The organism is Mucilaginibacter phenanthrenivorans, assembly GCF_024721155.1.
In the GTDB taxonomy this organism is placed as follows: Bacteria; Bacteroidota; Bacteroidia; order Sphingobacteriales; family Sphingobacteriaceae; genus Mucilaginibacter; species Mucilaginibacter phenanthrenivorans.
This window is the reverse complement of the sequence record NZ_JAHVAP010000017.1, coordinates 1-82334: the sequence shown is the minus strand read 5'-3', so window position 1 is coordinate 82334 and position 82334 is coordinate 1. Positions and strand designations below refer to the sequence as shown.

The window sequence follows — 82334 nt, the reverse complement described above, 5'->3', positions numbered from 1 at the left end:
GTAAGGGCAGAGGATCGTACAAGAGAAACTGCAAGGGCTTATGACAAACTCGGCATGGCGGAATATGAAGCTATGGAGGCCTTTGTGAGGTATCATTTTTAGATTACACTGATTTTGGGGATGATTACACCGATTGAGAAAGCAATCGGCGTAATCATCCATTTTAATCGGTGAAATCATTACCAACAATTTGTAACTAAGACAACCGTTTTGCATCTTAGCGGATTATATCCCTGATTAAAAAAGATGAATTTAAACTATAAGATTTCTGTAGCGGCTTTAGCCCTGCTTGTTGCATCTGGCGGAGCCTTTGCGCAGGTTAAGAAAAAGCCGGCTGCATCGCCCCTAAAAAAACCTGCCGGTGTTGAGCAAAAACGTGTGGTTAGTTCAGGTGTTTTACCTGTTGATCCGGACGTTATTATCGGCAAGTTGCCAAATGGCCTAACCTATTATGTCCGTAAAAATGCCGAGCCTAAAAACCGGGCCGAACTTTACCTTGTAAATAAGGTTGGATCGGTGCTTGAGGCCGACAACCAACAGGGCCTCGCGCATTTTACAGAGCACATGGCTTTTAATGGAACGCGCGATTTCCCCAAAAACGACCTGGTAAGCTACCTGCAAAAATCAGGTGTAAAGTTCGGAGCTGACCTAAATGCTTATACCTCATTTGACGAAACCGTTTACCAGTTACCAATGCCGACTGACAGCGTAGCAGTTTTTGAAAAGGGTTTTAATATCCTCGCCAATTGGGCCGCTTACCAGGCTTTCGATCCAAAGGAAATTGAATCAGAGCGGGGTGTTGTGTTAGGAGAAAAGCTTGCAAATGGAAAAAATGCACAGGAACGCTTAAGTATGCAAACTTTCCCTGTGCTGCTTAATAACTCCCGCTATGCCCTGCGGATCCCAATCGGTAAGGAGGATATTTTAAAAACTTTCACCCCTGAAACCATTAAGAGTTTTTACCACGACTGGTATCGTCCCGACTTACAGGCAGTAATTGCAGTAGGTGATTTTGATCCTGCACGTGTAGTTGAGCTGATCAAAAGAAACTTCTCATCGTTACAAAACCCTGCCGTTGAAAAGCCACGTACCGTGTATTCCGTTCCGCCTACCCCGGGAACAGCGGTTAAAATAGCTACAGACAAAGAATTCCCATATACCCTGGCCGAAATTATTGTAAAGCACCCGCAAACCGTTGTAAAAAACACGGCCGACTTTATGCAAAGCATCCGCATCCAGCTATTTAACCAGATGCTAAATGACCGCATAAGCGAATTAACCCAAAAGCCAACGCCGCCATTTGTTTACGGACAAAGTAGCTATGGCGCGTTTATAGGCAGGCAGGATGCATTTACAACAATTGCCGTAGCTAAGCCGGGCGGTTTGGAAACAGCAGTTAAAGCTGCCGTTGCCGAAACAGAGCGTGTACGTCGTTTTGGCTTTACCTTAACCGAACTGGAAAGAGCCAAACAATCGGCTTTGGTTAATATTGATAACGCATACCGTGAACGCGATAAAACAAGATCATCTAATTTTGTTGGCGAATACCAGCAAAACTTCATTACCGGCGAAGCTATCCCGGGACTTTCTTATGAGTATAATTTTTATGTGAACAACATCAATAAGATTAGCCTGGATGAAATGAATGCCCTGGCCGGCAAATTTGTGAGCGACCAAAACCGTGTTGTAATTGTTGAAGCACCGGAAACTGAAAAGGATAAGCTGCCTAACGAAAAAACTATACTTGATTGGATAGCAACTGCAGGGAAGGACGTCACTCCTTATGTTGATAATACAGTAGACAAGCCTTTATTAGACAAGCTGCCAACACCTGGTAAAATAACCGAAACAAAAGTAGATAGTCTGATAGGTACAACTACATTTACCCTAAGTAACGGTGTTAAAGTCATTTTAAAACCAACACAATTCAAGAACGACCAGGTACTGATTAACGGTTATAGCTTTGGTGGTACTTCGCTTGCAAGTGACGAAGACTATACTTCGGCCGAACTTTCTGCCGGTATTGTAAGCCAAAGTGGGATAAAGGACATAACGCAGATCCAGCTTAATAAAATGATGAGCGGCAAAAACGTAAGTGTTTCGCCTTATGTAAGTGATGTTGCGCAGGGAATAACAGCCAATACCACGCCGAAGGATTTTGAAACGGCTATGCAGCTGATCTACCTTTATTTTACACAGCCGCGCAAGGATAATGATGTGTGGCAGGCAAACATCAGCCAAACCAATGCATTGCTTGCTAATCGTGGCCTGAACCCGGGGAGTGTTTTCCAGGATACCATTTCTGCCACACTTTACAATCACAATTTCAGGGAGATGGTAGCCACACCTGAAAGATTGAACAAAGCCACGCTTGATAAGGCTTACCAGTTTTACAAGGACCGCTTTTCAGATGCAAGTTCCTTTGTATTTACCTTTGTTGGTAATTTTGATGTAGACGTTTTAAAACCGTACATTGAAGCATATTTGGGCAGCTTGCCATCAACCAACCGTAAGGAAACCTATAAAAATTTAAATATTTACCCGCCGGCCGGGCAAATCAACAAAACAGTAACCAAGGGTATTGGCGATAAAGGGAGTGTGCAGATGGTGTTCAGTGGTGCATACGATTACAATGATCTCAATAACATCCAGATCGACGCGCTTGAAGAAGTACTGCAGATCAGGTTATTAGAGAGGCTTCGTGAAAAAGATGGCGGCACCTATGCACCTGGTGTAAGGGCAAACTATAAAAAAGTGCCTAACAGCAGGTATAGCTTTACCATTTCATTTACCTGCGCTCCTGCTGATATCGACAAGCTGGTTAGCGACACACAGGATGAAATTAACAAACTGAAACAAAACGGCGCTGCGCAGGCCGATATCGATAAGTTTGTTGCTGAGGAAGCACGTTCAACCCAGGTGCAATTAAAGGAAAATGTTTTCTGGGCTGGATACCTTGGCGCCGCATCGCAAAATCAGTTAAACCCTGATGCCATTTTGATGCATGTTAGCAACCTGGGAGGTATTACACCGGCAAGCACTAAGGATGCTGCAAATAAATACTTAAGCGGTGCCAACGTGATTAAATTTACCCTTGTACCGGAGAAAGCGGCTGACGACAAAAAATAAGCCCGATAATTACAACATAAAGCCTTACGAAGATCCTAAAATTCGTAAGGCTTTTTGTTTAATTCATGTTGATGTAAGTTGCTGACGTGTCATTAGGCTTATGTACAACAATCGCTATCCCGGTGTTCGAAACGGAATCAATCTCGAACGCTATTCCTTCCTCTTTTGCTTCATATACTTTTATCTTTCCACCTCCATTTGTTGTAAACCCGCCCGCCGGTGTCAGTTTAAAATGCCTGCTGTATTCGCTTAAGGGCATTCCCGGGTTCAACCCCTCTGCTGTTTTGAATGCGGGCGATGTTGTTAAAATTTTGCGGATGTGTGCCACAGCTTCGTTTTTGGCTCCAAAATTATGCGCGGCGAATATGCTGATTTTGTAACCGGAGGTGTCATGTTTATTATACCAGGTCATGAGCGCACTACCCATTGCGGCATCCGAAAAGTCAGGCTTGCCCAGTAATGATACCACGCTATCGGCACTGCCGCCGATTGAAATTTTGCCTATGCTTTTTCCCGGCACGATCAGCCGCTCCTGATCATTTGCTTTAGCACTTGATGGTTTCTGTTTATCCTGTATTGCCGATCCCTGGTGTTGTATACAGGCGTAAACAATGCAAATAAGGGTAAGTATCACCACAAATTCCGTAATTCTTTTTTTCATATGTTAAAATTCATTGCCGTTTTATTAACACCAATTAATCAGAAATCGTTTCAGGTAATTTTTTATTGCGCAAGAAACGGGTTTAACAGGCAGTCAAGAGCAGGTAGTTTTGCTATATCAAAAACATATAGTTATGCATATCACAAGCGAACCTTCCATCTTATATTTCGGTACACCGGTAGTTCTTATCGGCACAAAAAATGAAAACGATACGGATAATTTAGCACCCATGTCATCCATATTCTGGTTAGGCTGGCGTTGTGTTATTGGTTTATCGGCATTCTCCAAAACAACACAAAACCTGATGCGCACCCGGCAATGCGTTTTAAATTTACCCTCGGTAAATGAAGTCGCAGCTGTTAATCGCCTGGCAAAAACAACAGGCTCAAACCCGGTCCCCGATGGCAAATTACTGAAGGGATACAGGTATGAACAGGACAAATTCTCAATAGCAGGGCTAACCAAACAGGATGGCGAAACTGTAAATGCACAAAGGGTGTATGAATGCCCGGTACAAATGGAAGCCGTTGTTGAAACTGTACATGGATTAGCTGAAGGCGATCCTGATCAGCGCGGAAAAATAGTAACCTTTGAGTTGCGGATCCAACGGGTTTACCTTGAAGAATCCATTTTGATGGACGGGCAACCTAACCGGGTTGATCCTGGCAAATGGAAGCCCCTGATCATGAGTTTCCAGGAATTTTACACCCTGGGTGATAAGGTACATTCATCAACATTAGGCGAGATCCCGGAGCGGTTATACAATACCTTGGATAGGGAACGGGCGATAAAGAGTTATGAGGTAGCCAACCTTATCTGATGGTTATTTTGTCATTCTGAGCGAGAGCGAAGAATCCTCAGTAAACGACAATCACCCTGGAAAGGTAGGTCGGCTATCTGTTGAACGTATACTTATCGCGTGGAGAAGATTTTCGCTAAAGCTCAAGAGATAGTTCTTCGCTCTCGCTACCCATGACAAGTTTGTATTGAACATTCGGTGGGATGTCACCCTGAGCCTGTCGAAGGGCGACGTGCGCAGTGGCCTTTCCGCATGCTAAGCAGGGTGCAGAGGCCTTTGCCCGCGTCGTGGTTCGACAAGCTCACCATGACACCCAAATTGGTCATTTCCCTTTCAGAATCCATTAGATTTTATCACTCAGAATGACAAATTTTCTTAAATTATAGTTTTTAATTTTCGCCGCTCATCCTAACTAATTGCAATTTCCGTTGTATATTATTGGCATGATTACAAAGGGGCAGCAAGTCATCAGGGATTGGTACCGGCAAAAGAACTGGGAGCAGTTTCCGTTTCAACAGGAGATGGAGGCGGCCTATCTTGGCGGCTTTTCAGGTTTGCTGAATGCCCCCACAGGCAGCGGTAAAACGTTTGCGCTGTTCCTGCCCTTTTTAGCTGATTTTATAAACAAGCATCCGGATACCTATAAAACTCAAACCAACAACGGCCTGCTTATGCTTTGGATAACGCCGTTGCGGGCCTTAACCAACGACATTAAGAAAGCCATGCAGGAAGTATGCGACGAACTCGGCCTGCCCTGGCGCATCATGACCCGCACCGGGGATACATCCGCAGCTGACAAGGCATCCCTAAAAAGAAAATTACCAGAGGTTCTACTCACCACGCCCGAAAGCCTCCACCTGATGCTGGCCCAAAAGGAATACCCCAAAATCTTCAAAAGCCTGCGGGTTGTAGTAATTGACGAGTGGCATGAGTTGCTCGGGACTAAGCGAGGGGTACAGGTAGAGCTAGGATTATCCAGGTTAAAAGTCCTGAGTCTTGAGTCTCAAGTCTCAAGTCAGGCAAGTTTTTCAGACTCAGGACTAAAGACTCAAGACTTCGGACTCAAAATCTGGGGTATCTCCGCAACCATTGGCAACCTGGAGCAAGCCGCCGAGGTGCTTTTGGGAAACGATTTTCCGCCGGATCGGATAAAAATGGTGCGCGCCAACCTTGATAAAAAGCTGCTGATAAAATCTATCATTCCCGAAAATATTGAGAATTATTCGTGGGCGGGACATATCGGGTTAAAGCTGCTACCGCAAGTGATGGAGATCGTAGCGAGGAGCAAAACCACGCTGATCTTTACCAACACACGGTCGCAATCGGAGATTTGGTACCATGCTATTTTAGATAATTACCCCGAATATGCTGGCATAATGGCGATGCACCACGGATCATTGGACAATGAACTACGCAATTGGGTGGAGCAGGCACTGCATGCCGAAGCCTTAAAGGTGGTGGTATGTACGTCAAGCCTTGATCTTGGCGTCGATTTTCGGCCGGTAGATACGGTGGTGCAAGTGGGCAGCCCCAAGGGAGTTGCACGGTTTATGCAAAGGGCCGGACGAAGCGGACATGCCCCGGGCGAGGTTTCCCGGGCGTATTTCGTGCCAACACATTCCCTGGAGTTACTGGAAGGCGCAGCTTTGAAGCAGGCCATAAAGGACGGCATTTTTGAAAGCCGCGACCCCATGCTGCTTACCATGGATGTGCTGATCCAATATATGGTAACGCTGGCCGTGTCTGATGGCTTCCGGGCCGATGAATTGTTTAAGGAAGTTAAAGGCACGTTCGCCTTTGCTGATCTTACCCGCAATGAGTTTAACCAGCTGCTTGATTTTATCACCACCGGCGGCAAAACGCTTGCACAATATGATGAGTTTTTAAAGGTGGAAGTAGAAAATGGCCTGTTTAAGGTGAACAACCGCCGGGTAGCCATGCGGCACCGGCTCAGCATCGGCACCATTACAAGTGAGCTGAGTATCCGGGTGAAATGGCTCAGTGGCGGTAGCCTGGGCACTATTGAAGAGTCGTTTGTGTCTAAATTAAAACCGGGCAACACATTCTGGTTCGCGGGGCGCAGTTTGGAGTTTGTAAGGATCAAGGAGATGTCGGCCTACGTTAAAAAATCCAACGCCAAAAAGGGATTGATCCCCAGCTGGAACGGCGGACGAATGCCGCTATCGTCGCAATTAGCAGCCGTGTTTCGCGATAAGCTTGACGAGGTAGCCCATGGCATCGAAAAGGATGAGGAAGTAATTGCGCTGAAACCCTTGTTTGATTTACAATCCCAACTATCACATTTGCCACAAAGCCACGAGTTTTTAATAGAGTCTTTCAAATCCCGCGAGGGGCATCACCTGTTGTTTTATCCTTTTGAGGGCAGGTTGGTGCATGAGGGAATGGCTTCACTGCTGGCTTATCGCATCAGCAAAATAAAGCCTGCAAGCTTTTCAATAGCCATGAATGATTATGGTTTTGAACTGCTGGCAGACGAAGACATTCCGATCGAGCAAGCTTTGGAAGATGCGTCATTTTTTTCGATAGATAACCTGCTCGACGATATCCTGCATAGCTTAAATGCCAATGAGATGGCGCGCAGGCGCTTCAGGGACATAGCCCACATCGGCGGGTTGATATTTACCGGTTACCCCGGTCAGCAGGTGAAGAACAAGCACCTGCAAGCCTCAACCTCCCTGTTGTTCGAGGTGTTCAGCGAATATGAACCGGATAACCTGCTGGTAAGACAGGCCTATAACGAGGCGCTAGCATTCCAGTTGGAAGAGTTCAGGCTGCGGATGGCTTTGCAGCGCATCGTAAAACAAAACATCATCCTGAAAACCATAGAGCGGCCAACGCCATTTGCGTTCCCGATAATGGTTGACAGCCTGGGCCGTGAAAAACTAACCACCGAAACGCTGGAGGAAAGGATAGCAAAAATGGCAAGGCAATACGGTGCTGATGAAGTGTGGGAGAAGTCGGAAGGGTCCGGAAGCCGGAAAAGTCCGAAAGTCCGGAAGCCGGGGATTACGAGAAAAAAAGGATTTTAGAAGGAGCGGAAAGCCGAAGAAGAGCTGAAAGCTAAAAGCGGAAAGCATAAAGCTTTTCGCAGGGTGTTACTGACGACATTTTAGGCTTTCTCGCTTTCGGCTTACCGCGGTGTTTTTATAACAATAATCAGCAGCCAAATTATAGCAATCACCTGCACCATTATCATGCTGCCGGTTATCATTTGCCCGCCCGGCCAGTGCATCACCTTAAATGCCATGCCTATCATTAAGCCGGCAAGGCTCAGTATAAAAAGTATTATGGGGTATCTGAAATTGAAAAACATAAGGGATTATCTATTTGGCGCTTTTTTGTCTCCGGTTCTTTATCATCCTGTAAAATAAAAACCCAAACAAGGCGCCTATCAGCATGCTGCCCCAGGTTTCGGTTTTCGGGTCGTAGTTAAACACAATCAGCGTCATTATTATTATCGCAATTATGCCCAGTAACAGGTATAGATAAACTTTTTTCATTAAGACTCCCTTTAGTTCAATTCCGTTGCTAAATTACTTGAAAAACATGGTGATTTAACATTTTCACCCTGTAAAAACGTGTTGCAGGCCTCTTGTGGCTAATCGCCTTGAAAATTTAAAAGACAGAGCAGGATGGACATGAGGTAAACTACGCTAAATTAGCTTGCGATAAACCAATTATAAATGAGATCATTTTTTACTGCCGTATTGTTTATTTGCAGCGTGTTTTTGTTAAACCATGCAACAGCGCAGCCCTCTGCTGAAATCAACCTAAGTAAAACATGGAATGCCAATTGGATAAGCGCAAAAAATGAAACCGGCAGAGATTATGGTGTCTTTTATTTCAGGAAGAGCATCAGCCTTGCTGCAAAGCCCGCCACGTTTATCGTAAACGTATCAGCCGATAACAGGTATAAACTATACGTCAACGGCACATTGGTGTCGCTCGGCCCGGCGCGCGGAGACACCTATTACTGGAATTATGAGAAAGTAGACCTTGCGCCATACCTGGTAGCTGGTAAAAATACTGTGGCTGCCATTGTTTGGAACGAGGCGGAATTTCGGCCGGAGGCACAGATCAGTTTGCGGACTGCCTTTATTATCCAGGGCAATACCGCTGCCGAGGAGATTTTAAACACCAATGGTACCTGGAAATCCGTCCGCGATAAAGCTTATCAACCTATAAACGGTATCGGTTACCCGGCCTACTATGTTGCCGGCCCGGGGGAACTAATTGACGAGAGCAAAACGATTAAAGGATGGATGGCCAATGACTTTGACGATACCGCATGGCCGGGAGCCGGCACGATGGATCGTGGTAAGCCCAAAGGCATGGCCGACGCCTTTGGCTGGATGCTGGTACCATCGATATTGCCGCAAATGGAGCGCACTTACCAGCGGATCCCGGTTTTACGCAAGGCGGATGGTGTTACTGCGCCTGCTTCATTTCCGGCAACAAAAACAACGATAACTATTCCCGCAAATACCACCGCTACTTTGCTGTTAGATCAAACTTACTTGACAAACGCCTATGTTACGCTCAATTTCAGCAAGGGGAAAAATGCAGGGATCTCACTTTCCTATGCCGAAGCTTTATTTGATAATTTGAAAAAATACGGTCCCAGGAAAGGTAACCGTAACGATGTGGACGGAAAGGATTTTGCCGGACGGAAGGATAGCCTTATTGCAGATGGCAGCGATGGACAAACATTCACCTCCCTTTACTGGCGTACCTACCGCTATATCCGTTTAGTGATCCAGACAAGGGACGAGCCACTGGTAATTGATGACATATATGGAACAGCAACCGGCTTCCCGTTCCAACGCAATGCAAAATTGAAGACGGACAACCCCGAGATGCAGCAAATGCTGGATATCGGTTGGCGAACAGCACGAATGGACGCCATTGAAACCTATATGGACTGCCCTTATTATGAGCAGCTGCAATACATTGGTGACACCCGCATCCAGGCGCTGGTATCTTATTACAACAGCGGTGATGACCGGCTGATGCGCAATGCCATTAACCTGATGGATCACTCACGGATTGCCGAGGGGCTGGCGCTGAGCAGGCACCCGTCTTATAGTCCGCAGATAATTTCCACGTTTTCGTTATGGTATGTGAGCGTGCTGCACGATTACTGGATGTACCGGCCCGATAGCAATTTTGTAAAGGACAAGCTACAGGGAGAAAGGGCAGTACTCGATTTCTTCAGCAAATACCAGCAGGCCGATGGCTCGTTAAAAAATACGCCCTACTGGACCTTTGTTGATTGGGCTGGCGGCTGGGGCTACGGCATGGCGCCAACAGGTAGTAAGGGCGGTTCCGCTATCCTCGATTTGCAATTGCTGATCACCTATCAGCTGGCTGCCGAAATGGAGGCGAAAATAGGAATGCCCGTATTTGCTCAGCTCTACAGATCGAAGGCTGCACAGCTAAAACAAACCATCCAAAATAAATATTGGGACCCGGTTAAAAAACTGTATGCCGACACAGAGGACAAAAATGTTTTCTCGCAGCATGCCAATTCATTGGCCATATTAACCGGGATGATAAAAGGACCAGATGCCATTGCGTTGTGCAAAAACATGCAAACCGATACCACATTAACCCAATGCACCATCTACTTTAAATATTATATGCACCAGGCATTTATTAAAGCGGGCCTCGGTAACGATTATATGAAGTGGCTTGACGTTTGGCGCGAAAATATAAAAATGGGCCTCACCACCTGGGCCGAGTTTAGCGACCTGCCAAACAGCCGCTCTGATTGTCATGCATGGGGCGCCAGTCCGAATATTGAATTTTTCAGAACGATATTGGGGATCGATAGTTATGCGCCTGGTTTCGCCAAAGTGAAAATTGAGCCTCATTTGGGCGATTTAAAAACAGCAAGCGGTGAGATCCCTCATCCTAATGGAAAGGTAGCGGTTGATTATGTGTTAGATGGCGGCGTTTGGAGGATTAGGATCGATCTGCCACAGAAAACAACTGGTATTTTTGTTTGGAAGGGGAAAACGTACTTAATAAAAACCGGGGAGAATTTGTTTAAGATCTGATAAGTTTATTGACCTGTCATGGTGAGCCTGTCGCATACTAAGCAAAGTGCAGAGGCCTTTGCCCGCGTGCTTCGAGAGCCTCAGCATGACAGCCCTCTTTTAAAGATTAAACATTCAACGGCAATTTAAAATAGAAGGTAGATCCTTTTCCAAATTCACTTTTTATCCAGAACGTTCCGTTGTGGCGGGCCAGGATCTCTGCGGATACGTATAAGCCCAAACCCAGGCCCTCGTATTTCATGGCAGTGTTGTCAACGCGGTAAAATCTTTCAAACAACTTACCCAGGTTGTCCCGCTCAATACCTATCCCGAAATCCTGTACTGACACAACAATACTATCATCCTGAACTTCGGACCGGATAATCACTTCATCAGCATCAGGCGAGTATTTTACAGCATTTGTTAAGAAATTGGTAAGCACCTGTTCCAGTCGATAATGATCGCCATGAAGCATAACGGTCGGGTTGCCTTCAACTATAAGCCGATGACTGGTGTTTGCAAGCTGTACATTTTGTACCACCTCACCGATCAGTTCGTTCATGTTAAGGAGATCCATGTTATAGGTCATCTTTCCAGCAGAGATCTTGGAAACATCCAGCAGGTCGGCAATCAGCTTTTCAAGCCGCTTTAGCTGCTGCAGGCTTTTTGAAACAAATACGCCCGGAGACTCTGCATTGTTGACCGATCTATCCATCAGCTGCAAATAGGCCTTTAAACTGGTAAGGGGTGTTTTTAGCTCATGGCTGGCTATGCTTATAAACTCATCCTTTTGCTGTTCAATTTTTTTGTGCTCCTCTATATCGGTATTGGTTCCCAGCCACATTACTACAGCATCATCAATTTTAAATGGCAGTGCCCTGGCCAAATACCACCTGTATTGCCCGTCAAGCCTGCGCAGGCGAAACTCAACCTGGTACAGTTGTTTTGTTTCCAGCGCCTGCGCCCAGTTTTTCAGGCAGGCCTGCAAATCATCGGGGTGAATAAATTCCTGCCATCCTGCACCAATAATATGTTCTGCGGTTTTACCAAAATAGTCCTGGGTTCGTTCATTGACGTAATCAAGTGCCCCGTTAACATCGGCTGTCCACACTTGCTGTGGCATCGATTCGGCCATAAAGCGAAATTGGGCCTCACTGGCTTCCAGCCTTTGCTGGCCCTCTATCTTGTCGGTTATCTCAGTAGCTACGCATATTACACCTATAATGGTGCCATCATCATCGCGAAATGGTTCGTAAACAAAATCCACATACACAGTTTCCGGAACGCCATCCCTAAGTAACGGAATCGGTAAGCCATTACCATAAAACGGCTCGCCGGTTAACCTTACATTTTCAAGCAGTTCCTCAAATCCATGCCCCCTGGCCGACGGTAGTGCGTCAAAAACCCGCAGCCCCTTCATTTCGTCAAATGAGCGCCCGTATATTTTCTCCAGCGGCGGATTAATCAGGTCAACTATATATTCAGGCCCCTTAAAAATTCCTATTCCAACCGGAGCCTGCATAAAAATGGCGTACAACTGCTTGCGTTGATTTCTCAATGCCTCCATTGCCAGTTTTTCCCGTTCAGCAAGTTTGTATATTTCAGTTACGTTAGTTGGTGAGTGAATCAAGAACTTTACGCTGCCATCCTCATTCAGTACAGGGGTGTTGGTGGTGGTCCAGTAACGTTCCTCAAATTCATTGCTATCGCGAATCGGAATATCATACCTGTAATTGTGCATGGTATGCGGTTTTTTTGTGCGGATAGCTTCTTCGAAAGAGAAAATGGTACGTTCGATATTCTTCGACTCCTCGTCGGTGGGATTAGCCGGGAATGCTCCAAAAACAGATTTGCCTACAAGGGCCTCCCTGGTTGAATTTGTGGCATTCAGGTAAGCACAGTTTGCATCTAAGATGGTGTAAAGGGGAGCGTCAATAGCCAGCAATAGCTTGGTTGCCTCGCTTTTATTGAATACAGAATGATAATCTTCGGCACTTAGCTGAACTATTTCTCTCATTTATAATTGATTACCGGCTTGAATAATATTGCTTTGAGAAAGTAAACCTCTATTAAAACCATTTGTTTTAATAGAGGAATGAATTTTTACAGATGGCTAAAAATGCATTATTATTCACCATTTTAGTATAAAATCTATGGGGCCACCTGCTTTGCTAACTTGCTACCCTCTTTCATCATATGCAAACCGTAGCATGAGGTTGCAACGGCAAGTCCTATCCCGGTAAAAGCCATAACGCCCGGCTGTGTCAACACTTTATTCAGGCTAAGCAATATGGCGGCAATTGCTACCAATGTGCTCCATGTCGCCAGGTAATAATCAACGGTGCGCTTAAACACTTTAGCCAGGGGGTAAAAATGGAGTCCAACTATCAACGCTATTGCAGGGATTGTTAACTCCGGGTGACCAATATTGATAACGACATTTACGGCGATAAAAATAAACAAGCCCTCAAGGCCGAAGATGATGCCAAACCACATCCCCATCTTTTTCCCCTCTGCCTTATCCTCTTCCGATTCAACCATTGGAAATTGTTTTGCCAATTTGTATATCGAGATCCCACGGGTTACAAAAGTGATGGCCAGTACCGCAAATACAACCAGGGCAAACGCATAAGGCGAAGTATGTAAACCGCCAAAAGCAATCCCGGCCCATATTAGTGTAAAAGCAGCCATCATGAACAGGCCTGACGCAATGCCCTTGACCGCCTCGTCCGGAATTAATTGTGGTTCGGTTTCCATAGGTTATTATCTTATTGTGCCGATTTATCAAGTTTGGGTACGCGCTTCGGCGTATCTGTGCCGGCAACTATCCCGCGCGAGCTTAAGGCGATAGCCCTTATTGTAGATGTAATGTTTGCTACATCCAATGTGCTGAATTCATCGCCAACCGTGTGATACAGTTCGTCGATATCTATCTGGTCGGTTGATATGGTGTGAGCCGGTACGCCAACTGCCGCCAGTGAGGCATTATCGCTGCGGTAAAACAGGTTTTGCTGGGGGTAAGGGTCGGGATAGAATTTAAATGCAGTTCCCTCCAGGTTCTTCTGAAGAATAGTACCAAAGTCCGACCGCTCAAATCCGGTTATAAAAGCCGAATTTTCGCCGAATTTGGATGCCTTGCCGATCATCTCGATATTAAACATCGCAACAACCTTGTCAGGGTCCACTGTTGTGGCGAAATATTGCGAACCAAACTCACCGATCTCCTCGGCAGTAAAGGCCACAAAAATTAGCGTGCGGGCATTGCTATTTAACTTCTTATAATACTTAGCAAGTGTAATCACTGCGGTAGTTCCCGATGCATCATCATCCGCGCCATTGGCGATGCTGTCACCCTTTACAGGTTTAAGAATTCCCAGGTGATCATAATGCCCTGAAAATACTATTGATTCTTCCGGTTTGGTTTTACCCGGGATCATCCCCACAATGTTAAACAATGGCGATACAACTATCTTGCCTGTATAGGTTACTTCGAACGATTTTACATCATCGTGATTGCCCAGCACAAAAACCAATTGCTGGTCGTTATTCATTTTGTCGGCTATTACGCCGTTTTTAAGCCTGTCACGCAATCCTTCAAACGTTGTGGCAAAGCTTGGGTCTACAAAAATCAACATCTTTTTACCGCTTTTGGCATAACTGCGGTATTCGGTACGGAAGTTTTTGCCACTGCTTAATTTTACTATTTGAACATCATTGTTAGTACTCCAGCTTACGGCGGGGGCACTGGTGAAAGTAAATGCGCTGTCCTTCGGCAGTGCCTTGCCGTTAATGCTAACCGTAGTTTCCCCTGCAATTATCCTTGTTTTGGTAAAATTCTGGCGATAGCCGGTATTCCCTGTTAAAGGCACCAGGCCTGCTTCTTTGTACTGGCTCTCGATATATTGTGCCGCCTTTTCGATGCCGGGTGTAAACGTTGCCCTGCCCTCCATGTCATCAGCCGAGAGTGTCTTAATTACCTTCTCAACCTCATCCTGTTTAATGAGCTTGTTTACATCCTGGCTAAAGCTTTGGTATGATACTGCCAGCAAAGCCAGCGCTGCTATATATTTTTTCATATTTTTTTATTTGACCTTTGATGATAGCCAATTGTTACGGAATGTTTCCTGGTCTTTTGTTAGTTCCTTGCCTGCCTTTTCGTAAGCAACTACTTCAAAGTTTGGATTTTCAGTTAAGGTTACGATTGTTTCGTGCTCACCGGTGCGGTTTTTATAAGTAACGGACAGCTTATCGCCAACTTTTTTTGTAGCTACAACATCGAGGAATGATTTCCCGTCGGTGATATCTTTGCCATCAGCTTTTAAAATGATATCGCCGGCGTCAAGGCCCGCATCATATATCGGGGTGCCTTTTACGGTGCTTGCTGCTATTGGTAGCCCAACCGCTCCGGCTGTTCTTGCCGCGCCCGAACGTCCGCGATTTTGGGCTATCGACAAAGGCCCGGCCCAAGCCTTGCCTGCATCAACCTTGCGTAACAGCAAGCCTGCCTTTGCAAGTAACCCCTCGTAATCGTTTTTGTCGAGGCCATAAATGTATTTGCTGAAGAAGTCTGCCGCAAACTTTGGGTTTTTGGTTACCTGGGCTAAATCAGCCTGTAAATCAGGAATGGTGTATGGCTTCATCACTTTACCGCGGTTTAGCCAAACGGTGCGCATGTAATCATCCAGTGTCAAGTTAAAATCGGCGCGCAAACGCAGATCAAGTGCAAGCGCTATAGCGCCGCCATAAAAATAATAGCTGGTGAAAACGTTGTTGTTGTTATTTGGGTCGATAGAAACGCCTGCGTCGGCAAATACCGAATAACGGCTCATTTGCGGAGCAGAGTAAACTTTTGAGGCGGGTTTATTCAACACAGCATTAACCAACCCTGCAATGGTCCCCGAATATTGATCCAGCTTTTGGAAGCCTGAACGAACCAGCACCATTTCGCCATAGTATTGGGTAAAGCCTTCGGCAAACCAAAGCTCGCTGCTCATATTTGCATGCTCGAAGTTAAACGGCTCCAACGATTTTGGGCGGATCCGCTTTACGTTCCAGCTATGGAAGTATTCGTGCGAGAATGTACCCAGCAACCATACCTCGTTTCCCTCAATCTTCTCTGCCGGTTGAACTATGCACGTTGAGTTGCGGTGCTCCATGCCGTCGCCGGATACTGTTGGATGTACGTCATCTAAAAAGGTATACTCGCTATAATCGTAAGCCGGTAATTCGCCGAAGACAGCCTTTTCCTCCAATACCATTTTTTGCAGCATCGTGCCGAAATTGTCTATCACAGCCTGGCTGTCATCCGAATGCACAGTAAGGTTGATCTTCTCTTTTTTGCCATCGGTATTTACCACTTCCCAGCTGTTTATTTTATAAGCCGAAAGTTCGGTAGGGCTGTCCATCAAATATTGCAGATCGGGTGCGCTGTAGATCCTGCCTTCGTCATGCTTAAGCTGACTGGCAACCTGCCAGCCATATTTCTCCATATCGTTAAACTCAATCTGGATGGCCCGCTTTTCAAGGCCCGGGATCCACATAATAGTGGCGGGCATATTCAGGTGTGCATGGCTGGGGTCGATACTCGCATAGGTGCCGTCGGTCCAGTTGGCAAATAACGTATAAGATATTTTAACGGTTTCAGGGTGGCTACCCACCTCATAAACATCACCCTCTAATTGTTTTATTGGCAGGGCTTTTCCCTTGCCATCGGTGGCGGTAACATTGTAAACATTTTTGCCGAACTCGTGCGTAGCATAGCGACCTGCTGAGGAGCGGCTCATGCGTACCTTAAAGTTACCATCCGGCGCTTGTGGAATAAGTATGGCAATCTCCGCTTCGTGGTGAACCGCATTGGGAAACGAAATGGAATAAAATATAGGCCTTGTAGCCTGCTGAGCAATAGTTGCAGATGCAATAAAGCATGCAGCGGTAAGTAAAAGTAATTTCTTCATCTATATAAATTAACAGCGATGAAATTACTGAAAGTACTTGTAAAAAACCGCAAATGTTGTAAAAGTTACAGTTTTTAAAGTAGTTGGTTTAACATTGAATTTACACAATTGTAACCTCGTGATCGCTGCCTGTGTAAGTTTATTGAACAGCGGGCCATCCTTGTTTTGTTGGCCTGTCATGGTGAGCCTGTCGAACCACGACGTGCGCAGAGGCCATTCCGCGTGCTTAGCATGGTGCAGAGGCCTTTGCCCACATGGTTCGACTAAGCTCACCATGACATCCCACTTTTGTAAACATTTCAATCAGCCTAATCAAATCCTAAGCCTAAATGCACGATCAATTTTAGCCGGCAAAAGTGATCAGCGCGTGCTGGCTTGCCGTATGCAGATCGCGCCAGGCGCGGTTAATTTCAGTTTCGGTGCTTGCCGCTGTTAAACCGCATAAAGGGTAAAGTCTGTCTACTATTTCACGGCTAAAATGTGCAAGCTTCCTGCTGGTGATACTCACCTGCTGGAGGATATCCTGCGGTACAATATTATTGGATTGAATAGCATTCCAGGATTGATCTACGGTTTCAAAAAAATCTTCCCTAACCAAATCAAGCTCACTTTTTGAATGGTTCAATTCATCCGTTAAAAATTCCTTTTGCTCATCGGTAAGTCTTGGTTGTTTTAACTTTTCGCGAAAGATGCCTTCGCACAGATCAATAAAATGTATTGCGATGCCCGATAAATTGACAGCGATCGTTGCTTCTGCCATCTGTAAAAATGGATATTGGTATAACGGCGAATTGATAACCGCAGCGGCTGGATCAATCTTAAACTGCCGGTTAAATGGGACGGTTAGCTCTTTAACCTCAAACGAATCGCTGCCGGTTGCTACCATCCCGATATATTTCCAGGCGGGAAGAATGGTCACATCTTTTTTATCGAATATAAAAGGTAATACTAGCGGTTCCCCGTCATCGTTTAAAACAGGCTTACCGTCTTTTATAATGCTACAGTTAGCGGTAATGTGCGTGGCGTGATGTGCACCACTGGCATATTTCCACGTGCCGTTGATGATGTATCCGTTTGAAGTTATTTCTGCCGTACCGCAAACCGCGCCACTACCGGCGAGGGAAACGGTATCCTCAACAAAGATTCGTTGTGCTATTTCCGGATTAATGAATCCACCAAACCAGCCTGCGCCGCTACAAAGGGTAACCACCCAGCCTGTGCTGCCATCAGCCCAGCTAATAGCTTCCTGCAGGCGTACCAATTGCGATAGGCTAACTTGCCTGCCGGTATAAACCTCCGGTACCAGCAGCTTAAACCATTTTTGCCGGTAAATTATTTTTAATTGTTCGGGATGAAGCATGCCCAGTTGTTCGGCTTCGGCTGCTTTTGTGCGGATTATATGGACATCCCCGGCGTCAATAAGTGCAGAGGGATGTTGTAAGATGTTTTCCATTTTTTATTGGGTTGATAAAGAATTTTCAGCAGCCTTTTCTTTTCTCCAGATGGCAAGCCAGTCGAAGAAGCCAAAAAAGGCCACCACAAATAAGAACAGGGTAAGTGCCGCAAACAGGATGAGCTTTTTATAGCACAGCAGCGGGATGGCAAACAAGTTGGAAATGTTAAGCCAGATCCAGTTTTCCAGCTTACGCTTTGCCAGAAGCCACATCCCCGCCCACGCGGTCGACGATACCCATGCGTCCCAAATGGGCACGTTTGAAGTAGTAAAGTTTTTGAGCAGCAGATACAATATCGGCCAGCCTGCAAATACAATCAGCAAGGTAATTATCCATTCCCTGCGCGTTGCCCAGGTAATTTTTACCGGTGGTTCGTCGCGTTTTTTAAGCCAGAAATACCAGCCATAAACGCTCATCACCAAATAATAAACATTCAGCGCAGACTCAGCATACAAGCCAGCCATCAGCAAAATATAAATGCCGATAAATGTACCGGCAATACCTGTAGGATAAAGCCAGATATTATTCACCTTAGCTAACAGCACCTCGGCCACGCCTAAAAGTACAGCTGCCCATTCCCACAAGGTGGTTGCGCGCATTTGGTCAAGAAATAATTGGATCCAGTTGTGGAAATTCATTACTTAATATTTTATCTTTTAAAAAAGATGATGCCATTGGTTAGTTTCCTTCCCCTCTGTGCGCAGCAGAGAGGGTGACGAGCGAAGCGATGTCGGGGTGAGTCAACCCGCCGTGCATTAGCCAATGCATTGGCGTTAACGCCGCTTGCAGATTTACCCACCCGGTCGACGCTTCGCTGGACCTGCCCTCCCTGTGCGCAGCAAAGGGAGGGCAAAAGCTTAACTAAATGACATCCTGTTTTTTAGAACTTTAAATTCAACGATGCCAAAAAGTTAACCGGTGCCTGCGGGAAGAAGTAGTTGTAATTAACCACTTTGCCGCCCTCGATGTCTGGATAAGTTGCCCCGTCGGACTGGTACTTTTTGCTGAATACGTTGTTCACCAGCAAACCGATACCAACATTTTTAACTCCCTTTAATTTGAAGTTGTAATTAAGGCGGATATCGTTCACGAAATAGCCATCCAGCGAACGGCTTAAAGTTGAGGTGTTATCCAAATATTGGCGACCAACATATTTGCTGATAAAGGCAATTTCGCCATTTTTTATAGGGTGATAACTTATAGTGCTTGCTCCAACAAAACCTGGCGAATAAGCAATATCAGTTGATTTGTATTGCGTATTTACCGGGTTGTAATCTTCATCAAACAATACCTGGTTGAAGTTCTTGACTTTATTTTCGCTTAACGATGCATTGGCAGACCATGTTAGTTGCTCAGCAAGTTTAACCCAGCCGCTTACCTCGATGCCTGCACGGTAGCTGTCCTTAATATTGGTGCGGATCGCCTCACCTACATCATCCAACGCGCCGGTTAAAACCAGTTGGTTTTTATAAAGCATGTAAAAACCATTAATGCTGCCCCCAAAAGTTGGCTGGCTGATCCGGTAACCCAATTCAAAATCAGTTAAATGCTCTGATTTTGGTCGGCTTGCAGGCGATGAGTTTACAAAGTCGCTGCGGTTAGGTTCATGGTTGCCTACGGCCACCGATGCGTAGATATTAGATTGCTGGTTAAGCTCGTAGGTAAGCCCCGCCTTCGGATTAAAGAAGTTGAGCGAAACATCCTGCTGCACATTGTTCAAATTTTGATCGAACCCTAAAAACGAATAGTTGATGTGGCGATATTGCAGATCGCCATATAAGATCAGGTCACCAACACGGTATTCAGCACGACTGAAAATATTGAAATCAGTTTTCTTGGCTGTATTGCGCGAGTATTCATAATCCGGCGGAATGGTGGTGCTTTGCTGCGTCCACTCGATGTTATTGTAGTGATCGCCCTTGTATTCGTTATAGGCACCGCCTACTACCAGGTTAAAGTTTTTTTGCGGCTTGTAGGTGAAGTTATAGGTAGCGCCGTAAAAGTAATTACTTAACCATAAACGCCGCACCAAATCGGTATTGGCCAAAGTGTCAGTGCCGATAATAACAGGCTTTAATCCATAAGCCGAAACAGGCTCGTTGTTTTTATATTCCTCGTAATAACCATAACCGCGGGTATAATGCAGCGCACCGCTAAACGAGATCTTGTCACTGATCTGCTGGTTATACAGCAATTGGTAATAGTTTTGCGTATAGTTGTCCGTTTGGTTTTTATAATACGAATTGGTGGCATCGATATAGCCCAGTTCGTTATACCTGCGGTTGCCATATTTTACGCTGTCTTCAGGCACGCCATCCCATGCCTGGTGGGTTTTCTCGTACCCGCTGAAGACGTTTAAACGCAATACGCTCTTTTTACCATAATAAGCACCGCTTAAAAAGAACGATTTTAGGGTAGATGCCGAGCGGTCGATATAGCCATCGGAGGTTATTTCTGATGCCCTGCCGTCAAAACTAAATTTACCGCCTAATAAGCCTGTACCCAGGTTAAGGGTGTTTTTCACTGTCCCGTATGATCCTGCCGAACTGTTGATCTCTGTATAAGCAGTATCCCTGCGGGTGGTGGTTTGGATATTGATGCTGGCACCGAAAGCGCCTGCGCCATTGGTTGACGTACCAACACCGCGCTGTACCTGGATGTTGTCTACAGATGATGCCAGGTCGGGCAAGTCGACGAAATATACACCCTGGTCTTCCGCATCATTCATCGGGATGCCGTTGAGGGTAACGTTGATGCGGGTAGCGTCTGATCCCCGAATGCGGATGCTGGAATAACCCACGCCTGCACCGGCATTTGACGATACCACCGTTGATGGCGTTTGCTCCAGCAGATACTCAAAACCCCGGCCGGAGTTGTTTTTGTCGATATCCTTTTTGCTTAAATTGGTATAAGCAGTAGGTGAGGTGGCTGATGCCCGGGTAGCGCTCACGGTAACTTCTTCGGTAAGCATAGTACCGGGTTGCAGGGCGAAGTCGCTTACGACATCTGCATTTAATGTAATTGTTTTTGTAACCGGATGATAACCAATAAATGAAACTTTTAAGGTGTAAGTACCGCTCTTTAAATTGTCGAGGTGGTACTTGCCATCAACCCCGGCAATTGCATTAAGCGCCGAATTTGTCAGGGTGATGGTTGTCCCGGTCAGTGCTTCGCCGGTTTGCTGGTTGGTAATTTTTCCCGAAATAGAGAACTGGGCCGCTGCCAGGACAGGCAGCAGCAGGGCAATAAATGCCGCAAATGATTTTTTCAAAATGATTAATAAATAAAATTAGTTAAACCATCTCCGTATCAGGGCGACTACGCAGTACACTTAACTTGTTACCTCTCCCTACGCCGGCATTACCCGGATCAGGTGTATGTGGGGAGTCTGTAGTCGGAAGTCTTTAGTCCAAAGTCAGAAAAATCAGACTCAAGACTTAGTACTTTAGACTCAGGACTCCTCACAACGGGTTTGATCTCAGCCTGTCTTTCAGTTTGGTAAAATATGCTGCAGCATATTTTGCGACCAAAGCAAGGCACCCCTTGAGAATTATGGGGCAAATATAGTCCGAAAGTCGGGAAAGTCAGTAAAGTCTGTAAGTTTTATCAATTTTTCTACGGCTAATGTCACTTTCGGACTTCCGGACTTTCGGACTTTCCGACTAAAACCCTACTTTTGCAGACTTTTATAAAATACAATTATGCTCAGAACACACACTTGCGGCGAATTAAATCTAAGTCATTTAGGTGAAACGGTTACTTTATGCGGTTGGGTGCAAAAATCACGCGACCTTGGCGGAACAACTTTTATTGATGTTCGCGACCGTTATGGTTTAACCCAATTGGTTTTAAATACCGACAGTGATGATTCTTTGCGTGAGCTGAGCCGTAGTCTTGGTCGTGAGTTTGTGATCAAAGTTACCGGCAAGGTGTTGGAGCGTACCAGCAAGAACGCCAAAATGGTAACCGGCGATATCGAGATTGGTGTTACTGAAATAGAAGTATTGAATGCGGCTAAAATCCCGCCGTTCATGATTGAAGATGAAACTGATGGTGGTGAAGAGCTGCGTGCTAAATACCGTTACCTTGATTTGCGTCGTAACCCTATCCGTAACAACCTGATGCTGCGCCACAAAATGGCACAGGAAGTGCGTAAATATCTGGATGGTCGCGACTTTATCGAGGTAGAAACCCCGGTGCTGATCAAATCAACACCTGAAGGTGCACGCGACTTCGTGGTGCCAAGCCGCATGAACCCGGGAGAGTTTTATGCTTTGCCGCAATCGCCGCAAACCTTTAAGCAATTGCTGATGGTAAGTGGGTTTGACCGTTATTTCCAGATCGTAAAATGTTTCAGGGACGAGGACTTGCGTGCCGACCGTCAGCCTGAATTTACACAGATCGACTGCGAGATGGCGTTCATCACCCAGGAAGATATACTAAACATATTTGAGGGCTTAACCCACCACCTGTTTAAAACAGTGAAGGGAATTGAGCTGCCTGAAATTCCACGCATGCAATATGCAGATGCGATGCGTTTATATGGTTCCGACAAACCGGATATCCGTTTCGGAATGGAGTTTGTGGAACTGAACGACGTTGTAAAAGGCAAAGGCTTCAGCATTTTTGATAATGCCGAGCTGGTTGTCGGGATTAACGCAAAAGGCTGCGCCGATTACACCCGCAAGCAAATTGATGAATTAACCGAATGGTTAAAACGCCCGCAGATTGGCGTTACCGGCATGATCTATTGCCGTTACAATACCGACGGCACTTTAAAATCATCAGTAGATAAATTTTACAGCGAAGACGAACTGACCAATTGGGCCGCTGCTTTCAACGCAGAGCCTGGCGATTTGATCTTAGTATTAGCCGGGCAACAGGATAAAGTACGCAAGCAACTGAATGAACTTCGCCTGGAGATGGGCGGTCGTTTGGGTCTGCGCGATAAAAATACTTTCGCCGCACTTTGGGTGCTCGACTTTCCATTGCTAGAATGGGACGAAGAAAGCGGCCGTTACCACGCCATGCACCACCCGTTCACCTCGCCTAAACCCGAGGATATCGCCATGCTGGACACAGCTCCTGGTGATGTTAGGGCAAACGCGTACGATTTGGTAATTAACGGTACCGAAATTGGCGGTGGTTCTATTCGTATTCACGATAGGGCTTTACAATCGTTAATGTTTAAGCATTTAGGCTTTTCGCCGGAAGAAGCGCAAAAGCAATTTGGATTTTTGATGGATGCCTTTGAATATGGCGCACCTCCGCATGGTGGGATCGCATTCGGCTTCGACAGGCTTTGCTCAATTTTTGCCGGACTGGATTCCATCCGCGATGTAATAGCATTCCCTAAAAATAATTCAGGCCGCGACGTGATGATTGATACCCCTTCAACCATTGCCGATGCGCAAATGAATGAGTTGAAGATAAAGACGGTTTTATAATAGGGTTTCGATTTATTATATTTGTTATATGGAAGCTGCAATTATATCTGGAAAATCAAAAAAGGACATTCAGCTTTTGCTTACAATTGCTGAGAAGATGGGCATAAAAACCCAATTTCTAAGTAAGGACGATTTGGAAGATTTTGGGATGGCTAAAGCCATAACAGAAGGCAAGACTGGTGAGTTTGTTGATACTGACGAATTTTTGAAGTCATTAAAATGATCGTTAGGATCGATAAAAGCTTTCAAAAAGATGTAAGTAAAATCAATGATGCGAAAACTAAAGACGCGATAGTTGAGGCAATAACTGATATACGGTCCGCTGAAAATATCTTATCAATAAATAAACTCAAGAAATTAGTTGGCCATAAAAATATGTATAGAGTCCGTCTGGGCGACTTCAGAATGGGATTAGAACACACAACTGACAATGAAATAATTTTAATCCGCTTTCTGCATAGGAAGGAAATTTATAAAAGGTGGCCGTAGACGATATGGCCGCTTTATCCTTAGATCCTTTAATCATGCGAATCAAGGTTCCAAAAAAAGGATGGTTTTAAATAAGCCATCCTTTTTTTATATTAGAGGAAAATCCTCAATATGAAAAAGCTTTGCCTGTTCCTTCTTCTCGCTTCTGCCATTCATGCATTCGCACAAAAAAATACAACCGGAAATCGCGTTAGCAAAAAAGCCGATTCACTGCAAAACCAGATCGTAACCTGGCGTCGTGATTTTCATGAGCACCCGGAATTGGGCAACCATGAGGTACGCACGGCAGGCATTATCGCAAGGCATCTGCAGTCGCTGGGGCTTGAAGTACAAACAGGCATAGCAACTACCGGGGTGGTAGCCATATTGCGCGGTGGTAAGCCCGGTCCTGTTGTAGCGCTTCGCGCCGATATGGATGCATTGCCTGTAACTGAACGTACCGATGTTCCCTTCGCATCCAAAGTAAAAACGATGTATAACGGCCAGGAAGTTGGTGTGATGCATGCCTGCGGGCATGATTCGCACATGGCTATCCTGATGGCAACTGCGGAGGTACTAACCTCGATGAAAAAAGACCTGCATGGAACTGTGAAATTTATTTTTCAGCCTGCTGAGGAAGGGTTGCCTGCCGGCGAAAAAGGCGGAGCCGAAGAAATGGTTAAGCAGGGTGTAATGGAAAACCCTCATGTTGATGCTGTTTTTGGCTTGCATATTCAATCCTATCAGCCTGTTGGCACAATAGCCTATCGCCCGGGGCCAGATATGGCAGCCGTAAACCCGATGAAAATAGTGGTTAAAGGCCGGTCGGCACATGGTGCTTACCCGTGGTCGAGCGTTGACCCGATTGTGGTATCGGCACAGATTATCAACAGCCTGCAAACCATTGTGAGCCGTAATTTACAGGTTACCCGCAACGGAGCAGTAGTAACAATCGGCGCTATCAATGGCGGAAATCGCTCAAACATCATTCCTGAAACGGTGACAATGCTCGGAACAGTGCGCACTTTAAATGATGACGATGAGAAGATGATCCTTGAAAGAGTAAAGACCATTGTAACTAAAACTGCTGAAGCCGCCGGCGCTACAGCGGAAGTTATCATCCCTTTTGAACACCATTACCCGATAACCTATAACAATCCTGCGCTGGTTGCCCAAATGCTGCCCACTTTACAGGCTACCGCCGGAGCAGATAATGTTATTCTGCGCAACGCAGAAACCGGTGCCGAAGATTTTAGCTTTTACGAACAAAAGGCACCCGGTATATTTATTCACCTGGGTGGCTTACCCAAAGGTGGCGACCCGATTACTGCACCGGCGCATCATACGCCCGATTTTTTTATTGATGAAAGTGGGTTTGCTTTAGGCGTAAAAGCGTTATGTAACCTGACTATTGATTATATGACCATGCACAGCAAATAAAATAAGTACATGTGGCTCCATCGGAGCCCAATATCGGTAGAAAAAATCAAAAAGACGTTTTTCGCTCCATAGGAGCGTAACTCCCGCGTTCCATACACAATAAAGGATTTTTTCTGCAAAAAAGGCTGAATAACTGCCATTTTACTATATTGGCACCGGGATTGTTAAACATTACCTAATGAAACAAAAATTTTATGATACTGCTGTGAAGCAGGAGCGGGCCGTTCTGGTTGGTGTATTAACATCGCACGAAACAGACGAGCAGGGGAAGGAATATTTAGACGAGCTGGAGTTTTTAGTTGCTACCGCAGGAGCGGAGACGGTAAAGCGTTTTAATCAAAAACTGTCGCAGCCCGACAGGAAAACCTATGTAGGGTCTGGTAGGCTGGAAGACATCAAAGCCTTTGTTATTGAAGAAGAGATTGACATGGTGGTGTTCGATGATGAGCTAACGCCATCTCAACTCCGTAATATTGAAAATGAATTACAGGTAAAGATCCTCGACAGGAATAACCTGATCCTGGATATTTTTGCCGGGCGTGCTCAAACAGCGCAGGCAAAATCGCAGGTGGAGCTGGCACAATTACAATACTTATTGCCCCGACTAACCCGTTTATGGACCCACTTGGAACGTCAAAAGGGCGGTATTGGGATGCGTGGTCCGGGTGAGTCGCAGATAGAAACGGACAGGCGTTTGATCCTGAATAAAATTTCGCTGTTAAAGGATAAGCTGAAGCAAATAGACAAACAAAACGAAACCCAGCGCAAAAATCGGACAACCATGATCCGCGTGGCTTTGGTGGGTTATACCAACGTTGGTAAATCGACTATCATGAACATGATCTCCAAATCGGAGGTGTTTGCGGAGAACAAGTTGTTTGCAACGCTGGATACGACAGTGAGAAAGGTTGTGATTGAAAATGTGCCGTTCCTTTTGTCAGATACGGTAGGATTTATCCGCAAACTACCGCATGATTTGGTGGAGTGCTTTAAATCTACCCTTGATGAAGTTAGGGAAGCAGATATTCTTGTCCACGTGGTGGATATCTCACACCACAATTTTGAGGACCAGATCAGAACGGTAAATGAAACGTTGAAAGATATAGGCGCTATTGATAAAAGGGTTATTACCGTTTTTAACAAGATAGATGCCTTTCAGCCGGAACAGCACCAATTAGAAGATCAACAGGATCCGCTGACGTTACATGATTTCAAAAATAGCTGGATGGCCAAAAATAACGCCCCGGCGATTTTTATATCGGCCACAAAAAAGGAAAACATAGATGAGTTCCGGTCCTTACTTTATGAGGAAGTGAAGGCTATACACACGGCACGGTATCCTTATGATCATTTGTTGTATTAACAGGCCAGAAGTTTAATCTGTACTTGATTCGCTCTTCAGCGCTTCTCTTATCTTTTCCGTTGTGGCCTCCAGTTGCTCGGGCGTAAACGTAAGTTTAGGGCGTGAAAAGTTGAGGTCGCTTACATGGTTCAAGGGGATGAGATGGATATGCACATGAGGTACCTCAAGCCCTATAACAGCCACGCCAACCTTTATGCATGGGACGGCTTTTTTTATCCCGGTTGCAACAATCTTAGCGAAGATCTGCAGTCCGGCATAAAGATCGTCATCCATATCGAACAAATAATCTATCTCCTTCTTTGGGATCACCAGCACATGGCCCTCGGCAAGCGGGTTAATATCCAGGAACGCCAGGTAATCAATTGTTTCGGCTACCTTATAAGCCGGAATTTCGCCGGATACTATTTTTGAAAAGATGCTCATTTGTGTGGTTGATTAAGTGGTTGGGTATTCTCCCCGGTGCCTATCCCACAGGCACTTATTTTTTACGCAGGGTGGCTGTGAGGACACAGCCACCGGGTTTGTATTACCTGGAAATCTCCATTATTTCAAATTCCATTTTGCCCGCAGGCACGGTTATCTCAATTGTTTCGCCAACCTTTTTTCCTAACAGGCCTTTTGCAATTGGTGATGCTACCGAGATTTTGCCGGTCTTCATATCGGCTTCGCTTTCTGATACCAGCTGATAGCTCATAACAGCTCCGTTTTTAACGTTCTTTATCTTTACTATCGATAGCGCAAGCACCTTCGATGCATCTAATTTCGATTCATCAAGCAAACGTGCGTTTGCCAGCATTTCACCCATTTTGGAGATCTTTGCTTCATGAAGTCCTTGTGCTTCTTTCGCGGCGTCGTACTCCGCGTTTTCCGAAAGATCGCCTTTATCGCGAGCCTCGGCTATTGCTTTACTGATATTGGTGCGGCCTGTAGTTTTTAGCTCGTGTAATTCCTTCTTTAAATTTTCTAAACCTTCTTTGGTATAATATGCTACCTCTGCCATAATGCACAAATTAAAAATTAATAATATTCGGTTCCGTTCATTGCCAAAAAAAACCGCCCTCCCTTTTTAAGAAGGACGCAATGGCTTTCTTTTAAAAAACAAACAAGACTATATTGGCCACGCCTACATAGTCTTGCTTTTGTGTAAAACGAAGATAAGTGATTTAAGTTTTAATATCCAAATTTTTTTGTGGGTAGTGAATGGAGAGCTGCTTGAACGATAGCTAAATCCGGCTCACAATCCACTACTCATCTTATTACATCCGGCTCACAATTCACTGCGCATCACTCACTAAATTATTTCTACCTTTGCCCTATGATAATTGAAGTATTAAAATCCAAACTTCACCGGGTAAGGGTAACACAGGCTGAATTGAATTACGTTGGCAGTATTACCATTGATGAGGATTTGATAGATGCAGCTAATATTATACCGAACGAAAAGGTGCAGATTGTAAATAACAACAATGGCGCACGCTTTGAAACCTATGTAATAAAAGGTGAGCGTGGCACAGGGACTATTTGCCTTAATGGCGCAACAGCAAGGCTCGCGCAGGTGGGTGATATTGTGATCATCATGTCATACGCTTACATGGAAGTTGAAGAGGCCCGCAAATATGAGCCTATATTGGTGTTCCCTGATAATGACAATAAGCTGCTGAAATAATTTAATTGGCCGGGTAAGCGCCAAGGCCCAATACCAGGTGCAGGTTGACGTCGGTACCGATAGCATTACGCAGCTTATAAACCATCTTAATGCGCACCTGCGACTCGCGCATGCGCTGATCTAAAAAGGTTGAATTATCTATGTCGAGTACGATGCCGTTACCCACAGACGGTGTGATATCCGTGCGCGATGCTATTAATACTTCTTCAGTGCCATCTGCCTTAGCCATATATATTTTCACCGACGACATGCTGCCAATGTTAAAGTCCGACGGGTCTTTAGCCTCCAGCCTGGCTGAAACCATACGTACCTCGCTTATCTTTGACGCGTTGTTCCCGTCTTTCTTGAAATCCTGGTCAAAGCTGGTGGCCATGCCTGTAACCGAGAGATCCTCACCCGTTTTTGATGTTTTTGGAATAACCAGGGTTGTAGTGTATGGAAAGGTTGACTTTACGATAGACTGCATCATGGCGCAACGGCCAAATAACAAAGGCAAAATAATTGCAATAAATAAAACATTCCTTTTCATATAACGCTCCCTCGCCGGTTTATTTTGGTAAAGTAAATATCAGATATTTACATATGAAGATAAAGGCAATATTGTGTTAAAATTTGGATATTTCAACAAAAAGGCAATTAAAATTTCATAAATTTTTCATTTAAGGTCTTTTTGTAAGCGCACCGGTCTCTCTATGATATAAGTCCGCGAAATTTAGCCCCGATTTGAGCTTTCCAACAAAATAGATTGAGCTTCCTAACAAAACAGTCCGGTGCTTGCCGGGTTACCTTTGTATAAACAAAAATTTAAAGCAATGACAAAAATTTGGTTTATAACAGGCAGTTCCCGCGGACTTGGGCGCAGCCTTACAGAAGCAGTGCTTGCAAGCGGCGATAAAGTTGTGGCAACAGCAAGGGACATAAATACATTAATCGACCTGGTTGAAAGATACCCGGGTCAGATCCATCCCATAAAACTTGATGTAACCAATCATGATGAGGTTTATGATGCAGTTGCGGATGCCGTAGCACATTTCGGCAAAATTGATGTGTTGGTGAACAATGCTGGCTTTGGAATTATTGGTGCCGCCGAGGCGTTCACCGATGAGCAGGTGCGCAGTCAGCTGGAAACAAATTTGTATGCCCCAATTGAAATTACCCGTGCGGTATTGCCACATATGCGTAAACAACGTTCGGGCCGAATTTTGCAGATCAGTTCTGTTGGCGGCAGGGTAGGTAATGCCGGCTTAAGTATGTATCAGGCTGCTAAGTTTGGCTTAGGTGGCTTTACCGAGGCATTAGCAAAGGAAGTAGCGCCATTGGGTATATTTGTTACCAGCGTTGAGCCGGGCGGTTTTCGTACCGATTGGGCCGGTGCATCCATGAGTTACGCACCCACAATAGAGGGCTACGAACAAAGTGTGGGCATGCGCGCCGACTTTTTTGCGAGCGGCAAATTTGTGCCGATGGGCGATCCGGACAAGGCTGCAAAGGCGATGATTGAGCTTGTTAACAGCCCCGAGCCTCCCGTACATTTGGTATTGGGCAGTGAGGCAATAGGGATGTTAAAGCTGGCCGATGAGGCCCGCCGCGCCGAACTTGAAAAATGGCTGCCCGTGAGCCTTTCGACGGACCACGACGAGTCTGAAAATTTCCTGGAAACAGAGGCCGGAAAGGCGATTTTGAATATCAGGTAGTGATGTGCGGATTTCTGATGTGCGGATGTGCGGATATGTAAATCGGCGGTGGGTTTCTGCACCAAGCGTTAACGTCAATGTAACCCACTCGATAAACACAGATAAGCGTTTTTCATCCGCACATTTGCATATCCGCACATCCGCGCATAAATTCTTAAATTTGACCTATATGCCCAAAGCTGAAGAAAAAACATCACCCAAAATACTCTATACCTGTTATTCCGCAACCAGCAGGGAAGGCGAGCAGTTTATACCGGAAAATGTGTTTGGCTATATCCTGTCGGGCAGCTCGGAGATTTATGTAAACGGAAAGAACTACCTGTTTAACGAAGGCGATTTCCGCTTCATTCGAAAAAATCAGCTTGCCAAATTCGCCAAGCATCCCCCTAAAGGAGGCGAATTTAAAACCATCTCCGTGGTTATGGATAAGGATACTTTGCGCAGCGTAAGTGAAGAGTTGAATCTGCACATGGGGCAACCTTATACCGGCGAAAGTGCCGTGCTTTTACAACCCAACAATTTGTTCAGGAGTTTTGTAGATTCACTGTCGCCGTATATGGATGGCTCTGGCAATGTCAATAAAATGCTGACCACCTTAAAGGTAAAGGAGGCCATAATGATATTGCTGCAAACCAATCCTGAATTAAAGGATGTGCTGTTTGATTTTACCGAGCCCGGCAAAATTGACCTTGAAGCGTATATGAATGAACATTATAAATTCAATGTTGATATTAACCGCTTTGCCTATCTTACCGGTCGTAGCCTTGCAACGTTTAAGCGCGACTTTAAAAAAATCTTCCACACCTCGCCCAATCGCTGGCTGCAGCATAAACGGTTGAATGACGCCTATTTCCTGATAAAGGAAAAGGGCTGGAAAACCTCCGACGTTTACATGGAAGTTGGCTTCAAGGATTTCTCCCATTTTTCATTCGCCTTTAAAAAGGCTTATGGGGTTGCGCCATCGAGATTGGGTTGAATAAAAACCTTTCCGGTTCCCCTCGTAGAGGCGCGATACTTCGCGTCTTGAACCATCCACGGTCGAAAAAGGATATTGCGTAGAATTTGCATGTGGGAGACGCAAAATATTGCGTCTCTACGTAATTTAAAACAACTCACCATCCCGCTTATCATCCTCCGGACTTTACCGACTTTCCGACTTCCGGACTTTTTTGTAACAAAGTTATTATTAAGCTACCCTTGGTTATCGTATCCGGTAATGTTTAATATCTTAGTAACAACTAACTGACAAATAATTCAAATGAAAAAAATTTTACTTTTTGGCTGCGCTATGTTGTTTGTTCTGCTCTGTAGGGCACAGCAAACATTCCCAGTAAACGGCGCCTGGGATATCCGACCCGGCCAGTACGCATTCACCAATGCAAACATTGTGGTAAGTGCCGATCAAACCATTCCCAATGGTATCTTACTGGTTAAAGACAGGGTAATTGAAGCTGTTGGCGCTGATGTTAAGATTCCTAAAGGTTATGTTACCGTCGACCTGAAGGGCAAATACATTTACCCCGGCCTTATTGATGCTTATACCACCTACGGTATACCTGAAGCGCCGCGCGCCGCGTTTGCGCAAGGCGGATTTGGGCGTACTGCTGTTCCCGTTTCAACCAAGCCGGGCGCTTACGGCTGGAACGAAGCGATAAAACCCGAAATGAATGTAAAGGCAGTATTTCATGCTGATGCTTCAAAGGCAGAGGACTTTAAAAAGAATGGCTTTGGCGCAGTTCATGCCGTGATCCGTGATGGTATAGCCCGTGGCACATCTGCCGTAGTGACTTTAGGTGATGAACGCGACAATTTTGTAATGCTTAATGGCGAGGCTGCCGCAAACTATTCATTTAGCAAGGGTACAGCAGCAACCAACTACCCATCATCATTAATGGGCAGTATTGCTTTATTGCGCCAGACTTACTACGATGCACAATGGTATAAAAATCAAAAAGAAGAATATAACATCTCGCTTGATGAGTTTAACCGGGTTCAAAATATCCCCCAGATTTTTGAGGTAACCGATCAGTTGAGCGTTTTGCGTGCCAACAAAATAGGCAAAGAATTCGGCAAGCAATACATTTTTAAAACTGATGGGCAGGAATATCGCCGCATTGATGCCATGAAGGCAACAGGTGGCAGTTTCATTATTCCGCTTACTTTCCCGGAAGCTTTTGATGTAGAAGATCCGCTTGACGCGCGTAACGTAAGCTATGAGCAAATGAAGGATTGGGAGCTTGCGCCCACCAACCCCGCTGTTTTGGAAAAGGCGGGGATCAAATTTGCGATCACTTCATCCGGCTTAACAAATGCCCGCGACTTCTGGACAAACCTGCGTACGGCAATTGATAATGGCTTAAGCGAAAAACAAGCTTTAAATTCATTAACCGTTATCCCTGCCGAAATGCTGGGGGTTGCAGATAAAATAGGCTCACTTGCTAAAGGCAAAATGGCCAACTTTATTATTACTTCTGACAACTTGTTTAAAAAGGACAATATAATTTATGAGAATTGGGTTGAGGGCCGCCAGTATGTGGTGAGCCGTATGGACGTCACCGACCTGCGCGGGAACTATGCCTTTTCAAGCGATGCGCTGCCAGGTGTAGCTTTGAAAATCGGCGGCACGCCAGGCTCATATAACGTTAACCTTGAACGCACTGGTGCGGATAGCACTAAAGCTACTGGTACCATTACCCGTACCGGCGACATGGTAAGCATTTATTTCGATTTAAAAAGCAAGCCAAGCGGTAACATCAGGCTGAACGGTTATATCACCAAAACATCACCCTTGACTTTTGCCGGCAGCGGCATCCTGCCTGATGGATCGGAAATGAAATGGTCGGCTGCTTACACCAGCCCTGCCTCGCCGGAGCGTACGCGCCCCGAGCCGCCGAAGCAACCTGTTACTCTTGGCCCGGTAGTTTATCCGTTTATGGCCTACGGTAATACTGATTTGCCAAAAGCCGAAACCACCCTGTTTAAAAACGCCACCGTTTGGACAAGCGACAAGGACGGCATCCTGAAAAATACGGATGTACTAATTGAGAATGGAAAAATCAAGGCTATAGGCAAAGGGCTGGTAGCGGGTAACGCAAAAGTTATTGATGCAACCGGCAAGCACCTGTCGCCGGGTATTGTCGACGAGCACTCGCACATTGCGGGAAGTGGCAGCATCAATGAAGGCACACAGTCGGTAAGCGCCGAGGTGCGGATAGCCGATATCCTGAATTCTGAAGATATCAACCTTTACCGCCAGTTGGCGGGCGGCGTTACCACCTCACATATCCTCCATGGTTCGGCCAACTCAATAGGCGGCCAAACCCAGCTGATCAAACACCGCTGGGGAGTATTGCCGGACGAAATGAAATTTGAGGGTGCAGATGGCTTTATCAAATTTGCCCTTGGCGAAAACGTAAAAGGCAGTAACAATGGCCCGTCGAACGGAGCGCTTCGCTTCCCGCAAACCCGCATGGGTGTTGAGGAAGTTTACATTGATGAGTTCACCCGTGCAAAGGAATACAAAGCCGCACGCGCTGTAAAAGGCAGCAACGTACGCCGGGACATCGAGCTGGATGCCATAGTAGAAATATTGGATGGCAAACGTTTTATCACCTGTCACTCTTATGTACAATCTGAAATAGCCATGCTGATGCATGTTGCCGACTCGATGGGCTTCAAGATCAACACCTTTACCCATATTTTAGAGGGTTACAAAGTTGCCGATAAAATGAAGGCACACGGTATTGCAGGTTCAACGTTTAGCGATTGGTGGGCTTATAAAAGCGAGGTTATCGAGGCCATCCCATACAACGGCGCTTTGATGCACGATGTAGGCATCACAACAGCATTTAACTCTGATGATGAGGAAATGGCCCGCCGCCTTAACCAGGAGGCCGGTAAATCTGTAGCCTATGGCAAACTAAGCGAAGAGGAAGCATTGAAGTTGGTTACCATCAATCCGGCCACCATGCTGCACGTTGAGAAACGCGTAGGCAGCATTAAGGTAGGCAAGGATGCCGACCTGGTATTATGGTCTGCCGATCCGCTTTCTATCTATGCTGTCGCCGAAAAAACTTATGTAGACGGCATTCCATACTGGGACATCGATAAGGACGCTGCCAATCAAAAAGCGATGAAGACCGAGGAAGCAAGGCTGATCCAAAAAATGATTGCGGCCAAAAACAAGGGTGCAGTAACTCAACGGCCTGCAGGTCGTCGCCCGCGTAATAATGAAGCTGATGAAGACGATGAGTTTGTATCAGGCGATGGTGTTGGACAAACTAATTCAAACGGCAAATAATCCCTAATGAAAACTAAGATGAACAAGATATTTTTAATTTTTGGAGGATTATTGCTAAGCATAACCCTCTCATACGGACAGGCGACCATTTCGCCTGCCAAAGCACAATCAAAACCGATAGTGATAAAAGGCGGCACCATTCACGTAGGGAATGGCCAGGTAATCAACAACGGTTACATCGCTTTTGATAAAGGCAAAATAACCGCCATTGGCGAAGGCGCGGGAGCTAACGTTGCAGGCGCAGACGTTATCGACGCTACCGGCAAACAGATCTATCCGGGCTTTATTTGCCCGATAACCACGCTCGGCCTTATCGAGATAGAGGAAGGTGCACGGGGAACGGTAGACGATGAAGAAACAGGCGACCTTAACCCAAATGTTCGTTCAATTGTGGCGTATAACACCGACTCGAAGGTTATTCCAACGGTGCGCTCAAACGGGATCCTGCTGGCACAGCCTACACCGAACGGCGGAACTATTTCCGGTCAGTCATCAGTAGTGATGCTGGATGCCTGGAACTGGCAGGATGCGGCGTATAAAACGGATATCGGGATCCACTTAACCTGGCCGGTTGCCCGGGCGCAGGGGCGCAGAAGAGGTGTTCCAACACCGGGCGTTCCGCAGGAAAGCCCGGCAGAAAAAGCGCAGAAAGCAATTGATGCAATTGAGAAGTTATTTGAAGAAGCCAAAGCGTATTCAGACATTGCAAAACCCGAAGTGGCCAACATCCGCCTTGATGCGATGAAAGGTTTATTTAATGGCACCAAAAAATTATTTGTTAATGCCGATGGCGCCAAAGAAATTGTGCAGGCAGTAGCTTTTGGTAAAAAAATGGGTGTCCAGGTGGTAATTGTGGGCGGCGGCGAATCATACCTGGTAACCGAAACTCTGAGGGATAACAACGTGCCGGTGATTTTAAAGGAAACACAGCGCCTGCCTGAAAAGGATGAGGACGATGTTTACCTGCCTTACAAATTACCAAAAATGCTGCAGGATGCAGGTGTGTTATATGGCTTAACCGGTATTGGCTTCTGGCGCCAGCGTAACCTGCCCTTTGAGGCTGGTGAGGCAGCTGGCTACGGCTTGACCAAAGAACAGGCGGTATCAATGATTACCCTTAACAATGCAAAGATACTGGGAATAGACAAAACCACCGGAACACTTGAAGTGGGTAAGGATGCCAACCTATTCATCTCCAAAGGCGATGCGCTTGATATGATCACTATCGATGTGGATAATGCATTTATACAGGGAAGGAATATCAATTTAGATAACCTGCACAAACAGCTTTACCGCAAGTTTGCCGAGAAATACGGCGTGAAGGCAAATTTGTAAAACGCTTTTACCTCTTTTAAAAAATAGCGATGGGTTTTAAACCCATCGCTATTTTTTATGGCCCCATCGGGGCCAAATATTGGTAGAAAATAAATAGAGGAAAAGAGCGTGCCGTCAGGTACGTAACACCGCCGTGTATGTTTGCGGGGTGGCGCACCGATGGAGCGCAACTGCTTTTTGATTTATTTTTCTACCGATATTTTGCACCTACGGCGCATTGGATGGTGTAGTTAATCCTTTCACCGGTTGTGTTTCAATACCTCTAAATATTCAAAAAATAAACTCTTTTGAATTTCCAAATCCCTTTAGTTCCTTTACTGAATGTCCAATCAGCCCAAACATTTCAACAAAACCCGCATAGCACCTACCCCAAGCGGTTTTTTGCATGTGGGCAATGTGTTGTCGTTTATTATTACTGCTGCGCTAGCCCGTAAACATGGCTCCAAAATATTGCTTAGGATAGACGATCTTGACCGGGCAAGGGTGAATCAACAATACTTACAGGATATTTTTGATACGCTGAATTTTTTGGAGATCCCATGGGATGAAGGACCACGGGATGTTAAAGATTTTGAAGACAATTATTCCCAGCTGCACCGTATTCCGCTTTATACCCACGCGCTTAAACAATTACGCGATGAGCATAAAATTTATGCCTGCACCTGTTCGCGCAGCCAGCTAAATGCGGGAGACGAATGTTTGTGTATGAATAAGAATATTGCCTTATCAACAGAAAATGCAAGCTGGCGGCTTATAACAAAAGCGAGTACAGTGTTGCAGGTTAAAAATTATAATGGTGATATAATTAAATCGAAGCTACCTGGTGAGATGCACAATTTTGTTGTGCGTAAAAAGGATGGGTTCCCGGCATATCAGCTAACTTCGGTAGTTGATGACCTGTTTTACGGCGTAGATTTAATTGTGAGAGGCGAAGACCTTTGGCCATCAACCCTGGCGCAACAGGAACTGGCAATGCTTTTAGGGAAACCCCAATTTTCAGAGATCGTATTTTATCGTCATCCCTTGCTAACCGAAGAGGGTAATAAGCTTTCCAAATCCGCAGGCGCAACCTCCGTCCGCTACCTGCGCGAAAGCGGTAAAACACCTGCTGATATATTTATGCTGATTGCCGGCATGCTGGGCATTCATGAATCAATAACGAATTGGGAGCAGCTAGGAGAATTGGTGTCGTCTCAATCATAAATTGACGCTTAGTCTTGAGTCGGAAGTCTGGAGTCCTAAGTCGGAAAAAGACCTAATTTGACTAAAGACTTTCGACTAAAGACTTGATACTGACTACAACGGCAATGAAACTATAAATGAGGTACCACCTCCCAGAAGTGAGCGTACTGTTATAGTGCCGTTCATATCCTCAATGGCTTGTTTGGCAAAATATAGCCCAAGCCCCATGCTCTTTTTGTTGAGACCCGATTTAAAGAACTTATTAAAAATATTACCCTTTTGCTCTGGCTTAATGCCGATGCCGTTATCCTCAATCTCGATAACGCAATATTTATTTCTTTTGTACGACCGTACTTTCACCCATTGCTCAGGCTTGCTGAAATCGGCGTACTTAACGGCATTCGAGATAAGGTTGTTGAAAACAGTTTTCAGGTCGGTAACGTTGCATTTAAGCTCCCAGACTTCCAGGTCGCTCAAAAACTTCACTCTTTGGCCTTCCGGGAAAAAACTATTCTGGCTGATTACGTCGTTCACTATCTCGCCGAGGTTACACACTTCGAACTTGTTGCCATCGCGAATGGTTTGCAGCACATCTTTTATATAGGTATCCTGGATCTGGATGCTTTCCCGCATCATTTCGGTATAAGTTGACACTTTGGTTATATCCTTTTCCTTTTCTAACACGGACACCAGTCCTGATAGCGAGGTAAGCGGCGACCGCAGATCGTGCGTCACGGTATAAACAAAATTATTGACGCGCTCATTCATATTCCGGAGCGCCCTGTTCTGATCCATGATCACCTTTTTGGACGAATGCAACTTGCGGAGCATAATGCCTGCCAGTAATACGGTGCAAAGCAATATAACCGTATAAATTACCATGTCGGCAACGAAAACCTTTTGATCAACCATGCGTGAAGTTGCACCGAGCAAGGCTGAAAAGGTTTGCTGTTTGATGGTCAGGTTGTCTGACAGGATATTGATCTGCAATACCAGGCTCTCCCTATCGAATTTTTTGCCCGACTTAATGTTTTTGTAAGCAAGGTTACCCAGCGCATTCAGCTGCGCCACCATTACATCGGCTTGTTGCCAGGTTTGAATGGCGTTCTTAAAAATAGCGGTGTTTTTAAATTTCTGAAAAAACCAGATCAGCTCAGGTAAATCTTCGCGGTGGTTACCGGCCATTAAGAACCCTAACCTTGCTATTCTTATATCCTTACCGGCGACCAACGCCTCGCGGGCAATACTATCGCCCTTTGGAATGCTGATGTCGTTTTTGAAGTATTGATAGTCGGTTTCCTCGTGCGAATAGATATAGTTTAACAAATGCCGGGTGGCATCCTTTTCGCCCCTGGAGTACTGCGCTTCAAAATTGGTATATGCCCTGCTGGCCGAAAGGATTTTAACGGAATAATAATGCGTAATACCAATTGCTGCGGTGGCAATTAATACAATAGTGGTTAATGCAATGATTACTTTTTTCATCTAAAATCCTGCCCGATGCTCGATTTCTTGTTCAATAGTTAAAGAAATTAGCTTAACGGCATTTATTTATACGAAACATTAACCGGCCGGGTTATGTATTTAACAGCTTTTGTTTAATAGAAATGTAAAAAAAGTGCGGCATTTACTGCGAATCATTCCGCCCGCAAGCTTTCTGCCGGGTTTGAAAATGCTGCCTTTATGGCCTGGTAGCTAACAGTAAGTAAGGCGATTATTATGGATAACAACCCGGTAAGCGCGAAGATCCACCAGTTGAGTGTAATGTGGTAGGGGAAATTTTGCAGCCAGTTTTTCATCAATAGCCAGGCTATTGGCGATGCAATACCAAAGGCGATCATCACCAACACCAGGAAGTCCTTTGATAGTAAGGTGGCGATACGTGCTATCGAGGCGCCCAACACCTTACGGATGCCTATTTCCTTCGTGCGGCTTTCGGCCATGCAGGCAGCAAGCGCAAACAGGCCCATGCATGATATTAAGATTGTTAAACCGGCGAAAACTGCTGATAATGTACCGGTTTGTTTTTCGCCGCGGAAACGGATATCATAGGTGGTGCCTGCAAACTGGTAATTGAATGGATAGTCGGGGTTGTATTTTTTAAAGATGGCGCTGATTTTTTTGATGTTGTCGGCTTCGGCATTTTGGCCGTTTAGTTTTAACATTATGGTTCCGAATAATTTATTGGTGCCCTGGATAACTATTGGCTGTCGCAGTTCATATGGCCAACCGGCTACAAAATCCTTAACCACGCCAACAATGTGAAAATTTGAGTTCAGGTTTTTAAGGGGTTGGCCAATAGGATTCTTTAACCCCATAACTTTTACTGCCGACTCCGTAAGCATAACCGCCGCCGAATCAGTAGGGTAAGTGTTAATGTCGATATCCCTGCCGGCCAGCAATGGCAGGCCCATTGTTTTGGTAAAATTTCTATCGGTTAAGAATTGGGCAAATGTGGTGCGGGAGTTTGGATCCTTTCCTGCCCATTGGTAAGTGTCCGTACTGGCCCAAACGTCTACAATGGGCGAATTGGTGCGGGTTATACCGGTAATTGCGCGGCTGGCAATAAGGTCGTTCTTAATGGCGGCAAAGTTCTTCTGGATATTACCCTTCATATAAACAAAGGCAAGGTTCTCCTTATTGTAACCTGTATCGCGATGCTGTGCAAAGCCGATCTGTCTGTATACCACTGTTGTGCAAATGATAAAGGCAATTGCAAATGTAAACTGAACCACAACCAGGATCTTACGCGGAGTGATCAAAGCGCCGGTTGCCTTAAAGGTGCTTTTTAGTATATGTACCGGTTTGTATGACGACAGGTAAAAAGCAGGGTAACTGCCCGCGATAATACCTGTAAATACTACAAAGCCAATACCTGTTAGCCAGAAGTATGGATTATTTAATGGCAGGGCGAGGTTCTTTCCTATCAAATAATTAAACCATGGCAGGCTGATTTGTACAACAATGAGCCCTAAAATGCCGGCCAATACTGCAGTCATCACCGACTCACCTAAAAATTGTTTAACCAGCCAGCCCTTGCCTGCTCCGGAAACCTTGCGGATGCCAACTTCACGGGCCCGTTTTGTACTGCGGGCCGTGCCAAGGTTCATGTAGTTAATACAGGCAATCAGCATTATCAGCGCCGCTATAATGCCAAATAGGCGAACAACTGTTATCTGCCCGGCGGTAAACTTACCGTTCTCAAAATTGTTGTATAGCCACCACTTCGCCATCGGGTGGAGGAATACCTGGTTTCTGCCATCGCTATGATGGATCTTGTAAATATCGCGGAAGCGCTCGTTGGCAACTTGCTCGCTAATACCGGGTTTAAGCAATACAAATGTTTGGATATTGTTGGAGGTCCAATTGGGGCTGTCCCATCCAACCTCTTTCATATAGCTCCATGGCATCAGGTATTCAAAGTTGAAGGTTGTATTGTTTGGCAGGTCCTTCATTACGGCTGTTACCGTAAAATTAGCGGTGCTATCAACCTTAATTATTTTACCCATGGGGTCGGCGTTACCAAATAGTTTCTTGGCCAGCCTTTCAGTTAAAACAATGGAATGGATGCCACTCAGAGCGGTTGCCGTATTTCCCTTTACTAATGGAAAGCTGAATAACTTAAAAAAGCCCGGATCGGTTAAAAAGCCCTGCGTTTCAAGTTGCTTTTGTTTGGTTTTGAGCACAAAGGCGCCCACCCAGTTAAGTCGCGCCATCTCTTCCACCTGTGGATATTCGGCCTTTAAGGTCGGCCCCATTATTGCAGGCATTCCTCCCCATGCGCCAATCTGGCCATTTACTTCGGCGCGGTTGAAAACCTGGTAAACACGGTCTTTATTTTTATGGAACTGATCGTAACTCAACTGGTTTTGGATCCACAGTAAAATCAGTACAGCGCTGGCAATACCCATGGCCAGGCCACTGATGTTGATGAACGAGATGCCTATATTATGGCGGATGTTACGGATGGTCAGTTTAAAAAACTGTCCGAACATCATTATTTCCTTAGCAAGAGCGGCTGAAAATCCCGCCTGCCTTTTGTTCCCGGCAGCATAAAGCGGAATGCCCGCAACAAGAGGTTCAACAGCAGCTCCATTTTGAACTTTTGTAAGCCAGGATAGCTGCCCCCGAATGATCTCCGCTTGTTTTATTAAGGCCTTTATATCGGCTGGCTGTACCTGTGGATCAGGATCCTGGTATCCTTCCAGGAATTCACTAACAGCAATAAACAGATCCTGGTTTGTACCAAGAAGGTACTGCAGTTCGCTAAGCTCCTGTTCAGAAGCCTTGCCCGAAATAAAAATTTCAACTAAGTACCAGGTACGTTCTTCCATATTTATTTATGGGATGTTTATCCTTGCTTTTTTTTGATATTGAAATCCTCCGCACATTTTATGCCACGGGTTCAAGTAGTTGATAGTCAATTAATAACAATTAATTCAACAGGCCTGCACCGCCCGTTAGCGAACGGTGGCTGTCCGGCTATGAGACAGGTTTTTTGGGCGTTTGTTGCAGGTTAAAGTCATATTTAAATAGATATTAAAATCGGTATGATGTTGTCTGCAAACAACTTCCGGGATGTAATAACACACAAATCACTTCATCCCATAAATAATTCACGAAAATCCTATTTTTGCGCTTTAAATATTTTAAGTGGGAAAAGATAAACTAAGGCGTTTTGCAGAGATAGATACCTTCAGCAACGTTTTACAATTAGATGCCGGTAAACCCTTCAAAGGGCAATGGAGCAACGGCTTTTTTAAAAACAACAACCCGGTAGTGCTGGAGCTTGCCTGTGGCAAGGGCGAGTACACCGTCAACCTGGCTACGATGTTCCCTGATAAAAATTTTATCGGGATTGATTATAAGGGTAACCGCATTTGGCGAGGGGCTAAAACCGCTTTGGAAGATGGCGTCAATAATGTTGCCTTCCTGCGCATCCAGATAGAAACGCTTATTGAATACTTTGCACCCGGTGAAGTTGATGAGATCTGGATCACCTTTCCCGACCCTCAACCGCAAATAAGCCGCGAAAAAAAGCGGTTGACATCAGCACGATTTTTAGATATGTACAAGGTTATCCTGAAACCAGGCGGCTTTGTAAACTTAAAAACCGATAACGATGGCTTACATGTATACACAGTTGAAAAAATTGCGGAAACAAGCCTAACCCTGCATGTGAGAACCGAAGACCTTTACAATTCTGAATATGCGGACGATGTGCTGAACATCAAAACGTATTACGAGAAAAAATACCTGAAGGATAATAAAAACATTAACTACCTGAAATTTTCATTTTAGGTCCCTTATTATAAAAGCACGGCAAGCCCCTTTCGGGAGATAGCATCATTTGATCTTGTTTACTACCTTTGCCCCATGATTGAGGTTATATTAAAGAAGGGCAAGGAGAAGGCAGTTTTGCATCGCCATCCCTGGGTGTTTTCCGGGGCTATTGAAAAGGTTAAGGGTAAGCCGGAAAACGGGGATGTTGTAAAGCTGATTGATGCAAAGGGTGCCTTTATGGCCTATGGCTTTTATAACGATCAATCAAGAGTTGCGCTGCGTTTGCTTGAATGGGACGAAGCCGTTGTAATAGACGAGCGATGGTTTAGGGAAAAGGTGGCAGTAGCGGTGCAGGGCCGTAATAGCATCTTGATTGATGGAATCACCAACACCTGCCGTTTAATCTTCAGCGAATCCGACTACCTGCCGGGGCTGATAGTTGACAAATATGCTGATCACCTGGCCGTACAGGTACTTACTTCCGGCATCGAAAAAGTAATGCCTTGCATAATTGATGAGCTGCAGCGCCTGCTAAACCCTGAAAGCATTTTTGATAAAAGCGACGCATCCTCCCGCGGACATGAGGGGCTGCAAACACAAAATATCGTATTGGCCGGCAACCACCCGCCCGAGCGGGTAGAGGTGGTTGAGAATGGCATCACCTACAACATAAACATTGCAGAAGGCCAAAAATCAGGTTTCTACTGCGATCAGCGGGATAACCGAAAAATTGTGGCTTCATATGCCAAAGGAAAAAAGGTGCTGGATTGTTTTTGTTATACCGGCGGTTTTACCTTAAATAGCCTTCAAAATGGTGCGGCATCTGTCACTGCAGTTGACAGTTCGGTGCTTGCAACCGATACTTTAAAGGAAAATGTGCTGCTTAATAAGTTTGATCCGGCTGCGGTAACCACTGTGCCGTCTGATGTAAACAAGCAGCTCCGTAAATTCAGGGAGGACGGCGAATTTTTCGATATTGTGGTGCTCGATCCACCAAAATACGCACCGTCGCGCTCTGCATTGGACAAGGCATCACGCGCATACAAGGACCTGAATCGCTTGGGGATGCTGCTGCTCAATAAAGGCGGTTTGCTGGCAACCTATTCGTGTTCAGGCGCTATGGATATGGAAACCTTTAAGCAGGTATTGGCCTGGGCGGCGCTTGATGCCGGCAAGCAGGTGCAATTTATTCACCAGTTTTGCCAGCCGGAAGATCACCCTGTACGGTCATCCTTTCCCGAAGGAGAGTATTTGAAGGGATTGCTTTGCCGGGTTTATTAGTTTTAGAGACCAGAGGTTAGAGACTGGAGATTAGTTAAAAGTAAAATAGGAAGAAATCTGAAAATAGTTGTCCCTTTCTTAAAATACTGTTCGTCATTGAGGTATAAACATAAAAACTAAACATCATGAAAGATTTTCTTTTCGTTTACAGAAACGACTTTAAGAACCAGCCAACTGGTTCGCCCGAAGAATTGCAGGCTGTCACTAAAAGATGGATGGACTGGATCGGCGGCATCGCCGCGCAAAACAAGCTGGCGAGCCCGGGAAACCGTTTAGGCTCTGAGGGCAGGGTGGTAAGGCCAAACAATGTTGTTACTGATGGCCCCTACACCGAAATTAAAGAACTGATCGGTGGCTATTCTATTATCACGGTTGCATCGTACGATGAGGCTGTGGAGATTGCAAAAGGCTGCCCTATCTATGAATTCGGCGGCAACGTGGAAGTACGGGATATTGTCCCGATGTAACTGATTGGATATCGAATGCCGGATGATGAGCGATTAATTAATTCGGCGTTCGATATTCCCTGTTAATTATTCGATATTTAAATTTTTAAACCAGGCCTTTGTACTTTTACACGGGCCTTTTTTATTATGAAGCAACAGGAATTGATCCCGCATTTATTCAGGACGGAATTCAGTAAAATTACCGCTGTATTGGGTAAGCTGTTTGGATTTGAATATATCGAAATTGCCGAGGACATCGCCAGCGATACCTTTTTGCTGGCATCCGAAACCTGGAGCCTTAAGGGTTTGCCTGAAAACCCGGTGGCATGGCTTTATACCGTAGCAAAAAATAAGGCCCGCGATTATTTAAGACGAAATAAGCTTTTTAATGAAAAGATAACGGCAGAAATTCAATACGCCAGCACAGAGCTGCACGAGATCGAAATCGACCTTTCTGACAATAATATAATTGACAGCCAGCTGCAAATGATGTTTGCTATTTGCCAGCCATCTATCCCGGCCGAGGCACAGATAGGGTTATCGCTGCGCATCCTTTGCGGTTTCGGGATAGAAGAAATTGCAAATGCATTTTTAAGCAATAAGGAAACCATAAACAAGCGGCTAACCAGGGCACGTGAAAAGCTTCGCGAGGAGAATGTTAAGATTGCCTTCCCGGCAGCGCAGGAGATAGACAAAAGGCTGGAGAATGTACTCACCACCTTGTACCTGCTATTTAATGAGGGTTATTACTCCCTCTCGCAAAACACAACCCTGCGCAAGGAGCTTTGCTTTGAGGCCACGCGCCTTAGTTACCTGCTCACCATTAACGAGGCGACAAACAAGCCTGTTGTTAATGCATTATTGGCGCTGATGTGTTTCCAGGCTTCGCGGTTAGAGGCCCGCACGAACGAGAACGGAGAACAGGTTTTGTATGAAGACCAGGACACCAACTTATGGGACCAGGAACTGATAAACCGTGGGAAAATCTTTTTAAATAAAGCAGCCGAGGGTAACGATCTGTCGAAATACCACATTGAAGCCGGCATAGCCTGGTGGCACACCGATAAGCAAGATACCGCTGAAAAATGGGACGGCATCCTGCAATTGTATAACCGACTGCTGATAATTGAATATTCGCCCATGGCGGCGCTTAACCGCACCTATGCTTTGTCAAAGGCAAACGGCAAACCTGCCGCAATAATCGAGGCGGAAAAACTTAACCTAAATAACAATCACTTATATTATACATTATTGGGTTATTTATATACCGATGTAGACAACGAAAAGGCAATTGAGCACCTTAAAAGTGCACTTAAGCTGGCTAAATCTGAAACGGCTAAGATTACGATTGAGAAGAGTATAAGCAAGGTTACTGTCAAAGCATAAATTCACGAAGTTTCAAAAACTTCGTGAATTTCTCTGCTGTAATACAACTCGTGTAATATATCCTAATTGGAAAAATCCGTGCTATTCAAAACTAACGCCGCCGTAGCTACTGTTGATGGTTACCCTTGCATCTGATCCACCCTTACCAACGTGCCCCTTATAATTGCGGGTGGTGCCGATGTGCCTGCTACCATCAGGCGGGTTTTTGCTGGTTACAGTTACCTTGTCGTCGTTATAGTTAAAGCCGGCATAGCTTACAGTGATATCAAAATCAAAGTTGCTGTTTGGGGAAAGGCCTACATTTGTTCCTGAATAGGAGTTATTGATGTTTAACCTTCTCAATGTACTGGCAACCTCACCAATTTTAAAGCCGCCCTCGTACGACAGATCAAAATCGCCCGAGCCCTTCAGCTTGCCTATTTTAAATGAACCGTAGCTCAGATCAGCCTTTATATTATTACACTCATCCATATCAACGCTGCCGTACGAAAAATCAACCTTGCCGCCATTCATCGAGCCAATCTTTATGCTGCCATAGCTGCCTTCAATTTCGTTAGACGGATTCGACAGGCTTTGGATTGTTGTGCTGCCATAGGAGGTGCTAACCCTTACCCTGCCGTCAAGATCTGGCAAAGCAATAGAACCATAGCTGGCCTCTACATTCAAATCATTTTTTGCCGGCATGAAAACCACGTAGTTAATCGTCAGCTTTTGTTTCTTGTTCTTTCCGCCGAAGTTAAAGATGCTCCAGAAACCATCGTTGCCATCCTGGTCGATATTAGTTTTGAAGGACACCTGGTCGCCGCTTTTGCTATCGCTGATCTGTACCCCATCAATTAGCTTTTGTGCGTCGTCGTCATTCCGGGCTTCGGCCTTTATTTGCACGTCAACCCTAACCTCGCGCCTGTCCCAGGTGTTAACGGTAATTTTGCCATACTGATTGCTCAGTTTTATCCGGTCGTTACCGTCAAGCGGGTAGCTTTTGCTGTAGTTCTTTAGTTTTAAGCTTTGAGTGGTGTTTTCCGACGCGTCGCCGTTATCATCGTCACCATCAGATACACTTACATTAAGGTTATTTAATAAACTGCCAAGGTTCAAATTGATTTTTGAATCGGTATTATCTTCTGCTTTACTATCCTCATCATCACTTACATTCAGGCTGATGTTTGATGCAAAGTTGTTTATAGTAGCCGTCAGGTTTTTACCCAGATCCTTCAGATTGGTGGAAATATTAGTTCCCAGGGCATCCATTTTTGCCTCGAAGTCTTTGTCGTCAAACGTTGCTGTAATGGTTGCCTTATGTTTGTTTTTCGACTTGACAGTCACGCTTTGAGCAAAGCTCAAAGTACTAAGGGCAAATAGCCCAATAGTGATAAGCAGCGCCGGTTTATATGTTTTTGGTATCATTGTTTTGTTCCTTCTTTTGTTCCTTCAGCTGCTGTATCACATTTAATTGTTGATTAAGTACCTGTGTCTGGATCTGTAAATTCTTGATCATTGCGCGTAAAACGCGTTCCTGGTTAGGGCTATCCTTAAGGTCGTCCTTTAATTCCTTGTATGTCGAATCCATTTTGGCTATCTCACCGTTGAACTCCTTATATAAATTAGGGTCAGTTTTTGAAAATGACTTTAATTCCGAGCGCTTGGACTCAATTAACGATGTATACTGAATCTGCTGCTGTGCGTATACCGGATTTATTGATGCTAGGTCGATTGGTTTTTGTTCCTGGTGATTCAGGTAAAAAGCAAAACCTATCCCCATAACTACTATAACCGATGCTGCTACCCGTAATACAAATCCTAATGAAAATGTCTTTTTCTCTTGTTTCTTTAAATCAGTATACTGCGGTGGCAGGTGCATTTCAATTTTGCTCCACAGGTCTGCCGATGGTTCCAGGTCGTCAAATTCCTCCCCGTTTGTTTTCATAAAATCCTCTAATCGCTTGCTCATGATGTTATCCCCCTTCTTTTTAAAATTTCCAAAAGCTTCCTTTTGGCCCTCAAAAACTGTGTTCTCGAGGTATTTTCTGAAATGTTCAGTATTTGTCCTATTTCTTCGTGGTCATATCCCTCAAGCAGGTATAGCGATATTACTAACCTGTAGCCTTCGGGTAATTCCTTCATTGCATCTTTAACTCTTGCCGCCTGGTATTGCGTTTCCTCTCCGTCGTCATACTCCTCCTCGGCAATATTCTCAAGCTGGTCGCCTTCCAGGTCGACCAGTTCAAGCTTTCGTTTGCGCAGCACGTTTATCGAGCGGTTTACCACTATTTGTTTGAGCCACAAACCAAACGTGGTATCCTGCCTGAAATCCTTTAGCTTGCTGAACGCGTCAACAAAAGCCTCCTGTAAAACATCTTCAGCTTCGGCAATATTCCCCACTATCCTAAAGGCGACGTTCAACATCGCTTTAGAATACAGTTTGTACAGCTCATAACAGGCTTTTTTACTGCCTTGTTTGCACTCAACCACCAGGTTGTAATGTTTGTCGACGTATACGGCTTCCAAATTTTAATCAGCTTGCGTATTATAAGACGCAGGGCTTTTTGCAACGTTGCATGAGGGGTGGATTTATTTCGGATTTCGGATGTTCGATTTCGGAATTATTTAATTTGTCTGAATCAGAATTTTTCACGGGATATTGTTTTTAAAGGCGTTCAAGAGGGCTGCGCCGTTTACAGAATTAATGGATTTGCAGAACCAAGGCGTATCTTGAAAATTATAAAATTCTGATTCAGACGTTTAAGAATCTATCAATAGCACCAACCGCGCTTTCATATCTTTCCGGCCCGGTGCCTGATATCAGCACGTAATTAGCCCTCAATTCATTCAGTTCCTTTTTCCATACTTCCATAAAATGCTCCCGCTTGTCCGGGAAGTCGCGCAACGGGTCATCTTCCCAAGGCAGGTCGATGTCTAGCAGCAGGTAAAGATCGTAGGGGTGTTTGGGTAGTTCGTCTAGTACTTCCTGTGGCGATTTGCCAAAGATCTCGTCGCTCCAGATCTTTACGGTGATGAAAGTTGTGTCGCAAATAAGGATCTTGTTTGCCTTTGGCGATAATTCTTCTTCCAACGCAATCTGCCCGTAAAACATATTGATCTCGTCCTGCCATGTTGGTGGCTCGGTTAGCTTTTCGCAATATCCCCGGGCATATTCGGGTACCCAAACGGTATTATAATGCGCTGCCAGGTACGCCGACATCGTTGATTTTCCCGTTGATTCAGGCCCAACTACTGCTATTTTTATTATTTCGGAATTCGGATTTTCCATCTCGGATTTTATCTTTTTTCAATGTGCAAAGGGTGTCATGGTGAGCTTGTCGAACCACGACGTGCGCAGTGGCCTATCCGCGTGCTGAGCAGGGCGCAGAGGCCTTTGCCCACATGCTTCACTTCGAGAACCTCAGTACAGGCTTGTGCCTAAGTATGACAGCCCTTTTAATGATGCCAATTACATAGTTTGCTTATTATATTCTTTTCGCCAATCAATGTAGCCCATTAATGCTATTGCCACGTACACTGCATACATAATGGCAGTTAAATCAAGCCCCTTAAATATGTAGACACCTACATAAATTATGTCTACAAACACCCACAATAGCCAGTTCTCTAAAATCTTTCGGGCTAAAAAAACTTGCGCAATCAGGCTGCAGGCTGTACAAAAGCTATCAAGATAGGGAAACGAAGCCGGTGTATAGTGCAGGATTGGGGCCAGTTTCACCAAAGCGAAGCCCAATGCCGGGGTAACTAATGCAATTATTAAAGCCGCATAGCGAATTTGTTTCGGGGTGACCTTTACAACCGGCGTTTTTACCGCTGCCGCTTTTCCGGTACTCCAGAAATACCAGCCGTAGATATTCATCGCCATAAAATAAAACTGCAGGCCCATGTCGGCATAAAGACGTGCATCATAAAAAATAAAGATATAAATGCCTACACTAATTATAGCCAGGGGCCAATTCCAGATCTTATTTCGCGCCGCGAGGTAAACACACAAAAGCCCGGTGATTACACCAGTGGTTTCCAGTAACGTTTGTTGTTTCAGCCATTCTTCAATGGTATGTATAATTTGCATCAACTGATTTAAAGTTTGGCCTTAATCATCTTCCGGTCTTTCCGACTCCATCCCTACCAAATTCTTACCCGCTTATCCGGATCAAGCCACATTTTATCGCCTTTTTTAATGCCAAAAGCCGCATAAAATTCAGGGATATCCGCAAATGGCCCGTTCACCCTTAAAAATGCCGGAGCATGTACGTCGGTTAGGATCTGGTTTGCCAGCACCTCATCGCGTTGGTGGCTCAACCAGCTTAGGGCATAGCCTAAAAAGAAGCGCTGCATCGGCGTAAAGCCGTTGATCTTTTTACCTTCCTTATATTGTTTGGTTTTTTTAAATGCATCAATGCCTAAAACAATCCCGCCCAGGTCGGCAATGTTTTCGCCGAGCGTTGCCTTGCCATTTACATGCAGGCTATCGAGTACTTTATAGCCGTTAAACTGGTCAACCAGCATTTGGGCGCGCTGGGTAAATTTCACAGAGTCCTGCGGCGTCCACCAGGTTTTGAGGTTGCCTTTGGCGTCGTACTGGCGACCCTCATCGTCAAAGCCATGGGTAATCTCGTGGCCGATAACCGACGCTGCTACATAACCATAAGCCATGGCGTCGTCCACATCCTCGTCCTTTATGCCGGGGATGAGCAATTGAGCTGCAGGCAGCGTGATTTCGTTATTCGACGGGCTGTAATTTGCGTTGTAGGTTTGCGGTGTCATGTTCCATTCCTGGTGGTTGATGGGTTTGCCCAGCTTGTTTATATTTACCAGGTACGACCAGTGCCTTGCCTGGATCACGTTGCCTGCATATGACTCCCGACTAATATTCAGCGTCGAGAAATCCTTCCATTGGTCGGGGTAGCCAACCTTCGGATGAATGGCGTTTAGTTTGATCAATGCTTTTTGCTTGGTTTCGGCGCTCATCCAGTCCAACTTTTGGATGTGCTCACGATAGGCCTGGCGGATAGCCTCCACTTCGTCCATATAGCGGATCTTTGCCTTTTCGGGGAAGTATTCCTTTACAAAAAGCTGGCCCAGCAGTTCGCCCATGATGCCATTTTCAGTATCTAAAACACGTTTCCAGCGGGGCAACTGTTCCTTTTGGCCACGCAACACTTTGCCTAAAAACCTAAAGCTCTCATCAGCTACCGCATTGCTCAAATAAGGCGCATACGAGGTGATCAGCTTTAAGCGCAGGTACGCCTTCCAGTCATCGGCAGAAAAAACTTTTAAAGCCTTGTTAACCGCCCGGTAATATTCCGGCTGCCCAACAATTACAGAATCCACAGGCTTTAACTCCAGCGTTTTGAACAGGGTGGTCCAGTTAATATCAGGCGTTAATTTATTTAGCTGGGCAATAGTTATCTTGTTGTAGTTGTGGTATGGATCACGCAGGTCCTCTAATTTACGGCTGCTGTCTGCCAAAAACTTTTCGATAGTATAGGTGCTTTTTGCCCCGGCAATTGCCTTTTGCTCATCCCAGCCGGAAAGCTTCAGCATGGTTGGCAAATACTTGTCGGTATAATCGGTGCGGATGCGGGTCGTGCGGGCATCTGTTTTGTAGTAATAGTCGCGGTTTGGTAGCCCCAGCCCGGTTTGCCCCAGCTGTACCATCATTTTCGAGCTGTTTTTATCGTCCTGCCCAACGCGCATCCCTAAAATATTGCGGGTGCCGGTAGTGGTCAATATAGCTGCTGCATTTAATATATCGTCAGCACTTTGAATTTTATCGATCAGGCTTAGCTGTGCCTGTAGTGGCGAAATCCCGGCTTTTTCAATACCTGTGGTATCAAGTCCGCTGTAATAAAAATCGCCTATTTTTTGGGTGGATGTTCCCTTTGCGGCGTTGGCCTTTAGCGCGTCCTCATTCACTTTTTTAAGCCGGTCGCGGATTTCCTCAGTAACTACATTGCCGATCCCCCAGCTGGAATAAGCCGGTGGAATGGGGTTGTTTTTTAACCAGGTACCGTTGGCGTATGAAAAGAAATCTTCACCAGGCTTAACCGAAGGATCGATGTTTTTATAGATTGGGTCGTCCGGGCTGTCGATTATTGCTTTGGTTTGATAGGCACATAAGCCAAATGCAGCCAATGCCGCTATGTAGATAACAGGTTTTAAAGTTGCTTTCATTACGAGGTACAGTTTAAACAAACTTAATAAAAATGTTGGAGAGATTGGAATGGTGTTCTTTGCGGCTGATTGTTTGCAATAGAAGAATAAAAGAAGAACTTAAACACTTATCTTTAATCGTCTTTTGAAAACAGTTATCAATGATGAAGGTAATCCTTTGCGCTATTTTTCTATTTCCTTTTGCTGGTATTGCCCAGTCGCCGTTTACCATTAAAGGTACCGGGCCGGGCTTAAAGGAGGGTAATAAGGTTTGGCTGGTGTTTAAGGTTAATGATAACACGAAGTATGATTCCACAGTGGTTGCCAATCATAGTTTTACATTTAATGGCACAATCGCAGACAAGGCTTATGGATATGTTTGCCGTAACGATAATCCAATGACCGCCGCCGAACTGCATGACGCCCTTAACTTTTACATTGAGCCGGGAAATATTCTGATCACCTCGCCTGATTCATTGCTCAATTCAAATATTTCGGGCACGCCAACCAATGAGGATCTTACGGCGTTAGATATTGCATTAAGATCATTGCAGAGCCGGTTTATAAAATTGAACGCCGATTTTGATGCGTTAAAGCCTGAACAGCAACAAAACATAGATACCGTCGCTGCTTTAAGGGCCAACTTTAAAAAAGTATTTTCTGAAATGGAACCGATCCAGTTTGCCTTCGTAAAGGAGCACCCAAGCTCGTATATCAGCCTCACCACGCTCGACCTGATGAAAAAGCGAAATGCCAACCTGGTAGTTGAAATTGATGCGGCCTATAAAAACTTAACGGCGGAGGTTAGGGAAACAGCATTCGGTAAAGCATTAGGACTTAGTCTTGAAGCTTCCTTAAAATCGGCAACCGGAATTATGGCGCCCGATTTTACACAGCCGGATGTTAATGGTAAACCGGTTAAACTTTCCGATTTCAGGGGTAAATATGTGCTGATAGATTTTTGGGCATCCTGGTGCAGCCCCTGCCGGGCCGAAAACCCGTTTGTTGTTGCTGCTTACAAAAAATATAAAGACAATGGCTTTACTGTTTTGGGCATCTCTTGGGATGAACCCGATACAAAGAAAGCCTGGCTTAAGGCGATAAGGGATGATGGCTTGACGTGGACGCAGGTGTCGGATTTAAAAGGGCGGAAAAATGTGGCGTCGAATCTGTATGGTATAACGCTTATCCCGTCAAACGTGCTGGTTGATCCGTCGGGTAAAATTGTTGCACGAAATATTAAGGATAAGGTGCTGGATGATAAATTGGCAGAATTGTTAGGAGATGTCAGCCCTGTTAAACATTAATTATCCCCGTTTTTATCGCGAAGATAACCAGCCCCACTAAATTTTTTGAGCGTGTTTTTTCAAACAAACGGGCGCGGTAACCTTCAACAGTGCGCACACTTAAACAAATCTTATCGGCAATTTCCTGGTTGGAGCATTCCTGGCAAACCAGGCGTAAAACCTCAATTTCGCGTTCGTTAAAATCAGCCAGCGACTGGGCCGAACTGCCACTGCCGGTGTTACCTGCCAGTTGTTTTATAAGGGTAATGGAAAGGTGTTCGTTAAAATAATAGTCCTTAGTGTAAACGGTAGAGATGGCTTCGATGATCTCTTCAGGTTCGGCATTCTTCAGCAAATAGCCTGATGCACCGGCCTTCATCATGTCCATAATATACTTGTCCTCATTAAACATGGATAGGGCAAGTATTTTTATATGGCTATACTTTTGCTTTATGTACGCGGTTGTTTGAATGCCATCCATTTCGGGCATTTTGATATCCATCAGGATCACATCAGGAATTACCATCCCTGTTAACATCCCGATAAGTTGCTTGCCGTTTGAGGCCTCAATTACAAGGTCAAAGTCGGCGCCATCTTCCAAAGTAGCTTTTAAACCATTTCTGAAAATTTTATGATCATCCGCAATGGCTAATTTAATTTTTTCCATGATTTACGTAAAAGTTGATAAATATAGATAAAAGCGTTAATTATATCATTACTCTGATAATTGTAATGGTACCATTCTTTGGCTTGGTATATACATTTACTTCACCATTAATAAGTTGCACCCGGCTTTCGAGGTTTTTCAGGCCAAAACCGTGCTTAACGTCGCTCATGTCGAAGCCTTTGCCGTTATCCTTAAATTCCATTACCAGCCACCCGGCATCCTTGGTAATGGTAAGGTTGATGACAGTAGCATCCGAGTGTTTGATGGCATTGCTAAACAGCTCCTGTGCAATCCGGTAAAAGGCCAATTCAATTTCCGGCTTTAACCTAACATCATCCAGTTTTTTTTTAAGGTTAACGGTAACGCTGGTGGTTTGTTCAATTTTCAGGCACAAACCCTCCAGCGCTTCCTTTAGTCCATAATCGGTTAATACTGGAGGCAGCACATTATGAATAATGTTGCGGATCTCCTGGATACATTCATCTGTTAACTGGCGTGTATCAGCCAGCAAAGGCTGCTTGTCGGCAATAATTTTGTCAAGACGGTGCAGGTTAAGCTTTATGGCCGACAACACCTGGCCCACGCTGTCGTGCAAATCCTCGGCAAGGCGCTTGCGCTCGCTTTCCTGTGTTTCAAACACGGCGTTCAGCAAATCGGTCTGCTTTTCGTCGTGGAGTTTGCGTAGCTCTACCTGGTTCTTTATCATTTTCCGCTGGTAGATGATCACGAAAAAGAATAAAAAAATAAGTAGTATAACAATGACAACAGTGCCTGTAATTAATATGGGTATCAAGGTGTTTTCTGGGGTTTACACAAAAGTCCGACAGTAAATAAGATGTTAGCTATAATATTGGTAACGGTGTGGATCATATAAAAATCTTCTTTGTGATCTTTAAGGATCTGCGCAAAAAGCATAAATAGAAAAACATTGGTTGCAAAATAAAGCAGTACGCCTGCATTTATCCAAAATAACCCTTGTTTTTCTATATGAACAAATTCCTGCCGGGTTAAAAGCTGGTAAAAATACACCAGCGAAAAAACGATGGCTACCATGCTTAAAACCGTATTTGAAATTGAAGGGTAGTCCATAAAACCTTCAAAAAAAATGGTGCTTACTATTAAAACCAAAAACCCCAGCGAACTTAATATAAAAACCATCCGCTTTAATAATAACGACGAAAATGCTTTATAATAAATGATGGTATAAAACAGCAGGCTTATAATGATAATAGCATGTATTGCCGGAAAATTGTTCGTTACATGATAATTGCTGGCTATTTCTTCGCCCCAATCAAACATGGTTGAGATGAGGAAATAGAGCGCGGCAATTTTTAAAACATTGTTTAGATGCCTGTAATTATACAATGCCGCAAAAACCGGCAACACCCCCGAAACAACTGAAATATAAGTATAAAATAGCGACATTCTTTAGTAATGCTGTTTATGCGTTGTTTATATGCTTTTAGGGCAGCCTGGTGATCCGGGGCACGGCATGGCCTGTTGGCCTATAACATCGTCGGCAGGGGCAACAGCCTTCAATTCAAGGCGCGATAGCGGTTTGTTTTTAGCCGTATGTACCATATCGGTGCCATCACTTTTAGCGCCGACTATTATCAGGTGTTTTTCGCTTTTGGGCTCGCTGGCAGGATGTGTGTGTCCGTAATAAAAACGCAGGCCTACGCAGCCTTCCTGGTTTAGGATCTTTTCAAGGATCTCTTTACCGAAGAAATGCGAATGCGGGTCCTCGGGGCGTCTTTCCCTATGATTTTTTGTCCATGCTGCAGCCACATGCAAATCGAACTCTTCGCCTTCTTTGCCGGTTAAAACCGGAGTTTTTAATTTTTCCACTTTGTTTAAGTAATTAGGTTGTTTAAATTATGATACGGAAGTAGTTAATACGTTTTTAGGACATCCGGGAGAGCCGGGGCATGGCATTGCCTGTTGGCCAACTATATCCAGGGGTTGGGGCGGTGGTGGGTCGGCCATAACCTTAGCAAGTTCTGTTCTGGCTAGTGGTTCTCCGACTGATGATAATGGTTTTGCGGTGGTACGCAGCATGTCGTTACCATCGCTGATTGAACCGGTAATAATGATGTGCTGTTCATCTTCAATGTTTCCAAGCACCTTTAATATAAAATTACTAACAGCTACCATTGCACGCTGCCAGCCGTTGATAGACTTACTGTTTGAATAATACATGCGGATGCCCAGGCAGCCCTCCTGGGCCAGGATCTTTTCAATTATTTCCCTGCCAAAAAAATGAGAAATTGTTTCACCTGGGTGCCTGTCTCTGTAGTTCTTTGTCCAGCTTGCAGATAGCTCCAGGTCAAATGGTTCACCTTCCCGCCCGGTGAGGACATTAGGCGTTGGTCTTTTTTCCATAGTTTTTGATTAATAGGATTAATAAATAGTTTGCATAAAACTAATATTAATTAGTTACTATTTCAAAACTGCGGTGAAATACGGGGAGATAGCTTGTAGTTGTATTTTTATCATAAGTTATTCATTTTCAATTAGTAATAAATATGTTAGCCATGTTGTCACTCAAAATTTTGCGTAGTTTTACGCAGTAAATTCCGTGGTAGCACGGGTTGAAAAAAGGGGTGTTTTGGGAGAGAATGCAATTGCTAAACATCATAAATCGATCCTCTCAGGTTAACTACGACGCTTTGTAAGGCTCTCCGTTGTGAAAATTATCAGGTGTGACTTCTATTTTGATATTATTCTCTCCAGCTTCCTGATGTTTTTGTAGCAAATGTAAAGCGGTATAATCCCGAAAATTCCAAAGCAGCAATCAATCATCCGCCAGTAAATAGGGATCTGCCTGATCGGTCCGGCGACAAATGCCAATGGTAATACCATCACACAGGCGATCATCCCAAACTGGATCACCCAGATGTTTTTTACTGGATCCATAAGCGGGCCAATAAAAGCTGTTGCAATTACAATATGCCCAAATGCCAGCCAGTCGGTACCGTAACTCAGCCAAGGGTAATGTGAATTGGTATCCTTTACGGCAAGGTAAATGGTTTCTATCCACTTTGCAATGAAACCGGGAAATATGGACGAATGCTTTACCATAAATGCCAGCTCCGTTTCAATGGGGAATGCGGTAACGCCGCTTAGCACTAAGCCAACGATAAAGATCCATACCCAAATCCTGATGCGTTTTCGTAATTGCTGTTCCTGGTTCATGGGTTGAAGATATTAATTTAAAAAGATCTCATCCATAAATACCCACTCCGGGCCTTTTTTAACCGGGTCCCATGCTGGCAGGGTTTGGATGTTTTTTGCGATAATCTTAAGACAATTTATTGGTTTGGCGATGTTTAGTTTACAATCAATGCCTACTGTTATAACCGGCTCATCCTTTTTAGCAGCCGGAGGGGTCACGTTGCTCAATAGCTTTAAATGGTTGATATCAGTGCCACCCCAAACCTCAATGCCTATTGGTAAAAAGATTTGGCTGCCCAGGTTCCGCAAACAATTTATGGTTACGTTATGCACATCGGCAGGTTTGTTAAACTGCATGTAGATCTCTATATTATTTTGCGCCCCTATCCACTTGCTGTTGCCAAAATTGGTGCCGCCGAGGTCCTTATCTATCAACGATTTTGCTCCATCAGCACTGTATTTAGGGTTCGGTTGTTTGATAAAGCTGATACTATCCGGGGTGTAAGTGCTTTTAAATACGCTAAACTGTACCACATCACTGCTTAACCAGCCGGCTTTGTACGCCTTAACTTTTATGTTGGTGTTCTTATTGATTGCCACCCCCGGCTTAAAAACGGGCGATTTAATACTATCCGGATCTGTCCCGTCAGTAGTATAACGTATTTGCACCCCCTTTATCGGGTGACTTAACTCCAGCGGCATCGACTCTGCAAATACCAGCGCGGTGTTTTTTAATTGGGGAACATTTAGTTTGATGGGTTTGCCGTCATCTTTAAAGCTTTTAATAAATTCAATCTTCTTGTTTTGGGCTTGTAGTTCATTCAATTGGGCATCGGTTAAACCGGTATCCCACAACGTAATTTTGGCTAAGCTTTTTAAGGCGCTGATTTGTTTTATGGCCGAGGCATTAAGCGGTGTGCCCGCCAGCGAGATCATTTTTAATGATTTCAAAGAGGCGAGATCCTTTAGCGTGCTGCCGGTTACGTCAGTAAAATTGAGGTTGAGAGTATGCAGGTTTTCAAATTGCGCAATGGTTTTGAGTTCGGCGTCCTTTACCGGCATTTTGCTTACATCCAGCGAAACCACCTGTTGTTTTATCGCGCTTAGCTCCTCCAGCGTTTTTGGGCGATAGGTGCTTTTGTTATAGATATTTACGCCAAGCGCCGGCGATTCCTTGGCATAAGGGTAAATAACCCGGTAGTTATTGTTCAATTTTTTGATGAGCTTGTCATCTGCGGCAGCAAAATCATATTTTTCTTCTGTTTCTTCGGCAGGTTTCAGGTAGGTGGATGCGATCATTCGCAGCGAGTCCTTTGCCGGCAGCGCAATCACCTTTTTCTTAAAATCTGCATTCTCTTTTACCCAAAGGTAAAGCAGGTCCATTTCATCAGGGGTTAGCTGCGGTTTACCTGCGGGTGGCATGTGCTTTTTATCTTCCTCAACCAAATGAATACGCTGCAAAAGCATACTGATCTGGGGTTGGCCCGGCACTATGAGTTTGCCGTCCTTTCCACCCTTTAAAATGGATTTTTCATCAATCAGCATCAGTCCTCCTTTGGTTTTGTCGGGATTGTGGCAACTGATGCATTTACTTTGAAAGATGGGCTGGATCACATCTTTGTAGACTAGTGCTTTGTCAAGTGGTACAAGGTCTTTTTCGGGATGCCAAACCGGGGCAAGTACGAAATTATCGCCATGCGTTAAATCGGCACCGAAGTGGCCGGCAAATACTAAGGATAGCACTACTACGCCTGCGCCCCATCGTGCAGTTTTAACATTGTACCATCCCGCACTGCGGCACCAATAAATAATCGTAGATACAAAAACAACGCTTACGCCAAGCCATTTATGCCATTGCAATGTGCCGCCCTCGTAGCCGGGCTCTTTGGAAAGGAACAATCCCATAATAGCTGTAAACGCAGCGAAAATTGCGCCGGTTAGCCATAGGTAGGTTGTAAAGTCGTGGTATAGCTTTTCGGTTTTAAAGCGATCTTTAAAGCGGAAGAACTCCAGCATCATGGCCATTATCAACACCACGATAGGGAAGTGCAGGATGAGCGGATGCAGCCTGCCAACGGGTTGCAGCCATTGCGGGATTACAATGGCGGATCCAAATACAAGCAAAAAAATGATAAAAATATTGAGGGCAAATAGCAGGTTTTCAGCAAAACCTTTGTGCTTGCTTTTTATCATTTAGTTAGAATAGTTTAAATTTTTAGGTTGTTTATAATTAACAGATTGTCATTGCGAGAAAGAACGACGAAACAACCTCGTCGCTCTGCATATCCGCCATGCTTACGACGAGGTTGCCACGCTATCGCTCGCAATGACAAAATTTATTAGGTGAGTTTACACCCTTGTAAACTTATAAGGGTAAACCTTGCCCGACGCCCATTGCGCCACGTATAAATTCTCATCATTATCAACCAGTACATCGTGCGGATTCAAAAAAATCTTTTCGGCTTGCGCCATTGGTTGTAACACGCCGTCTTTATACACAGGTTCGGTACCGCCAATATTGGATACTACCTTATTATTCTTATCCAGGATAGTAGTAAACCCGGTATTTTCTGCATTCAGATTTGGCGAACGCAGCACTGCTGCATATAAATGATCGCCTTTAATAACCGGCCTGCAAACACATGCGCCCGGAAGCTTGATCACTTCCATAAGCTTGCCATCCATACTGAAGCGTTTAAAACAGTTACGGGTACGGTCGGTAATTAATAGCGTTGGGGTAGGGTTGCGCCTGTCAATCACAATGCCATGGGCATTATCCAAATGCTCATCACCATCACCGCGGCCGCCGAAGAAATGTTTCAGTTTGCCGTTTTTATCGTACTGCATAATATATTGGGAGCCATAGCCATCAGCAATATAAAAATCACCATTGGTATCAACAGTGGTTTCTGTGGGGATAAAGTCCTCCGGCTTTTTGTAAACTCCGGTTTCCAATGGCACATCAATCGTCATCAGGATCTTACCATCCATAGTGGTTTTATAAACCTGGTGCTTTACGGTATCAGTTATAAACAAAAACTCTGCTCCGTTTTCATTTACCAGGGTAAGCCCGTGCGCACCCGGAAACTCGTGCCCCCAGGTATCCAGCAGCTTGCCCGATTTATTATAGATCAGCACATTGTTCTTCGTCTCGTTGGTAAGCAGCAGGATGCGCCCTTTTTTATCCTGCACCATTTCGTGGCAGTCGTTCACCGGATTTTTCATCGGATCGGCCTTGCTCCATTGCTTGTCCATACGGTAGCGCATGTTGCCATGCCCATAAACCGGACCATCATTTTTTGCCAGCAGATCTTTGGCTATAAAAAAGCTGCCCGTAAAAACGGCTGACTGCTTGATGAATTTTCTTCTTTCCATAGTGCTATTTTGATTTCACTGATTATTATTTCTCTGGATTACACCGATTGTAAAATGATTACACCGATTTGCGTTGAATTAATATGATTTTCCATCAACGTAAATCAATCGGTGAAATCATCCCAAAATCGGTGAAATCAGGATAGTATTCCCTTAACCACATTGCCGGCAACATCTGTTAACCGGTACCTGCGGCCCTGGCTTTTAAAAGTTAATTTTTTATGATCGAGTCCTAATTGATTTAATATGGTTGCATGAAAATCGTGTACATGAACCGGGTCCTTCACTATGTTGTATCCAAACTCATCCGATTCGCCGTAAACTATTCCGGGCTTTATCCCGCCGCCCGCCATCCAGATACTGAAACAGCGCGGGTGATGATCGCGTCCGTAATTTGCCTTTTCCAGCTTTCCCTGGCTGTAATTGGTTCGCCCAAATTCGCCGCCCCAAATTACTAAAGTTTCGTCGAGTAAACCGCGTTGCTTAAGGTCGGTTACCAATGCTGCCGATGCCTGGTCAACATCCATGGCCTGGCCTGCCATTTCCTGTGGCAGGTTGTTGTGCTGGTCCCAGCCCTGGTGATAAAGCTGCACAAAGCGTACCCCATTTTCTGAAAGCTTGCGGGCAAGCAGGCAGTTTGCCGCGTAGGTGCCGGGCACCAGGCAATCCGGTCCGTACATTTTTATAATATCGTCTGATTCCTTGGAAACGTCCATAATCTCCGGCACCGCAGCTTGCATGCGGTATGCCATTTCATATTGTTGCACTTTTGCAGAGATCTCCGGGTCGCCAAATTCCTTATAGCTGATGTCGTTTAATTCAGCCAGTTTATCCAGCATTTTGCGGCGTTCGCGCCTGTCAATCCCCGGCTGATCGTTCAAATAAAGCACAGGGTTTTCGCCGCTGCTGAATTGTACACCCTGGTGAATGGAGTCTAAAAAGCCGTTACTCCAAAGTTTTGAATATACGCCCTGTCCATTACCTTTTCCTTTAGATAATAATACCGTAAAGGCAGGCAGGTTCTGGTTTTCGCTGCCCAAACCATAGCTTACCCACGAGCCCATGCTGGGGCGATTACCCTGCTGTGCGCCTGTTTGGAAAAATGTTAAAGCGGGATCATGGTTGATGGCTTCGGTATACATGGAGCGGATGATACAAATATCATCAGCAATTTTGCCGATATGGGGGAACAGGTCGCTCACCCACGCTTTTGATTCGCCGTATTGCTTAAAATCGTAAAAAGAGCCTACCAGCGGAAAATGGGCTTGGTTGGCCGTCATCCCGGTAAGAATTTGGTTGCCACGAACAGATGGTGGCAAATCCTGGCCCATCATTTCCCGTAGCTTCGGCTTGTAATCGAATGATTCCAATTGTGAGGGCGCGCCATCCTGGAAAAGATAGATCACCCGTTTGGCCTTTGGTGCGAAGTTTGGAATACCGGGGATAAAATCTGCCTCGCTATCTGCGCCGCTGCCGGTAAAAAGGTCTGGGATAAGCAGGGAACCGAGTGCAATACTGCCCAGGCCCAGGCTAAGCCGGGACAGGAACCTGCGCCTGTTTATATTGAGGCGATGTTCTAAAATATCCTTTTCCATTGCCATCAGGTTTTTGTAATTGCTTCCTCTAAGTTATAAATTGTATCAACGGTTTCCATCATGGCCGCCAGTGTAATTTTATCAAGATCTTTAGGGATAGGGTATTCGCCCACGCTTAATACCTTTTGGGCGTCCTTTTTATTTAATGTCTTAAGCTGATCAGCATAATAGCCTGTTAAAATCCCCAGCTCTTTTTCATTCGGTGTGCGGCACATGATGAGCCTGAATGCTTTGGTGATCTTATCTTTCGATTGACTTTTGTCTGCCAATAATTTTGCCGCCAAAACCCGTGCAGCCTCCAATACCGTAGGATCATTTTCCATCAGCAAAGCCTGCAAAGGGGTGTTCGTCCGTAAGCGTTTTACTTCGCATTGATCGCGATTGCTGGCATCAAAAATGGCCATCTCAACAGGCGGAACGGTGCGTTTTATGAGGGTGTACATACCGCGGCGGTACAAATCAGAACCATGAACTTGTTTATAGCTGGCAAGTATTCCCCGGCCTGATGTAGCGTTTTCCCAAAGGCCCGGTGGCTGATATGGATTTACGCTTGGCCCGCCGATGGTTGGGGTTAGCAACCCGCTGCTTGCCAATACCAGATCCCTAACCAATTCGGCATGCAACCGGTAACGCGGACCACGGGTTAATAAGGTATTATCCGGATCGACCTTCATTTTATCCGCTGTGATTACTGCTGATTGCCGGTAGGTTGCCGACATTACCATTTGTTTAACCAGCCGTTTCATATCCCAGCCATGGTTCATAAAATCAACAGCCAGCCAATCCAGCAATTCCGGGTGCGATGGCAGATCGCCCTGCATCCCAAAATCGCCTGAGCTTTTTACAATGCCCTTGCCAAAGAGTTCCTGCCAGGTTTGGTTTACAAATACGCGGGCGGTTAGTGGGTTGCGTTTATCAAAAAGCCATTTGGCAAGCCCAAGCCTGTTTTTTGGTAACGAATTATCAAATGGCAAAATAGATTTTGGGGTACCGGGCTCAACCTCGTCGCCATGCGCATCATAATTGCCACGTTTAAGGATGTACGTTTTGCGGTAAACCTCACTATCGCCCATTACCGATACAATGAGCTTACCGGTATCCTGCTTGTTTATGAATTTCAAAATGCCCTTAACGTCATCATTGGTAACCTGCATCATCGGCCGCTTGGCATAAGTTTCAGGCCCGCCAACAGTTGATTGGATCCCCGGCTCCTTCACACTGTTAAAGAACGAAAAAAGCTGGTAATACTCTTTTTGTGAAAATGGATCGTATTTGTGATCGTGACAGTGGGCGCACTCAATAGTAACGCCCAACAGTGCCTTGCCAAATGTGTTGGTACGGTCGGTAACATAAGCAACACGGTATTCTTCATCAATTACACCACCCTCTTCGGTTATTTTATGGTTGCGGTTAAAGCCGGTTGCCAGCAATTGTTCTTTATTAGCATTTGGCATCAGGTCGCCGGCCAATTGCCACGATATGAATTTATCATAGGGCAGATTTTCGTTATAGGCATGGATCACCCAATCCCTCCAGGGCCATTGCGTGCGATAATTATCGTCCTGGTATCCGTGCGAGTCGGCATAGCGCGCAACATCCATCCAGTGCAGCGCCATCTTCTCGCCATAAGCTGGGCTCTTCATCAGCTCATCAACTACCTTGTTGTAGGCATCAGGATTTTTATCAGCCAAAAACGTGTTCTGCATTGCTAAAGTTGGCGGCAAACCTGTCAGGTCAAGGCTTACGCGTTTTAACAAATGTTCCTTATCTGCTTCGGGACTTGGTTTAACGCCATATTGTTCCTGTTTATGCAGGATGAAGTTATCTATAGGGTTTTTTGGCCATTCCTTATCCTTAACCTCCGGAACAGGCCACGATTTGGGCGACACAAACGCCCAGTGCTTTTCATATTTAGCCCCTTGCTTTATCCACTTTTTTACCAGGTCGACCTCATGTGGGGTTAAGCGTTTCAAATTTGAATTTGCCGGGGGCATCATCTCAGAAGTATCATTGGTTGATACGCGTTTGAATAGTTCCGACATTTCAGGCATGCCTGCAACCAGTACATGTGCATTGGGATTATCCCTTAACGCTTTAAAAGCACTTTCGGGTTTATCAAGCCTTAGCCCGGCCTGCCTTTTACTGGCATCGGGGCCATGGCATTTGTAGCACTTATCGGAAAGTATTGGGCGAATATTAAAGTTATAGCTAACTGTATCAGGGATCTGATCTTCAATGTTTGATGCAGGCATATGGCAGGCATTAAACATGCCCGAAATGCATATTGCGCATAAAAGGCCCAACAGGTATAATTTTTGCCGCATAGTAAGATAGCTATAAGCGCTATAAATGGTTTATAAGAAAGTTAAAATTAAACAATTAAATGTGAATTTAACATCAATGCTTATAAAGTGATTAATAATTGAAACAAGTTTTTTACATAGAAGATAAAGTTTGATTATTGCTCGCTATCTGCTAAATTTGGTTAATCAAAACCTTATCCTACATGAAAAACAAAAACGACGATTTGACCGATCGGTTACTAAGCGACGATACTGAAGAAAATTTGCGGATGGAAAATGAACTGCTGCGATTAAAGTTGCGCGCAGAGTTTGGCAGCAAATTGCATGACACCGGCAATCTTCCGCCTGATATTGAGAACGAGTTTTTGAAATACGTTTTTGCCGCTGAACAAAATCATGCCAAATTAAAATCACGTTAAGATCTGCGATTTTTTAGTGGCTGCCGGAGGTTAAAAATAGATGGGCTAAATGAAGACTTAATTGAGCCCGCCTGCCCTGAATGAAATAACGGACCTGTTTTTAAAAAATATAGTGGCGCATTTCGGCGATGAATAGGATTGCTGTGCCCCGTGCTGGTTTATTACCGAATTTTTTTCCGGTTTTATACAGGCATAACAGGTAAGATCAGTTGTTGTATTTTTCTTTCAGCATCTCCCTTAGCTTAGCAAATGAATTATAGGGGCCTATTGCCATAGTGGCGTTAACAAGCCATGACGGGATACTGCCACCGGGGTCAACGCTGAAGGTATAGTCAACCTTTAGTTTATTTTCTGTAACCTGTGTTACTTTCCATTTTGCTAGTGAATAAGGAACCCGCACAAATTTTTTATTTTGTGGCAGGTAGTCTGGGATACTTTTTGCCTGGATCTCTAAAATTTCTGCCCCCGAAGAGATATCCAGTTGTACGATAAGGTCGCGATCTTTAATCGGCCATGGTAAACGCGATTCGGTGTAGTAAATTATCTTATAAGGATTAAGGCTTTTTAATATTTCAGATTTTTTGTTTGAATATACCCAATCGTTATAATTGCCAATATCCTGTAATGTGCTGATCAATTGTGCTTTGGTTGCGTCCAATTCGCAAATAACCCGTAATTCTTTTAAATTTCCGGTTGCGGCTTTGCGGGTATAAACCGCTATGCCATTTTCATTTTTTTTAAGCTCCCAATTTCCCTGTGCCATCGCCGCAACAAACGCAAAGAGTAGTGTGCTTACCAGGAAAAGCTTTTTTTTCATTAGTTACATGGCTTTAATAGCTGTTATTATATTATACTCATAAATTAGCAAAACAGTATAACAAGCAAGTAATATATTAGTTCAGTCTTGACCGAAGTTGGCCCTGGTTTTATAGCCATGGGAATTGTTTGGCCGGGCTAAAGTTGTTATAGTTACAACCGGATGACCGCGTTCCATCGCTTGTTCTTTCGTTAAACCGTGAAGTTGTAATACAGTTCAATTTAACATTATAAAATGATTGAATTACCCTGATTACAAAGAAGGGTTTTGTAGCTAAGGTTGAAGAAATGTAAAAATTTTTTTGCAGCTTGATGTATTGAATATTAACATTTTTTGTTAAAATTGTATAGGGTGGCAATAATAATTGTTATTTAAACACTTGTATTACAGCTTTTTGTTTTTTAACCCCATTATTTTGCCAAAACCAAAATAAACCAATTGTAATTGTTGCTTTTTTTACGGTTTTTGAAAAAAATTAAGTCCAAAAGTTTGGTACTTAGTTTAATTTTTTTGAGTTTTGTTAAATAGTTAGTGTTCACTTAACACCACACTATAACCGCCAATTTAAACGCATGGGTATTTTTACTTCGCATTCTGATGATGAACTGCTTGTTTCCCTTAAAAGGGATGAGCTTGGTGCGTTCAAGGAAATCTACGGGCGGTATTGGAAGAAAATGTTCGGGGAGGCCTATAAGCGTTTAAAAAGCAAGGAGTTGGCTGAAGAGGTTGTGCAGGAAATATTTACCAGCTTTTGGTTAAAGCGGCATACGCTTCAATCCACTACAAATATTGGGGGCTATTTACATCTTGCGGTTTATAACGGCGTTATTGATTTATACCGCAAGGAACAGGTTAAGGAGAAATACAAACAGGCCTTTAAAGTAGTTCACTCCGAACTGGATACTTCGACAGAGGACTCGATATTCCTGAAGGAGCTTGTTTACAGTATTGAAACTGAAGTTAGTAACCTGCCGGATAAATGCCGCTCTGTTTATGAATTGAGCCGTAATGAGCATAAGTCAAACAAGGAAATAGCGGTGTACCTGGGGATCTCCGAAAAAACGGTGGAAAACCACTTAACCAGGGCATTGAAAAAATTGCGTGTTGGGTTAAGCCATTATTTGCTTACGGCCTTAGCTTTTGTAGGGCTCCTGGTTAAATAAAACTCGCATTCCGTATCTTAAATATATTTCAGGCTTTTTGTGAAATCACTTAAACCATTAGCTGTCGTTTTTTTAATCAGGCATATCGCTTCCGAGATCGTCAAAAAGCATCAGGGTACTTTTTCGATTGAAAGCGAACCCGGAGAAGGCAGCAGCTTCTGCTTTACCCCCTTTATAAACCAGTAAATTTATTGCCTTCCAGGTTTCGATCAACCGCAAATGGTCCGTTGATTTTTCAAATCATTAACATTTCCTGTGATCGTAAGAAACGGGCTAGTTAACTAAAATCACAAGTAATCCCGGGTTGATTTAATAGGATGAGCTATAAAAAATGGTGCATTATTAGCTCATAAGCAACAAATTTCACATTTTTATTAAAAAATTTTGTTTCGGAGTAGGGGGTACCCTGTTTTGATACGTTAAGTATATTGTAAACCCAATTATTTTATTTCCTTTTCATGAAAGAACCTATACCCGTTGAATTACTTGAAAAGTATGTTAATGGAACTTGCACTGAATTGGAGGCTGCAAAAGTTAAAAACTGGTACTTATCCTTTGAGGACGCAGACGACCATGTTTCAACTATTAATGTAACCGAAGAAGAGGAGCTGGAGCAAAGGATCTATAACCACATACTTCATAACATAGGTTTAAGTGAAAAGGAAGAAGAGGAAGTTCCGGTTGTTAGATCACGTTCAACATTTTTAAGAGTTTTATATTCAATTGCCGGCGCAGCCGCTGCCGTTGTTTTGGTTGCAGGTTCGTTCCTGCTTTATCGTAACCACAAAACAACCATCATTCAATCTTCAGAAAGCAACACGGAGCAATTGGTAAGCGTTACCAATAACACCGGGCAGATCTACAAGGCAATTTTGCCAGATAAAAGCGCGGTTTGGCTGAATCCGCTGGCGCAGCTTACCTATCCAAAGGTATTTGGCACAAAATCAAGAATGGTTACCATATCGGGCGAATGCTTTTTTGAGGTAACTAAAAACCCTAATTGTCCCTTTATTATCAACAGCCGCGCGATAGTTACCAAAGTTTGGGGCACCAGCTTCCTCGTTCGTGATAATGACAGGAGCAACTCGGCAGAGGTATCTGTGCTTACGGGAAAGGTTTCTGTAAGCATCAAAAAAACTGATAACGCCGATCATTCCGCCCTGGTACTTGAAAAGGGTGATGTAATGCTGTATCCTCATCAAAAAGCTATCTACTTAATTGATCAGCATATTTTAAAGCCCGAAGTGGAGAAGGTGGCGCCTGAGCTGCAGATCTGGAAGCGGGTGAACCTGCTATTTGAAAATAAACCTTTAAGAGAAATAATTCCTGTGCTTAATGCCAATTATCATGTACACATCAAGGCATCCAGCGAAAAGCTGAATCACTACATTTTGAATGCCGATTTGGAAGGGTTTAACCTGCCGGATGTGCTTGAAGCGCTGAAGAAATCGCTGAATGTGAATTATGAAATAGAGGAAAATGAAATTACGCTCGAATAAACCAATTATATAATCATAAATCAACTAAATCACCTCTCATATGGAAGAAAGATTACAAACATAAACCTGTAAAATCCCACTTTACTGTTGCTGTGCACCGGTATAAAAAAAAACTTAGAAGTGTTACGAGCACTCCTAAGTTTAAATCCGGCCCCATGTGGAAACGCTAGTTCTGATAGCGTAAGGGGCGTTAATTGTCTCATTTTTAACAAAGAAACTAAACAAATATATGAAATTTCGTTTACGAAGCCCAATTCCCTGGTTTAAAATCATGAAGATTACATTTAGTCAAATCCTGATAGCCTTGATGTTAAGCGGGATAGCTTACTCAAGCCCTTTGAAGGCCCAGGACGTTCTTGACAAGACGGTAAACATGTCGTTAAAAAACACTACGCTGCTTGATGTAGTAAACTACTTGCAGAAGAACAATAACGTTAAATTTATATACAGCAAAAACGCTATCAACTTCTCGCAACGGATAGATGCCAATTTTGAAAATCAGCCACTTAAAACAGTATTGGACCAGGTTTTTAAAAATAATGGTATTGATTACGAAGTATTGAAGGACAGAATTGTTTTAGGCAAACTGCCGAACGCAGATATGGCCGGTAAAGCAGAAGGCTCTTCGCCTGATATAGTTGCCCCTGCAGGCAAAACTGCTTTCAGCATCCCGGTATCTGGTAAGGTACTTGATGAAAAGGGATTACCTATCCCGGGTGCCTCTGTTTTGGAAAAAGGAACCACCAATGGTATTACAACCGGGATTGACGGTGCATTTAAATTAAATGTAAAGGATCAGTCTGCAGTGTTGGTAATTGCGTTTGTTGGTTATGTAAAACAAGAAATCCCTGTGGGTTCACAAACAAACATCACGGTAAACCTGGTTGAAGATGTAAAAGGCATCAACGAAGTTATCGTGGTTGGTTACGGTGTTCAAAAGAAAAGCGTTACAACTGGTTCAATTTCCAGCGTAAGTTCAAAAGACTTTGAAAACCAACCAGCTGTAAATATTGAGCAAATCCTGCAAGGCAGAACTTCAGGCTTAACCATTACCACAAATGATGGTCAGCCAGGTGATGGCGCTACAGTACGTGTTCGTGGTATTACTACCTTTAACAATAACGATCCGCTATGGGTTGTCGACGGTGTGGTTGTTGATAACGGCGGTATAGGCTACCTTAATCAATCAGATATCGAATCTATCGAGGTATTGAAAGATGCCGCTTCCTCTGCAATTTACGGTACACGTGCTGCTGCCGGTGTTATTTTGGTTACCACCAAAAAAGGTAAGGCCGGCCGTATGCAGATCACTTATAATGGTTGGGGCGGAACATCAGCGCCTGCTCGTAAACTCGATCTGTTAAATGCTACCCAGTATGCTACCTTAAGAAATGAGTCGAGCGTTGCTGCAGGAAAAGGCATTTTATTTGCTGATCCGGCGTCACTTGGAGTTGGTACCGACTGGCAGTCTGTTATTTTCAACAACAGTGCAAAAGAGCAAAACCATGAACTAAGCATTGCAGGTGGAACAGATAAATCAACCTACTATACATCATTTGGTTATTTAGATCAAAATGGTATTGTTGCTTCGCCAATTTCAAAATATACAAGAGCGAATTTCAGGACCAACGAAACTTTTAAGCCATCAAAATATTTAAATTTTGGCATTAACGTTGGCTATACCTATAATAAATCAATAGGTTTAGGTAATACAAATAGTGTGTTTGGCGGCCCGTTAAGCTCTGCAATCAACCTTGATCCTATTACGCCGGTTATCGTTACTGATCCAACCGCTGCACAGGCTTATGCCGCGTACCCAAATGCAATTAAAAATGCACAAGGTTATTATTATGGTATATCATCCGGCCCCTCATTAGTAGGCCAGGAAATTACTAACCCATTGGCGTATATTCAAACCCGTTTGGGGAATTATAGCTGGGCACACAACATTGTTGGTAACGCTTATGCAGAAGTTGACCCAATTGCCGGGCTTGCAATTAAATCAACCATTGGTACTAAGATGGCATTTTATGGTGATGAGTCGTTTACACCGCTTTCTTACCTGAATGCATCAACTGTTACGTCGCTAAATAACTATAATCGCGATGCAACGAGGTTATTTAACTGGAATGTTGAAAATACAATATCTTATACCCGTACTTACAAGAAACATAACCTAAACGTTTTGCTTGGCCAGGGTTCGTACATTGATGGTGGTTCATATAGCCAGGGAGTTACCGAATATGGTTTACCTGTAACTACTTTTGAACAGGCTTCATTAAACTACAGCATTCCTGCAGTTCAGCGGATAGGTTATGGTGGTGAAGGCCAACCGCATCATATCAGCTCATTATTTGCGCGTTTAAATTACAACTACGATGAAAAATACATCGTTCAAGGTGTAGTAAGACGGGACGGCTCATCACGTTTTGGTGGTAACAACAAGTATGGTAACTTCCCATCGATTTCATTGGGATGGGTTCCTTCGAAGGAATCTTTCTGGCCACAAAACGACGTTGTTGACTTCCTGAAACTTCGCGGTGGTTACGGTGTTGTAGGTAACGATGCAATCCCTGATAATGCCTTCCTTGCAACTATCGGCGGAGGCAGAAATTATAGCTTTGGAACAGGCGATACTTACATTAGCGGTTACAGCCCTAATGCACCTTCAAACCCGGATTTGAAATGGGAGCAAACTTCACAAACAAACATAGGTTTGGATGCGGTGTTATTCCATGATTTTAATTTAACATTGGAGTGGTTCAAGAAAAAAACAACCGGTATTTTACAGCAACCAAACCTGCCTTTTTACATAGGCGCTATCAGCAATCCTTATGCTAACATTGGCGATATGGAAAACACCGGTCAGGAACTTTCCTTAAGCTATCACAAAAAGGTTGGGGATTTCAATTTAGGTTTTGATGGTAACGTGTCTCACCTTAAAAATACCGTAACCCGTTTAGCCCCAGGCCAGGATTACTTAGGTGGTGCAGGTGTTCAGAACGTTCAAGGTGGTGTAACCCGTTCAGAGGTTGGTCATCCGATCGGCTCTTTCTATGGATACGAAAACCTTGGTGTTTTTCAGACACAGTCTGAAGTCAACGCTTACATTTCTCCAAAAACAGGTCAAAGGATTCAGCCAAATGCTAAGCCAGGTGATTTTAAATGGGCTGATTTGGACGGTAATGGTATTATCAGCGATGCTGACCGTACTTTCATTGGCAATTCATTGCCCACCATGCAATTTGGTGTAACTCTTACCGCTTCATACAAACAGTTTGACGTGTTGGTATTTGGACAAGGCCAGTCAGGAAATAAAATCTTCCAGGGCTTGCACCGTTTGGACATTCTTACAGCTAACTACACAACCGCTGCTTTAGGCAGGTGGACCGGCCCGGGAACATCAACTGTGTGGCCGCGTTTAACTGACGCTGATGCGAACAACAACTTTGAATATAACTCAAGTTTCTTTTTGCAAAGTGGTAGTTACTTCCGTTTCAGGACAATACAATTAGGTTATACGCTTGATAAAGACGTAGTTAAAAAATTAGGAATTCAACGTTTGCGTTTATATGTAACAGGCCAGAACCTAATTACTTTCACGAAATATACAGGGTATGACCCGGATATCTCTGGTAGTATTGACCAGGGCTTTTATCCGCAGGCCCGCACATACATAGTTGGTTTAAGTGTAGGATTTTAAAATATTAAAACATGAAAAAGTATTTAAAGTATTTAGCAATTTGTGCGGCGGGCCTGCTTATAGCCCCGGCGTGTAAAAAAAGTTTCCTGAGTGTAACACCTAAGGGAACTAACCTTGAATCACAATATTATACCAACCAGGCGGAAGCATTTAACGGTCTTGTGGCTGTATATGATGTTGTAGGTTACCAAAGCGGCGGTTTGATCACAAAGGAAGATGCAATGGATGCAGGTTCTGATGATCACGTAGCCGGTGGCGGTGGCTCGGGCGACGTTACCGATCTGCAGGTTTTTAACAACTATACGCTTAACGAGACCCAGGGTCCGGGTGGCCCACTTTGGCAGGGTTATTACCAGGGAGTTTTCCGTGCAAACGTGCTTTTGCAGAAACTACCGGCAGTACCAATGGATGCCGGCCTGAAGAACAGGTATGCAGATGAAACAAAAGCGCTTCGTGCATATTTTTATTTCGACCTTGTACGCTTGTTCAAAAATATTCCGTTGATATTGGCTGAAGTGCCTTCAGATCAGGTGGATAACGTTTTGCAGGTTGCTCCGAGTGCGGTTTACGGCCAGATTGAAGGCGATTTGAAATCTGTGATCAGCAACAAAAATATCCCTGATAAGGTGGATATATCTGTTGATGGCGGCCGGTTAACAATGGGTGCTGTACATGCCCTGTTGGGTAAAGTTTACCTGTACGAGAAAAAATACACTGAATCCGCTGCTGAATTTGCTATAGTTAATGGCAGCACTCCGGGACAGCCAAATTCACAATATGGCTACCAGTTGTTACCTAACTTTGCCGATCTGTGGAAGGTTTCAAATAAATTCAATGCTGAATCGATTCTTGAAGTTGGCCACTCATCGAAATCAGGTGGTAGTTGGGATTGCTCAGCATGTACCGAAGGAAACTTCCTTAATATTATGGTTGGACCCAGAGGGTACAATCCGTTAAAGGCTGGCGCGCCTGATTACATTTCAGGTTATAGCTTTATTCCGTTCACCAAAAATTTCTTTGATTTTATTCATTACGATCCGCGTAATAAGGCAACCGTGGCTAACCTGGACAGTCTTAAGGCAAATGGAATAGCTGATTACTCTGCCGGTTATGATAACACAGGTTACTTTATTGGGAAATTTGCAGGCCACCTGGCTGACAAAACTACCGGCGGTGGTGCTCCTGAGTTAAACTACCCGCAAAATATGTACGAGATCCGTTTGGCTGATACCTATTTAATGGAAGCAGAAGCGCTTATTTCGGGTGGCGGAAGTACCAGTCGTGCCGGTGCGTTAATGACAGCTGTACACACCCGCGCCTATAATGATGGTACAACCCATACGCTTGCGCCAACTATGGCTAACATCAAGACAGAAAGGCGTGCAGAGTTAGCTGCTGAAGGTCATCGCTGGTTTGATTTGGTACGTTGGGGCGATGCGCCTGCTGTATTGGGCTACAAAGGATTTAAAGCCGGCAGGAACGAGATTTTACCAATCCCGCTTAATGACTTAAATGCTACCAAATTAAAGCAGAGCAAAGAGTACGGTGGTACATTATAATTTAAACTTAAATTAAAATTTAAATCATGAAATTAAATTTAATAAAAGCGTGCGCTATAGTGTCAGGTATAATGGCTATAGGGGCATATGTTGGATGTAAACCCGATCCGCTAAAAGATGGCGATAACGGGCTTGTAGCAAAAAATGTTGCATCATTTACTATCAACCCGGTTTCAGGTAAGCCCAATAACTTTGTTTTAAAGGCCGAGGAAACCGGCGTTACCGCCGTGAAGTGGGATTTAGGCGACGGTGGCGGATCAAACATCGGTACAGCCATTGACAGCATATTTGTGCCGGATGCCGGGACATATAACGTTGTTTTAACCACGGCTGGTGTGGGTGGCGCAACACAAACTGCGTCAAAAACGCTTACGGTTGCTACATCTGACCCCAAGGCTGGAAACCTGGTTGTAGGCGGTAAAATGACGGCAGCCGATGACGCCAGCTGGAAGCACATAACTATTTCGCCGGGAGTTACATTTGTACTGGATCCAACCAAAAATATGATGGTTGCCTCTGGTGGTGGTTTTGGACATGCTGCTGTTTACCAGGCAATTAACCTGGTTGCTGGGCAAAAATATGCTGTTGATATGCTTATTTCAGGAAGCGGAGCTACTGACACATGGTTTGAAACCTATGTTGGCTCTAAAGTGCCGGCCCAGGGTACTGATTATAGCGATGGCGGTATAAAAATAGCCTTAAACACATGGAATGGCTGCGGAAAAACCGCTTTCAGTGGTAAACTATCTGCAATTTCATGCAACGGTGCGGGAAACACCTTTACGGTTCCAACTACCGGTACTTATTATCTTCTGATAAAATCCGGGGGATCCAATTTAGGGGTAACCGGTATATCATTTACCAACGTAACGCTTAGAGGAGTTCAATAATAATAATGAAAAGCAACGGGTCGTTTAGTTTAAACGGCCCGTTGTTATTGATTAATAGTTACTTATGAAGAAAATTAATTTTTTAATAATTCCGGTTCTGGTGCTAGGCTTTTTTGCATGTTCAAAGAAACAGGCAGTTTTGCCGCCGTTTGTGCCGTTGAAAACGGAGCCCAAGGTATATTCATTTGATACCACTTCGGTTGCGTGGGGAGATGATTTTAGTACTGATGGCGCACCCGATCCAGGCAAATGGACATATGATACAGGCGGTAGCGGATGGGGAAATCACGAGCTTGAATATTATACCAGTACAACAAATAATGCCAACATCTCGGGCGGGATATTATCAATAACCGCTAAAAAGGAAAGCATGGGCGGTATGAATTATACTTCGGCGCGCATGGTTTCAAAAACACCTGCAACTCTGCTTTACGGGCGTATTGAAGTTAAGGCAAAATTACCTGCGGGGGTTGGCACCTGGCCGGCTATCTGGATGCTGCCTAATGACTATGCATATGGAAACTGGCCGAATTCGGGTGAAGTTGATATTATGGAGATGGTTGGATTTGACCCTAATGTTGTACACTTCAGCATTCACGATCAAACAAATTTTGGTGGAAACTCAAAGTCAGGAATGATGACCATCCCGACCGCCAGCACCGATTATCACATCTACCGGGCAGATTGGACTCCCGACGGAATCAAAGGTTATTATGACGGTGTTTTGGTTTACTCATTTGCGAACGGAGGAACAGGCTCGGCTACATGGCCGTTCGACAAGCCTTTTCATATATTGTTGAACCTGGCGATAGGTGGTGATTGGGGCGGAACCAAAGGTGTTGACGATACAATATTTCCGGTCGCTATGCAGGTCGACTATGTGCACTATTATAATATGGTCACCAAATAATTCGCGGGAAAGACATTTATCAAATCATCCAAAAATAAACTAATACCAGGTGAAAGTACCGGGCGAGCAACTCGACTGAGATTTACCTGCGGGGGACTCTTTTTAATTTTTTAAAGAAAACAAGTATGAAAAAGATCAGGAAATTTAGCTTACTGGTAACAATATTGGGGCTGTTGACTATTGCGATGGGGTGCAGTAAAAAATCTCCTATTAATACTGGCGGCGGTACTAAGGTAACACCACCGGATACTGTAGTAACCCCGGTTAAATCAGATGTTGCAATGTGGCTTACTACGGCTGACGGATTAACATTATTGAGCAAACAAAACGTTGCACTGAAGTTCCAGGACGCATCAAATTCAAATACTACTATAAATGTAGACTCAACCGTAGCTTATCAAAGTATTGATGGATTCGGCTTTTGCCTTTCTGGCGGCAGCGCTTCCCTTATCAATGGTTTGGATGAAACAAGAAAAGCCTCATTATTAAAAGAGCTGTTTGATACAGGCGACGGAAGTATCGGCATCAGCTATATCCGTATAACAATTGGCGCTTCGGATATGAGCTCCGGTACCTTTAGCTATGATGATGTAGCAGGAGATACCAACCTGGATAACTTCAGTTTGGCCAAAGAGGAAACCGATTTGATTCCAATATTAAAAAAGATTATTGCCATTAATCCAAACATAAAAATATTAGCCTGCCCCTGGAGCGCACCTGCATGGATGAAAACCAACAACAGCTTTACCCAGGGAAGCCTGAAACCTGAAAACTTTGGCCCTTATGCAAACTATTTTGTAAAATACATACAAGGGATGAAGGCCGAAGGGATAACCATTGATGCCATTACTCCGCAAAATGAACCTTTAAACGCCTATAATACCCCGGCAATGTTGATGGTATCCGCTGACGAGAACAAGTTTATAAAGGAGAATTTGGGCCCTGCGTTTAAAGCTGCCGGTATTACCACTAAAATTATTGTTTATGATCACAACGCTGATCATCCGGAATATGCAACTGAAATTTTAGCCGACCCGGTAACGAATCCCTATGTTGACGGTTCTGCTTTTCACTTATATGGCGGTAGCATTAATGCATTAGGTCCGGTACATACAGCCTACCCTGATAAGAACATTTATTTTACAGAACAGGCAACATTCCAGGGAGATAACTACGGAGCGGCAATGACATGGCATGTAAGTAACCTGCTGGTTGGTGCTACCCGTAACTGGAGCCGCAACGTATTGGAATGGGTATTGGCAACAGATCCGAATAACGGCCCTCATACAAACGGTGGTTGCGCCACTTGTTTAGGGGCAGTAACTATCGGCTCGGCAGTTACCCGTAACGTGGCTTATTACATTATTGCACATGCTTCAAAATTTGTGAGGCCAGGTGCGGTAAGAATAGCCTCTGATCAACAGAATACCTTATTAAATGTAGCCTTCAAAAACACTGACGGCTCAAAGGTGCTTATCGTATTAAATACGGCAACCGGCGATCAAACATTCAATATTAAATTTAAGGGAGAAATTGTTAAGACGACATTACCTGCAGGCGCAGTTGCAACCTATACGTGGTAATTGCATTAACAGGTTGTTTTATATCGATACCAACAGGCAATGATGAAACGTAAGCGCATTTATTTTTTGATATTGATTTGCCTGGTGCCGGTGGTTGTTATTTATTTTCAATCATTAGGTACCGAAGAAAAAGCCGACGCCCGCGGCGATTTGTACGCGGGTTCGCAAAAATGTATAAGATGCCATAGCGTCGAATATAAGTCATACCTGCTAACAGGGCATCACCAGGCATCGATGCCGGCTGCTGCCGATAATATCCATGGCAGCTTTGCTGCCGGCAGCAATTCGTTTTTACTGAGCGAAAATTCAAAGGCAGTGATGGAAAAGCGGGGCAGTTCATTTTTCCAGGTTGCCTACAACGATGGGAAGGAAGCCCGTGCCGAGCGCTTTGATATAACCTTTGGCGGCGTTAAAGCCGAAACTTATGGTTACTGGAAGGGCAGCAAGGTATTTGAGTTGCCTATGTCGTTTTTCAATGCGAAGAATAGCTGGACAAACAGCCCCGGCTACAATACCCGCCATCCGTATTTCGACAGGCCGATAACCCAGCGGTGCTTTGAATGCCACAGTAGTTATATTGCCTCGCTACCTATCACCAACCTGCAGGAGCAGGAACCGGGCTTCGATAAAAATTCATTGGTGTACGGGGTTGATTGCGAAAGGTGCCACGGCCCTGCTGCTAACCACGTAAATTTCCATACAGAAAATCCCGGCGAAAAAACAGCCAAATACATCGCCAAATTTGCATCTTTAACCAGGGCGCAAAAACTGGATGCCTGCTCAGTATGTCATGGCGGCGGAAAAGACATTTACCTGGAGTCGCCATTTAAATTCAGGATGGGCGATACACTGGCTAAGTTTAAGGAACCAAGCTTTGCAAAGGAAGACCCCAACCCGGCTACTATCGACGTTCATGGCAACCAACGCGGACTACTGGCTACCAGCAAGTGTTTTTTAATGAGCAATATGGATTGCAGCAACTGCCACAATATCCATGTTAACGAAACGGCAAACCTGGTGGCGTATTCGCAGCGCTGTATGAAATGCCATAATGAGGCTAACCACAACTTTTGTACAATGGCGCCTAAATTAGGCCTTACCATAAAAAACAATTGTATTGACTGCCACATGCCTGAAAAACCTTCGAACTTAATCTCGATTGCAGCAGCCGGGGGCAAAAAGGAAGTTCCATATTTGGTGCGGACACACCGTATTGCTATTTACCCTGAAGAGTCGAAAAAGATCCTGGCGTTTATAAATGATAAAAAGACGGTGAATTAATAGTCCAGAGTCTTTAGTCGTAAGTCTAAAGTCGCTTTGCTATTTGTAGCATACTATTTTGTAAAACGTAATAGTGGCGCCAGTTTATTTTTGCTTTGGTGGCGTGCTCATTTCCTGCTTCATGCGGTAGGCGACAACCAATTGCCTGTAGTTCCAGTTTTTGCCATTTTTCTCCAGCATAAATTTGTGGAAGTTTTCCATCTCGCTATCGGGCATTCCGATGATCTTTAAGAGCTTTACACTGCTTTCCCATGTTTCGGGCGAGATCTTTGTGGCTTCGAGCGTAGTTTGCGCCGAAACCTGGTTGTGTATCGACGTATAGGCTGTGTCCCTTTTGAAGGTATTTATATCGGCTAAAAGATCAGCATAGGTAACCTTGCCGCTGCCAGCAGAATGTTTAGCTAAAAGCGGAGCCAGGGTAGGGCCGTCGCCGAAAATCTTAAGATCAATGTTGTCAAAGCCGAAACAAGCAGGGTATTTGATAATTTCATTGGCCACTTTCTGAGGGGTGTCAATTGCTATATGCTGCTTCAGCAGCTTGGCACAATTAACCTTTACCTGTGCAGAAACATTCACACACACAGTGGTTGCTAAACCAGCAATCACTATTAGTTTAAAAAGATAAAGTTTACCAGGTTTTTTCATGATAAACTAAATATACAAACTATAATTCTTTTCGCATTACATAATCGTTCATCCAGTAAGGGCCGATTGCTATGTCTTCTTCGTAAGCAGCTTCAAATCCCATCTTCTCATAAAAACTTTTTGCTTTGTTATAGCGGTTTACGTTCAAGTCGAGCGTGTGCTTGCCTGCTTCAATAGTATTATTGATCACCTGGTTTATCAGGATCTTGCCGTAGCCCTTCCCTTGTGTTTCGGGCAGGCAATAAAGCTTGTGCAGCTTGTAAATTTCGGGGTCCTCATCCCGTGGTGAATATGCGGCAAAGGCTACGGGTTTGCCTTCTTCTTCGAGTAATAAATAGGTTTGGATGTTATTCTTAATTTGAGAGGTGATCTTTTCAACGGAATAGATCTCGCCCAGCATAAAGCTGATCTGTTCTGCCTCCAATATCGGCGAGTAGGACGGCCACCAGGTTCTCTCGGCCAGGTCTATAATGGTTGCAACATCGTTTAATGTTGCTTTCCTTATGGTGTACATATTAATATTAGTGATTTTCCTCCCTGTCGACTTGTGACGATGCAGAAGCAAGTTGCCCTACGCCAAAGTATTCTTCCAACTCGTTTAACGTTGATGAATTGGTTTCAATATCCTTAATGATCACCCCTTTTTCCATTAACAGGATGCGGTCGCATACATCGGTAATATGGTTAAGGTCATGACTAGAGATAAGTGTGGTAACGCCCTTGTTCTGATTCAAGTCCTTTAAGATGCTTTTTAACCTGAACTGGGTGCTCGGGTCGATATTTGCAAAAGGCTCGTCCAGCAGCAGCAATTCGGGGTTTTGCAGCAGGCACGATGCCACGCCCACCTTGCACTGGTTTCCCTTTGAAAGGTCGCGGATATATTTTCCTTTTTTCAGGATCTCGCCGTTGAAAAAATCGGTAAGGCTTGACAGGTAATCGTCAACATGTGCGGGGCTTTGCTGGTGCAGGCCGCCAATAAAGTAAAAATACTCTTCGGGTGTAAGGTAATCTATCAAAAAGCCCTCGTCCAGGTATGATGCCGTATAGTTCTTCCAGTTTTCATGACCCGCCACGGGCTCATCCCGCAATAAAACCTGTCCGGTTTCGGGTCGGATCAGGTCGAGGATCATCCGGAACAGCGTGGTCTTACCCGCGCCGTTGTTGCCCACCAGTCCTACGCTTTCGCCTTTGGTAATTCGTACTTCAGGCACATTTACTACAGTAATGCCGTTGTATACCTTCTTAAGATTTTTAATTGCTATCATACTATTTGGTTCTGAACCCTTCGGCAATGGTGTAACGTTTTGTTTGGAAATCGGCTTCCAGCTTTTTTATCCAGAAGTTGCGGGTAAAAATAAATACGAGGCCTATGATGGCTAACAAGGCAAGGCCTATGTCGGTTTTATGAAATAATGCAAATGGCCCGTAAATTACAAATGGGGCAATAAGTAGCGGGATAGACAGGATCCATTGGTTACCTCCAACGCCCTCCCAGTTAAAGGCGGCTCCTCGTGAAAGGTCAATCCGCTTGTAGTTACGGTTTGCAAAAAACAATACCAGGGTAGTGTTTACTCCAATGTTCCACAAGTACATGATGATTTCTATCAGCAGCGTCTTCCAGCCGAAGTATGCGTATGGCGTTGTGAGCAATAAAAAGAAAGTTGAAATAATAGTGAACATTAAATATTTGGCCTTTAAGAAATCGACAAAGCTAACCTTGCTAACCAGCAATCCGTCAAAATGTGAGGCTTGCCAGCTAAACATGAATTGTCCATAGTTAATGATAAAGATTCCCGTCATAAACATGCTCACGAATACCTTATAACCCTCCGTGTTCATTTCCTTATTGGTGTAGAAGATCAACCCATAAAACATAATGAACAACCCCATAATGAACGCCGAGCGCGAACGTTTGTTACGAAATATAAGTTTAAACTCATTGGCAGCAAGGTCGCCAACGCTGCCGAAGCGGCTTAATAGCGGGTAGTCAGTACTACTTTTATATTTAGTGGCCCTGCGTGAGCCAAGCTCCTCCAGGTAAAGGTTGTCCTTAAGGTAGGAAAAATTAAGGTAGTACATCAACGCACCGATCAGCAGTGGCGCTATAGCAAGCACCGGGTATTTAACCAGGTTACCAAAAAATAAATAGGAAAAATTACGAATGGAAATTAAGTGCCATAAAAAGTCCGACAGGCCGATCAATATAGTAACGGCCGCCGCCACCAGGAAGATCCACCCGTTTAAATTGGCCTTACGCTTAATGTACAGCGCAAGGTAATTGTTAAACACGGTAAGGCCTACCAGCGAGACGATGAAACCAAGCGCCACTAAACCGCCCAGGTCAGTAGCGATGATTTTTATGATGAAAGGCCCGAAGAGGATGAATGGCCATAAATTAAAAACTGAAAGCAACGCGGTAAATGCCAGGTAACGTACCAGTAAATTGCGTTTTATTGGCAATTGCAAATAAGGCTGCACGCGTAGTGTAGGCAATTCCTGTAGTAGCAGTCGGAAAAAAAGGTCGGCCAGGAAGTATAAAAGAATGATTCCGGAAAATGAAACAACCACGTCACCCTTTAATAATTTAGAACCGAGGATCTTGTCTAAATTAAAACCAACATAAGCCACAATAGCCAACAAGTATAAAATCATCAATGACATTAGAATTCGTATGGCTATACTTTTCCCCGTATTTTTTGAACGCCAGAAAGCTTTTAACTCATGCCGGAGAAAGGTTATTGTCATAAGGTCTCTTTAAAGTGGTGTGAATAATTTAACACGGTAATATTACTGAAAAAAATATAGGTTTATAGCCCCCAAATGCACTTTTTGAGATTCTTGAATAAGTTTGTTGGAATTTAGGGCTTTGTAGTTGCAGTAAAAAGGAGATTTATTTACAAATAGAAATATTCTTATAGGGAATATTGGGGCGATATAACGGGATTGAACTTTTGCAAACGCTAAAGTGCCTATACATTATAATTTGCTGCTTTCAATTCAGCTCCCAACCCATAATGCCCATCACCCTTAAAAATTCAACCTGCAAGGATGCTTCAATGTGGACAGGGGCACCGGTAACCGGGTGATTAAATGAAATTTGCGATGCGTGCAGCAGCATGGTTTCCATTTCCCAGCGCTCCTTAAATAATTTGTTTTGTTTGTTACAGCCGTGGGTACGGTCGCCTATGATGGGGTGGAAGATGTGGGCAAAGTGTTTGCGTAGCTGATGCATTCGCCCGGTTTCGGGATTAGCCTCAATTAGTGAATAACGTGATGTTGGGTGATTGCCCAGGGCTACATCCAGCTCGGCACGGGCAATGGTTTTGTATTTGGTGAATGCCTCTTGTAAGGTGCCGTTTTCCTTTCTTAACGGGTAATCTATTTCTTCGGTGTCAGGTGTGTGGCCGCGTACTATCGCAAGGTATTTCTTATCAACTAGGTTTTCTGAAAATTGCTGCTGCATCAGCTTTTCAACATCCTTGCTTAAAGCAAACAAAAGCACACCGCCGGTTTTACGGTCGAGCCGGTGAGCGGGGAACACGTGTTGGTTGAGTTGATCGCGCAGTATTTGCAGGGCAAACTCGGTGGCATCATTTGCTATTGATGAACGGTGTACCAGCAAGCCATGCGGCTTGTTAATAGCTACAAGGTGTTCATCATGGAATACGATCTCGAGTTGCGGCATGAGTGGCGAAGTTAAGGGCTTAAAGGATAAAAATTGAGAAGTTTTCAAAACTTCTCAATTTTGACCAGATTTCCCATCTCCGTTAGAAGCAAAATATCGGTAGAAAAAACAAAGAAGAGATTTTACGCTCCGTAGGTGCGAAACCTATTGAACTATTTAACAACGGGTGACCTTGCAGCGGTGTTGTGTACCTACGGCCAATGTCATTAAGTTAAGGGATAATGGACTGGCCTATATGTTATTAAGTTAGGAAAAAGGGAATAAAAAAAGGATT

66 protein-coding genes are annotated in these 82334 nt (G+C 44.4%); 29 read left to right on the top strand and 37 right to left on the bottom strand.

From position 1 onward, the window contains the following. Positions 1 to 246: 246 nt before the first annotated feature. Positions 247 to 3129 (top strand): M16 family metallopeptidase, encoded by a 2883-nt coding sequence (locus tag KXD93_RS27965; protein ID WP_258140863.1) that lies wholly within the window; start codon positions 247 to 249, stop codon positions 3127 to 3129. 58 nt (positions 3130 to 3187) lie between these two features. Here KXD93_RS27965 and KXD93_RS27960 read toward each other — a convergent pair whose 3' ends face one another. Continuing rightward, the gene (locus KXD93_RS27960; protein WP_258140862.1) at positions 3188 to 3790 is read right to left on the bottom strand and encodes a hypothetical protein; all 603 of its coding nucleotides are present in this window, start codon (positions 3788 to 3790) and stop codon (positions 3188 to 3190) included. 133 nt (positions 3791 to 3923) lie between these two features. Here KXD93_RS27960 and KXD93_RS27955 point away from each other — a divergent pair, with 133 nt between their 5' ends. Beyond that, complete coding sequence (locus tag KXD93_RS27955) at positions 3924 to 4610, top strand: flavin reductase family protein (protein ID WP_258140861.1); 687 nt, start codon at positions 3924 to 3926, stop codon at positions 4608 to 4610. Positions 4611 to 5032: 422 nt separating this feature from the next. Beyond that, positions 5033 to 7639 (top strand): ligase-associated DNA damage response DEXH box helicase, encoded by a 2607-nt coding sequence (locus tag KXD93_RS27950; protein WP_258140860.1) that lies wholly within the window; start codon positions 5033 to 5035, stop codon positions 7637 to 7639. Positions 7640 to 7740: 101 nt separating this feature from the next. Here KXD93_RS27950 and KXD93_RS27945 read toward each other — a convergent pair whose 3' ends face one another. Beyond that, on the bottom strand, positions 7741 to 7923 hold the full coding sequence (locus KXD93_RS27945; RefSeq protein ID WP_258140859.1) for a hypothetical protein: 183 nt from the start codon (positions 7921 to 7923) through the stop codon (positions 7741 to 7743). 10 nt (positions 7924 to 7933) lie between these two features. After that, the gene (locus KXD93_RS27940) at positions 7934 to 8110 is read right to left on the bottom strand and encodes a hypothetical protein (RefSeq protein WP_258140858.1); all 177 of its coding nucleotides are present in this window, start codon (positions 8108 to 8110) and stop codon (positions 7934 to 7936) included. A gap of 183 nt (positions 8111 to 8293) precedes the next feature. Here KXD93_RS27940 and KXD93_RS27935 point away from each other — a divergent pair, with 183 nt between their 5' ends. Further along, entirely contained in the window at positions 8294 to 10669 is a 2376-nt protein-coding gene (locus tag KXD93_RS27935) for an alpha-L-rhamnosidase-related protein (protein ID WP_258140857.1), read from the top strand. A 106-nt stretch (positions 10670 to 10775) separates the two neighbouring features. Here KXD93_RS27935 and KXD93_RS27930 read toward each other — a convergent pair whose 3' ends face one another. The 7 genes from KXD93_RS27930 to KXD93_RS27900 form a co-directional block, all read right to left on the bottom strand. Further along, the gene (locus tag KXD93_RS27930; RefSeq protein WP_258140856.1) at positions 10776 to 12665 is read right to left on the bottom strand and encodes a PAS domain-containing sensor histidine kinase; all 1890 of its coding nucleotides are present in this window, start codon (positions 12663 to 12665) and stop codon (positions 10776 to 10778) included. 134 nt (positions 12666 to 12799) lie between these two features. Next, on the bottom strand, positions 12800 to 13405 hold the full coding sequence (locus KXD93_RS27925) for a DUF7010 family protein (RefSeq protein WP_258140855.1): 606 nt from the start codon (positions 13403 to 13405) through the stop codon (positions 12800 to 12802). An 11-nt stretch (positions 13406 to 13416) separates the two neighbouring features. Further along, a complete protein-coding gene (locus tag KXD93_RS27920) occupies positions 13417 to 14724 on the bottom strand; it encodes a M20/M25/M40 family metallo-hydrolase (protein WP_258140854.1) in 1308 nt (435 codons plus the stop codon). Between the two features lie 6 nt (positions 14725 to 14730). Continuing rightward, positions 14731 to 16602 (bottom strand): M61 family metallopeptidase, encoded by a 1872-nt coding sequence (locus KXD93_RS27915; protein WP_258140853.1) that lies wholly within the window; start codon positions 16600 to 16602, stop codon positions 14731 to 14733. A 343-nt stretch (positions 16603 to 16945) separates the two neighbouring features. Further along, positions 16946 to 18055 carry an acyl-CoA dehydrogenase family protein gene (locus KXD93_RS27910; RefSeq protein WP_258140852.1) on the bottom strand — a complete coding sequence of 370 codons (1110 nt, stop codon included), beginning with the start codon at positions 18053 to 18055 and terminating at the stop codon, positions 16946 to 16948. 3 nt (positions 18056 to 18058) lie between these two features. Next, positions 18059 to 18694, bottom strand: a complete 636-nt coding sequence (gene pnuC / locus KXD93_RS27905) for a nicotinamide riboside transporter PnuC (protein ID WP_258140851.1) — start codon at positions 18692 to 18694, stop codon at positions 18059 to 18061. Positions 18695 to 18936: 242 nt separating this feature from the next. Further along, positions 18937 to 21327, bottom strand: coding sequence for a TonB-dependent receptor (locus KXD93_RS27900; protein WP_258140850.1), 2391 nt, complete (start codon positions 21325 to 21327; stop codon positions 18937 to 18939). Positions 21328 to 21757: 430 nt separating this feature from the next. On the opposite strand from KXD93_RS27900, the gene aspS reads away from it, so the two are divergent. The 5 genes from aspS to hflX all read left to right on the top strand — a co-directional run bounded on the left by aspS (position 21758) and on the right by hflX (position 26774). Next, positions 21758 to 23503 carry an aspartate--tRNA ligase gene (aspS, locus tag KXD93_RS27895; protein WP_258140849.1) on the top strand — a complete coding sequence of 582 codons (1746 nt, stop codon included), beginning with the start codon at positions 21758 to 21760 and terminating at the stop codon, positions 23501 to 23503. Positions 23504 to 23531: 28 nt separating this feature from the next. Further along, complete coding sequence (locus KXD93_RS27890; protein WP_258140848.1) at positions 23532 to 23726, top strand: hypothetical protein; 195 nt, start codon at positions 23532 to 23534, stop codon at positions 23724 to 23726. Further along, on the top strand, positions 23723 to 23992 hold the full coding sequence (locus KXD93_RS30675) for a type II toxin-antitoxin system RelE family toxin (RefSeq protein WP_373417379.1): 270 nt from the start codon (positions 23723 to 23725) through the stop codon (positions 23990 to 23992). Before KXD93_RS27890 ends, KXD93_RS30675 begins: the two co-directional genes overlap by 4 nt. A 111-nt stretch (positions 23993 to 24103) precedes the next feature. After that, positions 24104 to 25411, top strand: a complete 1308-nt coding sequence (locus KXD93_RS27885) for an amidohydrolase (protein WP_258140847.1) — start codon at positions 24104 to 24106, stop codon at positions 25409 to 25411. A 178-nt stretch (positions 25412 to 25589) separates the two neighbouring features. Then, positions 25590 to 26774 carry a GTPase HflX gene (gene hflX / locus KXD93_RS27880; protein ID WP_258140846.1) on the top strand — a complete coding sequence of 395 codons (1185 nt, stop codon included), beginning with the start codon at positions 25590 to 25592 and terminating at the stop codon, positions 26772 to 26774. A gap of 12 nt (positions 26775 to 26786) precedes the next feature. On the opposite strand, the gene KXD93_RS27875 is transcribed toward hflX, so the two are convergent. Together KXD93_RS27875 and greA are read right to left on the bottom strand one after the other, a co-directional pair. Beyond that, positions 26787 to 27197, bottom strand: a complete 411-nt coding sequence (locus KXD93_RS27875; RefSeq protein WP_258140845.1) for an HIT family protein — start codon at positions 27195 to 27197, stop codon at positions 26787 to 26789. A 103-nt stretch (positions 27198 to 27300) separates the two neighbouring features. Further along, positions 27301 to 27774: a transcription elongation factor GreA gene (gene greA, locus KXD93_RS27870; RefSeq protein ID WP_258140844.1), complete on the bottom strand. Its 474-nt coding sequence runs from the start codon at positions 27772 to 27774 to the stop codon at positions 27301 to 27303. A gap of 315 nt (positions 27775 to 28089) precedes the next feature. On the opposite strand from greA, the gene panD reads away from it, so the two are divergent. Beyond that, positions 28090 to 28440: an aspartate 1-decarboxylase gene (gene panD, locus KXD93_RS27865; RefSeq protein ID WP_258140843.1), complete on the top strand. Its 351-nt coding sequence runs from the start codon at positions 28090 to 28092 to the stop codon at positions 28438 to 28440. 1 nt (position 28441) lies between these two features. Here panD and KXD93_RS27860 read toward each other — a convergent pair whose 3' ends face one another. After that, positions 28442 to 28969: a hypothetical protein gene (locus KXD93_RS27860; RefSeq protein ID WP_258140842.1), complete on the bottom strand. Its 528-nt coding sequence runs from the start codon at positions 28967 to 28969 to the stop codon at positions 28442 to 28444. A gap of 283 nt (positions 28970 to 29252) precedes the next feature. On the opposite strand from KXD93_RS27860, the gene KXD93_RS27855 reads away from it, so the two are divergent. The 5 genes from KXD93_RS27855 (at position 29253) to KXD93_RS27835 (ending at position 36972) form a co-directional block, all read left to right on the top strand. Next, positions 29253 to 30134: an oxidoreductase gene (locus KXD93_RS27855; protein ID WP_258140841.1), complete on the top strand. Its 882-nt coding sequence runs from the start codon at positions 29253 to 29255 to the stop codon at positions 30132 to 30134. Positions 30135 to 30303: 169 nt separating this feature from the next. Beyond that, positions 30304 to 31110, top strand: coding sequence for a helix-turn-helix domain-containing protein (locus KXD93_RS27850; RefSeq protein WP_258140840.1), 807 nt, complete (start codon positions 30304 to 30306; stop codon positions 31108 to 31110). Between the two features lie 282 nt (positions 31111 to 31392). Beyond that, positions 31393 to 34434 (top strand): amidohydrolase family protein, encoded by a 3042-nt coding sequence (locus tag KXD93_RS27845; protein ID WP_258140839.1) that lies wholly within the window; start codon positions 31393 to 31395, stop codon positions 34432 to 34434. An 18-nt stretch (positions 34435 to 34452) separates the two neighbouring features. Continuing rightward, the gene (locus KXD93_RS27840) at positions 34453 to 35769 is read left to right on the top strand and encodes an amidohydrolase family protein (RefSeq protein ID WP_258140838.1); all 1317 of its coding nucleotides are present in this window, start codon (positions 34453 to 34455) and stop codon (positions 35767 to 35769) included. A 321-nt stretch (positions 35770 to 36090) separates the two neighbouring features. After that, on the top strand, positions 36091 to 36972 hold the full coding sequence (locus KXD93_RS27835; protein ID WP_258140837.1) for a glutamate--tRNA ligase family protein: 882 nt from the start codon (positions 36091 to 36093) through the stop codon (positions 36970 to 36972). 93 nt (positions 36973 to 37065) lie between these two features. On the opposite strand, the gene KXD93_RS27830 is transcribed toward KXD93_RS27835, so the two are convergent. Together KXD93_RS27830 and KXD93_RS27825 are read right to left on the bottom strand one after the other, a co-directional pair. Beyond that, positions 37066 to 38436, bottom strand: coding sequence for a sensor histidine kinase (locus KXD93_RS27830; protein ID WP_258140836.1), 1371 nt, complete (start codon positions 38434 to 38436; stop codon positions 37066 to 37068). Positions 38437 to 38588: 152 nt separating this feature from the next. After that, on the bottom strand, positions 38589 to 41285 hold the full coding sequence (locus tag KXD93_RS27825; protein WP_258140835.1) for an ABC transporter permease: 2697 nt from the start codon (positions 41283 to 41285) through the stop codon (positions 38589 to 38591). Positions 41286 to 41604: 319 nt separating this feature from the next. On the opposite strand from KXD93_RS27825, the gene trmB reads away from it, so the two are divergent. The 4 genes from trmB (at position 41605) to KXD93_RS27805 (ending at position 45347) form a co-directional block, all read left to right on the top strand. Further along, positions 41605 to 42252 (top strand): tRNA (guanosine(46)-N7)-methyltransferase TrmB, encoded by a 648-nt coding sequence (trmB, locus tag KXD93_RS27820; protein WP_258140834.1) that lies wholly within the window; start codon positions 41605 to 41607, stop codon positions 42250 to 42252. 75 nt (positions 42253 to 42327) lie between these two features. Beyond that, positions 42328 to 43515 carry a class I SAM-dependent rRNA methyltransferase gene (locus KXD93_RS27815; RefSeq protein WP_258140833.1) on the top strand — a complete coding sequence of 396 codons (1188 nt, stop codon included), beginning with the start codon at positions 42328 to 42330 and terminating at the stop codon, positions 43513 to 43515. 125 nt (positions 43516 to 43640) lie between these two features. Next, on the top strand, positions 43641 to 43982 hold the full coding sequence (locus tag KXD93_RS27810) for a YciI family protein (protein ID WP_258140832.1): 342 nt from the start codon (positions 43641 to 43643) through the stop codon (positions 43980 to 43982). Between the two features lie 126 nt (positions 43983 to 44108). Continuing rightward, entirely contained in the window at positions 44109 to 45347 is a 1239-nt protein-coding gene (locus KXD93_RS27805) for an RNA polymerase sigma factor (RefSeq protein ID WP_258140831.1), read from the top strand. Between the two features lie 81 nt (positions 45348 to 45428). On the opposite strand, the gene KXD93_RS27800 is transcribed toward KXD93_RS27805, so the two are convergent. From KXD93_RS27800 to KXD93_RS27775, 6 genes are all read right to left on the bottom strand, one after another. Beyond that, positions 45429 to 46754, bottom strand: coding sequence for a DUF4097 family beta strand repeat-containing protein (locus tag KXD93_RS27800; protein ID WP_258140830.1), 1326 nt, complete (start codon positions 46752 to 46754; stop codon positions 45429 to 45431). Then, positions 46735 to 47298 carry a hypothetical protein gene (locus KXD93_RS27795; RefSeq protein WP_258140829.1) on the bottom strand — a complete coding sequence of 188 codons (564 nt, stop codon included), beginning with the start codon at positions 47296 to 47298 and terminating at the stop codon, positions 46735 to 46737. The genes KXD93_RS27800 and KXD93_RS27795 overlap by 20 nt, the downstream gene beginning before the upstream one ends. After that, positions 47295 to 47855, bottom strand: coding sequence for an RNA polymerase sigma factor (locus tag KXD93_RS27790; RefSeq protein ID WP_258140828.1), 561 nt, complete (start codon positions 47853 to 47855; stop codon positions 47295 to 47297). The genes KXD93_RS27795 and KXD93_RS27790 overlap by 4 nt, the downstream gene beginning before the upstream one ends. Positions 47856 to 48081: 226 nt before the next feature. Continuing rightward, positions 48082 to 48618, bottom strand: coding sequence for an AAA family ATPase (locus KXD93_RS27785; protein WP_258140827.1), 537 nt, complete (start codon positions 48616 to 48618; stop codon positions 48082 to 48084). A 180-nt stretch (positions 48619 to 48798) separates the two neighbouring features. Next, positions 48799 to 49422 (bottom strand): nicotinamide riboside transporter PnuC, encoded by a 624-nt coding sequence (pnuC, locus tag KXD93_RS27780; RefSeq protein WP_258140826.1) that lies wholly within the window; start codon positions 49420 to 49422, stop codon positions 48799 to 48801. Between the two features lie 53 nt (positions 49423 to 49475). Next, positions 49476 to 51527, bottom strand: coding sequence for a M13 family metallopeptidase (locus KXD93_RS27775; RefSeq protein WP_258140825.1), 2052 nt, complete (start codon positions 51525 to 51527; stop codon positions 49476 to 49478). A 140-nt stretch (positions 51528 to 51667) separates the two neighbouring features. Between KXD93_RS27775 and KXD93_RS30575 the strand changes: the two genes are divergently transcribed. After that, on the top strand, positions 51668 to 52813 hold the full coding sequence (locus KXD93_RS30575; protein WP_308726308.1) for a redoxin domain-containing protein: 1146 nt from the start codon (positions 51668 to 51670) through the stop codon (positions 52811 to 52813). On the opposite strand, the gene KXD93_RS27760 is transcribed toward KXD93_RS30575, so the two are convergent. The 10 genes from KXD93_RS27760 to KXD93_RS27715 form a co-directional block, all read right to left on the bottom strand. After that, positions 52803 to 53459 carry a response regulator transcription factor gene (locus KXD93_RS27760; protein WP_258140823.1) on the bottom strand — a complete coding sequence of 219 codons (657 nt, stop codon included), beginning with the start codon at positions 53457 to 53459 and terminating at the stop codon, positions 52803 to 52805. The two genes, KXD93_RS30575 and KXD93_RS27760, sit on opposite strands and share 11 nt — an antisense overlap. 40 nt (positions 53460 to 53499) lie before the next feature. Then, the gene (locus KXD93_RS27755; RefSeq protein ID WP_258140822.1) at positions 53500 to 54252 is read right to left on the bottom strand and encodes a sensor histidine kinase; all 753 of its coding nucleotides are present in this window, start codon (positions 54250 to 54252) and stop codon (positions 53500 to 53502) included. Then, the gene (locus tag KXD93_RS27750; RefSeq protein ID WP_258140821.1) at positions 54249 to 54884 is read right to left on the bottom strand and encodes a hypothetical protein; all 636 of its coding nucleotides are present in this window, start codon (positions 54882 to 54884) and stop codon (positions 54249 to 54251) included. Before KXD93_RS27750 ends, KXD93_RS27755 begins: the two co-directional genes overlap by 4 nt. Before the next feature lie 27 nt (positions 54885 to 54911). Continuing rightward, complete coding sequence (locus tag KXD93_RS27745; protein ID WP_258140820.1) at positions 54912 to 55307, bottom strand: hypothetical protein; 396 nt, start codon at positions 55305 to 55307, stop codon at positions 54912 to 54914. 27 nt (positions 55308 to 55334) lie between these two features. Further along, positions 55335 to 55841, bottom strand: coding sequence for a hypothetical protein (locus tag KXD93_RS27740; RefSeq protein ID WP_258140819.1), 507 nt, complete (start codon positions 55839 to 55841; stop codon positions 55335 to 55337). 327 nt (positions 55842 to 56168) lie between these two features. Beyond that, positions 56169 to 56654 (bottom strand): hypothetical protein, encoded by a 486-nt coding sequence (locus KXD93_RS27735; RefSeq protein WP_258140817.1) that lies wholly within the window; start codon positions 56652 to 56654, stop codon positions 56169 to 56171. A 12-nt stretch (positions 56655 to 56666) separates the two neighbouring features. Further along, positions 56667 to 58826 (bottom strand): c-type cytochrome domain-containing protein, encoded by a 2160-nt coding sequence (locus KXD93_RS27730; protein WP_258140816.1) that lies wholly within the window; start codon positions 58824 to 58826, stop codon positions 56667 to 56669. A gap of 156 nt (positions 58827 to 58982) precedes the next feature. Then, complete coding sequence (locus KXD93_RS27725) at positions 58983 to 60008, bottom strand: NHL repeat-containing protein (protein ID WP_258140815.1); 1026 nt, start codon at positions 60006 to 60008, stop codon at positions 58983 to 58985. Between the two features lie 137 nt (positions 60009 to 60145). Further along, positions 60146 to 61603 (bottom strand): DUF1501 domain-containing protein, encoded by a 1458-nt coding sequence (locus KXD93_RS27720; protein WP_258140814.1) that lies wholly within the window; start codon positions 61601 to 61603, stop codon positions 60146 to 60148. Between the two features lie 5 nt (positions 61604 to 61608). Further along, positions 61609 to 63927, bottom strand: coding sequence for a PSD1 and planctomycete cytochrome C domain-containing protein (locus KXD93_RS27715; RefSeq protein WP_258140813.1), 2319 nt, complete (start codon positions 63925 to 63927; stop codon positions 61609 to 61611). Between the two features lie 182 nt (positions 63928 to 64109). Between KXD93_RS27715 and KXD93_RS27710 the strand changes: the two genes are divergently transcribed. Continuing rightward, the gene (locus KXD93_RS27710) at positions 64110 to 64325 is read left to right on the top strand and encodes a hypothetical protein (RefSeq protein WP_258140812.1); all 216 of its coding nucleotides are present in this window, start codon (positions 64110 to 64112) and stop codon (positions 64323 to 64325) included. 205 nt (positions 64326 to 64530) lie between these two features. Here the strand turns inward: KXD93_RS27710 and KXD93_RS27705 are convergent, their stop codons facing one another. Beyond that, the gene (locus tag KXD93_RS27705) at positions 64531 to 65142 is read right to left on the bottom strand and encodes an START domain-containing protein (RefSeq protein WP_258140811.1); all 612 of its coding nucleotides are present in this window, start codon (positions 65140 to 65142) and stop codon (positions 64531 to 64533) included. 572 nt (positions 65143 to 65714) lie between these two features. On the opposite strand from KXD93_RS27705, the gene KXD93_RS27700 reads away from it, so the two are divergent. The 8 genes from KXD93_RS27700 (at position 65715) to KXD93_RS27665 (ending at position 77730) form a co-directional block, all read left to right on the top strand. After that, positions 65715 to 66305: an RNA polymerase sigma-70 factor gene (locus tag KXD93_RS27700; RefSeq protein ID WP_258140810.1), complete on the top strand. Its 591-nt coding sequence runs from the start codon at positions 65715 to 65717 to the stop codon at positions 66303 to 66305. Positions 66306 to 66763: 458 nt separating this feature from the next. Further along, positions 66764 to 67804, top strand: coding sequence for a FecR family protein (locus KXD93_RS27695; RefSeq protein ID WP_258140809.1), 1041 nt, complete (start codon positions 66764 to 66766; stop codon positions 67802 to 67804). A gap of 271 nt (positions 67805 to 68075) precedes the next feature. Beyond that, positions 68076 to 71507, top strand: a complete 3432-nt coding sequence (locus tag KXD93_RS27690; protein ID WP_258140808.1) for a TonB-dependent receptor — start codon at positions 68076 to 68078, stop codon at positions 71505 to 71507. Positions 71508 to 71518: 11 nt separating this feature from the next. Beyond that, on the top strand, positions 71519 to 73066 hold the full coding sequence (locus tag KXD93_RS27685; protein ID WP_258140807.1) for a RagB/SusD family nutrient uptake outer membrane protein: 1548 nt from the start codon (positions 71519 to 71521) through the stop codon (positions 73064 to 73066). A gap of 26 nt (positions 73067 to 73092) precedes the next feature. Beyond that, positions 73093 to 73956: a PKD domain-containing protein gene (locus tag KXD93_RS27680; RefSeq protein WP_258140805.1), complete on the top strand. Its 864-nt coding sequence runs from the start codon at positions 73093 to 73095 to the stop codon at positions 73954 to 73956. A 64-nt stretch (positions 73957 to 74020) separates the two neighbouring features. After that, positions 74021 to 74866 (top strand): glycoside hydrolase family 16 protein, encoded by an 846-nt coding sequence (locus KXD93_RS27675; RefSeq protein ID WP_258140804.1) that lies wholly within the window; start codon positions 74021 to 74023, stop codon positions 74864 to 74866. A 125-nt stretch (positions 74867 to 74991) separates the two neighbouring features. After that, a complete protein-coding gene (locus tag KXD93_RS27670) occupies positions 74992 to 76449 on the top strand; it encodes a glycoside hydrolase family 30 protein (RefSeq protein ID WP_258140803.1) in 1458 nt (485 codons plus the stop codon). 39 nt (positions 76450 to 76488) lie between these two features. Next, positions 76489 to 77730 carry a multiheme c-type cytochrome gene (locus KXD93_RS27665; protein WP_258140802.1) on the top strand — a complete coding sequence of 414 codons (1242 nt, stop codon included), beginning with the start codon at positions 76489 to 76491 and terminating at the stop codon, positions 77728 to 77730. An 84-nt stretch (positions 77731 to 77814) separates the two neighbouring features. Here KXD93_RS27665 and KXD93_RS27660 read toward each other — a convergent pair whose 3' ends face one another. From KXD93_RS27660 to KXD93_RS27640, 5 genes are all read right to left on the bottom strand, one after another. Continuing rightward, on the bottom strand, positions 77815 to 78375 hold the full coding sequence (locus tag KXD93_RS27660; protein ID WP_258140801.1) for a hypothetical protein: 561 nt from the start codon (positions 78373 to 78375) through the stop codon (positions 77815 to 77817). 19 nt (positions 78376 to 78394) lie between these two features. Next, on the bottom strand, positions 78395 to 78889 hold the full coding sequence (locus KXD93_RS27655) for a GNAT family N-acetyltransferase (protein WP_258140800.1): 495 nt from the start codon (positions 78887 to 78889) through the stop codon (positions 78395 to 78397). A 7-nt stretch (positions 78890 to 78896) separates the two neighbouring features. After that, positions 78897 to 79640, bottom strand: a complete 744-nt coding sequence (locus KXD93_RS27650; RefSeq protein WP_258140798.1) for an ATP-binding cassette domain-containing protein — start codon at positions 79638 to 79640, stop codon at positions 78897 to 78899. 1 nt (position 79641) lies between these two features. Further along, positions 79642 to 81120 carry a DUF5687 family protein gene (locus tag KXD93_RS27645; RefSeq protein WP_258140796.1) on the bottom strand — a complete coding sequence of 493 codons (1479 nt, stop codon included), beginning with the start codon at positions 81118 to 81120 and terminating at the stop codon, positions 79642 to 79644. A 247-nt stretch (positions 81121 to 81367) separates the two neighbouring features. Continuing rightward, complete coding sequence (locus KXD93_RS27640) at positions 81368 to 82060, bottom strand: pseudouridine synthase (RefSeq protein WP_258140795.1); 693 nt, start codon at positions 82058 to 82060, stop codon at positions 81368 to 81370. Positions 82061 to 82334 lie beyond the last annotated feature (274 nt).

Coding starts and splice junctions, on each gene's coding strand:
- pnuC (WP_258140851.1), bottom strand. CDS start 18,694: ATGAATTTCCACAACTGGATCCAATTATTTCTTGACCAAATGCGCGCA.
- KXD93_RS27640 (WP_258140795.1), bottom strand. CDS start 82,060: ATGCCGCAACTCGAGATCGTATTCCATGATGAACACCTTGTAGCTATT.
- KXD93_RS30575 (WP_308726308.1), top strand. CDS start 51,668: ATGATGAAGGTAATCCTTTGCGCTATTTTTCTATTTCCTTTTGCTGGT.
- KXD93_RS27915 (WP_258140853.1), bottom strand. CDS start 16,602: ATGAAGAAATTACTTTTACTTACCGCTGCATGCTTTATTGCATCTGCA.
- KXD93_RS27800 (WP_258140830.1), bottom strand. CDS start 46,754: ATGATACCAAAAACATATAAACCGGCGCTGCTTATCACTATTGGGCTA.
- KXD93_RS27835 (WP_258140837.1), top strand. CDS start 36,091: ATGTCCAATCAGCCCAAACATTTCAACAAAACCCGCATAGCACCTACC.
- KXD93_RS27795 (WP_258140829.1), bottom strand. CDS start 47,298: ATGAGCAAGCGATTAGAGGATTTTATGAAAACAAACGGGGAGGAATTT.
- KXD93_RS27860 (WP_258140842.1), bottom strand. CDS start 28,969: ATGAAAAGGAATGTTTTATTTATTGCAATTATTTTGCCTTTGTTATTT.
- KXD93_RS27920 (WP_258140854.1), bottom strand. CDS start 14,724: ATGAAAAAATATATAGCAGCGCTGGCTTTGCTGGCAGTATCATACCAA.
- KXD93_RS27725 (WP_258140815.1), bottom strand. CDS start 60,008: ATGGAAAGAAGAAAATTCATCAAGCAGTCAGCCGTTTTTACGGGCAGC.
- KXD93_RS27925 (WP_258140855.1), bottom strand. CDS start 13,405: ATGGAAACCGAACCACAATTAATTCCGGACGAGGCGGTCAAGGGCATT.
- KXD93_RS27695 (WP_258140809.1), top strand. CDS start 66,764: ATGAAAGAACCTATACCCGTTGAATTACTTGAAAAGTATGTTAATGGA.
- KXD93_RS27850 (WP_258140840.1), top strand. CDS start 30,304: ATGCCCAAAGCTGAAGAAAAAACATCACCCAAAATACTCTATACCTGT.
- KXD93_RS27890 (WP_258140848.1), top strand. CDS start 23,532: ATGGAAGCTGCAATTATATCTGGAAAATCAAAAAAGGACATTCAGCTT.
- KXD93_RS27650 (WP_258140798.1), bottom strand. CDS start 79,640: ATGATAGCAATTAAAAATCTTAAGAAGGTATACAACGGCATTACTGTA.
- KXD93_RS27955 (WP_258140861.1), top strand. CDS start 3,924: ATGCATATCACAAGCGAACCTTCCATCTTATATTTCGGTACACCGGTA.
- KXD93_RS27825 (WP_258140835.1), bottom strand. CDS start 41,285: ATGGAAGAACGTACCTGGTACTTAGTTGAAATTTTTATTTCGGGCAAG.
- KXD93_RS27710 (WP_258140812.1), top strand. CDS start 64,110: ATGAAAAACAAAAACGACGATTTGACCGATCGGTTACTAAGCGACGAT.
- KXD93_RS27855 (WP_258140841.1), top strand. CDS start 29,253: ATGACAAAAATTTGGTTTATAACAGGCAGTTCCCGCGGACTTGGGCGC.
- greA (WP_258140844.1), bottom strand. CDS start 27,774: ATGGCAGAGGTAGCATATTATACCAAAGAAGGTTTAGAAAATTTAAAG.
- KXD93_RS27805 (WP_258140831.1), top strand. CDS start 44,109: ATGAAGCAACAGGAATTGATCCCGCATTTATTCAGGACGGAATTCAGT.
- KXD93_RS30675 (WP_373417379.1), top strand. CDS start 23,723: ATGATCGTTAGGATCGATAAAAGCTTTCAAAAAGATGTAAGTAAAATC.
- KXD93_RS27665 (WP_258140802.1), top strand. CDS start 76,489: ATGATGAAACGTAAGCGCATTTATTTTTTGATATTGATTTGCCTGGTG.
- KXD93_RS27830 (WP_258140836.1), bottom strand. CDS start 38,436: ATGAAAAAAGTAATCATTGCATTAACCACTATTGTATTAATTGCCACC.
- KXD93_RS27945 (WP_258140859.1), bottom strand. CDS start 7,923: ATGTTTTTCAATTTCAGATACCCCATAATACTTTTTATACTGAGCCTT.
- KXD93_RS27815 (WP_258140833.1), top strand. CDS start 42,328: ATGATTGAGGTTATATTAAAGAAGGGCAAGGAGAAGGCAGTTTTGCAT.
- KXD93_RS27730 (WP_258140816.1), bottom strand. CDS start 58,826: ATGATAAAAAGCAAGCACAAAGGTTTTGCTGAAAACCTGCTATTTGCC.
- KXD93_RS27670 (WP_258140803.1), top strand. CDS start 74,992: ATGAAAAAGATCAGGAAATTTAGCTTACTGGTAACAATATTGGGGCTG.
- KXD93_RS27760 (WP_258140823.1), bottom strand. CDS start 53,459: ATGGAAAAAATTAAATTAGCCATTGCGGATGATCATAAAATTTTCAGA.
- KXD93_RS27965 (WP_258140863.1), top strand. CDS start 247: ATGAATTTAAACTATAAGATTTCTGTAGCGGCTTTAGCCCTGCTTGTT.
- KXD93_RS27885 (WP_258140847.1), top strand. CDS start 24,104: ATGAAAAAGCTTTGCCTGTTCCTTCTTCTCGCTTCTGCCATTCATGCA.
- KXD93_RS27705 (WP_258140811.1), bottom strand. CDS start 65,142: ATGAAAAAAAAGCTTTTCCTGGTAAGCACACTACTCTTTGCGTTTGTT.
- KXD93_RS27950 (WP_258140860.1), top strand. CDS start 5,033: ATGATTACAAAGGGGCAGCAAGTCATCAGGGATTGGTACCGGCAAAAG.
- KXD93_RS27715 (WP_258140813.1), bottom strand. CDS start 63,927: ATGCGGCAAAAATTATACCTGTTGGGCCTTTTATGCGCAATATGCATT.
- KXD93_RS27940 (WP_258140858.1), bottom strand. CDS start 8,110: ATGAAAAAAGTTTATCTATACCTGTTACTGGGCATAATTGCGATAATA.
- panD (WP_258140843.1), top strand. CDS start 28,090: ATGATAATTGAAGTATTAAAATCCAAACTTCACCGGGTAAGGGTAACA.
- KXD93_RS27660 (WP_258140801.1), bottom strand. CDS start 78,375: ATGAAAAAACCTGGTAAACTTTATCTTTTTAAACTAATAGTGATTGCT.
- KXD93_RS27910 (WP_258140852.1), bottom strand. CDS start 18,055: ATGGAAAACATCTTACAACATCCCTCTGCACTTATTGACGCCGGGGAT.
- KXD93_RS27740 (WP_258140819.1), bottom strand. CDS start 55,841: ATGGAAAAAAGACCAACGCCTAATGTCCTCACCGGGCGGGAAGGTGAA.
- KXD93_RS27720 (WP_258140814.1), bottom strand. CDS start 61,603: ATGGAAAAGGATATTTTAGAACATCGCCTCAATATAAACAGGCGCAGG.
- hflX (WP_258140846.1), top strand. CDS start 25,590: ATGAAACAAAAATTTTATGATACTGCTGTGAAGCAGGAGCGGGCCGTT.
- KXD93_RS27690 (WP_258140808.1), top strand. CDS start 68,076: ATGAAGATTACATTTAGTCAAATCCTGATAGCCTTGATGTTAAGCGGG.
- KXD93_RS27735 (WP_258140817.1), bottom strand. CDS start 56,654: ATGAACCAGGAACAGCAATTACGAAAACGCATCAGGATTTGGGTATGG.
- pnuC (WP_258140826.1), bottom strand. CDS start 49,422: ATGCAAATTATACATACCATTGAAGAATGGCTGAAACAACAAACGTTA.
- KXD93_RS27680 (WP_258140805.1), top strand. CDS start 73,093: ATGAAATTAAATTTAATAAAAGCGTGCGCTATAGTGTCAGGTATAATG.
- KXD93_RS27675 (WP_258140804.1), top strand. CDS start 74,021: ATGAAGAAAATTAATTTTTTAATAATTCCGGTTCTGGTGCTAGGCTTT.
- KXD93_RS27645 (WP_258140796.1), bottom strand. CDS start 81,120: ATGACAATAACCTTTCTCCGGCATGAGTTAAAAGCTTTCTGGCGTTCA.
- KXD93_RS27875 (WP_258140845.1), bottom strand. CDS start 27,197: ATGAGCATCTTTTCAAAAATAGTATCCGGCGAAATTCCGGCTTATAAG.
- KXD93_RS27685 (WP_258140807.1), top strand. CDS start 71,519: ATGAAAAAGTATTTAAAGTATTTAGCAATTTGTGCGGCGGGCCTGCTT.
- KXD93_RS27935 (WP_258140857.1), top strand. CDS start 8,294: ATGAGATCATTTTTTACTGCCGTATTGTTTATTTGCAGCGTGTTTTTG.
- KXD93_RS27960 (WP_258140862.1), bottom strand. CDS start 3,790: ATGAAAAAAAGAATTACGGAATTTGTGGTGATACTTACCCTTATTTGC.
- KXD93_RS27785 (WP_258140827.1), bottom strand. CDS start 48,618: ATGGAAAATCCGAATTCCGAAATAATAAAAATAGCAGTAGTTGGGCCT.
- KXD93_RS27700 (WP_258140810.1), top strand. CDS start 65,715: ATGGGTATTTTTACTTCGCATTCTGATGATGAACTGCTTGTTTCCCTT.
- KXD93_RS27750 (WP_258140821.1), bottom strand. CDS start 54,884: ATGTCGCTATTTTATACTTATATTTCAGTTGTTTCGGGGGTGTTGCCG.
- KXD93_RS27840 (WP_258140838.1), top strand. CDS start 34,453: ATGAACAAGATATTTTTAATTTTTGGAGGATTATTGCTAAGCATAACC.
- KXD93_RS27775 (WP_258140825.1), bottom strand. CDS start 51,527: ATGAAAGCAACTTTAAAACCTGTTATCTACATAGCGGCATTGGCTGCA.
- KXD93_RS27810 (WP_258140832.1), top strand. CDS start 43,641: ATGAAAGATTTTCTTTTCGTTTACAGAAACGACTTTAAGAACCAGCCA.
- KXD93_RS27845 (WP_258140839.1), top strand. CDS start 31,393: ATGAAAAAAATTTTACTTTTTGGCTGCGCTATGTTGTTTGTTCTGCTC.
- aspS (WP_258140849.1), top strand. CDS start 21,758: ATGCTCAGAACACACACTTGCGGCGAATTAAATCTAAGTCATTTAGGT.
- KXD93_RS27655 (WP_258140800.1), bottom strand. CDS start 78,889: ATGTACACCATAAGGAAAGCAACATTAAACGATGTTGCAACCATTATA.
- KXD93_RS27930 (WP_258140856.1), bottom strand. CDS start 12,665: ATGAGAGAAATAGTTCAGCTAAGTGCCGAAGATTATCATTCTGTATTC.